This window comes from Roseateles sp. P4_D2, assembly GCF_056401875.1.
In genome coordinates this window covers 1-111817 of sequence record NZ_JBFUIM010000005.1, presented here as the reverse complement: position 1 = coordinate 111817, position 111817 = coordinate 1, and the positions used below count along the sequence as shown (strand labels likewise).

Below are 111817 nucleotides of genomic sequence, written 5' to 3'. Positions count from 1 at the left end.
GAACGTCAGCCAGCAGGGGCGTGACTTCGGCGAACTTGTAGCGGTAGCGAGCCCGGTTTTCGACCACATGGGCCTCGTCGCCCCAGGCCGCGATGCTGGCCGCCTGCACGATGGGGCTCATGGCGCTGCCGTGATAGGTGCGGTAGAGCAGGAACTTCTTCAGCAGGGCCGCGTCGCCGGCCACGAAACCCGAGCGCAGGCCCGGTACGTTGGAGCGCTTGGACAGGGACGTGAAGGCGATCAGGTTGCGGAAGTCGGGGCGGCCCAGCCTGGCAGCGGCCTCAAGGCCTCCCAGGGGCGCCTCGTCACGGAAATAGATCTCCGAATAGCACTCGTCCGACGCGATGACGAAGCCGTGGCGATCGCTCAATTCGAACAGGGCCTGCCATTCCGACAGCGGCATCACCGCGCCGCTCGGGTTGCCCGGCGAGCAGACATAGAGCAGCTGGGTGCGCGCCCAGGTCGCGTCATCGATCTGGCGCCAGTCGACGGCGAAGTTGCGCGTCGGATCGGAATTGGCGTAGGCCACCTCGGCACCGGCCAGCAACGCGGCCCCTTCGTAGATTTGATAGAAGGGATTGGGGCAGACGACGGTGGCGCCGGGTCGGCTCGAGTCGACGACGGTCTGGGCGATGGCAAACAGCGCCTCGCGGGAGCCATTGACGGGCAGAACCTGCGTGGCCGGGTCCAGCGTCAAACCGTAGCGACGCGCGATCCAGCCAACGATGGCCTCGCGCAGGGCCGGCGTGCCGGCAGTGGCCGGGTAGCCCGCCAGGCTCTTCATCGAGTTGCTGATGGCCTCCGCGATCAGGGCCGGTGCGGCATGGCGCGGTTCGCCGATGCCCAGCGAGATGGGCGCGAGGTCGGGATTGGGCGTGATGCCGGCGGTCAGCTCGCGCAGGCGCTCGAAAGGATAGGGGTGCAGCCGGTCGAGCCGCGGATTGACGGGAAAACTCATGCAGGCATGATAGGGCGCGGCCCGTGATCTGCAGCCTGGGGAGGCATGTGACGAAACGCTGTTGGCTGGTCTGCGCGCTGCTTGCCGCAAATGGCGCAGCCCTGGGCCAGGCAGCCTGCCAGAAGGTCGTCGTGACGGCCGATCCCGAGTACCCGCCCTATGCCTGGTATGACGGCCAGACGCTGCGGGGCGCCAGCGTCGATGTGGTGCTGGCCGTGCTGCAAGCGATCAAGCTGCCCTATGAACTGCGCTATGTCGGGCCGTTCGTGCGCGTGCTGCAGAACGCGCGCGTCGGCGAGGTGGATATCGTCACCGAACTCAAGCGCAATGCCGAGCGCGAGCAATACCTGGCCTTCGCCGACACGCCCATCTTCACCAACCCTTCGTCGGTGTTTGTGCGAGCCGGGCAAAACCTGAAGTTCACCAAACGCGAAGACCTGCGCGGGTTGCGCGGCGGCGTCACGCATGGCACGCGGTTCGGTGACGGGCTGGACGAGTACATCGAGGCCAATCTCAATGTCGAGGCAGGGCCGGGCATCAAGGAGAACTTCCTGAAGCTCGACGCCGGCCGCATCGACTACTTCATTTCGCCACATTACCCGGCACTGTCCCATCTGATCACCAGCGGCAACGAGGGCAAGTACGTTGCGCTCAAGCCCTATGCGGCTGAGGCGCTGAACTATGTGGGCTGGTCACGCCGAAGCGCCTGCCTGGGGCGGCTGCAGGAGTTCGATGCCATGCTCAAGCGCTATCTGTCCACCTTGAACGCCGGCCGCATCGTCGATGACAACCAGGACGCGTGGCGGCGCAACCCCATCATGAAACGCTGATCAGCCCAGCATCCCCGACTCAAACCCATGGGCCGGCAGGTCCACGCGCTGCGCGGGCGTCCAGCCGGGCTTGCGGTGCTCGGCCACCACGTTGGTGTAGATGCCGCCGCGCACATACCACTTGGCCGTGATGCGGATGAAACGCGGGTCGGTGACCTTGATGATGTCGTCGAGGATGGTGTTGGTGACCTTCTCGTGGAAGGCGCCCTCGTTGCGGTAGCTCCAGAAGTACATCTTCAGGCTCTTGAGCTCCACGCAGAGTTCGTCCGCAATCATGTCGATCGTGAAGTGGGCGAAATCGGGCTGGCCGGTCAGCGGGCAATGGCAGGTGAACTCGGGCACCTGGAACTGGATGACGTAGTCGCGTTCCGGGTTCGGATTCGGAAAGACCAGGATGTCCTTGCTGGGCTTGGTGGGCGGGTTCTTGGGCACCTCGCGCATCTTGGGTTTCTTCTTGGCGGCGGGGGCGGAGGCGGACTTCTTGGTAGCCATGATGCAGGGTCAATCAGAGAGGGTGCGAATGCTATCATCCGACCCCGTTGAAGCGCCCCTGAAAGGCGCTTTTCTTTAGCCAAATCAAGGGCTTACGCGCAAGCTTCATGCGGCTGAACTCGATCAAGCTGGCCGGCTTCAAATCCTTTGCTGAACCCACGACCTTCCAGTTGCCCGGGCAACTTGTCGGCGTCGTCGGGCCCAATGGCTGCGGCAAGTCCAACATCATGGACGCGGTGCGCTGGGTGCTCGGAGAGAGCAAGGCGAGTGAGTTGCGTGGCGAGTCCATGCAGGACGTCATCTTCAACGGCTCGGGCAACCGCAAGCCCGCGGGGCGCTCCAGCGTGGAGCTGGTGTTCGACAACCAATCCGCCCGCGCCGGCGGCCCGTGGAACCAGTTCACCGAGATCGCCGTCAAGCGCGTGCTGACGCGTGACGGCACCAGCAGCTACTTCATCAACAACCAGCCGGTGCGCCGCCGCGACGTGCAGGACGTCTTCCTGGGCACGGGCCTGGGGCCGCGCGCCTACGCCATCATCGGCCAGGGCACCATCTCGCGCATCATCGAGAGCAAGCCGGAAGAGCTGCGCCTGTTCCTGGAAGAAGCGGCCGGCGTGTCCAAGTACAAGGAACGCCGCCGCGAGACCGAGAACCGGCTCAAGGACACCCGCGAGAACCTGACCCGCGTCGACGACATCCTGCGCGAGCTGAACGCGAATCTGGAGAAGCTGGAACGCCAGGCCGAGGTCGCGGCGAGCTATCGCAGCCTGCAGGACAGCGGCACGCTGAAGCTGCATCAACTGTGGTTCCTGAAGCTGCGCGACGCCGGCAACGAGGCGACGCGCGTCAAGGCGGCACACGCCGAGGCGCTGAATGCGCTGGAGTCGCGCACTGCCGAGCTGCGCGCCGTCGAGGCCACGCTGGAAGAAGTTCGCCAGGCCCACTACGCGGCGGGCGACGAGTTGCACGCGTCACAAGGCCGCTACGCCGAGGCCCAGCTCGAAGTGAGCCGGCTGGAAGAGCGCATCCGCTTTGTCGTCGAGAGCCGCAACCGCGCGCAAGCCCGCCTGACCGAGTTGCACACGCAGGACGGCCAGTGGCGCGAGCGCGTCGAACAGGCCAAGGCCGAGCTGGAAGGCATTGCCGAGCAGATTGCCGGCGCCGACGAACAGAGCGAGATCCTGGCCGCCCAGGCCGAGGAGCAGCAGGCCCAGCTGCCGCAGAGCGAGGACGCCGTGCGTGCCGCCCAGGCCCGAGCCAACGAGCAGCGTGCCCTGGTCGCCCAGGTGCAGCAGCAGATCCAGGTGCTGGCGGCCGAGAGCCGCAGCGTGGACGAGCAGGCGAGGGCGCTGCGCCAGCGCGAGGACAAGCTGACGGCCGAGTCGCGCGCACTGGGTGCTCCCGATCACGAAGCCCTGGAAGCCCTGCGCGAACGCAGTGCTGCAGCCGACGAGGCGCGCGATCTGTCCGACGCTCGCCTGCAGGAGCTGGCCGAGCAGGTGCCGCAACTCGAAGAGCAGCGCCGCAACGCCCAGCAGGACACCAACGCCCAGCTCGCCCGGCAGTCCGACCTGACCGCTCGGCTCGAAGCGCTAAAGGCCCTGCAGGAGAAGGTGCAGACCGAGGGCAAGCTCAAGCCCTGGCTGGCCAAGCATGGCCTTGATGGCTTGCAAGGCCTGTGGACCAAGCTGCACATCGCCCAGGGTTGGGAGAACGCGCTGGAAGCCGCGCTGCGCGAGCGCATGGGCGCCTTGAGCGTCGGCCGGCTGGACACGGTGCGTGCCTTCGAGGCCGACTCGCCGCCAGCTCGCCTGGCTTTTTATTCGACGCCGAGCGGCTCCATCGCCAACACGCACGAGACGCTGCCCAAGCTCAGCGAGTTGCTGCGCCTGAACGACGCGGGCCTGTCCGCGCTGCTGAATGACTGGCTGGAAGGCGTCTACACCGCGCCGACGCTCGATGACGCGCTGGCCGCGCGCGGCAAGCTGACGCACGGCGAGCTGATCCTGACGCCGGCCGGCCACGCCGTTGGCCAGTTTTCGGTCACCTTCTACGCGCCCGACTCCGAGCAGGCCGGCCTGCTGGCACGCGCCCAGGAGATCGAGCAGCTGACGACGGCCCAGCGCGCCCAGAACCTGATCGCCGACGAGGCTCGCCTGTCGCTGAGCCGCATCGAGCACCAGTTCAACGACGCCAATGGACGGTTGACGACGCTGCGCCGCGAGGCCAGTGAGGCGCAGACCCGCGCCCACCAGATCCACGTCGAGCTGCTGCGCCTCTCCCAACAGGCCGAAGCCAGCCAGCAGCGCCGCAGCGTGCTGGATGCCGAGTTGGCCGAGATCGCCGCCCAGCAGGAAGGCCTGCAGGAGCGCCGCGCCGTCGGCGAGGCCCGCTTCGAGGAACTGGACATCCAGCTCGGCGACGCGCAGCAGCGCCACGCGGAGCTCGAAGACGGCACCATCGCCGCCGAGCGCAAGCTGGCTGATGCGCGCGAGCAATTGCGCGCGCTGGAGCGCCGCTCTCAGGAAGCGCGCTTCGCAACCCAGACGCTGGCTGCCCGCCGCGGCGAGCTGCAGCGTGGCATCGAAACTGCAGAGGCGCAGATCGCCACCGTCGCAACCTCGGCCGCCAGCCTGCAAGGCGAGTTGGACACGCTGAACGACGCCGCGGCGCAAGCCGGGCTGCAGGACGCGCTGGCCGTCAAGGTCGAACGCGAGCAGGCCTTGGCCGCCGTGCGCACCAACTACGACGATCTGAGCTTGCGCCTGCGCAAGGCCGACGAGCAGCGCATGGGTTTCGAGCGCAGCCTGGACCCGCTGCGCGAGGCCATCACCAAGCTGCAGCTCGAGGAGCAGGCCGCCCAGCTCGGCGGTGCGCAGTACCGCGAGCAACTCGAAGCGGCGGCCGTCGACCTGGAAGTGCTGGCCAAGTCCATCGAAGACGGCGTCGTCAAGCTCTACGGCCTGCAGGGCGAGATCGATCGCATCAACCGCGAGATCGCGGCCCTGGGCGCCGTCAACCTCGCCGCACTCGACGAGCTGACCACGGCCCGCGAGCGCAAGACCTTCCTCGACTCGCAGTGCGCCGACCTGAACTCGGCCATCAAGACGCTGGAAGACGCGATCCACAAGATCGACCTGGAGACGCGCGACCTGCTGGGCTCGACCTTCAACCAGGTCAACGACCACTTCGGCCGCATGTTCCCCGAGCTGTTCGGTGGCGGCGAGGCGCGCCTCGTGATGACGGGCGACGAGATCCTGGACGCCGGCGTGCAGGTCCTGGCCCAGCCGCCGGGCAAGAAGAACAGCACCATCCACCTGCTGTCGGGCGGCGAAAAGGCGCTGACGGCCATCGCGCTGGTGTTCGCGATCTTCCAGCTCAACCCGGCGCCCTTCTGCCTGCTGGACGAAGTGGACGCACCGCTGGACGACGCCAACACCGAGCGTTATGCGCGCCTCGTCACCAAGATGAGTGCGGGCACGCAATTCCTCTTCATCTCGCACAACAAGATTGCGATGGAAATGGCTGAACAACTGATTGGCGTGACCATGCAGGAGCAGGGTGTGTCGCGCATCGTGGCCGTCGACATGGACAAAGCCCTGGCGATGGCGGAGGCGGCATGAACGTTTCGTTGACCGAACTTCTGGCCATCACGGGCGGCGTGGTGCTGATCGGTGTCGTGGCCCAGGGCGCCTGGGCCGCCCGCAAGGCGGGGCCGAAGCGCGCCGTGCCGTCGTTGGAGGAGCCGCATTTCGACGCGCCGCCCGTGACGGCGGAGGCGACTGCCGAGGCCGAGGCGCTGGAAGCGACGCTGCCCGCTGTGGCCCGCCCGCTGCGCCGGCCGTCGGCGCGGATCGACGCGCTGATTGACGCCATCGCGACCATCACCGTCGAGGCTCCCATCTCTGGCGAAATGGCCCTGCAGCACCAGCCCGGCAGCCGCCGCGCCGGCACCAAGCCGCTGCAAATCGAAGGTCTGAATGCCGCAACCGGCGACTGGGAACTGCCCGCGCCCGGCCAGCGCTACAGCGAATTCCAGGCCGGGCTGAAGATGGCCAACCGCAGCGGCGCCCTCAACGAGATCGAGTACTCGGAGTTCGTGCAGAAGATCCAGGCCTTTGCCGACGGCGTTGGCGGCTTCGTGCAGTTCCCCGACATGCTGGACGTCGTCGCCCGCGCCCGCGAGCTGGATCAGTTCGCGGCCAGCCATGACGCCCAGCTTGCCCTGCTGCTGCGTGCCAAGGCCGCGGCCTGGACGCCAGGCTTTGTGCAGCAGGCCGCGGGTCGCCACGGCTTCGTCGCCGGTGCGCTGCCGGGCCGCCTCGTCATGCCGTCGGCAGAAGAGGGCGCGCCGCCGGTGCTGACGCTGCAGTTCGATGCCCAGGCTGCGCTGGCTGAAGACCCCGAAGCCCTGTCGCTGCGCGAGCTGACGCTGGCGCTGGACGTGCCGCAGACGTCGGCCGATCAGGAGCCGTTCGCGCTCTGGCAGGAGTCGGCCCGCGCACTGGCCCGCGATCTGGAGGCCGAGGTTTGCGACGACCGTGGCCAGGTGCTGGGCCTGCATGCCTTCGCGTCCATCGACGTTGAGCTGAAGAAACTCTACGAAGCTTTGGCGGAGCGTGATCTGGCCGCCGGCTCGCCTGCCGCACGAAGGCTGTTCAGCTGATCGCGTGACATTGGCCGCGCAAACGCCGCGGTCTGACTGACAGCCCACGGGGCGGCGGGGGGCAAAGCTTCTAAAGTCTGCGCGTTACACGGCCCTTCAAGCCTGATGCGCAGCGGCGGCTTCCTCCAAGTTTTCAGTCCCATCCTTCGTCCAGCCACCCAGTTCTGGCTGGTGGGTTGGCTGTTGCTGCTGTCGCTGCTCGCTGGGCCAAGCCTCGCCGCCCCCACGCTCGCCCAGCAGATCGAAGCCATCGAAGCCAGCCATGGCAGCGAGCCGCCCGAGGTGGTCGCGCGCCTGCGGCCGCTGGAAGCGCAGGCCCGCGCTCTGGGCGGCGACAACCTGCGCGTCTTCCTCGCCGCCTGGGGCTATGCCCACGGCATGATGGACCAGTTCACGGTGGTCGATGCGGCGACGGCCGAGCTCATCGACCTGGGGGAGCGCGAAGGCAACGCCGCGGCCATGGCTTCGGCGCTGGCACTGCGCGCGACCGTCCTGCAACTGTCGGGCCGCCTGAGCGTCGCCTACGACTGGGTGAACGCGTCCCTGCCCTGGGTGGAAAAGACCCAGGACGAGCCTCTGCGTTACTGGGTCTTCATGACAGCGGGCAATCTGAGCCTGGCGACGGGGCATTTGCAGGAAGGCCTGCGCAGCTACGCGGCGGCGAGCCGGTCGGCGCAGGCCCAGTCCAACCCGCGGCGCGGGGCGCAGGCCCATATGGCGCTGGCGCCCATACGCCTGGTCCTGCACGACATCGACGGTGCCCGTGCTGATGCGCAGCAGGCCTTTCGCCTGGCCGAGTCCGCGGGCAGCCTGCCCCTGCAACTGGCGGCCAAGTTGATCGAATCCTTGGCCGAGGAGGAGGGCGGACGCGGCCCGGCGCGCGACCAGGCCCGGGAGCAGGCCCATCGGCTGGCCGCCCAGATCGAGCCCACGCTGGCCGCCAGCGCTGCCGCCGTGAATCCTGCTTCAGGCAGCGCGACCTGGTTCAACACCCAGGCGGAGGTCGTGCAGGAACTGGCCGACCTGCACCTGAGCGCACGCAACTTTGTGGCCGCGCAGCGCTATGCCGAGACTGCGCTGAAGTTGGCCCGACAGGAAGGTGACGAGGACGCTGTGGCCGTGGCCACGATCAGTTCCGGGCTGGCGCGACTCGGCTTGCGCCAGACGGCCCCCGGCGACCAACTGGTGAACGAGGGCCTGGCGTCGCTGGAGAAGCAGGGCCGCAAGGTGCGCCTGCTGGAGCAGTTGAACCGGCATGCCGGCCTGCTGGAAGCCCTGGGCGATGCGGCGGGCGCGCTGCGCCAATCGCGCAAGGCACTGGGGCTGGAGGCCGAGCTGGTGCGCAACGACCGTGTCAGCACGGTGCTGGAACTGCAGCGCCGCTCCAGCTTCGAGCAGAACCAGCGCGCCCTGGAGAGCCTCAAGCATGACAACGAGCTGCAAGCCAGCCAGCTCGAGCGCCACAGCAGCGAAAGGCGGCTGACCCTGGGCCTGGCCCTCGCCCTGCTCATCGTCGTGCTGCTGACGGTGACCCTGTATCGCCGCGCCCGCAAGGCCAACCGCACGCTGCAGGCCCACAACGCCGAGCTGGCTTACGTCGGCCTGCATGACCGCGTGACCGGCCTGCCCAACCGGCGCGCACTGGAGCGGCGGGCCCGGGAGCTCGGCAACGAGAGCTTCATCGGCTTGGGGATAGCCATCAATCGCTTCAGCCGCATCATGGGCAGCCTGGGCCATGCCGCCGGTGACGACTTGCTGTGCCAGGTGGCAGCTCGGCTGAAGTCCGTCGTCGAGGGCGCCGGCGGCCGGCTCTACCGGATGGACGGACTTTCCTTCGGTGCCATCGTGCCCGCACTGGGCGATGACGCCGCCCTGCGCAGCCTGCTGGAGCAGCTGCTGCAGGTGATGCAGCCTGTCTTCGAAGTGCAGCGCCAGCAGCTCGCGGTGACCTTGAGCATCGGTGCCGCTGAATACCCGCGGCACGGCGCGCAGACCTCCGACGTGGCCAAGGCCATCCAGCTCGCCATGCGACAGGCGCAGGGCCAGCCGGGCAACAGCGCGGTGGTTTTCACGGCAGGCCTGCTGGCCGACCAGCAGGACCGGCTGCAACTGGAAGCACGGCTGTCACAGGCCCTGGAGCGCGGTGAACTCGAACTCTTCTACCAGGCGCAGTGCGATCTGCGCACGCGCAGGCTGTCGGGCTTTGAGGCCCTGCTGCGCTGGCGCAGCCCCGACGGCCTGATTGCGCCGGACCGCTTCATTCCGCTGGCCGAGGAATCCGGTCTCATCGTGCCCATTGGCCGCTGGGTGCTGCAGCAGGCCTGCCGCCAGGCCAGGATCTGGCATGACAGCGGGCTGGGCCGGCCCGTGATGGCCATCAACATCTCGCCGCGGCAGTTCCAGCATCCCGAGTTCATGGCCACGGTGCGCGAGGCGCTGGAGAGCAGCGGCATGGACCCGCACTTCATCGAGCTGGAGATCACCGAGGGCGCCATGATGGACGACGCCGAGTCCACCATCACCAAGATGGCCGAGCTGCGTGCGCTGGGCCTGCACCTGGCCATCGATGACTTCGGCACCGGCTATTCGAGCCTGGCCTATCTGAAGCGCTTTCCCATCAACCGCCTGAAGATCGACCGCGCCTTCGTGCGAGACCTCGGCCAGGACGAGGGCGGTGCGGCCATCGTGCAGGCCATGATCCAGCTGTCGCACAGCCTGGGTATGACGGTGGTGGCCGAAGGCGTTGAGGATGCCAGCCAGGAGGCCTGCCTGCGCAACTGGCATTGCGACGTGATGCAGGGCTTTGGCTATGCGCGCCCGCAGCCCGTGCGAGAGGCGACGGCCTTCCTGGAGCGGTGCAGCCGTGAGGGCGGGATCGCGGAATAAACTGAAGCTCCATTCAGACCTCGGACTCGGCGCTTGACCACCAGCCTGCTGCTGATTGCCCTCCTCATCGCCGCCAGCGCCTTCTTCTCGATGGCCGAGCTGTCACTGGCGGCCTCGCGGCGGCTCAACCTGCAGCAGCGCGCCGACTCCGGCGATGCCCGCGCAGCCAAGGTGCTGGCTGTGCAGGAACACCCGGGCGACTACTTCACCGTCGTGCAAATCGGCGTCAACACGGTCGCCATCCTGGCCGGCATCGTTGGCGAGGGTGCGTTCACGCCGCATTTCGAAGCGGCGCTGCGCCTCGTCGTTTCACCCGAACTGGCCGCGACGCTGGGCTTTGCCGCGTCCTTCATCAGCATCACATCGCTCTTCATCGTGCTGGCCGACCTGGTGCCCAAGCGCTTGTCGATGAACGAGCCGGAGCGCGTCGCCATGACGCTGGTAGGCCCCATGCTGGCCCTGTGCCGCGTGCTGAAGCCCCTGGCCTGGTTGTTCAGCGGCATCACCGAGGGCTTGATCCGCGTGCTGGGCCTGCCGGCCAAGCGTGACGAGACCATCAGCTACCGCGACATCCTCGCGCTGACCGAGGCCGGCTACCAGGCCGGCGTCGTCGCGGACGAGGAGCAGCAGGTCATCGCCAACGTGTTCGAGTTGGACACGCGCACCGTCGAGACGGTGATGACGGAGCGCGAGCGCATCGTCTTCTTCTCGCGCGACGACGATGACGTGCTGATCCGCAACCGCATCGCCGACACGCCCCACTCGACTTACGTCGTCTGCGACGGCGACGTCGACCAGGTCGTCGGCTACGTGGACGCAACCGACCTGTTCCAGCGTGTGCTGCGCGACGAGAAACTGTCGCTGCGCGAGGACGGCGGCGTGCTGGTCAAGAAAGTGCTGATCGTGCCCGACAGGCTGACGCTGTCCGAGATGCTGACCCAGTTCCGCGACGCGCATGAGGACTTCGCCGTCGTCGTCAACGAGTACAGCCGCGTGGTGGGCGTCATCACGCTGAACGACGTGATGAACACGGTGATGGGCAGCCTGGTCGCGCCGCACGACGAGGAGCAGATCGTGCGCCGCGAGGACGGTTCCTTCCTCGCCGACGGCATCACGCCCATCCCGGATGTCGAGCGGTCGCTCGGTATCGAGGGCTGGCCGCATGCTGGTACCTATGACACGCTGGCCGGCTTCCTGATGGTCATGCTGCGCCGCATTCCGCGGCGCACCGATGTCGTCGAGTGGGAAGGCTGGCGCTTCGAGGTGGTTGACGTGGACAGCTACCGGGTCGACCAGGTCATGATCACCGCGGTAGCGCCTGCCGTCAGGGTTTGAAGTTGCCGTCGCTGCGAGCCTGCGAACCGCTGGCGCAGCTCGTGAACTCGCGGTTGCCGCTGCCGGTGGCTTGATTGCTTTCCCAGACGGCCGACGAGCCGTTCCACTTCACGTACTTGTACTGGATCGCCGTGCCGGCAGGCAGGCTGACGGTGCCCGTCCACGGCACGTTGGCGCCCGAGCCCTGGATGGTCAGCGCGAAGCCCGAGCCCGGTGCCCAGGCGCCGAGACCGGTCACGTTGCCAACGACGCGCAGGTTTTCGCCCATCACCGTGTTGGCGTTGGCGATCGTGAAGGTCACGGCACAGCTGCTGCTGCCGCCGCCGCTGGTCTTCTGCCCGGTGTAGATGGCCACGGCCGGCGTGGGGCTGCCGCTGTTGGCCGGCACCGTGATGCTGGCGTTGCCGCTGGCATCCACCGTGATCGAGTCGGCCGTGCAGCCAGTACCGGCGGCGTTCTTCGTGCCGTTGATGACGTTGCAGTAGGTGCCTGCGGAGAGACCCGTGGCAAACGTGCGCGTCCAGGCACTGCCGCTGTTGTTCAGCGCGACGAAGCCCACATTGCCGCGGCTGAAGGCGACCTGGTTGCCGTTGTTGCCGACGATCCAGTTCTGCTGCGCCTGGCCGAGGCTGGCATTGCGGAAGGCCACCATGTTCGCCAGCGGCGTCCAGCGGTGGGCGAAGTCCCAGACGACGTTGATCTGTGGCGCGCCGCCGCTATAGGGGCTGGCGCTGGGGCGGTCGGCACCGGTGTCGGTGAACTTGAAGCCCGAATAGAGCTGGGCCTCGCCATAGCCCTGGGCCAGCATGAAGACGTGCGCCAGCGTGTAGCGCTGCCCGGTCGCATCGGCGCCGCCGTTGTTGTTGATGTTCAGCGAGCCGCCGTTGCGCTCGGTGTCCCAGTTGGTGATGAAGACGGTCGCGTTCTGCGGCTGGATGAAGCCCCAGCTGCCGCCCCAGTTGCCCCAGGTGCCCATGACGCTCGGGATGCTCGCGAGGTTCAGGCCGCTGTTGTTTCGGAAAATGTCGCGCATCGCCGACGTGAACTGGAACTCGTTGAGCGTGCCTACGGGGAAGTAGCTCGGCCGGTCCACCTCGCCGTCGTTGATGATCTCCTGCGTGACCCAGATCGGCTCGCCCTGCAGCGTCGTCGGGTAGGCGGCCTTCACGGCGTTCATGATCGACGTCCAGGCGCCGGCCGGCATGTGCTTGGACGCATCGATGCGGAAGCCATCCACGCCCATGGCCAGCAGGGCCTTCAGGTAGTTGACGATCTGGCCCTGCACATAGCTGCTTTCGGTGGCGAGGTCTGGCAGGCCGCCCAGGCGGCAGTTCTGCACATTGCTGCGGCCCGACGGCGAGTTGTAGTCGCCGTCGTTGATGTTGCAGTTGGCGTGGAAGTCGCTGGCGCTGAAGAAGGGGTAGGCGAGCGTGCCGGCGTTCCAGGTCGAGCCATCGGTGGCCGTGCCGCTGCCGTCGGCCATCTGGTTGACGACGATGTCGGCATAGACGCGCACACCGGCCGTGTGGCAGGTGTTGATCATGGTCTGTAGCTGCCCGGGCGTGCCCATGCGGCTGGTCAGGTTGGTGTAGTTGACGGGCTGGTAGACGCCCCACCAGCCATTGGCGTTCTTGGACGCGCCGGGCGGCGAGATCTGCACGCCGCCAAAGCCCTTGGGGCCCAGCCATTGGGTGCATTCGGTGGCGATGTCGGGCCATGACCACTCGAACATCTGGACCGATGTCGAGTTGGGGTTCAGCGCGTGGGCCGGTGAGGCGAGGGCGGCGCTCAGTGCGAGCGCGAACGAGAGCGAAGGGGCGAGTCGGAAGCTCGCGGGCAGCAGCGATGGCATGGGTGTTGTCTCCGTCATGTGGGTCGACCGCCGCCCTCGTCATGGGGCGGCTGGGTTCGGCCAATCGACTGCTTGCCCTGGCCGCCTTTCCCGTTCAGGAAAGTGCCGCGACTCTAGACAGACGGCGGCAATTGAAATGTAGGAAAACTACCAATCAACGAGCAAAATCCCTAGAACATTCGGCGGCGGCGAGGTGGCTCAGGGCGATTTCCGACGCGATGCCATCTCTTCTCCAATCTTGGAGAGGGACGCTTTGTCCAGATTGGACTGAGCGATGGGGAATGCTTGATCGTCTTCGGCTGCCAAATGGGCCTGATAGAGAGTTGTGTAGTTAAGTAACAAGTTGGCATCAAGAGGCGCGGTTCTTCCGCCGGTCCATGCGAGCAGAGGCTCGCGCAACAGCGCCCACAGTCGCCCCATCTCGACGTGGTCGGCGTGCAGTCGATCGGCCAGATCCGTCAGGCCAGCCCTGCGCAGCCGCGGCAGCACATGACGCTCCTCGTCTTCGTGGTGAGCCGGGCCGGCGCGGTCGAAATAGCGCAGCACATCGGCCGCAGCGTCGCGCGCCTGGGCGTCCACGCCATGCTGCTGGACATGTGCATGCAGGCGCTGCAGCAGGTCCAGGCTGCGGCGCACGCGCTCGTGACAGGCGGCCAGCATCTCGAAGGGCTGGTCGAAACCGACGGCGGGGCCGGCGTGCAGGAAATCGACACGGGAGCTCATGCGACGGATTGTCCGACCGCGACAAAATGCCCCCATGACCGCCGCCCCCGCCTCCCGCGCCGCCGATCTGCGCGCCCAGCTGAACCATCACGCCCACCAGTACTACGTGCTCGACGCGCCCGAACTGCCGGACGCCGAGTACGACAAGCTCTTTGCCGAACTGCAGGCCATCGAGGCGGCCCACCCCGAACTGCAGACGCCGGACTCGCCGACCCAGCGCGTCATCGGTGCCGTGCTGCCCGGCCTGACGCCGGTGCGCCATGTCGTGCCCATGCTGTCGATCACGACCGAGACCGACACGACCGAGGGCGGCGCCATCGCCTTCGACGCGCGCGTGCGCCGCGAGCTGGGGCTGAAGGAAGGCGACCCGCCGGTCGATTACAACGCCGAGCTGAAATTCGACGGCCTGGCCATCAACCTGCGCTTTGAAGCCGGCGTGCTGGTGCAGGCCGCCACGCGTGGTGACGGCGAGACGGGCGAGGACGTCACGCACAACGTGCGCACCATCGGCCAGATCCCGCTGCGCTTGAAAGGTGATGCGCCACCGGTGCTGGAAGTGCGCGGCGAGGTGTACATGCGCCGCGACGCCTTCGAGGCGCTGAACGAGCGCCAGCGTGCCAAGGGTGACAAGACCTTCGTGAACCCGCGGAACACGGCCGCCGGCGCCATCCGCCAGCTCGACTCGCGCCAGGCCCGCGACAAGCCGCTGAGCTTCTACGCCTATGGCATCGGCGACGTGCAGGGCTGGGCGCTGCCGGCGACGCAGTCCGGCCTGCTCGATGCCTTGGCCGACTTCGGCGTGCCCGTCAACAAGCTGCGCACGGTCGCAGCCGGTACGGCGGGCCTGGTCGAATTCCACCAGCGCGTGGCCGCAGCGCGTGACGATCTGCCCTTCGACATCGACGGCGTCGTCTACAAGGTCAATTCCCGCGAGCTGCAGCAGAGGCTCGGCTTCAAGACCCGCGAGCCGCGCTGGGCCGTGGCCCACAAATACCCGGCCCAAGAGCAGGTGACGACACTGCTGGCCATCGACGTGCAGGTGGGTCGGACAGGGAAGCTGACGCCGGTGGCGCGGCTGGACCCGGTATTCGTCGGCGGCACGACCGTCAGCAACGCCACGCTGCATAACGTCTTCGAGATGCGCCGCAAGGGCGTGCGCGTCGGCGACAAGGTCATCATCCGCCGGGCGGGCGACGTGATCCCCGAGGTCGTCGGCCGCGTGCCCGGCGAGCGCGCCAGCTACGTGCCCAACTTCCACATGCCGCGCGCCTGCCCCGTCTGCAAAAGCGAGGTCGTGCGCGAGCGCGGCGGCATGGACCACCGCTGCTCGGGCGGCGTCTTCTGCCCGGCCCAGCGCAAGCAGGCCATGCTGCACTTCGCCGGCCGCCGCGCGATGGACATCGAAGGCCTGGGCGACAAGCTGGTCGAGCAGCTCGTCGACGCCGGCATCGTGCTGAGCCTGCCGGGCCTCTACAAGCTCGGCGTCGCCAAGCTGGCAGCGCTGGACCGCATGGCCGAGAAGAGCGCGCAGAACATCGTCGACGCGCTGGAGAAGAGCAAGACGCCCACGCTCGCGCGCTTCCTGTTTTCGCTCGGCATCCGCCAGGTTGGCGAGACGACGGCCAAGGAGCTGGCGCGGCACTTTGGCACGCTGGACAAGCTGATGAACGCCAGCGTCGAGCAATTGCTCGAAGTGCCTGATGTCGGCCCCATCGTCGCGGCCAGCATCCACACGTTCTTTGCGCAGCCGCACAACGTCGAGGTTGTAGAGCAGTTGCTGGCGGCTGGCGTCCAACCGAAGGAAAGCGCGGGCGAGGCCGACGACCGGCCGCGGCCGCTGCTGGGCAAGACGCTGGTGTTGACAGGCACGCTGCCGACACTCTCGCGCGACGAGGCCCAGGCCTTGATCGAGGAGGCGGGCGGCAAGGTCAGCGGCTCGGTGTCGAAGAAGACGAATTACGTCATCGCCGGCGAGGAGGCCGGCAGCAAGCTGGAGAAGGCCCGCAGCCTCGGCGTCCCCGTGCTCGACGAGGCCGGCCTGCGGGCCTTGTTGGAGACGGGCGCCTGAGCAGCGCCCGCCCGCTCACTGGCTGACCTGGATGACCCGGCCGTTGAGCGGCTGCACGGGTCGGGCGTTCATCGCATAGACGCGGCCAAAGCGGGCGATCTGCTCGGCAGACACCTGCACCGGCGTCTTCAGCACGAACCAGCTGACGCCTTCGCTGCAGGGCGGCGTCGTCAGCGAGCCGGCGAAGCTGTAGTAGGCGCGGTTGTCGGGCAGCAGGGCGTTCAGGTCGATGCCAAGGCCGGCGACGCTGGACTCCTGCTCCTTGGCCTTGGGCAGGTTGTCGAACACGGCCTGGATCAGCGGCAGCCTGGCGCCCTTGTCCATCAAGACCGCCACGACGGCCAGTTTGCCGTCCTCGCTCTTGTGAACGAGATGAGCCACGAGCGGATAGGCTTTGCCGTTCACCCGTTCCTCGCTGGGCTTGTGGAAGTGGAACTGCAGCAGCTCGTAGCGCTTGTCGCCGACGGTGATCGAACTGCCCGGCGCGATGTTGACCTGCACGGTGTGGCCGTTGTCGATGATCTTCAGCGGCGTGGGCTTGTAGTCGAAGCTGATCGCGGGCAGGGCAGCCGACTGGACGTCGGTGGTGCGGATGTCGATGGGCGACTGGGTCTGCCCCATCGCGCAGGTGCCGAACTTCTCGTCGACGCTGGCCCATTTGGCCGGCCCGGTCACGCCGCTGTAAGTCCAGTGGGCCGGGTGCTGGCCGGGGTGTGCGGTCGCCGTTTCGGCGCAGAAGCCGGCGGCTGGCAGCAGGGCCGCCGTGAGCGCGATGACGTTGAGCTGGGAAATCCTTTTCATGTGCGGCTCCTTGAGTCTTGGAAGTACGCCGCCGCGCGGGAGGCGGCGCCGGTCATTGTGTGACGAGAGCCGCAGCCCTGGCGACAGCTTTCGGACAGCCGGTGGATGAAGAAATGCGAGCGCCCCGTGGCGGGTTTTTACAAGACCCCCAACCGACCGCTGCGGACACTGGGTTCCATCGATTCACCTCACCTGGAGCCCACCATGACCGCTGCCATCCGCCCCTTCCACATCGACATCCCGCAAGCCGCCATCGACGACCTGAAGCAGCGCCTGCGCCAGACGCGCTGGCCGCAGGCCGTGGCGCAGGACTGGAGCCGCGGCCAGCCCGTCGCCTTCGTCCGTGAACTGGCCCACCAGTGGCTGAACGGTTTCGACTGGCGCCAGCAGGAAGCCGCGCTGAACCGCCACCCGCAGTTCACAACCGAGATCGACGGCCAGACGATCCACTTTCTGCACGTGCGCTCGCCCGAGCCGCATGCGCTGCCGCTGATCCTCACCCATGGCTGGCCCAGCACGGTGGCCGAGTTCCTCGACCTGATCGGCCCGCTGAGCGACCCGCGCGCCCATGGCCTCGACCCCGCGCAGGCCTTCCATCTCGTCATCCCGTCGCTGCCTGGCTTCGCGTTCTCGTCGCCGCTGGCGGGGCCCGGCTGGGACGCCGCCCGCACCGCCGCCGCGTGGGATGTGCTGATGAAGCGCCTCGGCTATGAGCGCTACGGCGCGCAGGGCGGCGACGCCGGCGCGCTGTTGACCCGCGAGTTGGGCATCCTGAATCCGCAAGGGCTGGTGGGCGTGCACCTGCAGCAGATCTTTGCCTTCCCGAGCGGCGCGCCGGGCGAGATGGAGAAGCTGTCGCCTTTCGAGAAGGCCGGCCTGGGCAACCTGGCGCGCTTCCAGAAGTACAACGGCTACGCCGAGATCCAGTCCAAGCGGCCGGCGACGCTCGGCTTCGGCCTGGTCGATTCACCGGTCGCGCAGCTGGCCTGGAATGCCGAGCTCTTCTTCGGCTTCGAGGGCGAGGCCGCCACCACGATGGATCGCGAGCGTTTCCTGACGCATGTGTCGCTGTACTGGTTCACGGCCACCGGCGGCCAGGCGGCCGAGTTCTATCTGGAGAACGCCCGCACCGGCGCCGGCTACCGCGAGCTGCCCAACGCGGCGCCCACCGCGGTCGCCTCCTTCCCGAACGACTTTCGCTCCGTGCGGGCCTTTGCCGAGCGTTCGCACAGCAACATCCGCCAGTGGACCGAGATGCCGGAGGGCGGCCACTTCGCCGCAACGGATGCGCCGCGGTTGCTGATCGATGACATCCGCAGCTTCTTTGCCCAGGTGAACTGAGCACGAGGCTGGCTACGATGGGCGAATGCCCGCCGACATCCGCCGCGAGACGCGCGAGGCCGATTCACCGTCGGCCTCGCGCTTCATCGCTCGCATCGAACAGGTCGAGTACGCCGCCCCGGCGGTGGAGGTGGCGCGGCCGGCCGGCGCCTGATCAGGGCTTGCGCCGCGGCGTCGCGTCCGGCCCCAGCACGCCCTTCACATGCGCCCATTCGGGCACGGTCTCGAACAGGTGGTCGATGAAGGCGCGCGTCTTGGCCGGCATCAGCCGGCGGCTGGCCGTCAGCAGCGTCACGGGCAGGGGCTCGTAGCTCCACTCGGGCAACACGGGCACCAGGGTGCCCGCCACGATGTCCGACGCCACCATGCCGAAGGGAAAGCTGCCGAGCCCGCCGCCGGCGCGCGTCAACGACAGCACCAGGCCGATGGAGTTCGCTTCCAGCGGGCCAACCGGATGCACCTCGGCCGTCTGCTTGCCGTTCTGCAGCGTGCGGTACATGCCCTTGCCCTGGGTCAGCACGACGAAGTCATGCTCGGCCAGGTCTGCAGGCGTCTGCGGTGCGGGCCTGGCCTGCAGATAGACCGGGCTGGCATACAGGCCTCGCTCCAACAGCATGTACTGGCGCGCCACCAGGTCGGGCTCGTCCACCGGGCCCATGCGCACGGCCACGTCATAGGGCTCGTTGAAAAGGTCGACACGGCGTGGCGTCGTGTCCACCTCCAGCTCCACCTTGGGGTAGCGGCGTATGAAGCGAGCAAAGCTTTCCGCCAGCACCAGCATCGCAAACTCGGCCGGCACGGACACGCGCAGTCGCCCTGTGGGCGTGGCATCGCGTGAGGCCAGCCATTCGCGCGTCTCGGCGATGTCCTCTTCGTGGCGGGCGGCGCGTTCGGCGAGTTGCTCGCCCAGCTCCGTCAACGTCAGCCGGCTGGCGCCGGGCACAAAGAGGCGGGCGGCTACCGAGGTCTCCAACGCCGTGAGGCGCCGGCTCAAGGTTGCCTTGGGCAGGTCGAGCTGGCGGGAGGCCTCGGACAGCGATCCCGCCTTGTGAACCTGGGCCAGCAGCAAGAGGTCGTCGATCTTCATGGCGTCGTTTATCTCGCTGTTTCTCGTTTGGTTTCGTTTCGTTTCTGGAACGGTGAGTTTGAGTTTTGTGGCTATTCGCCATAAATGGAACTCTCTACAGTCGCGGCCATCATGTCAACCGCCCGTCTTCTCCAGCCCCAAAGGCACCGCATCGGCGCCGGCTTCCAGGCCGAGGGTTGGCGTGAGCCGCTGGCGTTGCTCGACCCTTTCATCATGGTCGACCACTTCCGCATGAGCGAGCCGGCGTTTGCGCCGCACCCCCATGCCGGCTTCTCGGCGGTGACCTATCTCTTCGATGACTCGGCCACCGGCATGGTCAGCCGCGATTCGCTGGGCGGCGAGCATGAAATCCTGCCGGGTGGCCTGCACTGGACGCTGGCCGGCCGGGGCGTCATGCATGACGAATTTCCCATCGAGGCGGGCCGCGAAGCCCATGGCCTGCAGATCTTCGTCAACCTGCCCGCCGAGCAGAAGCTGCGCGCGCCTACCGTCATGCGGCTTGCTGCCGAGCAGATGCCGCGCCGCGTGGGTGACGGCTGGCGCGCCATTCAGATCTTCAGCGCCGACACCGGGCTGGACCTGCCTTGGTCGACCTCGCTGGTGCTGGTCGACATTGACGCCGGCGCTGCCTTCGATTTCGTGCTGCCCGAGGGCGAGCAGGGTTTTGCCATCCCCATCCACGGCAGCGGCCACACCGGCGAGCTGCCACTGACCACCGGCCGAGCCCTGAGCGTGTCCGTCGGTGGCGGCGCCCGCATCGTGGCCGCTGAGGCGCTGCGCCTGGCCTGCTTCTGCGGCCGGCCGCTTTTCGAGCCCGTCGTGCGCCACGGCCCCTTTGTCATGAGCAACGAAGGCCAGGTTGTGGCCGCGCTGCAGCGATTCCAGTCTGGCGGCATGGGCCGCCTCAGCCCTAGAACAACCTCAAGCAACAACAAGGAAACCCTGTCATGAATGCACCGCAAGACAACACCGTTGCCCCGAAGCCTGCCAAGAGCGGCCCGCCCGTGCCCCTGCTCATCGTCGGCGCGATCCTGCTGATCGGCGGCATCGGCCTGGGTGGCCGCATGTGGTGGCGCGCACAGCATCTCGTCGAGACCGAGAACGCCTTTGTCGCCGGCCGCCTGCACCCGGTCGCCACGCGCGTGGCCGGTGTAGTCACCGAGATGCGCATGCAGGACAACGCTGTGGTCAAGGCCGGCGATGTGCTGCTGCGCCTGGACCCGTCCGACGCCGCCGTGCAGATCGAGCGCCTGAAGGCCCAGATCGCGCAGGCCGACGCGGCCATCGCAACGACAGCTGCGCAGATCGCCCAGTCCAAGGCCCAGGCCGCGGTGACGAACTCGCAGGTCGCCCAGGCCGAGAGCGTGCTGGCCCGCACCGAGCTGGACGCCAAGCGCAGCCAGGCGCTGTTCGGCGCCGAGTTGCGCGCCACGAGCAAGCAGGAACTGGATGCCACGCTTGCCGCCCGCGACGTGGCCCGCGCCGACCTGACCGCCCGCAAGGCCGGCGCCTCGGCCGCCAAGGAAGCCATCGCCGCCGCCGAGAGCGCGCGCCAGTCGGCCAACGCGCAAAAGAGTGCGACGCAGGCCTTGCTGAAGGACGCTCAGAACCAGCTTGGCTATGTCGAGCTGCGCGCGTCCAGCGACGGCCGCGTCGGCAAGCGCACGGTCGAGGTCGGCCAGCGCGTGCAGGCCGGCCAGCAGTTGGCGGCCATCGTCGAGCCCGAGGTCTGGATCACCGCCAACTTCAAGGAAACCCAGCTCGCGAAGATGAAGCCGGGTCAGAAGGTGCACGTGAAGGTCGACGCCTTCCCGGGCAAGGAACTGGAAGCCCATGTCGACAGCTTTGCCCCGGCCTCGGGCGCCAGCTTCGCGCTGCTGCCGCCGGACAACGCGACCGGCAACTTCACCAAGATCGTCCAGCGCGTGCCGGTCAAGGTTGTCTTCGAGCCCGAGAGCCTGAAGAGCCTGGGTGAAGCCGCGACACGCATCGTGCCGGGCCTCTCGGTGCAGGTGGAAGTCGAAATTTCCGAGTAAGCCTGACATGGGCAACGAAAACTACCTCCCCCCGCCGCCCGACCAGAAGGTCAGCGGCCGCACCTGGCTGGCCGTGCTGGCCAGCCTGCTGGGTGCCTTCATGGCGGTGCTGGACATCGCCATCACCAACTCCTCGCTGCGGGACATCCTCGGCGCGCTGTCGGCCACGCAGGAAGAGGGCTCCTGGATCTCCAGCGCCTACCTCGTCGCCGAGATCGTCGTCATCCCGCTGGCGGGCTTCCTGTCGATGGTGTTTTCCACGCGGCGCTACCTGGTCATCAATGTCGCGCTGTTCCTGCTCTTCAGCACGCTGTGCGGCATGGCCTGGAGCCTGGAAAGCATGATCGCCTTCCGCGCGGCCCAGGGCTTCACCGGCGGCGTCATGATCCCGATGGCGATGACGCTGGTCACGCGCAAGCTGCCACTGAATAAGCGCCCCATCGGCCTGGCCCTGTTCGGCATGACGGCCACGCTGGCCCCCACGCTGGGCCCCACCGTCGGCGGCTACCTTACCGAGCTGTATGGCTGGCCCAGCATCTTCTACATCAACTGGGCACCCGGCATCCTGCTGATGCTCGGCGTCAGCATCGGCCTGGACAAGGAGCCGATGAACTTGCGGCTGCTGCGTGAGGTGGACTGGTGGGGCGTCGTCTTCATGGCCGTCGGCCTGGGTTCGCTGACCGCGATGCTGGAAGAGGGCAATGCCAAGGACTGGTTCTCAAGCCCCTTCATCATCACGGCCGCCGTGCTGGCGGTGGGCGGCATCTATGGCTGGGCCTGGCGCGGCCTGACGCGCAAGAACACCTTCATCGACCTGCACATCCTCGGCCGCCCGAGCTTCCTGATCGCCGGCGTCATTGCGTTTGCGACCGGCATGGGCCTCTACGGCTCGGCCTTCATCCTGCCGCTGTACCTCGGCCAGATCGCCAGCTACACGCCGATGCAGATCGGCATCGTCATCATGTGGATGGGCCTGCCGCAGCTCTTCATCATGCCGTTCGCGGCCAAGCTGTCCACCAGGCTGGACAACCGCGTGATGATGAGCGTGGGCCTGGCGCTGTTCGCCACGTCGTGCTTCATGAACACCCACATGAGCGCCGACACGGCCGGCCCCGAGCTGCTGTTCGCGCAGATCGTGCGCGCCCTGGGCCAGCCGCTGATCATGATCACGCTGACCAACTTCGCGGTGAACGGCGTCCCGCCCAACCTGCTGCCCAGCGCCTCGGGCATGTTCAACATGATGCGCAACCTCGGCGGCTCGGTCGGCATCGCCACGCTGGCCACGCTGCTGACCAACCGCGAGCACCTGCACAGCGCCCGCGTCGGCGAGTCCATCAGCCTTTACGACCCCGCCACGCAGGCTCGCCTGGACACGCTGGCGCAGAACTTTGCGTCCAAGGGCGCCGACCTCGCCACCGCCCAGGACATGGCCATCAAGGCCCTGGACAACGTCGTGCGCCGCGACAGCTTCGTCATGGCCTACAACGACGCCTTCCTGATCCTTGGCATCGCGCTGATCAGCTGCGTGTTCATCGTCTGGATGAGCAAGAAGGTGCTCGGTGGCGCCGGCGCCGCCGAAGCCGCACATTGAATCGGGAGATCAACATGATCCAACTCAAGACCGTTTTCACCCTCGTTGCCACGGCGGCGCTGGCCGCCTGCACGACGCTGGGCCCCAACTATCAGACCCCAGCCGCCAACGCACCGGCCGCCTATCGCGCCGCAGCCCTCGTGGCCGGCGCCGAGCTGCAGCGCGACTGGTGGCTGCTGTTTGGCGACGCCCAGCTCGACGCGCTTGAAGCGCAGGCCCTGCAGGCCAGCCCCACGCTGGCGGCCGCGGCCGCGCGGGTCGAACGCGCCCGCGCCGTGTATGGCGCGACAAAGGCGGACGAGCTGCCGCGTGTCGACGTCGGCGGCAGCGTCACCAACCTGCGCACGTCCGCCAAGTCGGTCACGACGCCGGTGCTGGGCGGCCAGGCCATCACCTTCGACGGCACCCAGACCGGTGTGCAGGCCTCCATCGGCTGGGAGCTGGACCTCTGGGGCCGCGTGAAGCGCCAGGCTGAAGCTTCGCAAGCCCAGCTGGATGCCTCCACGCTCGACGCTGCCGCCGCCCGCGTCGCGCTGACCGCCGACGTCGCCGCCGCCTACTGGCAGTGGCGCGCGCTGGCCGACGAGGCCGCAGCGTTGCAACGCCTGCGCGACAGCCGCGCCAACGCCTTCAAGGTCGCGCAGACCCGCTTCGACGCGGGCTCCTCGACGACGCAGGACCTGGAGCGCGTGCGCGCCGAACTGGCCTCGGCCGACGCCGACGTGGCCGACCTGCCGCGCCGCCAGGCGCTGGTGGCCAACCAGATCGCCGCGCTGACCGGCCAGGCCGCGGCCGAGCTGAAGCTGCGGGCGTCACCGATGCCGGCACCGCCGCAGATCCGCGCCGGCCTGCCGTCCGAGCTGCTGCAACGCCGTCCTGACCTGGCACAAAGCCTGGCGCAGCTGCATGCCGCGACGGCCCAGGTCGGCATTGCCGAGGCCGCCTTCTACCCGTCCATCCGCCTGACCGGCAGCTTCGGCTACCAGAGCAAGGAGTTGGACTCGCTGATCTCCGCGCCAGCGCGCCTGTACAACATCGGTCCGAGCATCTCGCTGCCCATCTTCGAGGGCGGCCGCAACAAGGCCAACCTCGCCGGCGCGAGGGCCTCGGTGGACGAGTCTCTCGCCGCTTTCCGCGGCCGCATGCTGCAGGCCTTGCGCGAGGTCGACGACGCGCTGGCCGAACTGCAGGGGCGCGCGACGGTGGTGGACGCCCAGAACCGCACGTTGGCGTCCAGCAGCCAGGCGTTGAACGTGGCCAAGAGCCGCTATGACAAGGGCGCCGTCAGCTATCTGGACGTGACCGAGGCCGAGCGCACGCCGCTCGCCACCGAGCGCGCGCTGGCCCAGCTGCGCGGCGCGCAATGGGCGGCGACGGCGCAACTCGTCAAGGCGCTGGGCGGCGGCTGGACCCAGGGCAGTTGATCCCGGGGCTCAGCCCCTGTTCTCGTCGAACTGCTCGGCGCCCGGGACGGCCTGAAGCCAGGGCTCGCGGCGCTTGACCCAGAGCTCGTAGCTCGGCACCAGCGGCGTGGGCGCCTTCGACAGGATGCCGAGCTTGATCTCGGCCTCTTGGTCGTCGAGGGAAAACAGCCGGGCCCCGCAACGAGGGCAGAAGCGCTGGCCGCGGAACTCGGCGGTGTCGCCTTGATGCTCGAACTGGCCGGCCGGCCAGACGGCGTAGAAGGTGAAGGCCGAGCCGCTCTCCTTGCGACAGTCCATGCAATGGCAGATGCCCACGCGCAGCGGTTCGCCTCGGGCGGCCAGCTTTACCCGGCCACAAAGGCATTCACCGGAATAGGTCGTCATGGCCGTCAGGGAATGATTGAAAGCAGGGCCACCGCCATGCGGGCGGCAGCCCCTTGGTGCGCCCGGGAGAAGGCTTGCGCCCGTGCCGCCATGGTCTGCCGTGACACAGTGTCCCCACAAAGTGTCAGGCCCTGGGCGACGGCGTCGGACAGATCGGCACAGCGTCTGGCCGCACCCGCGGCAATGGCCAGCTCGGTCGCCTCGGCGAAATTGAAAGTGTGCGGCCCCGCCAGCACCGGGCAGCCGCAGGCCGCGGCCTCGATGAGGTTCTGGCCGCCCAGTGGCGCGAAACTGCCGCCGAGCAGCGCGACGCTGGCCAGGCCGTAGTACAGCGGCATCTCGCGCATGGAGTCGCCCAGCCAGACGTCGACGGTGAGGGCCTCGGGCGGCGGCTCATCGCCCCACTGGCTGCGGCGCGCCAGCGTCAGGCCGGCAGCCTGAATGAGCGCTGCGATCTCGTCGAAACGCTGGGGATGGCGGGGCACGATGGCCAGCAGCGGTCGAGGGGAGGGCAGCCTGAGCCACTCGGCAAGAAGCGCCTGCTCCTCGCCTTCGCGGCTGACGGCCAGCATCAGCACGGGTCCGTCCAGGAGGGCGGCCCAAGCCTGGCCGCGGGCGATCAGGGCCGGGTCCATCGCGATGTCGTACTTCAGGTTGCCGGCCACCTCGACACGGGCCATGCCCATCGCGCGGATGCGTTCGGCGTCGGCCTCGGTCTGGGCCAGGGCCAGCGTCATGCGGCGCGCCGCCGGCCGCATCAGTGCCGCCAGGCGCCGGCCCTGGCGCAGGCTTTTCTCCGACAGGCGCGCGTTGGCCAGCACCATGGGCACCCGGGCCTTTTCGGCTTCACGCTGCAATGTCGGCCAGACCTCGGTTTCCATCAACACGCCGACCTTGGGCTGCCAATGGCGCAGGAAGCGGCGCACGGCGCCGGGTGTGTCGTAGGGCAGCCAGGCCTGGGCATCACCCTCGCGCAGCAGGGCTTGGCCGGCTTCGCGGCCGGTTGCCGTGGAATGGGTCAGCAGCAGGCGCAGGCCGGGCTCGCGCCCGCGCAGGGCCGTGATGAGGGCGCTGGCCGCGCGCGTCTCGCCCAGTGACACGGCATGGATCCACAGCCGGCCAGGTTCGGCCGAGCCTGGGTAGAAACCAAGGCGTTCGCCGAGGGCGTGCCGGTAGAGCGCCTCCTTGGCGCCGCGCCGCCACAGCCGCAGCAGATAAAAGGGCGTCAGCAGCCGCAGCGCGGTTGCATACAGGGCCAGCGCGAGGCCCTCAGGCATCAACCACCTTTGCGTGCCAGCTCGTGCGCGGCCTTGAGCCGACGCATGACCGGGTCATTCAGTTCGCGGCTGACAGGATTCCAGAGCTGGACCTGGCGATCGATCTCGGTCTGCAGGCGGGCAGCCGTGGCGGCGTCGCCGGTGGCCAGGGCCCAGATCGAATACTCGGCATTGGCCTCGAAGCTGCCGAACCGGCGCACTGCTGCTTCGAAGTTCTCGCGGGCCTCGGCCTGCCGGCCCGTGCCGGCGAAGCAGCGTGCAAGCAGCAGCAGGACCTGGTCGGGACGGTAATCGGGCCGTTCGGCCTTGAGTACTTGCAGATGGCTCAGCGCCGGGTCGAAGCGCTGGCACTCCACGTGGGCGCGCACGGCGCCGAAGCGCAGGTCGGGGTCGCTGGCAAACGGCCCCTTCAGTGCGCCCTCGTACAGCTCGGCGGCCTCCTTGGCCTCGCCGGCATTCAGCAGCGCCTCGGCCAGCCGCATCTGGTTCTGGGCCGAGGGCGACACGTCGTAGACGATGCGTGCCTCCCGAACTTCACGGCCGGGATCGAGAGCCCGCGCGGCCGCGGACACCGCCTTGCGTGCGCCTTGGTCCAGCCGCGAGTTGGGCAGGTAGATGGCGAAGAAATAGACCGCGCTCCCCAGCAATGGGAAGGCGAACAGGATGAAGAGCCAGTACAGCTGCTGGCCGCTGCGCACGACATGGACCGCGCAGAACAGCGCGATCAGGATGTGCAGGCCTCCGATCAATGGCATGTCGTTCTCCCTGTGATTGGTCTTGGGCGGCTCTGTGGCCGCTTCGGAATCAGTGGCCCGCTGCGAACTGGGCGTCCGGCTTCACGCGCTTGAGTTGCTCCAGCACGTCGTGCTGGATGCGTTCCAGCGCCTCGGGCGTATGGCCTTCGAAGCGCAGCACCAGCACGGGCGTCGTGTTGGACGGGCGGATGAGACCGAAACCATCCGCGTACTCGATGCGCAGGCCGTCGATGGTGATCAGCTCGTTCGCACCGGGGAAGTCGGCCAGCGTCGTCTGGGCCTTCAGCGTCTTGACGACCTCGTGATGCTCGCCTTCGGCGCAGGGCACGTTGATCTCGGGCGTGTTGAAGCTGTTGGGCAGGGCCTGCAGCACGGCGCTCGGGTCCTTGGCCCGCGACAGGATCTCCAGCATGCGGCCGGCCGTGTACATCGCGTCGTCGAAGCCGTACCAGCGCTCGGCGAAGAAGATGTGGCCCGACAGCTCGCCGGCCAGCGGCGCGCCGGTCTCCTTCAGCTTGGCCTTGGCCAGCGAGTGGCCGGTCATCCACATCAGCGGCTTGCCGCCGTGCTTCTTGATCCACGGTGCCAGGCGCTGCGTGCACTTGACGTCGAAGATGATCTCGGCGCCCTTCTGGCGCTTCAGGATGTCGGCCGCGATCAGCATGATCTGGCGGTCCGGCATGATCATCTCGCCGTCTTTGGTGACGATGCCGAGGCGGTCGCCATCGCCGTCGAAGGCCAGGCCCAGCTCGGCGCCGGTGGCGTGGACGACGCGCTTCAGGTCTTCCAGGTTCTCGGGACGGCTCGGGTCCGGATGGTGGTTGGGGAAGTCGCCGTCGACCTTGGAGAAGATGTCGATGACCTCGCAGCCCAGCGCACGAAGGATGGCCGGGGCAGAGGCGCCGGGGATGCCGTTGCCGCTATCGACGACGATCTTCATCGGCCGGGCCAGCTTGCAGTCGTTGACGACGCGGTGGGTGTACTCGGGGACGATGTCCATCTTGGCGCCGCGGCCCTTGCCCTTGGCGTAGTCCTCGGCTTCGATGCGCTGGCGCAGGCCCTGGATCTGCTCGCCATAGACGGCGGCGCCCTTGAGCACCATCTTGAAGCCGTTGTAGTCCTTGGGGTTGTGGCTGCCCGTGACCATGATGCCGGAGCTGCAGCCGTGCGCACCGCGCGTGGCAGCGACGTAATAGAGCATGGGCGTGGTCACGGCGCCGATGTCGACGACGTCCAGGCCCGTAGAGCGCAGGCCACGCACGAGTGCTGCGACCAGGCCGGGGCCCGACAGGCGGCCGTCACGGCCGACAGCGACGGCCTTTTCGCCCAGGGCCTTGGCCTCGGTGCCGAAGGCACGACCCAGGTGCTCTGCGAGCTCCTCGTTCAAGGTCTGGCCGACGACGCCACGGATGTCATAGGCCTTGAAGATGGATGCGTGAACCTGCATGAAATGCCCTCGAATACTGGGTTTTGAAAACGCGCCGGATTGTAGGCACGGCATGTGTCCGACCATCCGTCGCATCGGCTGTCGATTCGTCACTGATGCAAGGGTCATGCCGCCGCGGCTTCCTACACTCGCGCCCCATGACATTCACCGAGGAATTCGCCCAGGCCCTGCGCCACCAGCGCGTGCTGATGAAACATCGGCCGGACCGGATGCGCTTTCGGCTGCTGATCTACCTGATCTGGACGCTTGGTTTCGGCACCGTTTTTTCCGTCATGGCCGGCCTGCAACAGGGCAATCTCGGTTCGCTCTTCTGGTGGCAGGCCCTGATGCCAGGCAACATGCTCGTCAGCCTGTGCGTGTCGATCGGCTTCTTCTCCATCTTTCGCGCCTTCGAGCGGCTGGCGCCGCAGCGCTGGCTGGACACCGTCATGGGTTGGCGCGACTGGCGCTCGGGCCTGTTCTTCTCTGTGTTGTCCATCAGCTGCGCGCTGCTTGGCGTGGTCGTTGGCATGTGGCTGGTCGACCGCATCTGGATGGGCAACGGCAACACGTTGCAGCTGCTGGGTAGCTTCGGTTTCTGGCGCCAGTTCCTGCTGATCTCGGTGTTCATTTCCGTCGTGGCGAGCTTTCGCTACCGCGCGCGGTGGCGCCAGGAGATGCTGCAGGCCCGGGTGACCGAGGCCCAGCTCAAGCTGCTGCAGGGCCAGATCGAGCCGCATTTCCTGTTCAACACGCTGGCCAATGTGCAAAGCCTGATCGACTTCGACCCGACGCGGGCCAAGCAGATGCTGGAGCGCTTCACCGATTACCTGCGCGCCAGCCTGGGCCAGTTGCGCGGCGACACGACGACACTGGCCCAGGAGTTCGCGATGCTCGACGCCTACCTCGCGCTGATGCAGTTGCGCATGGGCGAGCGGCTGCGCGTGCGGTTGGAGCTGCCCGCTGAGTTGAACGGCATCGAATTGCCGCCGCTGCTCGTGCAGCCGCTGGTGGAGAACGCCATCCACCACGGCCTGGAGCCCAAGATCGCCGGCGGCGAGATCGTCGTCAGCGCGCGGCGTGAGGCCGACACGCTGGTCATCGATGTCGACGACGATGGCCAGGGGCTGGACGCCCCGAAACGGCGAGGTGGCAACGGCGTCGCCCTCGACAACATCCGCGAGCGGCTCAAAGCCCGCTGGGGCCTGCGCGCCACGCTCGAACTTCAACCCCGCGAAGGCGGCGGCACCCGCGCCCGCATCTGCATTCCCTTTTCTGCCTGAACACCATGACGACAGCCCTCATCGCCGACGACGAACCCCACCTGGCCCAATACCTGAAGGCCCAGCTTGCCCAGGCCTGGCCCGAGCTGCAGATCGTCAGGATCGCCGCCAACGGCGTCGAGGCCGCCGAAGCCATCGCCGACCTCGAGCCCGACCTGGCCTTTCTGGACATCCAGATGCCCGGCCTGACCGGCCTGGAGGTGGCCCAGGGCATTGAGGGTGCAACGCGCGTTGTCTTCGTGACGGCCTATGACCAGTACGCTGTCGAAGCCTTCGAGGCCCGCGCCGTCGACTACCTGCTCAAGCCGCTGAAAGCCGAGCGCCTGGCCGCGTGTGTGACGCGTCTGCGCCAGGAGGCGCCACCGCCGGCTGGCGACGATGCGCTGGCCGAGACGCTCAAGCGGCTTCTGCCCACCGCCGCATCGGCACGGCTGCGCTATATCCGCGCCGCCCAAGGGGAGCTGATGCACCAGATTCCCGTCGATGAAGTGCTGTTCTTCCACGCAGACGACAAGTACACCGTCGTGCAGACGGCCACTGCCGAACACCTGATCCGCACGCCCATCTTCGAGCTCGGTGGCCAGTTGGACCCCGACCGCTTCTGGCAGGTGCACCGCTCCACCATCATCAACCTCGACCACCTCGCCGGCACGCGCCGCGACGAGCAGAGCCGGCTCTTCGTGCGCATTCGCGGCCAGGCTCGCGAGCTGCCTGTCAGCCGCGCCTACGTTCATCTGTTCAAGGCGATGTAGAACGGCCTTCACCCGGCTTAGAGTCGGGGCATGCTGTTGTCCCGCCGCTGCCTGCTGTTCGCCCCGGCTGTACTGCTGGGCACGGCCCAGGCCGCGCCGCCATTGGAGTGGGTGGCCGGGAATCTGCCACCCTTTGCGTGGGAGGCGAGCGGTGGCCCACGCGGCTTCGCCCACGAGTTGGCCGTTGCCATGGCCCAGCGCCTGGGCAGGCCGGCCCTCGTCAGCTACGTCCCCTGGGCGCGCGCGGTGCGCACGGTCGAGCAGGGGCGGCACTACGGCATCTTTCCGCTGGCGCGGACGCCGGACCGCGAGGCCCGCTTCCAGTGGCTGGTGCCGCTGATGACGGTGCGCTACGGCCTCTACACCCTCGCGACCGAGTCGCGCCTGGAGCTCGACCAGTTGCGTGAGCTGCGCATCGGCGTGCTGCGCGGCTCACCCATTGCGGCCAATCTGCGGGCCGAGCGCTTCAAGACCATCGTCGAAGCGAAAGACTACCGCGACCTGTTGCGCCTCCTGCGCGAGCAGGCGCTGGATGCCGTCTACGCCGGCACGCCCATGCTGGAGGCCGCAATGGACGAGTATGGCCAAGCCCGCATGCTCTTCGTGTTGCAGACGACGCTCGGCGAAGCCACGCTCTACATGGCCGCGTCGCTCGGGCTCGATGCCGCGGAGGCACGGCGCTGGGTCGCGGCCTACCGCCAGCTTGAAGAAGACGGCACCGTCGCCCGCATCCGCCGCCGCTACCTCCAGTAAGTTCTGGGGGCATGTCCGAAAACTGCCAGGATCTGGCAGGGGCCCGTCCTAGACTGGCTGCATGTTGTCCGAGACCCTCCCACCTGACGCCGCCTACGCCGTCCTGCAGTCGCACGACGCGCGCTTTGACGGGCGGCTCTACGTGGGCGTCACGTCCACCGGCATCTACTGCCGCCCTGTATGCCGGGTGCGCCTGCCGCGGCGCGAGAACTGCCGCTTTTTCTCGACGGCGGCCCAGGCCGAAGCCGCCGCCTTTCGCCCCTGCATGAAATGCCGGCCCGAGCTGGCACCGCGCGCCCTGCCGTGGACGACGATGGACGCCTCGCGAACGCTCGCCCAGCAGGCCGCTGCCTGGCTGGATGCCTGCGATGACGCCGAGGCCAGCGTCGAAGACCTGGCAGCCCATCTCGGCATCACGAGCCGGCACCTGCGCCGCATCTTTCAGGCCGAGCACGGCGTGTCGCCCTTGCAATACTTGCAGACGCGCCGCCTGCTGCTCGCCAAGGCCCTGCTGACCGACAGCACGCTGCCCGTCAGCGAGATCGCCTTCGCGGCCGGCTATGCGAGCCTGCGGCGCTTCAACGCCGCCTTCGTCGAGCACTACCGCCTGCAGCCCACAGCCCTGCGGCGCGAGGGTGGCGGTGCGGCCCCCGTGTCGCGGCTGCGGCTGAGCTACCGCCAGCCCTATGACGTGGCTGGCGTGCTGGCGTTTCTTGCGCCGCGTGCGATCACGGGGGTTGAGCGGGTGGAGGAGGGCGGCGTCACACGCTCCCTGGCGCTGACTCACGCCGGCCGGCGCCATGCCGGCTGGCTGCGCGTGAGCTTCGCCAAGGCGGGAGAGGTCGGCGTCGAACTGTCCCCCACGCTCTGGCCTGCCGTCGGCTCGCTATTGCCGCTGTTGCGCCGCTGGCTGGACCTGGACGCCGAACCCGAGGCCATCGCCGCTGCGTTGGGCGAGGCGGCCGTCGCAGGCCAGCGGCTGCCGGGTTGCCTGGACCGCTTCGAGCTGGCGGTACGCGCCGTCCTGGGCCAGCAGGTCACCGTGGCCGCCGCTCGCACACTCGCCGGCCGTTTCGTCGAGCGTTTCGGCGAAGCCTTGTCCGACGCACCCGAAGGTTGCCAACGCTTGTTCCCCACACCCGAGCGCATTGCCGAGGCGACGCGCGACGACATCGCGTCACTCGGCATCATTGGCCGGCGTGCTGACAGCCTCATCGCCCTGGCCCAGGCCTGGCCGACGCTGGCCTTTGCCCGCCACGAGGGTTCACCAGAAGCCGCTGCCGCCGAGCTGACGGCCATCCCCGGCGTCGGCCCCTGGACAGCCGGCTACATGTTGATGCGGGGCTGGAGCTGGCCCGACGCCTTCCCCCCCGGCGACGTTGTCTTGCGCAAGGCCCTGAGCCGCGAAGGCCCGTTGCTGTCGCCCAAGGCCTATCTCGAAGCCGCGGAGCACTATCGCCCCTACCGCAGCTACGCCGTCCTTCATCTCTGGAGAAGGGCTTGACCCACCCCGTACGCGCTTCGCGCGCGCCCTCAAGGGGGCACTGCCAGCGGCCTGACAAAGCCAGTTCCGCGGCAGTCGCGCGGCCAATCAGAAAGATCGGAGTTACTCGATGAACCATCACGTTTTGCAACGCAGGATCGAAACCCCACTCGGCCCGCTGACGGCCGCACGCAGCGCCACGGGCCTGTCGGGCCTGTGGTTTGACGGGCAGAAGCACCATCCCGGCGCGCTTGACGCGCCTGAGGACGACGGCAGCGACGCCGTCCTGTCGGCCACCGAAGCCGCGCTGACGGCCTATTTCAGCGGCAAGTCTTTCGACCTGCCGCCGCTGGACCCGGCCGGCACGGCCTTTCAGCGCGAGGTCTGGCAGGCGCTGCTGGCCATCGCTCCGGGGCAGCCCTCGACTTATGGCGCATTGGCCGAGCGCTTGGGGCGCGCCAGCGCAGCACGAGCGCTCGGCGCCGCAGTCGGGCGCAACCCGATCTCCGTCCTCGTGCCCTGCCATCGCGTTGTTGGCGCCGATGGCTCATTGACCGGTTATGCCGGCGGGTTGGAGCGCAAGCAGGCCCTGTTGAGCCTGGAGGGTGCTACCGCATGAAGGCTTTCGACATCGGCGAGCTGGTACTGCTCGCCGCGCTCTGGGGCGCCTCCTTCCTGTTCATGCGCCTCGGGGCCCATGAGTTCGGGCCAATCGCGCTGGCGGCCGTGCGCGTCGGCCTGGCCAGCGCCATGCTGATCCCGCTGCTGGCAGCGCGCGGCAATCTGGCTGACCTGCGCAATCACTGGAAGGGCTTGCTGCTCGTCGGCGCGCTCAACAGCGCCATCCCGTTTGCGTTGTTCTCCTTCGCGGCCCTGTCGATCACGGCCGGCCTGTCCAGCATCGTCAACGCGACGACGCCGTTGTGGACGGCCGTCGTCGCCTTCGTCTGGTTGCGCCAGGGGCTGACACCATGGCGCGTGCTCGGCCTCGTCATCGGCTTTGCGGGCGTGGCCTTCCTGGCCTGGGACAAGGCCGGCTTCAAGCCCGGCGAGGACCATTCGGGCTTCTGGGCCGTGCTGGCCTGCGCGACGGCCACCCTCTGCTACGGCATCGCGGCGAACGCAACCAAGCGCTATCTCGCCGGCGTTTCTCCTCTCGCCGTGGCCACTGGCAGCCAGTTCGCCGCCGCCGTGCTGCTGGCGCTGCCAGCCGCCTGGCTGTGGCCGGCCGCCATGCCGAGCAACGTCGCCTGGGGCTCGGCGCTGGCGCTTGCCGGCCTGTGCACGGCGCTGGCCTACATCCTCTATTTCCGGCTGATGAGCCGAGTCGGGCCGACGAACGCGGTATCGGTGACCTTTCTCATCCCGCTCTTTGCCATCCTGTGGGGGGCGCTCTTCCTGCAGGAAGCCATCACGTCCCAGATGGTGGCGGGTGGCGCCATCGTGCTGGTCGGCATTGCGCTGGCGCTGGGCCTGGTGGGTCCCAAGCCGCGCTGAAGTCACGCGGCGGATCTCCAGGCGCCTCGGCGCGGTGCAAACAGTGATAGCGTGCGCGCCATTGCAATTGGTAGCGCTACCTTCAGGCGCATGGAGACCGCACGATGTCCTTGCTCCCATCCCGCCGCTGGATCGGCGCTCTCGGCTTGCTGGCCGCACAGATCCTGGCCACCACCGCCATGGCCCAGCCCTCGGGCGGCCCTTATGGTCCGGTGCCGCAACGCTACGCGGTGCCCAAGGCGCCGCACGTCTATTTCGTGGCGCCAGACGGCAAGGCCGAGGCTTCCGGCGCATCGGTCAACGAGGCCACGTCCATCGAAACTGCAGTGACGCGCGTCGTCACCGGCGACGCCATCGTCATGCGCGGCGGCACCTACCGCACCGGTGGGCTGCAGCTCAACCAGGGCATCACCATCCAGCCCTATCTGGATGAAGTGCCTGTGCTCAAGGGCACGCGCATGGCGACCGAGTGGCAGAGCCTGGGCAACAACGTCTGGCGCACGAAATGGGCCACGCTGTTCCCGGCCCAGCCGCTGGGCTGGTGGCAACGCGAGCGTGAGGGCATGAAGACGCCGCTGCACCGCTTCAACAACGACATGGTCTTCATCGACGGCGAGCCGCTGCAGTCCGCGGGCTGGGAAGGCGAGGTCAGTGCCAAGGCCTACTACGTCGACTACGCCAAGGGTCATGTCTACATCGGCGCCGACCCGACCGGTCGCCTCGTCGAGATCACGGCGCACGACATCGCCCTGCACCGCCCCTCGCGCGAAGTCCACGGCAAGCCGTCGGACCGCAAGGGCCCGACTCTGCGCGGCATCACCTTCACGCAATACGCCTACCGGGCCATCGACATCGAGGGCAAGAAGCCGTCGACGCTGGTGTCGGAAGAACCGACCGACGATCCCGTCGGCCCGTCACCTGAAAGCGAGCACGGCAAGGAGGTCATGGGCACGCTGCTGGAGAACGTCACCATCAGCCATTGCTCGCGCGTGGCCGGCTACTTCCGCGGCGACGGGCTCGTCATCCGCAACTCCCTCATCAGCGACACCGGCACCGAGGGCATCTATGTCATCGGCTCGTCGGACGTGCTGCTGGAGCGCAACCTCATCCGGCGCAACAACGTGGAGAAGTTGACCGGCTATTTCCCGGCAGCGGTGAAGATCTTCAACCAGTCCTACCGCGTCACCGTGCGCGACAACCTCATCGTCGAGCAGCCGAACTCCAATGGTGTCTGGTACGACGTGGGCAATGTCGGCGGCGTCTTCGTCAACAACTACGTCGAGGGCACGATGGCGGGCCTGTTCTTCGAGATCTCGAAGGGCATCGTCGTGGCCGGCAATGTGTTCGTGAACAACGTGCAGGGCATCCGCATCCTGAACAGTTCGGATGCGCGGGTTCTGCACAACACCTTCGTCAACTCACCCGCATTGATCGACCGCAATGAGCGCAGTGCCGAGGCCGATCACTTCGGCTGGCACCCGCAGACCGGGCCGGGCGTGAACGAGCGCGTCGGCCATGTCTTCGAGGGCAATCTGCTGGTGGCCGATGCCACCGTGAAGGGTCCGCTGCTGCGCGTCGAACAGGCGGCGGTCACCTGCGGCAAGGTCACGCAGACCATGATGAGCCGCGTCGACGGCAATGTCTATCTGCGTGCGGGCAGCGGCCAACCGCTGATCAGCTGGGCGCCGCTGCCGGAAGCGGCTTGCCAGGCCCACTTCGCCAGCCTCGACGCCCTCCGCCAGGCGGTGCCGGGTGCGGAGGCAAGGGGCCGGGCGCTGCCGGCCTACGCAGGGGCGGTGTTTCGTAGCCCGGAGCTGCGGCGGTTTGAGCTGGCGCGCGTGCCGGACGGGGTCCAGCCGCTACCGATACCGGCCGAGGTGCGCAAACTGCTGGGCTGGGAGGCCAGCCACCAGCCGGGCGCGCTCCCCGCGGCCCGCTGAGCTGATCACGCAGAAGCTCAGCAGCTCCGCGATCACCAGGTCGGTCCCAACGTGGCATGGGAGAAGGCCAGGCTGGGCATGGGAAGCCGGTCGACATACAGGCCATTGCTAGCCAGCCATGGGGCAGCAAAGCGGCGCGATCGTCGGCCAGCGTGTCGGAGTCTTCGCCGGCAACGCTCGCCGAACTTCACCGAGGGAGCCGTTGTGGGCGCCGTCCTCACCTAACGCCGTTGCAGATCATCCGCCGTCAAGGTCTGCAGGAAAGCCACGATGTCCGCCTTCTCTGCGTCAAGCAGAATCAAAGGCCGCCCGCTGGTACGACTTCGGTAATACACCTCTAGGTCGACCGCCTCGGCCAGCGTTGGCACGCTACCGTCGTGCATGTACGGAGCCGTCAGGCCGACGTTACGCAGACTGGGCGTCTTGAACCGACCGATGTCTTTGGGTTCTCGGGTCACCACGAAACGGCCAAGCTCGGCAAGTTCAGGTTCCCTTGCAATGACCAGCCCGGTGTCCGGCTCTTTGTCAGCCAGGCTCAAGAAGATCCGCACCAGCTCGTCTGAAGATTTCGCGTCGTTCTTGCTCGGGACGAAGACGTCGTGGAATGCGTGGACGGCCACCAATCGCTTGAAGGAGGTGACCGACCCCAACAGCAAACTGGTGATCTCCAACACGTACGAGACCGTCAACATTCCTGCGGGCAACTGCAGCTCTGGCGCCAGCAGCCCCGCGCTGAACAACTACGAGACCGGCCGCGTTAAATCCCAAACCCTGGCCGACGGCTCGACCTTCAGTTATTGGTACTCCACCACGGCGACCCAGCCGCCTTGCGCTGGCGGCGCAGTGACGCTGCCCGCCTCCTTGCAGACCGACCTCATCGACCGCCGCACCATCGGGCGGCGCGTGCAGTTCGACGCTCGCGGCAACGTCATCAAGAACATTGCGGCGATCGGGCAGCCCGAGCAGCAAACCACCACCTTCACATACACCGACAACCTGCTGACCAGCCTCACTGATCCGCTGAACCGGCAGACCACCTTCGGCTACGACACAGTCGGCAACCTCAAGACGCTCACGCGCCTGGCCGGCACCGCGGATGCCGTCGTCACCAGCGCCACCTACGACACGGTCTTCAACCAACCCCTGACCGTGACCGACCCGCTGGGCCACACGCACACCTTGCGCTACGACGCCCGCGGCAACCTGCGTAGCGTCACCGACCCGCTGGGCCACGTCACCACCTTCGCCTACGACGACCAAGGCCTGCTCATCAGCACGAGCGACGCCCTGGGCAAGACCAGCCTGTTCAGCTATGCCAGCGCCGACCCGCTCAGCGCGACCGACCCACTGGGCCGCACAGCCAAGCAACTCACCGATGCGGTCGGGCGCGTTACCACCACCACTGACCCCCTGGGCAACACCACCATCAATACCTGGGACGCCATGAACCGCCTCACGCAGGTCACGGACGCGCTGGGCGGCCTCACCACATTCAGCTACGACAACAACAGCCAACTGCTCAGCCACACCGACGCCAAGAACCAGACGACCGGCTACACCTACTGGCCCACCGGCCAGGTCAAGGACAAGACCGACCCGCTGGGCAAGGTGGAGAGCTACCTGTACGAGCCCGGCGGCCGGCTCAAGCAGCGCACCGACCGCAAAGGCCAGCTCAGCGGCGTCACCTATGACAACCTGGGTCGCGTCAAGACCATCGGCTTCGGCGCCACGGCGGCCAACCCCACCGCCTACACCAGCACGGTGACCCTCACCTGGGACAACGCCAACCGCTTGACGCAGATCGTCGACACCCAGGGCGGCGTGAGCAAGACCATCACCCGCGCCTACGACACGCTGGACCGCCTGACCCAGGAGAGCACCGACCAAGGCGAGGTCAACTACACCTACGACAAGGCCAGCCGGCGCGCGACCATGACTCTCAAGAACGGTCCGGCAGGCAGCCAGGTGGCCCAGCCCACGCTGACTTACACCTGGGACAACGCCGACCGGCTCACGTTGATCAGCCAAACCCCTGGGGCCAGCAACGGCAACCAGGCACAGACGGTGGCCTTCCAGTACGACGACGCCAACCGGCCCACCAAAACCACCTACACCGGCGGCATGAGCGTGAACACCACGTACACGGATGCGGGCGAGGTCAAGACGCTGAAGTACCTCAAGGCCGATGGCAGCGTCATCGCGCAGGGTGGCTATACGTATGACCTGGCGGGCCGGCGCACCGGCGTCAGCGGCGACCTGGCCAACTTCATCGGCACGCAGCAGCCCGACATCACCGACGCCAGCTACAACGCCGCCAACCGATTGCTCACCTGGGGCGGCAAGACCTTCAGCCATGACCTGAACGGCAACATGACGGGTGACGGAGTCACGACCTACACCTGGGATGCGCGGGACCAGCTTGTCAGCGTGAACAACACGATGACCAATGCCGGCTTCAAGTACGACAGCCAGGGCCGGCGCGTCTCGCGCACGCTCGGTTCAGCGACAACGGCTTTTAACTACGACGGCGACAACTTCATCCAGGAGTTGGATGCGCTGGGCAGAAGCGGCAACATCCGGGCCAACCTCATCACCGGCGGCATCGACCAGCACTTCATGCGCCAGACCACCGTCAACGCCCAGCCCAGCCTGAGCTGGGTCATGGCCGAGGCCAACAACAGCACCGTGGTGCAGGCCGACGGCGCGGGCAATGTGCAGAAGAGCTTTCAGTACACGCCGTATGGCAGCCCCATTGCCACCACCGGCACCAGCACAGACAGCCAGCGCTATACCGGGCGCGAGGACGATGGCACAGGGCTGTACTACTACCGGGCGAGGTATTACAGGCCGGATTGCATGAGATTCATCAGCGAAGATCCGATCGGTTGGGCGTCGGGTCAAGTTAATAACTATGCGTATGTCGGCGGCAACCCAATTTCTTACTTGGACCCAAGTGGCCTGTACTGCATGTCCGAGGAGGCCATCGGGACAATAGGTGGGATCGCAGGTGGCGTTCTATCGGGTGCGATAAATGGATTTCAACGAGGGGGCTTTCCCATGGCCATCGTAACGGCTGTGACCGGCGGTGCTATGGGCGATCTTGCTGGCTTCATTGGCTCGTCAACGGTTGGAAATTCTTCGCTGGGTGGCGCCGCCGCAGCGGTTATGGGTTCAGGCGGGGTGCCGGTTCGTGATGGATTTGGAGGACTCGTCGGCGGAGTGTTCGCCTATGAACTCGCGCAGGACGGGATGCGTGATTCACACGCCGCAATCGTCGGTGGGGGAATTGGCGGAGGCGTCGCTGGCTTCGTTACGGGATTTATGACAAACGGCGTGGCAAAAAATGTGGTGATGGGCGGACTCGGCGGAGTAGCGGGCGCCGCACTCGGCAGCGCCATCGTCGAAGGTCTTAGGTTTGGGAATTCTTGTGGGCAATAGGCATGAGAAAATACTTGCGGCTGTCGCTGTATGTTTTTGTTGGGGTGGCTCTAATGGTTACAGTTGGGGTCGCCAGTGTTTTTCTTTGGAAGCATTTGGCCAGCATCGGACGCGCGCCACCTGCAATTGTTTTCGGAGTAATCGCAATCGCTTTGGTATTTGCAATTTACTCGAAAATAAATGCAATTTGTCTGAACGAGGTGCAGCGGCTTCGCAGATCGAAGGAATTATCTGCAACCAAAGCTCATTAGAAGCTTAATTGGCTAAACAGATCAGGTCACTCGCCTCCTAGTCTTTGGAGTGCAACCAATGCGTTACTTCGATCGACCCATTGTTAGGCCGCTGATAGTTGGGTTTCTAGGATTCATCCTTGCGGCAATTGGGGCGGGGCTCGCATATGTTCTGGATCTAGATCGTGGGATGGCACTTGCCGCATGCTTTTTTCTGGTCGCCTGCGGAGTAGCCGTTGGTTTCTATGGCATAGGCAAGGGTTGGGTCGCGTGGGCTGCGTTGTTGAGATCGATCTCCCGCTCTCGATGAGCTTAACGGCGGCTGGCACCCGCAGACCGGGCCGGGCGTCAGCGAGCGTGTCGGCCATGTGTTCGAAGGCAATCTGCTGGTGGCGGATGCCGCGGTGAAGGGTCCGCTGCTGCGCGTCGAACAGGCGGCGGTCACCTGCGGCAAGGTCACGCAGACCATGATGAGCCGCGTCGACGGCAACGTCTATCTGCGCGCGGGCAGCGGCCAACCGCTGATCAGCTGGGCGCCACTGCTGGCAGCGGCTTGCCAGGCCCACTTCGCCAGCCTCGACGCCCTTCGCCAGTCAGCGCCAGGTGTGGAGGCCACCGGCAAGGCGCTGCTGGCCTACGAAGGGGCGGTCTTCCGCAGCCCGGAGCTGCGCCGCTTTGAACTCGCTCGTGTGCCGGAGGGCGTTCAGCCGCTGCCGGTGCCAGGGGAGATACGCAAGCTGCTCGGTTGGGAGGCAACGCATTTGCCGGGCGCGCTGCCGGCCAGCTCGCGCTGAGGGCGCTCCGGCCCGAGCCTCCTAGTGGCGCTTGCGCCAGGCATCAACCACACGCTCCGTCAGCACATCGGTCTCGCGCTGTTCGTCGGCGCTCAGCGCCGGCGGCGCCCAGCGCCCTTGGCGCATCATCTTCTCGACGTTCTCCATCGAATCGCGGCTTTCCTTGGTCGCCGCCGGGCCGGACATTTCAGTCAGGATGCGCAGCCACGCTTCCTTGTAGGCCTGCCGCTGCATCGCCGTCTCGCCCAGCGCGCCGAATGAATGGACGTAGGTCGACAACGCCTCCAGGTCGCCGTCCTCGGCGGTCTGCCGCACCTCGCGCTGCAGCTTGCCGAGCAGTTCCGGTGCGGCGACGGCCTGGTTGGCATGGGCGTTGAGCCACAGCAGGTACGCCAGCGCCATGCCAGGGAGCTCTCCCTCGTAGGCTCGCTTCAGAAACTCGCCCCTGCGCGCCAGGGTGGCCGTGTCGAAGAACTGGCAGCGTCGCTGCAAGTCCTGCTTCTCCTTGATCCATTGGTCCATGTTGAAGCCAGGAGTCTTCTCGAACACTTGCCGCAGCGGGCCGCCCTGGTCGCGTACGCTGTACGCGAATTCGATTGTCTGGGTCGCATGCTCGCATCGCTCGAGCACGTCGGCTGCTTTGCGCGCCTGCGCTGGCGTCGCGCCCTCTTCCAACGCAAGCTGCACCGTGCGCAGTTCATCGGGTGTCGATGAGGCCGGCGTGCGCAGAGACGGGGGAAGCGCAGCCGGCGTGGCCGCGCTCGCCGGCTGGGTAGCGGCATCGGCCTTCGCGTCAACGATCGGCTGTAGCAACGTTCCTAGAAGTGTTGCCGAGGGCGGGGCTGGCTGGGTGGGCGGCAGTGAGGTGGGCGCCTCGGCCGATCGGTTCAGTAGCCAGCTGCCTGCGGCCAGCGCTAGTGCGACGGCCGCGACGGCCGCGACGGCTGCGACCGTCCACGCTGTACGAATGGGCACGGATGCGGACCCGGCTACTTTTCCCGCCACCGCTTACTTCTGTGGCGCCGCCGCCGCGCCATCCACCCGGATCACGCGCCGCGAGCGGCCTTCGGTGTCGTCCAGGGACTCGCTGACCAGGCGGTTGTGCTGCTCCCAGTCCTCCGCGCTGCGGATGATGCTGGGCTTGATGAGGACGACGAGCTCGCGCTTGCGGCCGTTGTTGGCGCGATTGCCGAACAGCATGGACGTCAGCGGGTTGCTGTCGGCACCCGGCACGCCCGAGCCGCGGCGCGTGGCTTCCATCTGCATCAGGCCGCCGATGGCGACGATGTGGCCGTCGGGGATGCGCACCACGGTGTCGCTCTCGTTGACGCTGGCGCTGGCCAGCGGCAGGCGGAAGTTGCCGACCGAGCCGAGATCGACCTGCTTGATCTTCTCGGTCACGTTGGAGACCGAGGGGTGGATGTGCAGGGTGATCATGTCGGCCGCGTCGATCTGCGGCGTCACGTCCAGCGCGATGCCGCTGAAGAAAGGCGTCAGCGTCAGCGTCGGGATCTGGTTGGTGGTGCCGTTCGTGCCGTTGGTGCCGGTATTGGTGCCGCTGTTGCTGCCGCTGATGCCGGTGATGAAGTAGTCGTCGGTGCCGACCTTCAGCACGGCCTTCTGGTTGTTCAGCGTCGCGATGCGCGGGCTGGACAGGATCTGCGTGTCGCCATGGCTTTCGACGAAGGCCAGCAGCGCCTGGAAGCCGCCGCGCGCCAGCGCCAGCCCTAGCGTGCCGCCGCCGGATGAGGGCAGGGGGATGAGGTCGGGCCAGGCCGGGCTTTGCGTGCCGCTGGACAGGGTGGGCAGCCCGCGCGTGTTGCTGACCAGCGGATTGATGATGCTGCTGACGCCGCTAGGGATGGAAGGGTTGACGCTGGTCTGGCCGATGGCGCTGCGCTCGCCGATGCGCGACCAGTCGATGCCGCTCTGGTAACCCTCGCGCAGCTCGACCTCGACGATCTTGGCCTCCAGCATGACCTGGCGCTCGACGGCGATGCGCGTCGCCTTCAGCCAGGCCTCGACGTGGCGCAGCTCCTCCGGCATGGCGCGCACGGCGACCGTGCCGGTCTGCGGGCTGGTGATGACGGCGCGGCCCTCGCCGCTGCCGACCAGGGCCTTCAGCGCGTTGTTGGTCTCGCCCCAGAAATCGCTCGACACCTTGGTGCTGAGCTGGCTGCTCTCCTGCTGCTGGACCGTGGTCGTGCTGCCGCCGGTGGCGCTGCCAGTGTTGCCGCTTGCACCGGCGGCGCCGTTCTGGCTGCTGGCCGGCGCGGCGCCGGAGCTGACGCGAACCTCGCTGCGGCCGCTGCGCTGGTGGGCCAGCGCGTTGATCGTGAAGACGCGGGTCTGCAGCGTGGGCGGAAAGACGGTGATGCGGCGGCCGTCGATGGAATAGTCGAAGCCGTAGACATCGCGGATGGCGTCCAGCGATTCGCGCACCGTGACGCCCTTGAGGGTGACCGACAACTGGCCCGACACGCTGGGATGCACGAGCATGCTGTAGCGCGTGTCGCTGACCAGGGACAGGAAGACGTCACGGGCCGGCGCGCCATTGACGATGAGGTCGAAGCGTGGCTCGGGCGGCAGCGCGGGGGCGGGCGGTGGTACGGGCGTCGCCACCACGACCGGTGCGGGCACGCCAGAGGCGGCGGGGGCGGCTCGCTGGGCCTGCAGCTCCTCGCGCAGGGCCTGGCTGGGCTGGGCCACGCGCAGCGGCTTGTCGGCACAACCTGACAGTCCTGCTGCCAGCAGCGCAGCGGCTGAGCTGGCCAGCAGGAGTCGATGGACGGGGGCCTTCATGGCTTCTCCTTGGATTTCTTCACGCCGGATGCAGCCCGGGCCGCCTCCGGAGGCGGGCGCTTCTCGACGCCGCCATACAGCGGCTCGCGCCGGACCTGGCCGGCCTCGCGCAGCCAAACGGCCTGTTCGGTGATGCGCTCGATGCGTGCGCCTTCGATTTGTTCGCCCACGCCATAGCGGCGGCCGCGCTGTACGACATACGCGCGGCCTCCCGCGAAGACGACCTGGCGGATGGCGTTGTCGGCCGGCGCAACGCCAGAGGCAGCCGGTGCGGCCGAGGCCGCCATGGCGCTGCGCAGCGCGGGTGGCCAGGCCGTGGGGTCGCGGGTGGGTTCGTCGGCGGCCTGGGCCAGCGGCGCAGCGAACAGCAGGGCGATGAATGCCGCTCTCATGGCTGCACCTTCAGCAGATAGATCCGGGCCAGCAGGCGCGGCACCTCGTTGGGGCCGCCGCTGCTCAGGCGCATCTCGCCCCAACGCAACGCCGGCAGTTCGCGTTCCAGGGCCTGCACATAGTGCTGGGTGTCGCGGTAGCTGCCTTGCAGCTGCAGCTCGACACCCTGCCAGCTCATGCCTGGCATGCTCGGTGGCAGCGCGTTGCCTGCTGCCGATGCCGATGCAGACGGCAGGCTGACGGGCGTGTCGTCCAGCAGCGTCAGTCGTTCCAGTACCAGACCGGGCTGCTGGGCCAGCACACGCTGCAGCAGGGCCGACAGCCCTTCGGCGGGGTTGACGGTGCTGGCCTGGCGCAATTCGCTGTCCAGGCGCTGGCGCTCGTTGCGGGCGCTTTCGAGCTGGACTTGCAATTGCTCGGCCGGCGTGCCGCCGCTGCCGCTGGCGCTGATGAACTGCTCGCGCAGCTTGCTGATCTCGGCGGCCTGCTGCGCCTGAGCGTTGCTGCGCAGCTTGGCGCGGGCGGACTGCGGCGCGAGCACAAAGGAGTCGAACAGCAGGGCCAGCACGGCCACGATGCTGAGGAACAGGATGGCGCGCTCACGCAGGCTGAGCGCATCGATGCGCTTGGCCTGGCGTTCCCAGCGCTGCAGCAAGGGCGCGAGGCGGCGCCGCAGCAGCGCGAGATCGATCGTCGTCTGCGCCTTCATCGTGCGCCTCCGGTTGCGGCGCTGGCCGCATGGGCCGGCGCGCTGACCACGCGAAAGGCCCAGACCGGCAGGCCGGTGCTGACGAGCGGGCTGTCACGCGACAGCAGCGGGTTGCCGCCCGTCTCGGTGCCAGGTGCCCCCAGGCGCTCGACGCGCAGGGCCGACAGCTGTTGACCGGCTAACAGCGGATGGACCGCGAGCCTGGCCAGCCAGGGCCTCAGCATGGCGGTGTCCAGCGTGCCGCCGACGAGTTCGACTCGGCCCGGCGTGTAGCGCAACTCGCTGAGCCAGGCCGGTTCGGGCAGGGTGCGCGCGATCAGTGCGAGCAGGTCGGAATGGCGCTGCCCGGCTGCGTCGGCGCCCAGCACCTGCAGCAGCGCACGGCGATCAGCGTTGCCGGCCGCCAGTGGCAGCAGTTGCTGCTGCACCGTGGCGGCATCCAGTGGCGCGGGCAGGTTGGCGCGGGCCACGGTCAACTGCTGGCGCTCCGTCGCGTATTGCGCGAGAACGACCTGATGCTGGGCTTCGGCGCTGCGGTCACGCTGCTGCAGCCACAGCGCCGCAGCCAGGCCCGCGAGGCACAGCAGGCCCGTGGCCTGCACCAGCGTCAGCGCCGAGAAATAGCGCTTGGGTGCCAGCAGGATCGGCGTGAGCAGGTTGATTTGCTGGGCCATCAGCAGTGCCCGCCCGGCCGCCCGAAGGGCACTGGCGCCCCCTTGGGGGGCTGAACCCGCGCAGGAATCGCCCAGTGGGCGAATCCTGGCTGGTGAAGAACCGCGCCCCCGGCGCGGTGCGGCCTGCAAGGCGTTGAACGAAGTGAACGAGGGGGCATCACAACTTTCGAGTCTCGGTGCGCAAGGCGGCGCCCAGCAGCGGCAGGCAGGCGCCCAGGGCCTGGGCTGCGTCGCCCTCGGGGGCCGGCGCGTCGGGCGCGAAGGCGGCCAGCGGATTCAGGGCCACGGTGCGTTGGCCGAGTTCGCGCTGGATCAGCGTCGCAACCTCCGCGCCGTGCTCGGCCGTGATGACGTACAGCCGCGCCAGTGGCAGCTCGGGCCAGCTGCGCTCCCAGACGTCGATGGAGCGTTGCAGCTCGACGACCAGGGGCGACTCCTGCGTGGTGCTGGCATCGAATGTGCCGCCGGGCTGGTATTCGAAACCCAGCGGCAGTTCGGCGGCGCTGGCGTCGGCCTGCTCGCCGCGCGCGCGCGCCAGCAGGCCGGGGTCGCCTTCGAGGCGGCGCGTGTAGAAGAGTTCATCACCGGCGCTGACGACGAGCAGGCAGTGGCGCTCATCGATATGGACGGCGGCGCAGGCGCGCGCGGCCAGGTCATCGGCACGGGCCTGGGCGGCGAGCAGATTGCGCAAGGCCGTCTCCCAGACATCGACGATGGTGATGTTGCTGCTGATGCCCGCAGCGCCGTTGGTCAGCGCCTTGATGGCGCTGTTGCGGGCCGCGACGACGAAGAGCTGGCGCTGCGCGCGCTCGACGTCGCCACCGACGTGCATGACATCCAGCGTCAGTTCGGCAACGTCGACGTCGACCATCTCCTTGATCTGCCAGCGCGCCGCGGCCTTCAGCTCCTCCGGCGGCACATGGGGGGTGTCGACCTTGAGGATCTGGTAGTCGGCCGGGTCCAGCAGCGCGATGGCGTCGCCCGAGGTGACGGGTTTTGCCTCGCTCATCAGGCCCCATCGCAGCAGCCGGGCCGGCTGGTCCTGGTCATGACCGGGTGGGCCGTCGGTCAGCACAAAGGCATGCTGTTCGCCAACGCGGCGCAGCAGCAGGCGCTGGCCGTTGCGGCGGGTGGACCAGGGCCAGCGCATCAATAGTTCTCCCGCTGGTAGACGACGCCGTCGCTGCCGCGGTACAGGCCCCAGGTGGCGCGGGCACTGGGGTCGCTGGTGGCGGCCGCGCCGCACCAGGCCCCGCGCAGCGATGCGAGGTTGGCGCCGGCCGTGGCGGGTTTCGCTGCCACCCAGCCAGCCGCGGTCTTCAGGCAGGAGGAGTCCGTGGGTGTCGACCCCAAGGCCACGGCCACGTCCATGCTGCCCAGGCGGCCGCCGCCGGGGGCTGCCAGCGTGATGTAGGTCGGCTGCAACGGGTTGACGACGACAGTGGCGTCGGGGACGTTGGGGTCCATGACCGCATCCTGAGCGGTGAGGGTCTTGCGGAAGTTGCCGAAGCTGAGGTTGGCGGCGGTGATGCGGGTGCAGGAATCCAAGGCGTTGGTCACAAAGGCCGCGCCGTTCCAGGATTGGGCGGTCAGCGGTAGTTTCAGCGTGCGGTTGGCGGCGCTGAGCGCATTTTGTAGGCGCAGGCGACCGTGCAGCAGGGGGATTTGCCCCAGCCGGGTCCGGTCGTTGCCGGCCACGACCGGGTCCGCATCGAGGTCGAAGGCCGTCATTCCGACTTGATCGTCGTCCACTGGCGCGATGCCGAAGGCGGCGTTGTTGAAGGGCCCCGTGGGATTGGCGGCTGCGTTGACCGTCGTGACGAGAGACACACCAGCCGACACTGCGCCAGCAGCATCTCGGGTGCTGGCAACACCCGACACCCAGGTTTGCGTGCCTGTACCGAGCGCCACCACCAGTTGCGGGGGCACAAAGCGGGTAGCGCCATCGGCGCCGGCCAAAGCAAACTTGCTGGCATTGGCGAGGTTCAGTTTGGCAAAGCCAAGGGCGCTGTCGTAATTGAGCGTCGGTGCGCCTTGGGCGTTCACCGCGGTCAGCGTGAATTTCGTTTGGAAGGGCTCGCCCAGATAGGTAAATGCTGAGATGGGATTGCAGGCTTGCGCACTGCGATGCGTGATGCTTTGCACCGCCAGCGTGAAGCCGGCCGGGACGAAGCGGCCGATGCGGTTCTTCTGGGCGCCGTCGGCCTTGAAGACGACTGCGTCCAATGCGATCCCGCTCGACAGAAAATTGCCGACGACGGCGCTGGTCTTCAACGCAAAGCTGCCGACCTCGCTGTAGCTGAGGTTGTTCACGGTGGCGCTGCCGCCGGAGAAGCCGCTGATGACGTTGTTGAGGAGGCTGCCCGGCGTACCGCCAGCCGGCGTATACAAACTCGCATCCGGCGTCAGAGTGACGCTGCTGTTGAAGGTCGGAGCGAGGCCGCCGGCCGTGACCTGCGCCAGGGTGGCGTTCGCGTCGGGTACCCCAGTGCCGCCGCTGTCGGCGCCGGAAGCCCAGCGGTAGGCGCCGACAGTTGCCGAGAACGCGGCCCCAGCCCTGCCGAAGAAGGCGTCCGCTGCATTGCTGCCAGCGGGGTTGCCGATGCCGCCGAGCGTCAAGCCACTGATGACGACGGTGAAAGGTCGCACGATCAGATCGCCGACGCTGCCACTGAGGGTGGATCCGACGTAGGTGAGAGAGTCGTCGTCCAGGCTGAGGGTGTATTTGCCGATGTCGGTCGTCGTGAGGCTGACATTGGCGACGCCGCCGCTGAAGACCAGCGAAAGATTGTTCGTCGACGGTCGCGTCGTCGGCACGGGCAGCGTCGCGTTGGGCGTGACGGTTGTGTTGACGAGGCTCGGCATCGCCCAGGAGCCGTTCTTGTCCGTGCGCCATAGCTTGAGGTTGTGTGTGCCGCTGTAGTCGGTCGCGACACCGCAGTTGGCCGTCGTGCTGTCCTTCTTCACCAAAGAGACGCGGAGGTCGTGGGGGCGGCCAGCGACAACCACATTGCTGCCATCGATCTTGTTCGCAAGGTCCTCGGCCCAGACGAAGGCGTTGTCGCTGAACAGGATGTCCGCCGTCGTCGTGCTGGTGCTCGCGGAAGTGCTGTCCGCCGCTGTCACTTTGACCGCCTGGGCCCGGCCGTACGAGAGGGTCAGGCGGGCGACGCCTTGGTCCGCCGACGAGAAGGTGTAGCTGGACTGACCGCTGCCCGGCGAGGGCTGGCTGAAGCTGCCGCTACCGCTGGACAGCGCCCAGGTGCCGCGGCTGGTGGAAGTCGACAGGTTCACTGTCCCCACGTAGCTTGTAAGGACGATGGCGCAGGCCGTGTCGCTGCAGGCCCGCAATGTGATCGTCGTGGGAGAGCACGTGCTGGCGTTGGTGGTGCTGGGAACGACTTCAATGTGGTCCAGCGGCAGCGGGCAGACGCGCGAGAGCGACGCCATGTCGGCGTTCAGCTCCAGCGCGCTGATCTCGTAGTTGTAGACCCGCATTTCGTCGATGAGGCCGTTGGCCGACCTCAGCGTGCCATTGGTGGGCGCGGTGCTGCTGCGGTTGTCGCCGACAAAGAGGGTGCCGATGCTGTTGTCCAGGCTGCCGCTGGTCGTCGCCGTCGTGGCGCCGATCTGAACGCCGTTGAGATAGATGCGCAGCGTGCTCTGGTTGGTGCCGGCTGCCAGGTTCCAGGTGATGCCGATGTGCTTCCACGTGCTCGCGGCGACGGACTGCGCCGGCGTGGCGGTCGATACCACGAGCCCGTTGCTGTCGGTGACGGTCAGGCGCAGGGAGCCGTCGCTCTGGCGCACCAGGAAGAAGGGCTTGCTCGTGGACGTCGTCGCGTCCAGCAGCATCGCCGCCGAGTTGTTCCAGGCCGTGCTGGCGTCGTACCAGAAGGTCACGGCGCCCTTGTCGCCGATGCCGGAGTTGACGTCGAGCAGCGTGTCCACTGCGTGGCTGGCGCTCGTCGTGTCGGCCGGAATGCTGAGCGAGCGGCAGACCTTGGCCGTGGCCGAGGTGGCCGCGTTGCCGACGCGCACGCCATTGTTGCTGTTGCCGCTGCTGTCCGCCACCTCGCCGACGCGACCGCTGTAGTTCCATTCGTCAAAGCGGTACTCGGCGCGGCGCGTCGGCGTGCCGTTGGGCACGAACCAGCGGATGGCGCTGCCGTTGGCGTTGTAGCCGCTGTTGTAGGAGTACTGGGTGGTGTCGCTGCTGCTGACCTGCACGCCAATGGTGGCGTTGGAGCCGCTCGCATTGGCGTTGCCGTACTGGTACTTGAACTCACCGTTCTCGAACAGGATGATCTGGAAGGTGTAGGGGGTGCTGGTGTTGTACTGGTAGACGCCGTTCCAGGACACGACGACGTAGCGGTTGGGCGCCGTGCCCTTCTGCTCCCAGGTCACGCCGCCGCTGCCGGCGCGGCTGGGGTCGAGGTCGGTCCAGTAGGCCAGGATGACGTTGGTCGTGGCCGAGGCAACGCAGCCACTCTGCGTGTCGGCCGCGCCGGCCGGCAGGGCGGTGTTGGTGTAATTGCGGAAGAAGCCGGTGTCGGTCCCGAACTGCAGTCCACCATTGGTCAGCACGCGCACCGACGTGTAGGCCGTGCCTGCGAAGGTGAACTTGAAGCCGCCGGTGAAGGTGATGGTGGCCTTGTCGTCGTCGCCCGGGTAACTGGTGCAACTGCGGTCCCACGCGAGGGCATTGGCGGCCGTCTCCCAGGCATAGCTGTCGCTGCGGAAGGTGTAGCTGGACGCGGCCTGCGCGAGGCCGCACAGCAGGGCCAGGGCGATCAGCAGGAGACAGCGGGCGGCGTGCATGTCTTGTACGACAAGGTACGGCTGAGCTGGCGCTCGGCGTAGGTGGGTTCGGTGGTGCTGCCGTTGGGGCAGGCGCCGCCGCTCGCGATGTTGCAGGCGGTGGCCTGCACGACGTAGAAGGCCAGTTGCTGCTCGCCGTCGGTCACCGTGCCGGCGGCCGGATTGCGCGCGCAGGTGATGGTGACGGTGAAGTCGGACAGTTGGTCGGGCAGGGCGATGCTCTTGGTGGCGAAGCAGATGGGCTGGGCGGCACCGCGCAGGACCTGGTAGCTGCCCCAATCCAGACCAGCCAGGGCGGCCTGGTAAGCCTTGGCCGCGGCCAGTTCGCCGGCCGAGCCGAGCTGCTGGCGCTGGCTCAGCGAGGCCAGCGCCACGCCCAGCGCGGCCAGCACCACGAGGATGAAGAGCATGGACATCATCGTGAAACCGGTACTCCGGTTCGATAAGCCGCGCAGCGTTCTCATGGCAGGTTGTCCACGTGGACGGCGTGATAGAGGGACACGGTCTCGCCGTTGCGGGCTAGCGAAATCTGCAGCGAGGCGAGGGCGTAGCGGGCCGTCGCCGCGCCCGTGCTGTAGCTGAAGCTGCAGGCGGTGACGTTGCGGGCCAGCACGGCGGCGGTGCCTGCCGGCGGGTCGGCCTGGCTGGCTGTCGCGGCATAGCCGCTGTAGCGGGTGAGCGTGCCGGCGGCGATATTGCAGGTGTAGCTGACGGGTGACTCGATGGCATAGACGCGATATGGCGGCGACTGCAGCGCATTGGGCAGCGCTGCGCCCGCGACGCCGACGTTGACGGCATTGCCCGCGGCGTTGCCGGAGATGCGCACGTTGTCACCGGCGTAGGCGTCGGCGTCCGGCGTGTCGGCGCCGAGGTTGTACCAGGCCAGCTTCTGGCTGGCATGGCTGATCGCGAGCGGCGGCCCAACGATGGCAAAGTTGGGGACGGGCGCGACGCCGAACTGCAAGGCACCGGCACCGGCGGTGGCGTAACGCGCCGCTCCGCTGACGGGGATGAGCTCCAGGCTGTTGCCCTTCACGCGCACACTGTTGGGCAGAGCACCGGCCAGGTCGCGGGCGATGCGGCGCAGCGCGGTGTCGGCCTGTTCGCCGAGCTGGGCGCGGTCGTTGCTGGCGAAGTAGGCATCCGTCGCCGGCACGATGAAGACCGAGACGATGGTGATGACGATGCCGGTGAGGACGATGGTCATCACCGCCTCGATCAGCGTGAAGCCTTGCTGGCGCGAACGAGCGCGTTCAGTTCGCATCATTCGGGGCAAAGCGGGTGCGCCAGCCTTGCAAGGTCAGCGTGCTGCTGTCGGGCGCAGTGACGGTGACGGTGATCTTCAGCGCCTCGCCGGCCACGACGTTGTCCAGGGCGGCCGAGGTCACGGCGACCGAGGCGCTGTAGCCGCCGAGGCCGGCGATGGCCGTGTTGGTCACGTCGCGGATGCCGCTCATGGAGAAGCCGGCATAGTCGTTGACGTTGTCGAAGGAGGTGGTGCCGTAGCGGGTCTCGCCGGGCTCGGTGCCGCTGCCTTCGACGAGCGTTGCGCACCCGGTTGGCGACACCGTGGCCGACGTGGCCGTGGCGACGTTGGCATCGTCGGGGTCGCACCAGGTGAAGTTCATCAGCTCCACCTCGCGCAGCAGCGACTCGGCGATGGCCAGCTGCTGGCGGCGGATCATGGGTTCCGCGCTCGCCGTCGTGGCCGTGACGAAAACCTTCAGCAGCGCGGCCAGCGCGATGCTGACAACGACGATGAAGAGCAGGAGTTCGATCAGGCTCAGGCCGCACTGGCGCGGCCGACGGGGCATGGCCGGCATGCGGGAGATGCTAGCCGAGCGCCTCATGGGTCAAGCCTCAAGGAGTCGCGTAGATCAGGCCCGTATCCGCCTCGATGCGGTAGGCCTGGCTGTAATTGCTGGAGGCGACCGTGACGGTCAGCGCACCACCCGTGTGGGTCGTCGTCGCGCCGCTGTTGCCGCTGTTGAAGGTCACTGTGCCGCTGGAGGACAAGCAAGGGCTTTCGGTCGCAGGGCAGGGTAGCGTCGCGATGGCGGTGCCACTGCCATTGCCGTAGGCCCAGCTCACGCCGGTGCTGCTGATGGTCTCGATGATGGGGCGGCGCTGCTGCAGGGCCAGCCTGAGCATGGCCTGGTGGCGGCCCTGAAGGTCATCGCCAAAAGAACGCAGCCGCCACAGCGTCGTGTCCACCACCTTGGGGAGGGCGAACACCGCCAGGGCGGCTGTGATCACGATGACGAGGATGAGCTCGATCAGCGTAAAGCCCGCGTCGGTGCGCGGGGCGCGGGTCATGGGATCAGAGGATGCCGGTGACGGTGAAGAAGGCCTTCTTGTCGGTGTGACCGGTCAGCTCGCAGGTGCCCACGGTGATGTTGGCGCCCGCGGTGCTGTCCGTCGAGACGGTGAAACCGTTGGGCAGCGGGCTCTGCAGCATCGCGACGACATCGGAGCACTTGGTAACCGCGACGCCGTTGTTGCCGTTGGCCTTGCGGCCGGCGTAGTTGATGGCCGAGGCCGAGCTCAGCGCGCCGGCAAAACCGTTGACGGCCGCCTGCTTGGCGTCGTCATCAACGGCGACGAACTTGGGCAGGGCGACGGCCGACAGCACGCCGAGGATGACGATGACCATCACCAGTTCGATCAGGGTGAAACCAGCTTGCACAGACTTGTTCATGGGGTGCCTTCCTGCGCTCTGGGCGCTGTGGTCCGGGGGGTGACAGGACTATCGGGCAGCGGCTCAGCGATGAGAAGTGAATTGCGCACGAGTTTTATGACGGGTCCACACCGGCCTGCAAACCGTTGCAGGCTTCACGCCCTGGCCGTCGCTTCAACGCCCCATGGCCGCCTGGCCCAGGTTCCACAGTGGCAGGAAGACACCCAGGGCCAGCACCAGCACCATGCCGCCGATGATGCTCAGCAGGATGGGCTCGATGGCGGCGGACAGGCCTTTGATGGCGAAATCGGTCTCGCGCTCATACATCTGCGCGATCTCGGTCATCAGGGTATCCAGCTCGCCCGTCTCCTCGCCCACCGCAATCATTTGCAGCACGATGGGCGTGAAGACGCCGGTGCCCGTCGCGCAACGAGAGATGCTTTCGCCGCGCTCGACCCCGTCGCGCATCTGCTCGATGCGGGCGCCGATGTAGGCGTTGTCCACGGTCTGCGCGACCACGGTCAGCGCCTGGCTGATGGGCACGCCCGAGCTGCTGGCCAGCGCAAAGCTGCGCGCGAAGCGGGCCAGCGTGGCCTTGAGCACGATGTTGCCGGCGATGGGCAGGCGCAGCTTGAAGCGGTCCCAGGTGTAGCGGCCGCCGGGTGTGGCGATCCAGTTTCGCCAGGCCAAGGCCGCGCCGATGCCAGCAGCCACGACCAGGGGCCACCACTTCACCGTCCAGCCCGAGAAGCCGAGCAGGATGCGTGTCATCAGCGGCAGCTCTGTCTTGAAGTGGGAGAAGACGTCGGCGAACTTCGGTAAAACGAAGACGTTGATGACGATCAGTGCGATGGCCATCGCGACGATCACCATGATGGGGTAGCGCAGCGCCTGCTTGATGCGGGCGCGGATGTCCAGCTCGAACTCCAGGTGCTCGGCCAGGCGCTGGAAGACCTCGGTCAGCTTGCCTGTCAGCTCGCCGACGCGGGTCATGGCGACGTAGAAGCTGCTGAACACGGCCGGGTGGCGCGCGAAGGCGGTGCCCAGCTCGCGACCCTGGTCCAGGCTGGCGCGCACGTCCTGCAGCAGGGCGATGATGCCGGGGTGGCTGGTGGAGGCCTCCAGTCCTGCCAGCGCGCGCAGGATGGGCACGCCGGCCTTTTGCAGGGTGTACATCTGACGCGTCAGCACCAGGGCGTCTTCCTGCGTGATGGGCTTGGCGAGCAGGGCTTCGAGCCAGTTGCCGCCGCCGGCCACGCTGACGGCCTCGGTGGTCGCCTCGATGCTGACGGGCACGACGCCGCCAGCCATCAGCTGGGCAGCCACGGCGTCGCTGCTGGTGGCGTCGACGATGCCTTCAACCAGCTCACCGCGGCCGTTGCGGCCCTTGAACGCGAAGTTCATGCGGGTTGCCTTCTGTGCGTTCGAGCCGCGAGCCGAGCGCTGGGCCGCCCCGAGCCGGATTGCGGGCGATGTGCTTGCGGCTCAACGCCGCAAGCATCGCCGTCCCCGCGGGGGACCGACTGGACTCGCCCGCGTTCAGCGGCGCGAGGCTGGGCGAGGGGCTTCAACTCTGTCATTCAGCATCTACGCTGATGCGCACCGCCTCGGCCAGTGAGGTCTTGCTTTCGCGCACCATCGCCAGGCTGCGGTCGGCCAGGGTCTTGCCGCGCAGCGACTTGCGGGCGGCCGTCAGGAAGGCGCCGGCGTCGCTGTTCTGGATGGCCAGAGCCATGTCGGGGTCCATCTCCAGCATCTCGTAGATGCCGCGCCGGCCCTGGTAGCCGGTGCCGTTGCACTCCGCACAGCCGCGGCCCGCCACGCTCTTCACGAGGCCCGGCGCCTCGCCATTCATGGCCAGCACCTCGTTGATCCAGGCCTGCTCCTGCGGCGTGGCCAGGTGCGGTTCGGCGCAGTGCTTGCAGACGCCGCGCAGCAGGCGCTGGGCCAGCACGGCCTGCAGGGAGGTGGCCACCATGAAGGGCGGCGCGCCCATGTCGAGCAGTCGGAAGGGCGTGGAGACGGTGTCCTTGGTGTGCAGCGTGGACAGCAGCAGGTGGCCGGTGATGGCGGCGCGCAGGCCGATCTCGGCCGTCTCGGCATCGCGCATTTCGCCCACCAGAATGACGTCGGGGTCCTGGCGCAGCGCGGCGCGCAGCACCTTGGCGAAATCGAGCTCGATCTTGTCGTTGACCTGCACCTGGGTCAGGCCCGGGAGACGGTATTCGATGGGATCTTCGGCCGTGATGATCTTGAGCTTCTCCGAGTCCAGCTCGGCGAGCGCGGCATACAGCGTCGAGGTCTTGCCGGAACCGGTCGGGCCGGTGACGAGCAACATGCCGGAGTCGCGCCCGAGCAGCTCGCGAAAACGCTTGAGCATGTCGTCGGGCATGCCGATGTCGCCCAGGCGGCGCAGGGCCGAGCCCTGGCCGAGCAGGCGCATGACGACGGACTCGCCGTACTGGCTGGGCATGGTGGACAGGCGCACGTCCAGCGTGCGGTCACTCAGGCGCAGCGTGAAGCGGCCGTCCTGCGGCAGGCGCTTTTCGGAGATGTCCAGGCCCGCCATCAGCTTCAGGCGCTGGGCCAGCGCGGGCGCGATGCGTTTGTCGGCTTGCGTGAGCGTCTGCATCAGGCCGTCGACGCGGTTACGGATCAACAGCTCGCCTTCCTGGGGCTCGATGTGCACGTCGGAGGCACCGGCGCGCGTCGCGTCCTCGAACACCGACTGCAGCAACCGCACGACCGGTGCGCCTTCCTGGCCGACGCTGGCCTGCAGGGCGCCGAAATCGACGGCGTCGCCGATGTCCTTCTCCAGCGCCTTGGCCAGGCCGGAGATCTCGTCGCTGCGGCGGTAATGCTTGTCGAAGACGGCCGGCAGCTGGCTTTCGGCCACCACGGCCATGGCCAGGCGGCGCTTCAGGATCTTGGCCAGCTCGTCGAAGCCGAACAGGTCCAGCGGGTCGGCCATGGCGACCAGCAGCGTATCGCCACGCTCCTCCAGCACCAGGGCGCGAAAGCGCCGCGCCGGCGTCTCGGGCAGCAGGCGCACCAGGTCGGTCTTGAGCGGGAAGGTCTTGAGGTTGACGAAGGGCGCGCGCAGCTGGCGGGCCAGCACATGGGCCAGGGCCTCCTCGGTGATGAGGTTGGCCTCGATGAGGATGCGGCCCAGCTTCTTGCCGGTGGCGCGCTGCAGCTCCAGCGCCTGGCCGAGCTGCTCGGCCGAGATCAGCTGCTGCTCGACGAGGACGTCACCCAGGCGCAGTTTGGGGCGAGGGGCAGCGGCGGTCTCGGCGGGTGCTTCGCTCATCGGCTCAAACTTTCAGTCATGCATTGCTGGTGGCGTGGACTTCGGCGAGGGTCGTGATGCCCTGCAAGACCTTGATGATGCCGTCCTGGCGCAGCGAGCGCATGCCTTCGGCGAGGCCGCCGTGATGTAGTTCCTCGGCGCGGGCCCCGGTCTGGATCATGCGGCGTATGTCTTTGGACACAGTCAGCAGCTCATGCAGGCCGGCGCGCCCCTTGTAACCACTGCCGCCGCAGGCGGTGCAGCCAGGGCTGTGGTGCTTCATCAGCCGGCCGCCCTGGCCGTAGGACTTGATCCATTCCGACATCAGCGCGAGCTTGCTGGGCCGTCCCTCGGCCGGGAAGACGTGCAGATAGTCGTCCAGCAGTTCCTGCAGCTCGGCCTCAAGCATGGGCTCGCTGGTGCGGCAGGCGGTGCAGCTGCGCCGCACCAGCCGCTGGGCCAGCACGGCCAAGAGCGAGTCGGCGAAGTTGAAGGGGTCCATGCCCATGTCCAGCAGCCGCGTGATGGTCTCGGGCGCGCTGTTGGTGTGCAGCGTGGAGAGCACCAAGTGGCCGGTCAGCGAGGCCTCGACGGCGATCTCGGCGGTTTCCTGGTCACGGATCTCACCGACCATGATGACGTCGGGGTCGGCGCGCAGGAAAGCGCGCAGGGCCTTGGCGAAGGTCCAGTCGATCTTGGCGTTCACCTGGACCTGACGCAGGCCGGCCTGGGTGATTTCGATGGGGTCCTCGGCGGTCCAGATCTTGCGCTCGGCGGTGTTGATGTGGCTGAGCGCCGAATGCAGCGTCGTCGTCTTGCCGGAGCCGGTCGGGCCGACGCAGAGCACCAAGCCATATGGGCGGGCGACGGCGGTCTGCAGAGCGGCGAGGTTGGCCGGCGACAGGCCGATGCGGTCCAGCGGCATGGGCTTGCTGCTGGCCAGCAGGCGCATGACGACGTCTTCCAGGCCGTTGTTGGTCGGGATGGTTGCCACGCGCAGCTCCAGCCGGTGCTGGGGCGAGTACTTGGCGAAGTTGATCTTGCCGTCCTGGGGCTTGCGGCGCTCGGAGATGTCGAGGTCGCACATGATCTTGATGCGCGCGATCATCGCGTTGCGGTAGGTGGGGGGCAGCTCCAGATAGGGCTGCAGCACGCCGTCGCGGCGGAAACGGATCTTGAGTTTTTCCTTGCCCGGGTAGGTCTCGATGTGGATGTCGGACACGCCCTGGTTGTGCGCCTCGATGATCATCGAGTTGATCAGGCGCACGAGCGAGTTGTCGCTCTGCTCGATGGGCGACTCCTCTTCCCTGGCGCTGCGCTCGCTGCTGTCGCGCTCCAGGCTCTCGATGAGCTTGTTGGAGTTGTCCAGCGTGAAGTCGGGCTGGAAGTCGGGCAGGGGGTCGACGGCGCTGCCGCGCGGCAGGGGCTCGCCGCCATAGCGGTCGAAAGCCAGCGGAATGGCGAACTGCAGGGTGCCGAGCTTGGTCAGCGTCGGCACGACCTTGAGCTGGGTGATGAACTCGACCTCGTCGAGGGCGTCGCGCCGCGTCGGGTCTTCCATGGCCACGACAAGGCGGCCGTCGCGCAGCAGCAGGGGCAGCACCTCCAGACGCTTGGCCACCGCGTGCGGCAGCTTGCGCACGGCGTCAGGCTCGATGGCGAAGTTCTCGACATCGACCACCGGGTAGCCCATCTTGCGCGCCAGCGCCGACTGCAGCTGCGCGCGGCTGATGACGCCCTTGCGCACCAGCAGCTCGCCCAGCGGCACGGAGCGGTCATCACGCTGCTGAACCAGTGCCACCTCGAGCTGCTCGGGCGTGACCAGCTCCAGCGCCAGCAGCGCCTCGCCGATGCGCACCATCGGCATCTTGGCCTGCTGCTCGATGGCCTGCAGCAGTTGCTCGGCGGTGACGATCTGCTGGTTGACGAGGATGTCGCCGACGCGGCGCTGGCGCAGGTCGTTCTGCTCGACAGCGGCGGCGTTGAGCTGCTCGGGCGTGACGAGTTTGTCCTTCAGCAGCAGGTCGCCCAGGCGCTCACCGATCTCGAAATTCGCCAGCACCTCGCGGGGCACGAAGACGCGGCGCACGGAGTCGTCGTCATCGGCCAGCGGCGGGAAAAGGAACAGGCCCAGGCTGTCGTGATGATGGCCGATGGTCACGCCCTTGAGCTCATCGCCGCCAGTGAAGACGACGCGGAACTCGGTGCGCGGGCGCTGGTCGACGCTGAGCGGGGAATTCAGGTCGCCGGCATCGCGCGGCGGCACCTCCAGCGTGCGCAGCAGCTTGACGGCACGGAACTGGCTGAACTTCAGCGGCATGCTGTTGCGCGCTGGCGGCACATTGATCTGCACGATGCGGTCGCTGGCATCGAGTTGCAACAGCTGGCCCATGCTGCGGCTGTTGTTCAGCCCCAGGATCTCGCAGGCCTCGGACCCACGCTGCACCTGCGGCTGGGGGTAGGCGGCATAGGGCGGGCTGGGCCAGAGAAAACCGGAGGCCGGGCCTGCCGCAGCGGGTGAGTCGGCATCGCCATGGGGCCAGGGCAGGGGCTGGGACGGGTCGGTCATGGGCTGGGCAGCAGGTGTGCCGATGATTATGGAGGGCTGCGGCGCTCGCGCTGGCCCCGAAAAACGCCATGCTGACGCCGCAGACCGACGGGCCGCGGGCTCGCCCGGCTTCGACATGAAACGACACAATTGGGGCCATGAACATCCTGCTCACCGGTTTCGAGCCCTTTGGCGGCGAGGCCATCAATCCGTCCTGGGAAGTGGCCCGATCGCTGCATGGCCAGATCATTGCCGGAGCGACGGTGCAGGCGCGTTGCCTGCCGACGACCTTTGGCGGCGCTCCCAGAGTCTTGGCTGAAGCGCTGTCCGTGCACAAGCCCGGACTCGTCATCGCACTGGGCCTTGCGAGCGGCCGGGCAGAGATTTCCATCGAACGCTTGGCCGTCAATCTCATCGACGCGCGCATCGCCGACAACGCCGGCGAGCGCCCGCAGGATGTGCCGGTGCGGGCGGACGCGCCGCCGGCCTATTTCTCGACGCTGCCCGTCAAGGCCATTCGCAACGGGCTGCGCGCAGCCGGCCATCCGGTGGGGCTGTCGTTGACGGCGGGTGCCTTTGTCTGCAACCAGGTGTTTTTCGAACTCCAGCACCGGCTCGTTGGCCTTGGCGTGAAGAGCGGCTTCATCCATGTGCCGGCCCTGCCCGAGCAGGCGGCTCGCACCCAGCCGACGGTGCCCAGCATGGGCCTGGCGGCTCAGATCGATGCCATCAAGCTGGCGATTGCGATTGCGCTGGAGGGCGACGAAGCGCTGGCATCGGCCCTGCCCGACGAGGGCGCACCGGTGGCCTGATCAGTCCTCGGTGTAGTGCCGCCAGCGCGCGCTGGCCTGGCGCATCAGCTCGACCTGGCGGTAAAAGCGCCGGCAATTGGTGCAGATGCGGTGGTGCAGGCGCAGCGACAGCCGCTCGGTCAGCGGCATGCTGCGATCTTCCGCCTTGAGCGTGATCTGCGTGGCCTCCCGGCAGGTGATCTTCAGCTTGATCAAGTCGCCCCTCCAGCGGTCGCGCCGCCGAACCAGCCGGACTGCAGGCAGTCCCGCAGTCTCAGCCGGGCCCGGTGCAGCATGACCCACAAGTTGGTCGGTGTGATCGCCAGTTCCTTACAGATCTCGTCCGATTCCAGCTCCAGCCACTCCCGCATCATGAAGAGGCGGCCCTGCTGGCCGGGCAGCTTCTCGACGCAGGCCTCCAGCACCCTCATGAAGTCGACCTGGCGCAGCGAATCCTCGGGGTTGCCCCAGTCGTGCTGGGTCTCGCGCCAGTGGCCGTCGCTGGCGAACAGCAGATCGTCGAGGTCCTCGCCGTCTTCGCTGCTGCAGGTGGTCGACAGTTCGCGGCTGTTCTTGCGGATCTGGTCGACGAGCTTGTGCTTGAGGATGCCGACCAGCCAGGTCTTGAGCTGGCTGTTGCCCGCGAAGGCCTGGGGCTTCTCCAGCGCCGCGAGCAGGGTTTCAGAGACGGCATCCTCGGCCCAGGCGGGGTTGCGCAGCTGCAGGCGCGCGTACTTCAGCAGCGGCGGGCGCAGGGCTTCGATCTGGCGGCAGTAGTCCGCTGAGGCGGTTGGAGCGGTCATGGCGGCGGCAGTGTAAGGACTTGGCAGCGTCTTGCGACTTCGTTCTTGCCGCCGGATGATCGGCCGCCTTTTACCCCCCAACCTTTTGGAGACCTGTCTCATGAAGAACCAAGCCCTCGTGTCCTCCGCCCTTGCCGCCGCCCTGTCCCTGGGCATGGTTGCCCAGGCCCAGGCCGCCGATGCCGCCAAGGAAAAGTGCTACGGCATCGCCAAGGCCGGCCAGAACGACTGCGCCACCGCCAATGGCAGTCACTCCTGCGCCGGCCAGTCCAAGGCCGACAAGGACGCCAACGAATGGAAGTACGTCGCCAAGGGCACGTGCGAAAAGGAAGGCGGCTCGACCAAGGCGCCCGCGAAGAAGTGAGGGCTTGACCGCCATGACCTCGGCGCCACCCTTGCCCTGCGTGGGCATTGGCTGGCGCCAGCCGCATTACGAGACCTTGCTGGCCGAGCGCCCCGCACTCGGCTTCATCGAGGTCCATTCAGAGAACTTCTTTGCCGACGGCGGTATCTCGCTCGCCGTTCTGGAAGCAGGCCGCGCGGCCTATGAACTCAGCCTGCACGGCGTCGGGTTGGCCCCGGGCTCGGCGGCCGGGCTGGACGATGCTCACCTGGAACGCCTGGCCCGCCTGGTCGAACGCATGCAGCCCCGCTGGGTGTCCGACCACGCCTGCTTTGCCCGCGTGGGCACGGGCCTGCATGCGGCAGACCTGCTGCCCATCCCCTTCACCGACGAATCCCTCGCGCTGATGGCGACCCATGTCCAGCAGGTCCAGGAACGCCTGGGCCGGCCCATGCTGGTGGAGAACATCAGTGCCTATGTTGGCTGGGCCGGTGACACCCTGGCGGAGCCGGAGTTCTTCAACGAGCTGACACGGCGCAGCGGCTGCGGCCTGCTGCTGGACGTCAACAACCTCTTCGTCAATGCGCGCAATGCCGGCCTGGCGCCGGGCGACGCGGCGGGTGAAGCCATGCGCTGGGTTGACGCGATCCGCCCCGGCAGCGTCGGCGAGATCCATCTGGCCGGCCACTGTGAGCAGGACGACGGTCTCGTCATCGATGACCATGGCAGCCGCGTGCGTGACGAGGTCTGGCGTGTCTACGAACACACGCTGCAGCGGCTGGGCCCGCTGCCGACGCTGATCGAATGGGACACCGCTGTGCCCGATCTGGCGGTGCTGCTGGCTGAAGGCCAGCGGGCGAGGGCGCTGCACCCGTGAAGGCCGCTCAGCAGGCCTTTGTCGATGCGCTGCTGGGGCGTGGCGAGGCGCCGCCCGGCCTGACTGGCGGCGAGCGCGGCCTGGCGGCCTATCGCAACAACCTGCGGGCGCTGTCGGCCCAAGCCCTGGCCGTGCCCTTTGTGCGCTTGCGCGAGGAACTCGGCGAGGACGAATTCGCGTCGCTGGCCTGGACCTTCTGGCGCGCCCACCCGCCCGAGAGCGGTGACCTGGGGCAGTGGGGTGGGGCGCTCGAAGGCTTCCTGCTGGAGCGCGCCGGCGAGGCTTCGGGCTTGCCCGATCTCGCTCGCCTGGATTGGGCGCTGCACCGGGCCGAACGCGCGCAGGACGCTTCGTTGGACGCCGACTCGCTGGCCCTGCTCGGCACCACATCGCCCGACAAGCTCTGGCTGCAATTGCGGCCAGGCCTGGCGGTGCTGGCGCAGTCCGACGGCCCGGTGGTGGTCTGGCGAGCCGGTTGGCGCGGGAAATGGCAACCCGTGTCGGCCGCTGATGCGGTCTTCATGCGGGCCCTGATCGACGCGGTGAATCTTGCCGAGGCATTGGAGGCGGCCACAGTGAAAGGTTCTGGCGGTGAAACCGACTTCGACTTCGCCGCCTGGCTGCAAGCCGCGTTGCACAACGCCTGGCTGCAGGGAGTCAGGGCCACAACACCGAACCGGACCACCACACCATGAAAGCTCTGATCTCCAACGCGCTGCGCGCCGTCACCGACCCGGGCCTGCAACCCACCCGGCTGCCCGCGCCGTTGGACACGCTGGTCAGCCATCTGCAGTCGCTGGCGCTGCTGGCGGCGCGGCTCTACGTGGCCAAGGTCTTCTTCATGTCGGGCCTGGTCAAGCTGCGCGACTGGTCGTCCACGCTGGCCTTGTTCAACGACTACTACCAGGTGCCGCTGCTGCCGCCGGCGCTTGCGGCCTACATGGGCACCGCGGGCGAGCTGGTGATCCCGGTGCTGCTGGTGCTCGGCCTGGTGGGCCGCTTCGCCGGTGTGAGCCTCTTTGTCGTCAACCTGATGGCGGCGCTTTCACTGCCGGCGGAGGACCTGTCGGCCGCCGGTGAGGCGCAGCACATCTTGTGGGGCGTGCTGGCCCTGGCCATCGCGCTGTGGGGCGCGGGGCGCTGGTCCGTCGATCGCATGGTGCTGAACCCGGCGGCTGGCCGCGTGAATTGACACAAGGCATCCGTGTGTAAGCAGCGGCCACAATTGGAAACCATCTGGCAGCTGGGTTTGCCCTAGTCTCGCGGACAGTTAGCAAGAGTCCGCCGATGGAGTTTTCAGAGCTGTTCACCCAGAGCGCGCGCGACGTGCTGCCCCACGCCAGAAAGAAGGGGCTTGTCACCTACTTCGACTATCACGGGCCCCGCCTCGAGCTTCACGATCCTGGGCCCTACCTGCGTGCCGGCATCCACCGGATATTGCTGGGCATCGTCGACTGCTTTGAGTCGGGTTTCGTCATGTTCACCGCGGTGGTCGAGCCGCCGGTCTTCGGCCGAAGCAGCATCGTCATCCACGCCGCTGGCACTGGCGCGAGTTGCCCATCCGATGTCATGGGCGTGCTGCAGCGCCTGCAGTTGGTTGCCGAGGATACCGATGTGGCCCAAGGGCTGATTGCGCGAGCGCAAGCGCCTTGTCCGGCCACCGCCGGCTCGGTCCAGTTCGTCGACGCGGGGCTTGACGGCCTGGTCATCTCACTGAGCGGCGAAGTTGTCGCGGAAGAGGTGGTGTTCGAGCACTCACCCAACGCCACCGGCTCGGTGGCATGGCTGGTCAGCCCTCCGCCCGGCGCGCTGGACTCGGTCGAGACGAGGCTGCGGCACCTGGGCTGGCACGTGGTGTCGTTCGAGCGGATCGAGGAGGCCGCGGCGGCGATATCCGCTGCTGCGGCACCGATGTTGATGATCGTCGCGGAGAACAGCGGCCAGGAACTGGCCCAGCTCGAACAGATCGCCCAGGCCTTGCCCAGCCTGTGGACGGTGCTCGCCGTGGTCTCTGGCTCCGACACGCTGCGCTTTCGGCGCCAGTGCTCGGTCGACATCCGGGTGCTCCCGCTCAGCCCGCTGGAGCTGGAGCGCTTCACCGCGCATGTCGATACCCGGACTTCGACCGCACTGTCGCGGCTGACGTCGCCCACGCCGCTGTACGTCCAGGAGAGCCGCCGTGTGCTCGTCGTGGACGACAACGTCGTGAACCAGATCGTCGCGCGGGGCCAGCTCGAGGCCTTGGGCTACGAAGTGGTGGTGGCCGGCGACGGCATCGAGGCACTCGACTCCTGCTGCGACGAGCCGCCAGACATGGTGCTGATGGACGTGGACATGCCGGTCATGGACGGGCTGGAAGCCAGCGAGCATCTGAGGTCCTTGCAGCGCGTCGGCAACTTGCCGCCTTTCCCCATCATTGCCGCCACTGCCGGCGACACGGATCTGCGGCGCAATGCCTGCCTGAAAGCCGGTATGGATGGCTACCTCAGCAAACCCATGGACCTTCAGGCATTGGCCGACGAGTTGCACCGGGTGCTGCCGGGGCGGCCGATCTCCTTGGAGCTTTGAAGCCTCGGGCCGTCAGGACTATTCGCGCGGGCGGAAGGTGAGGATCAGCACTGGTGGCACGCGGCCGTCGATGTCGCGCGGCAGGGTCTCGGCCCTCTCGATGGCGCGCAGCACGGCACGATCCCAGTCGGGGTCGGGACTGGCCTTGAGCACCTTGCTGCCAAGAATGCGGCCGTCGGGGCCCAGCGTCACCTGCACCTCGGCGGTCGGGTTCGCGACGCCATCGTCCGGGTAGATGATGAGGGGGCGGATCTTGCCCTTGATGCGGCCGGCATATCCCGCGGACGGCGCCGAGTTCTGGGCCGCGGCGCCGGTGGAGCCGGGCGTGCCACCGGCCATGCCCTGGATGCGGCGCAGGTTTTCCTGACGCAGCGCTTCGCGCCGGGCATCGGCCTCCTTGGTGTCTTTCGCCTCTTTCGCGTCCTTGGCCGCCTTGGTGTCCTTGGCCTTCTTGCGGTCCTGCTCTTCCTTGTCCGCTTTCTCTTTGGCGAGCTTGTCCTTGGCCAGCTTCTCCTGGGCGGCTTTGTCGCGCTCGACCTTGGCAGCCTCGTCGCGGGCCTTTTCCTCCTTGCGCTTCTTCTCCTTGGCGATGGCGATCTCGGCCTCACGCTGCTCGGCGGCGGCCTCTTCGGCTGCTCGCTGCTGGGCGCGGGTGTCGGGCTTGGGCGCTTCGGGTTCGGGCTCGGGCGGCGCTTCCTCGCGCGGCGCGGCCACCTGGGGCACCGCCGACCACAGCTCGGCCTCGAAGGCGGGCGATGAATCGCTGTGCCAGTTCAGGCCATAGCTGAGCGCGAGGATCAGCAGGCCATGGGCGATCAGCGCCAGGGTCATGCCGCGGCCGAGGCCCGCAGCCTCGGGGGGGCGTAAGGTCGCGCTCGTCATCTCACTTGGAGGAGGAGGCGCCGCTCTTCACAGCCAGGCCGACGCGCTGGATGCCGGCGCGCTGCAGCGTGTCCATGACCTGCACGACGGCCTCGTACTTGACGTTCTTGTCGGCCGAGATGACGACGGGGCTGGTCGCATCCTTGCCCTGCGCCTTCTTGACGCGCTCGGCCAGGCGGTTCGCGGGAATCGATTCGGGCTCGAGCTGGTCGACCTTGATCTTCAGCTTCTCGTCGGTGCCGACGATGATCTGGATGACATGCTCGGGCTGCTGGCGGCTCTTGCCCACGCTGGGCAGGTCCACGAGGCCAGTCGTGATCAGCGGCGCGCTGACCATGAAGATGATGAGCAGCACCAGCATCACGTCGATGAACGGGACCATGTTGATCTCGTTCATCGTGCGCCGCCGACGGCCGCCACGGGAGGAGATGGAGGCCATCAGCTGTGGGCGGTGGAATTGCGCTGCAGGATGTTGGAGAACTCCTCGATGAAGGTCTCCAGCGTGATTGCGCTGCGGTCGATCTGGCGCGCGAAGCGGTTGTAGGCCAGCACGGCGGGAATGGCGGCGAACAAGCCGATGGCCGTGGCGACCAGCGCTTCGGCAATGCCCGGCGCGACCGTGGCCAGCGTCACCTGCGTCAGATTCGACAAGCCGACGAAGGCGTGCATGATTCCCCAGATGGTGCCGAACAGGCCGACATACGGGGAGACCGAGCCCACCGACGCGAGGAAGGACAGGTTGTGCTCCATCGCGTCCAGCTCGCGATGGAAGCTCGCGCGCATCGCGCGGCGGGCTGCGTCGAGCAGGGCGCCGGCATCGGTCACGCGCTTCTCACGCAGCTTCAGGAACTCGCGCATGCCTGAGGCGAAGATGCGCTCCAGAGGTGCGGCATCCGCACGGTTGCCTACCGACTGGTAGAGGTCGTTGAGGTTCTTGCCGCTCCAGAACTCGGCCTCGAAGGCGTCGTTGCGGCGCTTGATCTGGCCCAGGCCGATCAGCTTGCCGAAGATGACGCTCCAGCTCGCCAGCGACACGAGCAGCAGGCCCGCGATGACGAGCTGCACCGCGAAGCTGGCGTGCAGGATCAGGGAGACGATGGACAGGTCTTGGTTCATGCGGTGATCGCTGCCACGACGGTGTCGGGCAGGCGTTGGGGTTTCAGGTCGCTGGCGCGCACGCAGCCGATGCGGATCTCGCCTTCGCACAGCAGCGTGTTAGCGCGCAGCGCGCGCTGGCGAACCACGAGGCTGGCGCGGCCCGCGGGCTCAGGTTCGACAGTGATGGTCAGCAGATCATCCAGCTTGGCCGGCGCGGCGTAGCGCAGGCTGGTAGCGGCGACGACGAAGATGAGGCCGGTGTCCTCGCGCAGCTGGTGCTGCTCGACGCCCGCCGCACGCAGCCACTCGGTGCGAGCGCGCTCGAAGAACTTCAGGTAGTTGGCGTAGAAGACGATGCCGCCGGCGTCGGTGTCTTCCCAGTACACGCGAACTGGAAATTCGAAGTTCATCCAATCACCTCGCGCAGACGATGCACGGCTTCCTGCAGGTCTTCCATCGACGACGCGAAGGAAAGGCGCATCCAGCGCTGCGGATCGGTCAGGCCGAAGTCGCGGCCCGGCGTCAGCGCGACCTGGGCGCTTTGCAGCAGTTCGTGGGCGAAGGCCCAGCTGTCGGCGTGATGGCGGCTGACATCCATCCAGGCGTAGAAGGCGCCGTCCGGGGGCACTGGCACATTCAAGTCCAGGGCGTTGAGCGCGGGCACGATGTAGTCGCGGCGCTCGCGCAGTACCGCACGGCGGCGTTCGAACTCGGCGATGGAGGCGGGCTCGAAGGCCGCCAGCGCCGCCATCTGCGACAGCGTGGACGGGCAGATATAGAGGTTCTGCGCCAGCCGCTCGATGGCGGGCACGAGATCAGGGGGCAACACCAGCCAGCCCAGGCGCCAGCCCGTCATGCCGAAGTACTTGGAAAAGCTGTTGACCGAGATGATGTCCTCGCCCAGTGCAAGCGCGCTGTGGCCGAAGTGCTCCTCGTAGCTGAGCGGCAGGTAGATCTCGTCAACCACCGTGACGCCACCGCGCTCACGCACGAAGCCGGCGATGTCGGCCAGCACCTCGGGCGCAATGGACGTGCCGGTCGGGTTGCTCGGCGAGGCCAGCAGCACGCCACGGGTCGCCGGTGTCCACGCGTCGCGGACCTGCTGCGCTCCGAGCTGGAAGCGCTCCGCGGCGCCGGTCGGCAGCAGCCGCGGCGTGGCGTCCGCAGCCGTCACGAAGTGGCGATTGCAGGGGTAGCAGGGGTCGGGCATCAACACCTCGTCGCCGCGCTCGAAGAGGGCCAGGCAGGCGAGCTGCAGGCCGGCCGACGCGCCGGCCGTGATGGCAATGCGTTCGGGCGCGATGGCGAGGCCGAAGCGCTGGCCGTACCAGCGCGAGATGGCTTCGCGCAATGCGGGCAAACCGAGGGCATCGGTGTAGGGCGTCGGGCCCTGGGCCACGCGGGCCACGGCTTCACGGACCGCGGGCGCGGCGCCGAAATCGGGCTCGCCGACATTCAGGCGGATCATGTGCCGGCCGCCCAGCGCCGGATCGCACAGCGGCCCGGCCGCGACCCGGGCCGCGGCCTTGGCCAGCTCCATCACATAGAAGGGCTCGATGCGGTCGAGCCGCGCGGCCAGTTTCATCAGCGCTTCGTCAACGCTTGGCTGCGACCTCGACGGGGCGCAAGTCGCCCGCCGCGCGGTCCAGCACGCCGTTCACATATTTGTGCCCATCGGTGCCGCCGAAGGACTTGGCCAGCTCGACCGCCTCGTTGATGGCGACCCGGTAGGGGATGTCGACGCAGTGCTTGAGCTCGTAGGCGCCGATCATCAGGATGGCGTGCTCAATGGGCGAGAGCTCGGTGGTCTTGCGGTCGACGTGGCGCGACAGGATGGCGTCGAGATCAGCCGCTTCGTTGACGCAGCCAGCCAGCAGCGCGTCGTAGTGCTTCACGTCGAGCTTGGCATAGCCTTCCTGCTCACGGCCCAGGGCGGTGATGGCGCCGATGTCCTCGCCGGTCAGCAGCCATTGGTAGAGGCCTTGCACGGCGGCCTCGCGTGAGCGGCGGCGGGCGGACTTGGCGGGAGCGCGCTTGACGCCAGGTTTGTTGGCCGTCTTCGTGGCGGTCTTGGGGGTGGAGGCGTTCACTCGATCTCTTTCAGCAGATTGGCCATTTCGACGGCGACGCGGGCAGCGTCGCGGCCCTTGGGTTCGGCGCGGGCCCAGGCCTGGGCTTCGTTCTCGACGGTCAGGATGGCGTTGGCGATCGGGATGCCATGGTCCAGGCCGACGCGGGTGACGGCCGCGCCGCTCTCGTTGGCCACCAGCTCGAAGTGGTAGGTCTCGCCGCGGATGATGCAGCCCAGGGCGATCAGCGCGTCGAAGTCATTGCTCTCGGCCAGGGCCTGCAGGGCCAGTGGCACTTCCAGCGCACCCGGCACGGTGACGTGGCGGATGGCTTCGGTCGGCACGCCGAGCACCGACAGCTCGGCCAGGCAGGCGCTGGCCAGGGTCGAGGTGATGGCGTCATTGAAGCGCGCCTGGACGATGGCGATGGTCAGCTCGCTGCCATCGAGAGCGCCCTCGAAGCTGGGCAGGCCTGGTTCGGAATCTTGCATCGCGGGCCTTTCGGGTTCAGCAGTTGGGAGGCGCAGTAAAGCCGGTCACTTCGAGGCCATAGCCGGTCATGCTGGGCATGCGGCGCGGGCTGCCCAGCAGGCGCATGCGGTGTACGCCCAGGGCCTTCAGGATCTGGGCGCCGACGCCATAGGTGCGCAGGTCCATCGCGCCCTTGGTGGCGGGGGCCGGCTCGCAGGCCTGCACGCGGGCCAGCACGCCGGCGGCGTCCTCGCCGCAATTCAGCAGCACGACCACGCCGCCCGGGCTGGCCTTGACGGCGGCCAGCGCGGCGGGCAGGCCCCAGGAGTGGCCGCAGGGGCCGGCTTCCAGCAGGTCCATGACCGACAGCGGTTCGTGCACGCGCACGAGGACTTCGGTGTCGGGCGTCCACTGGCCTTGGCTGAGCGCCAGGTGGGTGCCGCCGGTGCGGTCGGTGAAGACCTGGCAGTCGAACTCGCCCTGGGCCGTGTTCAGGCGGCGCTCGGCAACGCGCTGGATCAGGCTCTCGTGGCGGCTGCGGTGTTCGATGAGGTCGGCGATGGTGCCGATCTTCAGGCCATGCTCGGCAGCAAAAATCTCAAGGTCGGGCAGGCGAGCCATGGTGCCATCGTCCTTCATGATCTCGCAGATCACCGAGGTGGACGACAGGCCGGCCATGCGCGCCAGGTCGCAGCCGGCCTCGGTATGGCCGGCGCGCATCAGCACGCCGCCGTCGTGGGCCTGCAACGGGAAGATGTGGCCGGGTTGCACGAGGTCGCTGGCCTTGGCGTCCGCAGCGACGGCCGCCTGCACGGTGCGGGCACGGTCGGCGGCGGAGATGCCGGTCGTGACGCCGGTGGCGGCCTCGATGGACACCGTGAAGGCGGTGCCATGCTGGGTGCCGTTGCGCCGCGTCATCGGCGGCAGCTGCAGGCGCTCGCAATGCTCGCGGGGCAGGGTCAGGCAGATCAGGCCGCGGCCGTAGCGGGCCATGAAGTTGATGGCCTCGGGCGTGACGAGGTCGGCCGCCAGCACGAGATCGCCTTCGTTCTCACGGTCTTCCTCGTCGACGAGGATGACCATGCGGCCGGCAGCCAGCTCGGCCACCAGCTCGGGAATGGGGGAGATGGGCATAGCCGGCGATTGTAGGTGGCGACCCTAGCGGCTGGTGCCGCGTGGGGCGTTACTTGGGACGCAGCCGCAGGCGCAGATCCGGGCCGATGGGTGTGGCTTCGATGAGGCGCCAGCGACGCGCGTCGCCGAGTTCGGCCAGCGGGCTCAGCGCCGCGAGCGGGCGGCCTTCGCCGATCAGCATGGGCGCCTGGTAGATCAGCAGCTCGTCGACCAGGCCGGCATCGAGGAAAGCCCCGGAAAGCGTCGGACCGGCTTCGACATGCAGTTCATTGATGCCTTGGGCGCCGAGTTCGGTCAGCAGCGCGGCCAGATTGGCCCGCCCGGGACCGATGACGCGGGCTTCTCCGGGGGGCTGCAGGATGCGGGCGCCGCCTGGCATGCGGCCTTGCGGGTCCAGCACGATGCGCAGCGGCTGACGAGCAGTCGGCACCAGGCGCACATCGAGGCGCGGGTCGTCGGCCAGCACGGTGCCGATGCCGGTCAGCATGGCGCCTGCGCGCTTGCGCCAGGCATGGCCGTCGGTGCGGGCGGCCTCGCCGGTGATCCATTGGCTGCGGCCATCGGGCAGGGCGGTGCGGCCGTCGAGCGAGATGGCCGACTTCAGGCGCACGAAGGGCCTGCCGCGCTGCATGCGCGAGAAGAAGCCGATGTTGAGTTCGCTGGCCGCCTCGGCGATGGCCGGGTCCGCCAGTTCAACCTGCAGGCCGGCAGCCTTCAGGCGCGCGAGGCCCTGGCCGGCGACTTGTGGGTTGGGGTCCTTGACCGCAGCCACGACGCGCGCGATGCCGGCGGCAATCAGCGCATCGCAGCAGGGAGGCGTTCGGCCATGGTGGGAGCAGGGCTCGAGGGTGACAACGGCGGTCGCGCCGCGCACATCGTGGCCGCGCGCGGCTGCATCGCGCAACGCCATCACTTCGGCATGGGCCTGGCCAGCCGGCTGGGTGTGGCCCGCGCCGAGTTCCCGGCCGTCGGGAGCCAGGATGACGCAGCCGACGCGGGGGTTGGGGTCGGTCAGGCCGATGGCCTGCTCGGCCAGGGAAAGCGCTCGCAGCAGCGCCGCCGTGATTGCGGGCGAATTCATGCGAGCAGTCTAGGGCCCGCCAACGCGGCGGCTAAGGTCCAGGGGCAGGCTGCAGCTGGATGGTCGAGTAGTCGGCGAAGACGCCGGCACTTGGATTCACCGCTGGCGCAGTCGGGCAGTCAAGGTCGCCGCGGATGACCAGGAAGTTCTGGCGTGCCAGGGATCCCGTCACCTTGCCATAGACCTCGGGATGCTCTTCGTTCTCCAACGCCTTCAAGTCGGTCGTGAACCTGCTGCCGTTGCCGTTGTAGTCGGCGCTGTAGCGGCAGACGCGGTATTCGGATGCGGTGGTGCCGATGGTGATGCCCGTCAGTTCAAGCTTGCCAGACCAGAGTTTGGTGGTGGTATCGGGGTAGACGATGCAGTTGTAGGTGACGAAGGGCTGGGCGCTTGGCGACGTGGTGGGGGCATCGTCGAAGCAGTCTGGCGCCGGTGTCGGCGCCGAGGCGGTGAACGTGTCCAGCACCATGCTGCCACCGCTCATTACCGGCGCGCCGTTGACGAGTTGTGGCAATGAATAGCTGCCGCCAGTGATAGCCAGCCCCAGGTCGATGGCTGTGCCACCGGGGGCGCTCGGGTTGGGCGGGTTGCTGTTGGAGAACCGGATCACGCCGCTGAGCAGGTAGCCGACCGTGTTGTTCTTGCAGGATTCAACGCCGGCGGCGGTGAGCGCGGAGACGGCCGTGCCCGGCGTGATGCTGCATTTGCCGGTGATGACGCCCGTCACGTTATTGAAGACCCAGGCCACTCCGGTCGAACTGCTCGGAATGAAGGCGCTGTTCTTGCCATCCAGTTGCTTGGCTCCAACCGGGATGGCGGGGTGCCGGGCAGAGGGCAGCGTGACAGGCCCTGCCGGCGGTGTGAAGCCCACGGCCGCACTGAAGAGCGGATCCACAGCGGCGACGACCGTGTCCAGGTTGACGAACTGCGGGTCGCCAGCGCGGTCGGTCCAGGCCACGCTGACGCGGACATGCCTGGCGCCAGCCAACTGCGTGACCAGGCGCTCAATGCTGTAGGTGGTGTTCGAGTCCGCCGGCGTGAGCGGCGTTGCCGCCTGGGCGCTGATATCGCTATAGGCCGGTGTCGCGGCTGGCGTCGCCGCGGTCCGCGTCACCGTCGTGAAGGTTTTCAACGTGGCCATCTCGGCGCGGGCGATGCGCATGGCCTCGCTGCGTTGCTTGGCCAGGTCGGCGCCCCGGCGCAGATTGCTCATCAGTCCGACGAGGGCGAGCATGCCGAAGGACATCACGAGCAAGGCCACCAGGGCCTCGATCAGCGTGACGCCGCGCTGGCGGCGCGAGGCGCGGCGGGAAGTTTGGGAGTGCAAGGACTTGAGCATCGTCAAATTCCGTAGGTCCCGTCGATCCAGCCACCTGAAACGCGGGCGTAGCTGCCCAGGCGGTTGCGCAGCTCGTTCGCAATGGACTGCTGGTAGATGATGTCCATCTGGCCCGTTGCGGTCATTTGACCCTGGACCACCACCATGCCCGTGACCTGCGAGGCCCCTGCGGTGTTGTTCGTCCAGGTCAGGTCCCCGAGGACGACCAGCATGCCGTTCAGTTGCATGGGGCCAGTGAGGGCCACGTCGCCGTACACGACGAGCACGACCGGTGCAGCCGCCGTGCCGATGGTGACATCGGAGCTGATGGCCATGTCGCCGCTGACAGTCAGGATGCGCTTGCCGGCGTTGACGGCGTCGACGAGCGCCGTGCCGCAATCGACCGCGCAGGTCACGGCGCGTGCGGCAGGGTGGTTGAGATATCGGCTCGGCGCCATGCCCATGAAGTTGCGGAAGAACTTGATGTTGCCTTCGGTGGTGTTACCCAGGTTCTGTAGAGAGGTGTCGCCGAAGACCCGCGCCTGATCCGGCGGCGTACCCGGTACGCTGTCCATGCGATCGTCATTCAGCGTCGGCGCCAGGCCACCGGAGACGACGAGCAGGCCGACCGAGCGCGGGTCGGTGTTGTGCAGGCCCAGGCCGCCGCTGCCCGCGGTCGTCATGTTGCCCTTGACCGTCAACGGTGCGGCCGGCGAGGAAGGCACCGCTGCAATGAAGGCGATGGCGGTGTTCTGCAGCACCGTGGCCGCCGCCCGCTGGCTGCGGGCCTCGGTGTTGGCACTGACGCAGTTGTCGACGCTGCTGTCGGTGCACCCATAGGCTGACAACAGGAAGCTGCCGTAATGGGTGGCGGCGTCCGTGCCCAAGGCGATGCCGAAGCTTGGGATCAGGGCGCCTGCGAGGGCCGTGCTGGGTTGGGCCGTGCGGCTAGCGGGTGCCGGGCAGCGGCAGACCAGACCCGTGTCGGTCGAGGAGCAATCGACGACAAGGTTGAGGTTGGAAGGGGTCGGGAGCTTGCTCGTGACGGCACGATCGGCGGCCGAGACATTGAGGTATTTGTCGACAAAGCGCGTACCGCCCGTGGCGACCGTGGCGCAGTTGTCGTCGATGCCCGTGCCATTGAGCATGGCCACGGACCATTCCACGCCTGCTTCGGCCATTTCCTGAGCCATGCTGGCGCGGTAATAGCTGCCGGAGATGCGCTGCTCGAACATCAGGTTGCGGTTGGCATAGGCGGCCAGCAGGGCCATGACCAGGAAAAGCACCATGACCACGACCAGCGTGGCGGCACCGCGCTGGGGCCGTGCGAAATGCATGAAAGGTTCTTGCTTCATGCTGGGCATTCCCCACTGATGTCGTCGGCGCGAATCTTTTCGCTGACCGTCAGCGTACGGACGACGCTGGGATCGGCCCTGGCGACCGCCCGGATCGTGAAATTGACGGTTCTCAAGGACTGGGTCGGGCAGGTTCCCGCCGACGTGCAGGACGGATCGCAGAGATCGTCAAGAGGAATCTGCTGCGTCACGATGTTGGCTGCGAAATTCGTGATCCTGACGACGTTCGGATCGGTGATGGGCTGCCAGTTGTGAGCGCCGTTGGCTAGCAGGCCCAGCGCAATGGAGAGCGTCTCGTCTTCCAACTTGACGCCGAATTGCTCGTTGCCTGAGACGATGTTGCTCACGTTCAGAATGCCGTTGGCCTTCTTCGCATAGCGGTAAAAGAGATCGCTGCCGCCAGCGGTGGTCTGGGTCAATGCGGTGTAAGGGCTGGAGGCGGCTTCCTTGGCCGGCGTTGCGCCCGCGTTGCGCTCGGGCTCCCAGACCCCCTTTGAAGGCAGGCCGCGGTAACCCGCCCGGCGCATGTCCTGCTGCAGCAGGTCGGCGGCGATCCGCAGGTCCTGTTGCATCTGCACTTCCAGCATCAGGCGCCGATGTTCGTTGATCTGCCGCGTGGCCACGACGGCCGCGCCGGCGGTGACGATCAGGCCGACCGTGATGCCCACCATCAATTCAACCAGACCCAACCCGCGTTGGGCTCGGTACGACTTGGTGCGTGCGGTATTCAGCATGACGCGTACCCACTCATCCTTTGAAACGGCTTGGCCTCGTTTCTTTCGGCCGGCGCAGACGGCGCGCAAACCCTGACACGCCCGATGCCATTCACCTCAATGCGCAGCGTGTAGCCTTTTCCCAGGCCCACCACGTCGACTTGGAAATTCCCAGTCTCCATCGTCATCTGATCGCGCGCGAATCGGATGTAGTTGTTGCCAGCGGCCCAGACACCCTCAGCATCGAACTGCACATGGGTTTTGGGCAACTGGAACAGGCGCAATGACCTGCCGCCTCCGGTGGGGCAAAGATTGTTCGCCGGATAGTGGCATCTGCAATTGTTGCCCCCCGCCGATGTCACGACCATCGCGCAGCTCATCGTCGCGTGCGGGTCGAATCGAACGAAAAGCAGAGAATTGGCCGCATTCGTTTCCGCCTTGGCGTAAGTCAATATGCCGGAAACCTCTTCGGCAGCGGCCGTCACCCGGCGCCTTTCCAGCAAATCGGCCATCGAAGGAATGGCCATCGCCAATATGACGCCGAGAACCGCCACGGCGACCATGATCTCGATCAGCGTCAGGCCGGATATCCGGGCCTTCAAGATGCGGACAGGGCTTCTCATGACTATCGAGGCCAGCATTCAGAGCCGGTGTCGCGATTCGTGCCGCTGTTGCTGGGGTCGCCTGTCGCCGAGTACTGGGGTGTAGCACCCACCAGGGTCACCGTCAGGGTCTTGCAGGTCAGATCCGTCGCCTGTTTGCCGCCGGCGATAGGGGTTGCCGTGGCGATGTAGCCGACGTCAAACCCCGGGGTTGCGCCGACGCCTGAGAGGCTGACGCTGTAAAGGGGCGTGATGCTGGCAATGTTCAAGTTCAGCGCGCTGAGGGTCGACGCGTAGGTGGCTGAATTGCTGCGGAAACGCTCCTGCGCCTGCATGACGGCGGTCAGCGCGGAGATGGCGTCTGCGCGGCGGGCTCGCTGCATGTGCGAGGTGTAGGCGGGGTAGGCAACCGCGGCGAGGATGCCGGCAATGGCCAGCGCGACCATCAGCTCGATCAGGGTGAAGCCACGGCGTCGCGGACGGGAACAGGTGCGCATGGGCGGATTTTCGGCAGTACGTCACAACGATCGGTAACGTCTTGGCCGCTCATCCGCCGAGTTGCGCCGCTGGTCGGCATCCACCATGAATGAAGGGGCGAATGAAACGGCCCTCAGGCGCACTTGGGCATGCCGCTGACTTTGTTCGTGCCCACGTAGCAGCTGCGCACGCGGCCGGTGAGCGCCACGACCTGGCGGATGGATTGGCCGCCGCTCAGGCTGAGATCAATGCTGCCGGCCTGGGTGACCAGGCCTTGGAGGTACTGGAATTGCAGCGTCTCGGCGTTGCTGCTGAGGCGCACGGGCTGGGTCGTCGGCAGCCACTCGGCCTTGATGACCTGGCTGCTCGGCTTCTTGCAGGCGGCCTTGCCGCCAGCACAATCGCAGTCGTCCTTGGCGCCGATGTACATCACGTAGCAGGCGTTGGCGCCCTTGCCGCTGATGCGGAAGAAGACCGAGTCGCCCAGGCGGGCCGCTTCGCTGCGCGCCAGGCGCAGGTCGCTGGCCAGGGTGTCCGCGCTGACGCGCAGTTGCTGCTGCTGGCGCATCGTACCCATGGCTGGGACCGCCTGGCCGAGCAGGGCGGCGCAGATGCCGACGCTGGCGCAGAGCTCCACGAGCGTGAAACCACGGTTGCTGCGACGGGTGTTGGCGGTGCGGTTCATGGTGCTTCCCTGGGTTCGTTGTTGATGGAACGAACTCTAGGAAGCGGGGCTCACCGCGTCTTTCCCCCCAAAGGCGGAACGAAGAGGGATGGCGGGTGCCCCATCCCCCTGGTCTCCCCCTCATCTCCCCCCGCCGGGGGATAGGGTCAACCCGGTATCAGATCTCGCGGATCAGCTGCCGGAACTCGTCGACGTCCTCGAAGCTGCGGTACACCGACGCAAATCGAACGTAGGCGACCTTGTCGATGCGCTTGAGCTCGCGCATGACCAGCTCGCCCAGTCGCGTGGACGCGAGCTCGCGGGCGCCGCTGGCGAGCAGCTTCTCCTCGATGCGGTTGATGGCCGCATCGATCTGCTCGACGCTGACCGGCCGCTTGCGCAGGGCCAGCTGCATGGAGGCACGCAGCTTGGACGCGTCGAAATCGGCGCGCCGCCCGTCCTTCTTGACGACCGAGGGCATGGCAATGTCAGCCCGCTCATAGGTCGTGAAGCGCTTGTCGCAGGACAGGCAGCGGCGCCGGCGCCGGACGACGTCACCCTCATCCGACTCCCGGGTCTCGGCGACCTGGGTTTCGGTGTGAGAGCAGAACGGGCAGCGCATTGAGGCTCGACTTAGCCGCGGTAGACCGGGAAGGCGGCCGTCAGCGCCGCAACCTTCTCGCGCACGGCGGCCAGGTTGGCCTCGTCATGCGGCTTGTCCAGCACATCGGCGATCAGGTGGGCCGTCTGGCGAACTTGCTCCTCCTTGAAGCCGCGCGTCGTCATGGCCGGCGTGCCCAGGCGAATGCCGCTGGTGACCATGGGCTTTTGCGGGTCGTTGGGGATGCCGTTCTTGTTGCAGGTCATGTGGGCGGCGCCCAGGATGGCCTCGGCTTCCTTGCCCGTCAGGTTCTTGGGACGCAGGTCCACCAGCATGACGTGGCTCTCCGTGCCGCCGGAGACGATGCGCAGGCCGCGCTCGATCAGCGTGTCGGCCAGCACCTTGGCGTTCTTGACGACCTGCTCCTGGTAGACCTTGAACTCGGGCGTCAGGGCTTCCTTGAAGGCCACGGCTTTGCCGGCGATGACGTGCATCAGCGGGCCGCCCTGGATGCCGGGGAAGATGGCCGAGTTGATCTTCTTGGCGATCGCCTCGTCGTTCGTCAGGATGATGCCGCCGCGCGGGCCGCGCAGGCTCTTGTGCGTGGTGGACGTGACGACGTCGGCGTGGGGCAGAGGGTTGGGATAGACGCCCGCGGCGATCAGGCCGGCGTAGTGCGCCATGTCGACCATGAAGTAGGCGCCGATCTCCTTGGCGATCTTGCCGAAGCGCTCGAAGTCGATGCGCAGCGAGTAGGCCGAGGCGCCAGCGATGATCAGCTTGGGCTTCTTCTCGCGGGCCAGGGCTTCCATGGCGTCGTAGTCGATCGCTTCATTGGCGTCCAGGCCGTAGCTGATGACGTTGAACCACTTGCCGCTCATGTTCAGCGCCATGCCGTGGGTCAGGTGGCCGCCTTCGGCCAGGCTCATGCCCATGATGGTGTCGCCCGGCTGCAGCAGCGCGAAGAAGGCGCCTTGGTTGGCCTGCGAGCCGGAGTTGGGCTGCACGTTGGCGAATTCGGCGCCGAAGAGCTGCTTCAGGCGATCGATGGCGAGTTGCTCGACGACGTCGACGTACTCGCAGCCACCGTAGTAGCGCTTGCCGGGGTAGCCCTCGGCATACTTGTTGGTCAGCTGGCTGCCCTGGGCCTGCATGACGGCCGGCGAGGTGTAGTTCTCGCTGGCGATCAGCTCGATGTGGTCTTCCTGGCGGCGGTTCTCGTTCTGGACGGCGGTCCAGAGTTCGGGGTCGACCAAGGCGAGGGTGGAGGTGTTGCGGTCAAACATGCTGGTGTTTCCGAAGGTCAGGCGGTGAATCCCCGGCGGTCACGGCAGGCGTGATGTCCCAAGGCTGCCCAGGCGAACGGCTGATAGCGGTTGTCATGTCGACAGAGGACAGCCGCCTCACGCTCCCCGGTGGTGGCCCACCTCAGGTCAGCTAGTGACCCTGATCGCCAGTCGCGTGAATGCTCAGTGTATGTCAGCCGCGCCTCAGCGCAGCAGGGCCACCTGGGCGGAGTCGCCGGTCGAGGGGGCAGACGCCGCTTCGCGCACCAGCGGCCGGACGGTCGTCATGGTCGGCACCGTGCGGCCGGCCGCGACCGCCTTCAGCAGGTCGTGCTCGGCCAGCACGCGGCCCGCATAGCCTGTGTCCTCGGCCAGATTGGCCGCGCCGACGTAATAGCGCAGGCCCTCTTCCAGGCCGCCGGCGCGCTGGATGCATTCCTTCAAAACCTGCACGCCCACGCGCAGATTGGTGACCGGATCGAAGGCCGCCAACGTGCCGCCGAAGGCTTCGTACTTGTCGTCGTGCACGCGGGTCATGACCTGCATCAGGCCCTGGGCGCCAACGGCACTCTGCGCAAAAGGGTTGAAGCGCGACTCGATGGCCATGATGGCCAGGATCAACGTTGGCTCGACCTTGGCGCGCTGGCCCACGGCCCAGGCTTCCTGCACGAGGCGGCTGATGGGTTCCGGCGCCACGCTGTACCGGCGCGCCAGCCAATGGGCGACGGCGGCCTGCTGGCGGCTCAGCTCGCGGGGGTCGGTGGCGGTGGCGCGGGCAATGGCATCGGGCTCGGCCGACGCCATCAGGGTGTTGCCCTCGGCCTCGGCACGCGCTTCATGGCGCGCATTCAGCCAGCCGAGGGTGGCGGATTCCACTTTCTCACGCAGGCCGGCCTGGCTCGTGAACACCAGCAGCACCGACACCACGGCCAGCCCCAGCAGGGCCAGTGTGTTGTGGCTGACCACGAGCAGGCCGTTGCCGATGTCCTTGACGAACAGCGACGCCGAATCCCGCGTGTGGCGAGCCAGGCTGAACAGGTCTTGACGTGTCGTCATTCGACTCCTTGTGCCGCAACCCGCCTCAGGCTGCCTCGATGCGAAGCGGTCTGGGTGGGGCGACGGTGATAATTTCCCGGCCGATTGCTCTGGTCTGTGGCATCTCTGTGCCCGGAGGACCTGGCCGGTTGGGCTTCAGTAAAAACCCGAAGCGACGAATTTTACGAGGCGTAGATAACCAGTCAAGGTTGTTTTGCCTCTTCAAAACTACTTTTGGTTATGAAATACAGCGATCTGAGGGACTTCATCGCCGGCCTCGAAGGCCTCGGAGAGCTCAAGCGCGTGCGTGAAAAAGTCTCGCCGGTGCTGGAGATGACTGCCCTCAGCGACCGCGTGCTGCGGGCCGGCGGACCGGCCCTGCTGTTCGAGGCGCCGGCCGGGTTTTCCACCCCCGCCTTGACCAATCTTTTCGGGACAACGCGTCGCGTCGCACTCGGCATGGGCGCTGAGTCTCTGGCCGATTTGCGGGATGTCGGCCGGGTGCTCGCCAGCCTCAAGGAGCCCGACCCACCCAAGGGCCTGAAAGACGCCGGCAAACTGTTGCAGATGGCCAAGGCCCTGTGGGACATGAAGCCCGCCGTGCAGCGCCGCGCGGCCTGCCAGGAAGAGGTCATGGAGGGCAGCGACATCGACCTCGGCCGCCTGCCCATACAGACTTGCTGGCCGGACGACGCAGCCCCCCTGATCACGTGGGGTCTGGTCATCACCCGGGGGCCGACCCGCACCCGCCAGAACCTGGGCATCTACCGCCAACAGCTTATTTCCCCCCGCCAGGTCATCATGCGCTGGCTGGCGCACCGCGGTGGTGCGCTGGATTTCCGCGACCACGCGCTGGCCCATCCGGGCGAGCCGTTTCCGATCGCCGTGGCCCTCGGTGCCGATCCGGCCACCATCCTGGGCGCCGTCACGCCGGTGCCAGACAGCCTGTCCGAATATCAGTTCGCCGGCCTGCTGCGCGGCTCGCGTACTGAACTGGTCAATACCGGCGTGGGCAAGAACCAACCGCTTCAGGCACCGGCCTCGGCCGAGATCGTGCTGGAAGGCCACATCCCGCCTGCCGCACCCGGCTACACCGGCGTCAGCGAGCGCGGCGTGCCGCTGAAGGAAAAGGGCGGCTATCTGCACGCGCTGGAAGGCCCATTCGGCGACCACACCGGCTATTACAACGAGCAGGACTGGTTCCCCGTCTTCGAGATCTCTCGCCTGACCCAGCGCAAGAACCCGATCTACCACTCGACCTACACCGGCAAGCCGCCGGACGAGCCCGCCATCCTTGGCGTTGCGCTCAACGAGGTCTTCGTGCCCATCCTGCAAAAGCAGTTTCCCGAGATCGTTGACTTCTATCTGCCGCCTGAAGGCTGCAGCTATCGCATGGCCGTGGTATCCATCAAGAAGGCCTACCCCGGCCACGCCAAGCGGTTGATGTTCGGCATCTGGAGCTTCCTGCGCCAATTCATGTACACCAAGTTCATCGTCGTGGTCGACGACGACATCGACACGCGCAACTGGCAGGAAGTGATCTGGGCCATCACGACGCGCATGGACCCGGTGCGCGACACCACCCTGGTGGACAACACGCCCATCGACTACCTTGACTTCGCCTCACCGGTCAGCGGCCTGGGCGGCAAGATGGGGCTGGACGCGACCAACAAGTGGCCCGGCGAGACCAGCCGAGAATGGGGCCGCGGTATCAGCCTGCCGCCCGAGATCACGGCGCGGGCCGAGGCGCTATTCGGGCAACTCTTCTTGAAGCCCTGAGCGTGCTCGCCTACTGTTGAGATGCCTTTTGAGGCACAACCTCTGGCGCAATCCCTTGCGCGCCAGGAGCCCTTCGGCAAATCGCCGTGGAGCCCCAAGGTGGCATAGCCACCCACCCCGCCCGGCCTTAAAGCCCGGCGGGGTTTCTATTTGTGGCGCCTCATCGACCCGCCCACCACGCCAAGGTCTCGTAGACCACATAGCGCACACGTGCAAAGCCCTCGACGGAGGGGCACCAGTCGTCAAAGCTGCTCAACGCGTCATCGCGCAGGCCCATGGGGGCCGCCAGCATCGTCAGACCTAACGGTGCGGCCTCGGCCTCGAAGGCGCGCAGCGCGCGGCGCATGTGGGCCTCATGCGTGACCAGCACGACCTGTTTCACGCCCGCCTTCGCCAGCAGCGGCAGCGTGTGGGCGGCGTTCTCCCGCGTGTCCCGTGAACTGGCTTCGGCCCAGCGCAGTGGGAGGCCATAGTCCTGAGCCGCCACGCGGGCAATGATGTCGGCCTCGGGTTCGCGCAGTTCAGTCGCTGTCCAGCCGATACCGCCGGAAAAGGCCAGCGGCCAGCCGCTGCGCCGGGCAACCCAGACGCCATAGGCCAGGCGTTCGGCGGTGATGCGGGCCGGAGCACCAGCGGCGAACTCAGGCGCATGGCGCTTCACGCCGCCGCCCAGCACGAGCACCGCGCCGTCTGAGCGAGCGCGCAACGCGTCAATCCGGGCTGGCTCAAGAGCCGTGGGCAGCCCCACGGCCCGGCTCAGCAGTTCGCCCACCGCCTCGGTGGCCGACAGCCAGACGCCGATCAGCGCCAGGCCCAGCAACACCCCGCCCAGGCGCCGGCCTCGTTGGAGTCGCCAACCGCCCCAGGCCGCGAGCAGCAACAGGGGCGCTGGGGGCAGGGCGGCGGCAAGCAGCAACGTCTTGAAGCCTGAATAGTCGAGGGAGATCACCTGTGGCATCTTCGCCGACATCAATAATGCTTTTGCCGTGACAGTGACCTCCCGTTCCCCCGCCCGCCTCGCCCTCTGGACCATCGCCGCGCTGTCGGCCCTGGTCACCTTGCTGCTGCTGGTCGTGACACTGGCGCTACCCGGCTGGGTTACCGGCCGTGGCGCTGCACTGGCCAGCGAGGCCCTGGGCCGGCCGGTCACCGTCGAGGAGGCCAGTTTCCAGCCCTGGCGTCTGGCCCTGGTCATCGAAGGGCTGAGTATTGCCGGCGCCGACGCCGGGCAGCCACCGCTGTTCAAGCTGCAGAAATTGGACGCTGCCCTATCGCTGCGCTCTCTGCTGCGCGGCCGTGCCGTCATCGAATCCGTGGCCTTGACCAAGCCCGAACTGCGCCTCGCCCGCGTGGCCGAGGGCCGCTATGACATCGACGACCTGATCCAGCGCTTTGCCGCCAAGCCCGGCGCGCCCGAGGAGCCGGACGCCGAGTTCGCCGTCTACAACATCGAGCTGGCCGACGGGCGCATCCTCTTCGACGACCGCCCGGTGCAGCGCAAGCACGAGCTGGCCGGCCTGCACCTGGCCCTGCCTTTCATGTCGACGCTGCCGGCCGACGTCAAGGTCAAGGTGCAGCCCCAGCTGAACGGCAAGCTCGACGGCGTCGCCTTCGACAGCCGCGCCGAGGCGCTGCCCTTTGACGACGACGTCAGTGCTCGTTTGTCCTTCAAATTTGCCGGGCTGGATCTCGCACCGCTGGCCGCCTATGTGCCTGCCAGCGCGCCCGTCCGACTGGCCGGCGGCAGGCTCGATGTCGACGTGGCGGTGGACTTTGCCGAGCGCCCCAAGCAGACGCCGGGTGTCAAGCTCAGTGGCCTCATCCAGCTGCACGAGCTGGCCCTGACCCAGCCCGACGGCCAGGCCCTGCTCGGCTTCAAGCGGCTGAGCCTGCCGCTCGCCGATGTGCAACCGCTGCGTCGCCAGCTGGGCTTCGGCGCCATCCTGCTGGAGTCGCCCGATGCCTGGCTGCGCCCGCTGCCGGCAGGGTCAGGGTCTGGCGGCGTGTCATCGCCAACTGCGGCCCCCTGGCAGTTCAGCCTTGCCGGGTTGGAAGTCAAGGAGGGTCGTTTCACTCTCAACAAGGGCCTGGCGCTGGAGGCCATCCAGATCAAGCTCGGCGCAGCCGCCTGGCCGTTGAAGTCGCCTGCCCAGCTCGACGCCAGCCTGCGCCTGGACCGGGCCACGCTGACGGCCCAGGCCAAGCTGTCGCCCGAGCTGCTGCAGGCTGATGCTGAGCTGGATGGCCTCGCCGTCGAGCGCCTGGCCGCCTGGCTGCCGTTGCCCAGCGGCGTACGGCTGGTCGCCGGCCTCTCCACCAAGGCTGGCCTCACCGTCACGAACCCGCTGGCCGAAGGCGCTGCCGACCGTGCCCAGCTGACCCTGGCCGAGCTGCGCATCAGCGACGCTCGCCTTGGCCTGCCCGGCGCGCCGCGGCTGGTGACGCTGGCCTCGGCCCAGCTCGACAAGGCCAGCGTCGAGCCCGCCACGCACGCCATCACCCTCGGCACGCTGGCGCTGGACGCGCCGCGCGCTCTGCTCGCCCGCGAGCAGGGTGGCCGCTTGAACATCGCCGGCCTGCTGCCGCCTGACAGCGCCGCGTCCGCTGCCGGCCCGGCCTGGAAGGTGCAGCTTGCTGGCCTGACGGTCGAGCGCGGCGCACTGCGCTGGCAGGACGCCGCCGTGCCCGCAGGTGTCGCGCCCGTAGGCTTTACGCTTGAGCCGCTGCGCCTGCAGCTCGGCGCGCTGAGCTGGCCCGCCGCAACGCCCGTGCAGGCGCAGATCACCACCCAACTCGCTGCCCTTGGCGCGAATGATCAGCCCATCGCCGCCAGCGCCGGCAGCCTGCAGTGGAGCGGCCGCGTCGGTATTGCGCCGCTCTCGGCCAGCGGCAGCCTTCAGGCCAAGGCCCTGCCGCTGCATCTGCTCAACGCCTACCTCGACCCGGCCTGGGGACTGCATCTGCAGCGCGCCGAGCTGGGGCTGAAGGCCGAAGTCACCGCCCAGCAGGCCGGCGGCGCCTGGACGGCCAACGTAGGCGGCGACGTGCGCGTCGGGCCGCTGGCGCTGCTGCAGACCCGCGTCGTCGAGGGCCAGCGCGTCGTCGGCGAAGACCTGCTGAGCTGGCAGGCACTGCAGCTCGACGGCCTCAAGCTCGCCCTGGCGCCGGGCGCGCCGCCACGCCTGGCCGTGAAAGACGCGCTGCTCGAAGACGCCTATGCCCGCCTGATCGTCAACGACCAGGGGCGCTTCAATCTGCGCGACATCGGCCCGGCGGAAGCGGCTGCAGCGCCCGCGCCAGCCGCATCGGCAGCGCAGCCGGAATTCGCCGCCGAACGCATCCGCGTCAACCGCGGCGTCGTCGATTTCAACGACCGCTTCGTGCGCCCCAACTACAGCGCCCGCCTGACCGAGCTGCAAGGCTCGCTGGGCGCCTTCTCGTCCACCAGCAGCGCGATGGCGCCGCTGACGCTGAAGGGCAAGGTCGCCGGCACCGGCCTGCTGGAGATCGACGGTCAGCTCAAACCGGGCGCACCACTGGCCATGGACATTGCCGCCAACGCGACCGACATCGAGCTGGCGCCGTTGTCGCCCTACGCCGCCAAATACGCCGGCTACGCCATCGAGCGCGGCAAGCTGTCGACCAAGCTGCGCTACAAGGTCGAGCCCGGCGGCCAGCTGGTGGCCAGCAACCAGATCATCCTGAACCAGCTGACCTTTGGCGAGCGCGTGGAGAGCCCTGACGCGACCTCGCTGCCGGTGCGCTTCGCCGTGGCGCTGCTGAAGGACGGCAACGGCGTCATCGACGTCAACCTGCCCGTCAGCGGCTCCCTGAACGATCCGGAGTTCAGCGTCGGCGGCCTGGTCTGGAAGCTCGTGCTCAATCTCATCGGCAAGGCGCTGACCTCGCCCTTCGCCCTGTTCAGCGGCAGCGACGCACCCGAGGAGGCCCAGATCGCCTTCGTGCCGGGTGGCGTCGAACTGGCCGACTCGACCAAGCTCGACCGCGTAGCCAAGCTGCTGGTCGACAAGCCCGGCGTGCAGCTGACGCTGACGGGCTGGGCCGGCATCGCCGCCGAAGGCCAGGCCTTGCGTGAACAGCGCCTGGCCAGTGCACTCAAAGCCGAAAACGCAACACCCGATGCCGCGCTCAAGCGCCTCTACCAGGCCAGCAAGCTGCCCAACAAGCCCAAGAACCTGCTCGGCCTGGCCAAGGATCTGCCGCCCGAGCAGATGCGCGGCCTGCTGCTGGGCAGCTACGCCATCGAAGACGAAACACTGCGCCAGCTGGCGGTGGCCCGCGCCACGGCGGTGCGCGATGCGCTGCTGGCCCGCGGCGCGCCCAATGCGCGCGTCTTTCTCGCCGCGCCCAAGCTCTGCGACCAGGGTTGCGATGAGACCTGGCGCCCCCATGTCGAGCTCTCCCTTGGCGCTCATTGAAGGTCATTCCATGTCTGCTACGAATCTCGAACGCATCACCCTGGCCGGCGGCTGCTTCTGGTGCCTGGAGGCCGTCTACGAGCGCGTGCGCGGCGTGCACCACGTCGAGAACGGCTACAGCAATGGCCAGGGACCCAAGCCGACCTACGAGGCCGTCTGCGGCGGCAACACCGGCTATGCCGAGGTCGTGCGCATCGACTTCGATCCCGCCGAGGTCTCGCTGCGCGAACTGCTGGAGGTGTTTTTCACCATCCACGACCCGACGACGCTGAACCGCCAGGGCGCCGACGTCGGCACGCAATACCGCTCGGGCATCTACTGGCACACCGAGGCCCAGCGCCAGCTCGCGGCCGAGGTGCTGAAGGAGGTCAACGACCATCACGCCGGCCGCGCCGTCACCGAACTGTTACCTGAGACCAATTACCACTCGGCCGAGGCCTATCACCAGCACTACTACGCCCGCAACCCGGAGCAAGGCTATTGCGCCTTCGTCGTCGCCGGCAAGGTGGAGAAGTTCCTGGCCAGCTTCAAGCGCCTGGTCAAGTGATGCTGGCCTGGGGCGGCCTGCGCCATCGCTACGCCGGCGGCGCCGAGCTCGCCTATGCCGACTTCGCGCTCGCCGCGGGCCGGCATCTGCTGCTGCGTGGCGCCTCGGGCTCGGGCAAGTCGACCTTGCTGGCCCTGTTGGCGGGCCTGCTGCGCGTGCAACAGGGCGAACTGAACGTTGCGCAAACCGAGCTGCAGACGCTGAGCCCGCGCGCGCTGGACGCCTGGCGTGGAGCCACGTTGGGCGTCGTGCCCCAGCGCCTGCATTTGAGCGAGGCGCTGACTGTGGCCGAGAACCTGGCGTTGCCGGCGCTGGCCGCAGGGCAGGGCGCCGACCCGGAGCGCGCGGCCGAGCTGATGGAGGCGCTGGACATTGCTGAGCTGGCGAATCGCCGGCCGCACCAGCTCAGCGTTGGCCAGGCCCAGCGCGTGGCGCTCGCGCGCGCACTGATGCGCCGTCCGCGCCTGCTGCTGGCCGATGAACCCAGCGCCAACCTGGACGATGAGCACACCCTGCACATGCTGGCCCTGCTGCTCGATGCGGCCGAGCGCGAGGGCTGCACGCTGGTCATCGCCAGCCATGACGCGCGTGTCGTCGAAGCGCTGGCAGAGCGGGATGACGTCAGCGAGGTGGTCTTGTGATCCGCCTCGCGTGGCGATACCTGTGGTCCAGCCCGTTGACGACAGCGCTGAACCTGCTGCTGCTGACGCTCGGCCTCGCCGCCGTGACCTTCGTGCTGCGCGCCAGTGCCCAGGTCGAGGCGGGGCTGAAGCGCGACCTCGCCAGCATCGACCTCGTCGTCGGCGCCAAGGGCAGCCCCATGCAGATCATGCTGGCCGGTGTCTTCCACCTCGACGCGCCGACCGGCAATATCCCGTTGGCGACGCTGGAGCTGTTGAAGCAGCAGCCCCTCGTCGCCCAGGCTGTGCCGCTGTCGCTGGGCGACTCCTTCCGCGGCTACCGCATCGCTGGCACGACGCCGGCGTACATCGATCTCTATGGCGGCCAAATGGGGCAGGGCGCGCTCTGGACGAAACCGATGCAGGCCGTTCTCGGCGCCGAAGTCGCGCGCACGAGCGGGCTGAAGCCCGGTGACCGTTTCGCCGGCAGCCACGGCTTGGCCGAGGGTGGCGGCGCGCATGGCGAACATCAGTTCGAGGTCGTCGGCGTGCTGGCCGAATCCGGCAGCGTGCTGGACCGCCTCGTGCTGACCGATCTGGCATCGGTGTGGGAGGTGCACGAAGACCACGCCGTCGCACACGACGAGGAGAGCGAAAAGAAGGAGATCACGCTCGCCCTCGTGCGCTACCGCAGCCCGCTGGCCGCCGTCATGCTGCCGCGCTGGGTCAATGCGCAGGACGGCCTGCAATCCGCAGCGCCGGCGCTGGAAACAGCCCGATTGATGCGCCTGGTGGGTGCCGGCACCGAAGTGCTGCGGGGCTTTGGCATCGTGCTGCTCGCCGCGGCGGGGCTGTCGGTCTGGGTGGCGTTGCTGCATGCCGTGCGTGCCCGCCAAGGCGATCTTGCGATGCTGCGCATGCTGGGCGCGCCGGCCTCGCGTGTCGCCGCGCTGATCGCGCTGGAGGCCTTGCTGCTCGCCGGCCTCGCCGCCGTGCTGGGGCTGGTGGCTGGGCACGGCCTTGTTGCGCTGCTGGAGCGTCTGCTCGCCGAGCGACAGTCGCTTCGCCTGGGCCAGCTCGGCATGAGCGAAGCCGAATGGCTGGTGCCGCTGCTTGCCGGCGCCCTGGCGCTGCTGGCCGCTGCCTGGCCCGCATGGCGGGCCTATCGGCTGGATGTCACAACCCTGCTGCAAGCTCCGCGCTGAACCCCGACAATCCCGCCATCATGAAGTTCAAGCCCCTTCTCGCCGTCTGTCTTGCCGCTGCTGCTGCGTTCGCCCAAACGCCGCCGGGCATGGGGCAGGGGCCTGGCTATCACGACCCACGCAGCCCCTTCAAGCCGCTGGAGGAGCGCGCCGACATCGTGTCCTGGCATTTGCTGTCCCAAGTCACCGCCAAGGCCGAGAAAAAGAAGATCGTGCCGACCTTCCCCGCGGCCGTGCAGGCGCTGGACCGCAAGACCATCAAGGTGCAGGGCTTCATGATGCCGCTGGAGGCGGGCGACAAGCAGCAGCACTTCCTGCTGTCGTCGGTGCCCACGACCTGCTCCTTTTGCGTACCGGCCGGGCCCGAGGGACTGGTCGAGGTGCGCACCAAGAAGCCGGTGCGTTACACGCTGGAACCCGTCGTCGTTGAGGGTGTGCTGGCCGTGCTCAACGACGACCCTTACGGCCTGTACTACCGCGTCGAGGACGGCAACGCCGTCAATTAGGGCGCCAGCCGTTCGCGCACCCAGCGGTCGGCATCCAGGCTGAAGACCAGCCGGTCGTGCAGCCGGGAACGGCGCCCCTGCCAGAACTCAAAACGGTCCGGCACGAGGCGGTAGCCGCCCCAATGCGGCGGCCGGTCCGGGTTCAGGCCCTGCTGAACGGCCGCCTTGGCGGCGTTGGCCACCAGCACAGCACGTGAACTGATGACCCGACTCTGTGGTGAAGCCCAGGCCCCAAGGCGCGAATCCAGCGGCCGGCTCTTGAAGTAGTCGTCCGATTCCTGGGCCGAGGTCTTCTCGACGCGCCCCTCGATGCGCACGACGCGTTCCATCTCCACCCAGTGGAATTGCAAGGCCGCGTAAGGGTTGCCTGCTAACTCTTCACCTTTACGGCTTTCGTAGTTGGTGAACCAGACCATGCCGCGTGCATCGCAGCCCTTGAGCAGCACGACGCGGGTCGACGGCCGGTGGTTGGCACCGACCGTGGCCACCGTCATCGCGGTCGGCTCGGACATATCGTGGGCGATGGCCTCATCCATCCAGCGGTTGAAGAGCGCCAGCGGTCCATCCGCAGCTTGCACCTCATCCAGCTCCCCTAGTTCGTAGCTCTTTCGGAAGTCGCTCAACTTGCTCATGGCGGGAGGTCATCAGGCCTGGCGTTAGGCCCGCGTTGGTGCTGCAAAGGGCTCAGTCTAGGCGCAAGGCGCAGCGATGCCGGTGGCGTCGCGAGCACTTGCAACAACGACTGAGCCCTTTGCAGCTCCAACCCGGAGGGCCGGGGCGAGTTGCGGGGTGATTCGTCGTTACCCGCTCGTTGTGTAGGCCCGCCACACGCCTCGCAGGCGCCTTGCCTCACCCCGCAACTCGCCCCGGCGCGGGCCCAACGCCAGGCCTGACGACCTCCCTACGTATGCAGACCTTCCCTTAAGTGAACGCCCCAGTTTCAAGCGAAGCCTCACTCGGCATGCTTGTGGCACTGCAGCAAACGGCTCAGACCGGCGCTAGGTAAGTGGGTTTTGAAGGACGAATAGCAAATGACAAAGCGACGCCCCGTCGTCGTTGTGCTGGCCGCGGGTCGCGGCTCGCGCTTCCGCGGCTCGGGCCACAAGCTGGAACAGCACCTGGCGGGAACGCCCGGTGGAGATACCTTGCTGGCGCGCACCTTGCGCCATGCCATCGCGACGCAGCTTCCGGTTGTCGTTGTGACGACGGCAGCCCTGGCGCCGGCCGTGCACAAGCTCATCGCGGCGCGCGACGTCGTGACGCTGCCTGAGCGCGATACCCACGGCCGGCCTCAGCCCATCGGCATGGGGCATTCCATCGTCGCCGGCGTCAGCGCCACGGGTGATGCCGACGGCTGGCTCATCCTGCCGGCCGACATGCCGCTTGTGCAGCCGACCACCATCATGGCCGTGGCCGAGGGGCTGGAGCGCTACCCCGTCTGCTATGCCCAGTACCGCGGCATCCAGGGCCATCCGGTCGGCTTTGGCACTGAGCTCTACTCGGAGCTGGTGGCCCTGCAGGGCGATGAGGGCGCGCGGCGCATCGTGGCTCGCTACGCGGCGCAACCCATTCCCGTCGACGACCCCGGCGTGCATGTCGACGTCGACACCGAGGAAGATCTCGCGCGGCTCAGGGGCTGATCAAAGCGGGGCGCACAGCCCGTGCTGCGCCGCCAGGTGGGCCTGGCGCTCCAGTTCCGCGTCGCGGATCCCATGTTCGCGCAAACCCTGAACGGTGCGCAGCAGATAGTCCAGCGTCGTGCCGTAGCGGCCGCTGGCGTGTTGAAAGATGTGCAGCAGCTCCGGCTCATGCAAAGGCCCGGTCCAGTTCGGGCTCTGGCGCGACAGCGTGAACGCCAGGGCGCGCAGCCGGCCCGCGCCGGTGTCGCAGTTCAGCCAGCGCGGCTCGTAGACGCCGTTGGGCATCTCGCGTTCCCACAAACGCGGCAACACCTCTTCACCGACGGTGCGCGGGATGCGGTAGACCAGCCCGCGGCAACTGCCACCCGAGATCAGCGCCAGCACCAGGCCCGGCTCCTGGGGCGAGCCGCGGTTCACGCGCGAACGCATGCGCAGCACGCGGTGAAAGCCCAACACCCGCGCCGGCAGCGCGTCGGCATACTCGAACTCGGGCCGCCAGATCAACGAGCCATAGGCAAACAGCAGCAGGTCTTCGCCGCTAGCCCGCCATTCGGCGGTCGTGCGCTGCAACAGATGGGCGCTGCGCGCCGGGCCATGGGGAATATGGATTGCCTGTGACGCCATCGCCCCCATCTTGTCATGCCAGAGAGTTGCACGACGTTTCTCAGGTACCCAGCCCGTAACCCGCGCAGCGCTGGAGGCAAGTAATATGGTTACCTAAATTCCCAAGGGCCGGTTACGAGAGCCGCAGGAGACCCGCATGCACGACACACTCATTCAAGTTACAGACCGCATCCGCGAACGCAGCGCCAAGCTGCGTGGCGACTATCTCGCCCGCATCGCCAAGCTCGGCGGCCGCCAGCGCGGTTTCGAGCGCATGGGCTGCGCCAACGTCGCCCACGCCGTGGCGGCTATGCCGTCCAACGACAAGCTGCGCATCGTCGCCGAGAAAGCCCCCCACCTCGGGGTCGTCACGGCCTACAACGACATGCTGTCGGCCCACCAGCCCTACGAGGGCTACCCGGAGCAGATCCGAGCCGAGGCCCATCGCCTGGGCGCCACGGTGCAGGTCGCGGGCGGCGTGCCGGCGATGTGCGATGGCGTGACGCAAGGCCTGCCCGGCATGGAGCTGAGCCTGTTCTCGCGCGACACCATCGCGATGGGCACGGCAATAGCGCTGACGCATGACGTCTTCGATGCGGCCCTGCTGCTGGGCATCTGCGACAAGATCGTGCCGGGCCTGTTGATCGGCGCACTGCACTTCGGCCATCTGCCCTGCGTCTTCGTGCCCGCCGGGCCGATGAGCTCGGGCATCTCCAACAGCGACAAGGCCAAGGTGCGCGAGCTCTACGCCCAGGGCAAGGTCGGCCGCGACGAGTTGCTGAAGAGCGAGCAGGCGGCCTATCACGGCGCCGGCACCTGCACCTTCTACGGCACCGCCAACAGCAACCAGATGCTGCTGGAGGCGATGGGCCTGCACACGCCGGGCAGCGCCTTCGTGCATCCGCACGACGACCTGCGCACGGCGCTGACGCGCGAGGCGGTCGCCACGGCGATCAACATCAGTGGCCGCGTGGCGGGCCGGGCCGCCAAGCCTATAGGCCACCTCGTCGACGAGCGCTGCATCGTCAACGCGATGGCGGCGCTGCTCGCCACCGGCGGCTCGACCAACCACCTGATCCACTGGGTCGCCGTCGCCCGTTCGGCCGGCATCCTGATCGACTGGACGGACTTCTCCGACCTGTCCGCCGTCGTGCCCTTGCTGTCGCGCGTCTACCCCAATGGCAGCGCCGACGTGAACCAGTTCCAGGCCGCCGGCGGCCCGGGCTTCGTCATCCGTGAGCTGATGGACGCCGGCCTGATGCACGAGGACGTCATCTCAGTCGCCGGCGACAGCCTGCGCCCCTATGCCTTCGTGCCGCGGGCGGTGGGCCAGAGCGGCGAGGTGGTGCGCGAGCCGCTGCCGGCCGTCAGTGGCGACGACGGTGTCGTGCGCACGGCCGCCGCGCCTTTCAGCGCCACCGGTGGCCTCAAGCTGCTGGCCGGCAACCTCGGCCGCGCCGTCATCAAGGTCTCGGCCGTGCCCGAAGATCGCCACACCGTGGAGGCGCCTTGCCGCATCTTCACGACGCAGGAAGCCATGCTGAACGCGTTCAAGAACGGCGAGCTGGAGCGCGACGTCATCGTCGTCGTGCGCTTCCAGGGCCCGCACGCCAATGGCATGCCCGAGCTGCACAAGCTGACGCCGCCGCTGGCCGTGCTGCAGGGCAAGGGATTCAAGGTGGCGCTGGTCACCGACGGCCGCATGAGCGGTGCCTCGGGCAAGGTGCCCGCGGCCATCCACGTCAGCCCCGAGGCCCTGGCCGGTGGGCCGCTGGCCAAGCTGCGTGATGGCGACGTCGTGCGCGTTTGCGCGCAGACCGGCACGCTGGCCGCCCTGGTCGACGAGGCCGATTGGGCGGCCCGCGAGGTGGCGACGCTCGATCCGGACGAAGCCGACGTCAATGCCCACGGCCTAGGCCGCGAACTCTTTGCCGGCCTGCGCCGCAATGTCCTGAGCGCCGAAGAAGGCGCCTGCACCTGGTTGTGAAGTGAGACAGCCCCTCGTCCAGTCTGGCGGCGCTGAACGCGCGCCAGCCTGGCCGGTCCCCCGAGGGGACGCCAAAGCTTCCGGCATTGAGCCGCAAGCTTCGCCAAGCGGGCCGGCTCGGGAGCGGCCCAGCGCTCGGCCCGAATACCCCGGTCTTATGGAGAATTGAAATGATCGACACCCTGAGCCTGGCCAGCCACGGCCCCGTCATCCCCGTCATCGTCATCCAGCGCCTGGAAGACGCCGTGCCGCTGGCCGAAGCGCTGGTTGCTGGCGGCGTGCGCGTGCTCGAAGTGACGCTGCGCACCCCCGTCGCCCTGCAGGCCATGGAAGCCATGGCCAGGGTGCCGGGCGCCATCGTCGGCGCCGGCACGCTGCGCAGCCCGGCCGACGTGACGAACGCCAAGAATGCCGGCTGCCAGTTCGGCGTCAGCCCCGGCTACACCGACGCACTGGCCGCCGCCTGCCAGGCCCAGGGCCTGCCGCTGCTGCCCGGCGTGTCGACGGCCTCCGAGGTCATGYAGGCCAATGCCGCCGGCTTTGGCTTCCTGAAGCTTTTCCCGGCCGTTGCCGTCGGCGGCGTCAACCTGCTGAAGTCGCTGGCCGGCCCCTTCCCGGACGTGGCTTTCTGCCCGACCGGAGGCATCTCGCTGGAGACGGCGCCGCAGTTCCTGAAGCTGCCCAACGTCAAGGTCTGCGGCGGTTCCTGGCTGACGCCGCAGGACGCGGTCGACGCCAAGGACTGGGCGCGCATCACCAAGTTGGCCTCCGAGGCCGCGGCACTGCGCGCATGACGCTGGCGGTCGTTGCGACCGTTGCGGCCGTCTGGTCCAGCGCAACGCACAGCTTCTCCAAGTTCGCGAGAGGCGAGCTGCGCCTCATCGCAGGGCAGGGCGTCGAAGGCGACGCCCATTGCGGCGTGACGGTCAAGCACCGCTCGCGCGTGGCCGTGGACCCGACCCAGCCCAATCTGCGCCAGGTCCATCTGATCCAGGGCGAGCTCTTCGACGAACTCGCCGCCCGCGGGTTCGGCGTTCAGCCCGGCCAGATGGGCGAGAACCTCACGACCCGCGGCATCGACCTGCTCGCGCTGCCGCGCGGCACCGAGCTGCGCATCGGCACCGAGGTCGTGCTGCGGGTGACCGGCCTGCGCAACCCCTGCCTGCAGATCGAGAACTTCGAGGCTGGCCTCTTGAAGGCCGTCGTCGACCGCGATGCCGACGGCGAGGTCGTGCGCAAGGCTGGCATCATGAGCATCGTGCTGGCCGGCGGTGCCGTGAAGCCGGGCGATGCGATCACGGTACGGCTGCCGCCGCTGCCGCACCACAAGCTCGAGCGCGTCTAGCTCGGCAGGTCGAACAACAGGCAGGTGGTGCTGGCGTGGGCGTAGAGCTTGCCGTCGTGGCCGACCAGCGTCGCCTCCGACGTCGTCACCTGGCGGCCGCGGTGCACCACCTTGCCGATGGCGCGTACGAAGGGCACCTTGTCGCTCAGCGCGCGCACGAGGTTGATCTTGAACTCCAGCGTCGTGTAGCCGCGGCCCACCGGCAAGGTCGTGTGCACCGCGCAGCCCAGGGCGGAATCGAGCAGCGTCGCGAACCAGCCGCCGTGCACGCTGCCGAGCGGGTTGTAGTGCTTGAACTGTGGTCGCCCCTGGAAGACGGCGATTCCGTCCTCCACCGAGATCAGCAGGAAGTCCAGCGTCTCGCTGATCGGTGGCCGGGGTGCCAGGCCATCCAGCATGGCCTGCATCTGTTGCAGGCCGGTCTTGCCAGCCAGCATGGCCCGCGAAGCCAGGCCGGTTTCACCCTGCTGCCGCGTGCGCAGCGCGGCCTCGTCAGCTTGCCATTGGGAAAGGACGGCTTCGGGAGAGGGAGAACTCATGGCGGCGGCTTCAAGCGATGAAGCCCTCGATTCTGCGCAAAGCCGGTGCCCCGCGCTGTCACCAGTGTTCAAGCGGCCAGGCGCTGCTCCGCAACGGCCTTGCGGCGCGAAGGTTCGTCCATCCTCAGCTTGTCCAGCACCGGACCCTGCCAGGGCAGCAGATACACCAGCGTCGCCAACGTCGCGCGTCGACGCGACGACAGCAGCGGGCGGCCGCGGGCGTCCAGCAGCAGCACGTTGGAGCGCACATTGAGCGGATCGGCCTGCGCGACGGTGCCCTCGTTGATCTCGACCCAGTCCCATTCCACCCAGGCGCAGGCGTCGGCATAGCAGCGCTCCCAACGCGTCGAGCCGCTGACGCGGTGCTCGTCGCGGCGCACGCGGTGCACCTGGGTCCGGGCGTGGCGGACATCCTGGGCGGCGCTGGACAGCGCGGCCACCGGCCAGCAGACGCTGCCTTCGGGCAACTGGATCAGGGTTGGCATGGACGGCTCCTCTGTGTCGTGTGATTCGAACGGGAGGGCAGTCTCTGGTCAGGGCCAGTGGGGAACAAGCTGGCAGACTTGGCAGGTATGGGTAAGCCCGAAATGAACTACCAGCAGCTGATCGACGTCGGCCTGAGTGACGACTTCGAAAGCTTCGAGCGCCGTCTTGTCGCGACGGCGGATGCGCTGGGCTTCCCGATCATCTCCGGCGTGCTGATGCGTGGGCGCCTGCAGGACGCCGATGTGCAGATCACGTCGCTGGGGAACACGCCCGAGGGGTATCTCGCGGTGGCGAAGGACCTGGGCGAGGCCCGTCGGGATCCCGTCATGGCCAAGCTCATGAGCCATGCCGTGCCGGTCGTCTACGATCAGAAAACGTATGTAGCGGCGGACGCCGGGGACATCTGGGAAGCGCAGGCACCCTACGGCTACAAGACGGGAATCGCCGTCAAGCTGCACCTGCCGGGTGACAAGCACTTCCTGCTCGGCGTGGATCGCGACGAGGCGCTGCCCGAGCCGGGCATGCAGCTGATGCAGATGGTTGCGGGCCTGCAGCTGCTGGCTGCGCATGCGCTGACGGCGGCGGACCGGCTGCTGGGCGCGAAGCTCAACAAGGGTGATCTGCCCAAGCTGACCCGGCGCGAGCTGGACGTGCTGAGCTGGACGGCCCAGGGCAAGACGGCCTGGGAGGTCAGCGTCATCCTGGGCATGAGCGAGAAGACGGTGAACTTCCATCTTGGCAATGTGATGCGCAAGCTGGGCGTGACGTCCAAGCACCAGGCCGTGCTCAAGTGCGTGGCGGCCGGCATTCTGTAATGCGGTTTCAACCTAGCAGACTTGCTAGGTTTCTAGGGGGGTTAAAACAGGGAAAGTGCGGGCAGGCGACATCTAGCCCCCACCCTGCAGGAGCCCCCCCATGAAAGTCATCGACCTGATCTGCGAACTTCTCGGTCTGCCCAAGCTTGGAGGCTGACCTGATCGACGGGTTCTTGCCCAATGCATGCGGCGATAGATTGCGCAGATGACCAGCTCCAGCCAACGAGCTCCGCATCTCTCGCATTCCTGATGCCGCTGCATACGGCCCCGGCCCCCCACCCTTGCCGCAGCACAGGCACCGTGTCCATTTCCCCCGAAACCTATGCCCGGCTTTTGAGCCTCGCCGATCAGGCGCCGCTCGATTGCCTGCCACTGACGTCGCGCACCCTGGCATGCGCCAAGACGCTGGGCTACAACCAGATCGGCCAGATCCGCAGCACGCCCAACAGCCGCCTCTTTGCCGACCTTGGCGAAGATCGCGCCGAGGAACTCCAGCGGGCCCTCTATGACTTCGGCGTGCGGCCGATGCAAGGCGGCGAGCTGAGCGGCTGACGCGCAACCACCCTTCAACTCCTTCGAGCCCGCCTGCTTCGGCAGACCGGGCTCCTTTTTTGTCCACGTTCACGCATGTGCCTTCGTGCGAGCATGCGGTCCGTATGCAAGACCGCGACATCCCTCTCGACGCCTGGCCGCGCCGCGCCGCGCTGGCGCACTTCCGCACCATGGCCCAGCCGGCCTTCAGCATCACCGCGCCGGTCGACGTGACCGGCCTGCGCGAGCGCGCCGCTGCTCACGGCGCCACGCCCTGGCTGGCCTACCACCACGCTGCGCTGGAGGCCGCCAATGGCATCGATGCGATGCGCCAGACCCTGACCGACGGCGGCCGGGGCGTGCGCGAGTTCGGCGTCATCCATGCCAGCACGACGGTGCTGCGCGACGACGGAAGTTTTGGCTTCCTGACGCTGCCACGCGAACCTTCGCTCGCCGGCTTTGCCGCCCGCGCCAAACCCGGCATCGAGCGCGTGCGCCGTGCCAGTGGCGACCTTTTCGCCGCCGATGAGCCCGGCGACGTGCGCGAGGAAACGCTGGTCCACATGACCGCGCTGCCCTGGCTGGGGTTCACTGCGTTCACCCACGCGCGCGGTCAAGGCGACGACCGGCCCAAGGTGGCCTTCGGCCGCTTCACCGAGACGAACGGCCGGCTGCTGATGCCGGTCGCCGTCGATGTGCACCATGCACTGTGCGACGGCGTGCACATCGGGCGCTTCTTCGAACGCTTCCAGGCAAATCTGGACGCGATCTAACGATAGGCCGCCACGTCGACGTCGCCCGCCTCGCTGTCGAGCATGTGGCGCCAGGCGTCAGGCTGGCTGCCGTCCAGGTCGGTGAAGCCGTAGATGCGGGCCAGCTGGCCGCTGGACAGCGACTGGCCGTTCCAGCGCGCGACGTCGGGGTCGGTCGCGAGCGCCACGACGGCCCGCCCGACGAAGGCCGGGCTTTCGGCAATCGCGAAGCCCGGCACGCGGTCGATGGCGTCGCGCCAGTTGTCCTCGCGCACGCCAAAGGCCTCCAGCATGGCCTCGGAGCGCAGCCAGCCCGGCGTCAGCGACAAACCCGTGGCACCGTGCGACTTCAGCTCATGGCCCAGTGCAAAGCCCATGCGCAGCACGGCCGCCTTGGCAAGGTCGTAGAAGAAGGAATTGCGGTAGCGCGTGCCGTTGTATTCCTCGGTGCCGTCATTGATCTCCACCGCCAGGCCGCCCGGCGCCTTCAGCAGCAGCGGGATCGCGAAGTGGCTGGTGATGGCATGAGTGTCGATGGCCAGGCGCAGGCTGTGCAGGCCGAATTCGAGATCCGACTCCCAGACGGTCTTGCCCCATTCGATCTTGCTCGCGCCGAAGATGTCGTTGACCAGAACGTGCAGTGCCCCCTGTTCACGTTCGATGCGAGCGACCAGATCGCGCACTTCGTCGGCCACCAGATGATCGACCTTTACCGCGATGCCACGGCCGCCCGCAGCATCGACGAGAGCTGCCGTCTCCTCGATGGTTTCGGGTCGATCCATCTCCGAGCGGGCCGCCTGCGTGCTGCGCCCGGTGCAATAGACCGTCGCACCGGCCTCGCCCAGGGCCACCGCGATGCCACGGCCTGCGCCGCGCGTGGCGCCGGCCACCAGGGCCACCTTGCCTGCCAGATGCCTGTTGTGCATGTCACTCGCCTTTGAAATGACCGGTTTGCGATTCGCGGTTTGTCGAAACTCGCTGCTCCGATTCGTCATGCAGCAGATGCCGGCCGATCGCCGGGCGTCAGTCAAACTTGAAGGGTATCGATATGGCAACGCAAGACAGCAAACTCAAGGGCCCCGCCTCCTATTTCCCCTCCATCGAGAAGAAATACGGCCAGCCCATCGCGCACTGGGAACAGGTCATCACCCGGGCCGGGCCGTTGAAGCACATGGAGCTGGTCAACCTGTTGAAGGCCGAGCACGAGATGGGCCACGGACACGCCAATGCGCTGGTGGCCTGGGTCCTCGCGAAGAGGTAGCCCGCGTCGCCGGCGCGCTATCCGAGGTCAGTCGTCGAGGGTGACGATGACCGGCGCATGGTCGCTCGGCCGCTCGTTCTTGCGCGGCAGCTTGTCGATCTCGCAGGCCGTCACGCGGGGCTTCAAAGCCTCGCTGACGAGAATGTGGTCGATGCGCAGGCCCTGGTTCTTGCGGAAGGCCATGTTGCGGTAGTCCCACCAGCTCCAGCTCTTGGGAGGCTGCTCGAAAAGCCGGAAGGCGTCGGTCAGCCCCAGGGCTATGAGCTGCTGGAAGTGCTCGCGCTCCTGCGGCGTGCAGTGGATCTGGCCAGCCCATGCGACGGGGTCGTAGACGTCGCGGTCCTCGGGCGCGATGTTGAAGTCGCCCATCAGCACCAGCTCGGGGTGCTGCTTCATTTCTTCGATCAACCAGCCGCGCAGGCCGGTCAGCCAGTTCATCTTGTAGGTGAACTTGTCGCTGTCGGGCGCCTGGCCGTTCGGGAAGTAGCCGCCGATGACGCGCACACCGCCCACGGTGCCGGCGATGACCCGGGCCTGCTCGTCGGCAAAGCCGGTGATGTTCTTGACGACGTCATCCGCGCGTTCACGGCTGATCAGCGCGACGCCGTTGTAGGTTTTCTGGCCGAACCACTGCACTTGGTAGCCGGCCTCGCCGATCTCCATGGTCGGGAATTTGTCATCGGTGAGCTTGGTCTCTTGCAGCACCAGCGCATCGACGGGGTGGGCAGCCAGCCAGTCCAGCACCTGCGGCAGGCGGACGGCGAGGGAATTGACGTTCCAGGTAGCGAACTTCTTCATCCTGTGATCCTAGCGTCGTCAGCCGCCGACCTCGGCCTCGGTATCGCAGTCCATGCAGTTCTCGATGGGCGGCGCAGGCAGGTGGAGATCGCTGTGCAGCTGGCGCAGCGCCGTGCGCAGGCCTTCCTCCACGACCGGGTGATAGAAGGGGCAGTCCAGCATCTGCTGCACCGTGTCGCCGCGCTGCACGCTCCAGGCCAGCAGGTGGCCAAGGTGCTCCGCGGCAGGGCCGATCATCTCGGCGCCCAGCAACCGGCCCGTGCCGCGCTCCGCATAGACATGCAGGCCGCCGCGGTTGACGAGCATGACGCGGCTGCGGCCCTGGTCGGCAAAGCTGACGCGGCCGACGTCAAAGTCGCGGCCCGTGGCGACCAGCTCCGAGTGACTCGCCCCCGCGATGGCAATCTGAGGCTCGCTGAAGACGATCGCCAGCGGTGCTCGGCGCGGGCGACTGTGCACATCGGGCCAGCGTGCTGCGTTGTCGCCGGCGATGCGGCCGGCGTCCGACGCTTCATGCAATAACGGCCGATCGTTGGTGACGTCGCCGGCGATGAAGACCGGCATGCCGCCCCACTGGCTGGTGTGGCGGTCGATCAGCGGGTGGCCTTGGGCATCGCGTGGCAGGTTCAGGGTCTCCAGCCCCAGGCCGTCGAGATTGGCCTGGCGGCCTGCAGTGCAGAGCAGGGCATCGAAGCGCTCGCCACCGACGAGCACCTGGTCGCCGTCCGGCGTCGGGTCCAGCGCGGCGCTCAACGTCAGTGGCAGGTCTTCGGCAAACAGCTTCTGGGCCAGCGGCTGCAATTCGGGATCGGTCAACGGCCCGACGCGATCGCCGCGAGCGAACAGGCGCACGCGCACACCGAGCTTGTGCAGGGCCAGGGCCAGTTCCAGGCCGATGACGCCGGCGCCGACGACAGCGATCGACTTCGGCAGGTCGACCCAGTCGAAGACATCGTCATTGACGATCAGCCTGGCTCCCAGGCGTTCGCGCCAGCCCGCCGGCACGAAGGGCCGGGAGCCGGTTGCGATGACGATGGTTCGGGCCTCGACGCGCTGGCCATCGACGTCCAGCACGCCTTGGGCGAGGAAGCGCGCCCGGCCGAAAAGCCGCGTGGATTCCGGCCAGCCATGCACCGTCTCGAGCACGAAACCGACGAAACGATCGCGCTCGTCCCGCACCCGCTGCATGACGGCCCGGCCGTCAATGCGCGGCGCCTCGGCCTGCACGCCGAAGCGATGCGCCTCGCGCACGGCCTGGGCTGCTTCGGCCGCAGCGATCAGCAGCTTGCTGGGCATGCAGCCGACACGCGCGCAGGTGGTGCCGTAGTGGGCGGCCTCGATCAGCAGCACCCGGTCGGTGTGGGCGCGCGCGGCGCGGTAGGCAGCCATGCCGGCAGTGCCGGCGCCGATGATGGCGACGTCGCAGGAGAAGGTCACGGTGCTGGGCTTCCTGAGTGTCCGACTGGGCAGGATAGCCGCTGCCGCGTCAGGTGTGCAGGCCGCGCCGCGCGGCTTCCTCGCGCAGGCAGTTCAGCATCAGCTCCGCCCCCGGCGACAGCTGATGGCCGCGGCGGGTGACGATGCCATACGCGTCCATGCGCAGGCCGAGGTCGAAGTTGAGCACAGCCAACAAACCCGCCTCCAGATAGGGCTTGACCAGCTCTTCGGGCAGGGCCGACAACATGTCGGACTGGCCGAGCAGGCTGGTGATGACGGGCAGGGACAGGGTCTCGACGGTCTGCTGGGGCTGGTCCAGGCCGGCGGACAGGAACAGGGCGGTCAGGCGGTCGCGCAGGATGCTGCCGCCGGGCGGCAGGATCCAGCTCTGGCGGGCCAGCTCGGGCAGGCTGAGGTCGCGACGGTCGGACAGCGGGTGGCCGGCGCGCACGACCAGGCAATGCGGCTCGTCGGTGAGCGGTTCGAAGCTGAGCTGGGCGGCCGACTCGCTGTCCAGCACCCGGCCGATGACGAGGTCGAGCTCACCGTTCTGCAGGTGCTGGATGAGCAGCTTGCTGGTGTCCACCGAGATGGCGACATGCACCCGCGGCTGGCGCGCCTTGAGCTGCGTGATGGCGGCCGGCAGCAGCGTCGTCGAGGGCGTCAGCACGGAACCGACCGCCACGCGGCCCGACAGGCCCGACAGCAGTTCCATGAGCTCCTGATGGCCGGCGTCCAGCTCGGCCAGGGCCGCGCCGGCGCGCCGGATCATGACCTCACCGTACCAGGTTGGCGCCACACCGCGCGGCAGGCGCTCGAAGAGCTTGACGCCCAGAGCGTGCTCGAGATCGGCCAGCAGCTTGGATGCCGCCGGCTGCGTCAGGTTGGCGGCCTGGGCGGCATGCAGGATCGAGCCGTGCCGACCGAGTTCCACCAGCAGCACGAGCTGGCGGGTCTTCAGGTGGGAGCGGACAAAGCGATCCGAGCGCGGGTCAGTCATTCGTGATAGAGCTGCGACCGGCCCCCATCGATGAGGATGTCGGTTGCGTTGATGAAGCGGGCTTCGTCGCTGGCGAGGAAGAGCGCAGTGTAGGCAACCTCGATGGGCTCGCCGACGCGCTTGGGCGGCAGCAGCTCGACCTGCCGTTTGGCGTCCTCGGGTGAGTTGGCCAGCCACTCGACGACACGCTCGGACAGGATCAGCCCCGGCGAAATGGAGTTGACGCGGATGTTGTGCGCGGCGTATTGGATGCCTAGCGCCTTGGTCATGCCGATCAGTGCATGTTTGGCGACGGGATAGGGGAAGGCGTTGGGGATGATGCGGTGGCCGTGCACCGAGGCGACGTTGACGATGCTGCCGCCGCCGCTCTCCAGCATGCCGGGCAGCACGGCACGGCTGCAGTGCATCGCGCCGTCGAGGTCGACGGCGAAGCAGCGTTGCCACTGCGCCGTCGTCATCGCCAGCGGCTCGGCGAAGACGTCCATGCCGGCGTTGTTGATGAGCACGTTGATCGTGCCGAAGCGCTCGACGCCGCGCGCAGCCATCGCGCGCACGGCGGCTTCATCGGCGATGTCGGTGGCGATGAACATGGCGTTGTCATCGCCCAGCTCCTGCACCAACGCCGCGCCCAGCGCCTCGTCGGCTGCCAGCCCGTTGAGGATGACTCTGGCGCCCTCGGCGACAAAGAGCCGGGCGATGGCCTTGCCGATGCCCTGGGTGGAACCGGTCACCAGCGCGACCTTGCCTTGCAGACGTGAACTCATCTCAGCTTTCCATCGTGGCAAACGCCCCACGGTTCGTCGTATTTGCGGGCCGAGCGACGGGCCGCTCCCTAGCCGGCCCGCGCTGGCGATGTGCTTGCGGCTCAATGCCGCAAGCATCGCCGTCCCCGCGGGGGACCGACCAAGGTAATCCTTGGGCGAGGGGCTCCATATCAGCCACGGCGTTCGCCTCGGGTCTTCAGTTGGTCGAGAAGGACGGCGGCCAGCAGGATGAGGCCACGCACGAGGTATTGATAGAACGCGTCGACGTTGAGCAGGTTCATGACATTCTCGACTGTGCCCATGATGAGCACGCCGATGACGACGCCGAAGATGCGCGCCTTGCCGCCCTGCAGTGACACGCCGCCCAGCACGCAGGCCGAGATGACGTCCAGTTCGAAGCCCGTGGCCGCGTTGGGCTGGCCGCTGGTGATGCGTGCCGACAGGATCAGGCCTGCCAGCGCCGTGACGACGCCCTGCAGCAGGAAGATCCACACGCGCAGCCGTTCCACGCGCACACCCGCCAGGCGTGCCGCCTCGGGGTTGCCGCCGATGGCCAGCGTGTTGCGGCCGAAGACGGTGTGATTGAGCAGCACGCCGAAGATGAGGAAGCTGAAGCCCGTCATCCAGATCGGCAGCGGCAGGCTCAGGAAGCTCGTGTCGCCGAAGCTGATGAAGCCTTCGTCGGCGATGCCCACGGCCTGGCCCTTGGACGCGATGAAGGCCAGGCCCCGCACCATCAGCATGGTGGCCAGCGTGGCGATCAACGCGTTGACGCGCAGATAGGCGATCAGCACGCCATTGCCCGCGCCGATCAGCGCGCCGGCCAGCAGCCCGCCGCCGATGGCCAGGCCGACGCTGCCGGTGCGCTCCAGCACCATGGCGCCGAGCACGCCGGCGAAGGCGATGGTTGAGCCCACCGAGAGGTCGAAGTCCCGCGAGGCCAGGCACAGCATCATGGTGCAGGCCACCATGCCGATCTGGGCGACCGACAGCAGCAGGCCGACGATGTTGGCGCTGGAGAAGAAGTTCTCGACGGTGAAGGCCAGCACGACGAAGAGCAGGCCGTAGCCCAGCGTCATGCTGTGTTCCTTGAGCAGGGCGCGGGACGTCGAGGACATGGCGGGGCGGGGCGTGAGAGTGGTCGTGTTCATGATCAATGCAGTGGTGCGGCGGGCGCTCCGTCAGGCAAGGCCAGGGCAAGTGCGGCGGTCTCGCTGGCGTTGGCGCGGTCCAGTTCGCCGCTGATGCGGCCGTCGCGCATGACGATGAGGCGGTCGGTGATGCCCAGCACTTCGGGCAGCTCGCTGGAGATGACGATGACGCAGCAGCCCGAGGCCGCCACGTCGTGGATGATCTTGTAGATCTCGTTCTTGGCACCCACATCGATGCCGCGGGTCGGCTCGTCGAGGATGAGCACCTTCAGCCCTGGTTCGGCCAGCCAGCGCGCGAGGATGACCTTCTGTTGGTTGCCGCCGGACAGCAGGCGGATCTCCTGCTCGCGGCTCGGCGTCTTGATGCGCAGCTTCTTGATGAAGTCGTCAGCGCGCTGCGCCTCCTGGCCGTGGCGCAGGAAGATGCCCCCCGCCAGGCCATGGCGGCGGCAGCTGATATTGATGTTCTCGGCGACTGAGCTGTGCGACAGGATGCCCTGTTCCTTACGGTCCTCGGGGCAGAGGACGATGCCCGCGGCGATGGCGTCCGCCGGGCTGTGGGCCTGCACCGGCTGGCCGTCGAGCAGCACCTCACCGCCGCGGCGTGCGTCGGCGCCATAGAGCAGGCGCATCAGCTCGCTGCGGCCGGCGCCGACCAGGCCGAAGAAGCCCAACACCTCGCCGGCTCTCACGGCAAAGCTCAGTGGCGTGGGCAGGCGGTCGCTTTGCAGGCCGCGCGCTTCAAGCCGCATCGGGCCCTGCTGGCGGCTGCGGTAGTCGTAGATATCCTGCAGCTCGCGGCCGACCATGTCGGCGATCAGGCGCTCACGCGGCACCTCGGCCATGACCTCGTGCGTGACGATCTTGCGGCCATCACGGAAGATGGTGCAGGCGTCGCACAGCTCGTACAGCTCTTCGAGGCGGTGCGAGATGTAGATCAGCGTGCGCCCTTCGGCGCGCAGCCGTTTCACCAGCCGGAACAGGATTTCGGTCTCGCGGTGCGACAGGCTGCTGGTGGGCTCGTCGAAGGCGATGACCTTGGCGTCCTGCATGACGGCCTTGCAGATCTCCACCATCTGGCGCTGGGCGATGGACAGCTCCGACAGGCGCGAGGCCGGGTCCAGATCCACGCCGATGGCTGCCAGTTGTTCGGCCACCAGCCGGCGCGCGGCCTTGTGGTCGACGAGGCCCAGGCGTGTCGGCAGGCGGCCGAGCAGCACGTTCTCGGCCACCGTCAACTCGGCCACGTACTGCAGCTCCTGGTGGATGATGGCCACGCCGGCGGCGATGGCGTCGCCAGCCGAAGTGAAGTGGCGCTCCTGATCATCGATCAGCAGCCGGCCACCATCGGGCTTGTACTGCCCGCCGAGGATCTTCAGCAGCGTGCTCTTGCCGGCGCCGTTCTCGCCGAGCAGGCCCATGACCTGGCCCGGCCGCGCCTCGAAGCTCACCCCGTTCAGCGCCTTGACGCCGGGGAAGACCTTGCTGATGTTGTCGAACTGCAGGGAAGCCATGTCAGAGGCCCATCTGCTTTCGGAGTTCAGCTTGGTTTTGACGGGTCATCAGGATGCCGCTGGTCAGCGTGACCGGGGGCGGCGTCTTGCCGGCCGTGGCCCATTCGAAGACAGCCGTCGCGGTCTCGTAACCATGGCGCTTGGGGCTGATCAGCACCGTGCCGTAGAAGGCCGTGGGCGTGGGCTTGGTGAACTCGTTGAGCGCCGTCTGGCTGCCGCCGATGCCGATGGCCAGCATCGCGTCCTGCTTGATGCCACGGCCTTCCGCAGCGCGTACGGCGCCCAGGGCCGCTTCGTCGTTCAGGCCGAAGGCAACCCAGCGCTTGAACTTGGCGTTCTTCGTGAAGGCGATGTTGGCGGCGTTGAAGGCGCTCTCCGTGTCGGTCTTGGCCTGGGGCGCGTCGACCACGTTGGCGGCCGGCACGCCGGCAGCCTTCAACGCATCCACCGCGCCCATGGTGCGATCGCGCGCCGTGGGCAACTGGTCGAAGGCCACGCGCAGCACGCCCACCTCGTCCAGCTTCCAGCCGCGTGCCTTCATCTCAGCCAGCAGCCCCTGGCCGACCTGCTTGCCGATCTCGTAGCCCGAAATGCCCATGTGGGGAATGTCGGCGATGGGCTTGCCGGCGCCGTCGACGAGTTGGTCGTCCACTGACATGACCTTGAGGTTGTGGCGCTTGGCGGCGCGGTTGACGGCCACGCCGAGCTTCACGTCGGGTGCGCAGATGACGAAGCCGACGGCCTTCTGCGCCGCCAGGTTGTCGATGGCAGCCATCATCTTTTCGCCGTTGGGGATGCCGATCTTCACGAGGGTGAAGCCCTTGTCCTTGGCGGCCTGCTCGGCATAGCGCCATTCGTCCTGGAACCAGGGCTCTTCGGCCTGCTTGACGAGGAAGCCGATCTTGACCGGTTCGGCCGCCTGCAGCGCGAAGGGGGTGGCCAGCAGGGCCAGGGCCAGTGCGGCGCGTCGTTGCATCTTCATCGTTGTCTCCTAGTTTTTCATCAGTCTTCAAACAGGGCGTCAGGCACACCCAGCGCCGTGGGCAGACGCAAGCCGAACAGGCTGCCGGACAGCGGCTGGGCGGCGAGAGCGTCGCGGCTCAGCTCCGTGCGGGCGGTGGTGAGCATCAGCTGGTCCATGCCTTCACCGCCGATGGCGGGGCAACTGGTGTGAGTGGCCGGGGCGCGCAACACGCCCATCAGCCGGCCCTCGGGGTCGTAACGTGCCACGCGGCCGGCGCCCCATTGGGCGTTCCACAGGCAGCCTTCGGCATCGACGACCGAGCCATCGGGCCAGGCGTCGTCGCGGTCCATCGCCGTGAACAGGCGGACGTTGTCGACCTGGGCGGTGTCGGCGTCGTAATCGCACTGCTGGATGCGCTGGGAGAGCGTGTCGCAGAAGTACATCGTGCGGCCGTCCAGGCTGAAGCAGATGCTGTTGGCAATCGCCACCGCCGGCAAGGCCAGGCGGCGCAGGCCGTGGGCCATGGAGTATTGGTAGAAGCTGGCGATCGTGGACTTGGGCCGGCGCTCCTGGGCCTCGTTCATCGTGCCGAAGACGAAGTTGCCGCGCCGGTCGGTGCGCCCGTCGTTGATGCGCGTGCGCGGCTCGGCGGCGTCGACCGGGGCAGCGGTCTGCAGCTGGCCAAGATCCAGGTTGTCGCCCAACGTCGCGAGAGCCAGGCGCTTGGCCAGGCCCAGCAACACGCGGCCCGAGCGGCAGTGGGCGAAGCTGCCCAGGCGATCCGGCAGGCGACATGACAGCGGTCCCGCCGCGCCCGGCTGCCAGGCAAACAGGGTCGCCGCCTCGATGTCCGTCCACCACCAGCGGCCGCCATGCCAGAGCAGGCCCTCACCAAGAAGGGCGCCCTGTGGCAAGGTCAGTTCAAGGTCGCCGTTCAATGTCATCAGAAGTCCAGGTTACGGAGCGGTTCCATTCGGCACAAATCGAATGTCCGGGCTTAACTATCCAGATTCGGAATACCGGTCACTCAGGGCGCGATCGCTGCACGCCTGACCGTCAGCAGCCGGGCGCCGCGCAATTCGGCGACCTGCGTCTGGCCGGCGGCGAAGGCGGGCCGATGGGCCGCGTCGATGTAGACCGGCGCGTCGCCGCGCAGCGGCAGCACGCTGAGCTGCAATTCGGCACCAGGCTGCAGCGCGAACTGGCGCAGGCCGATCTGCCAGCGCTGGCCGTTGTAGTACCAGTCGTCCAGCATCCGGCTGCCGGCGAAGACGCGGCCGATGTCGCCGACGAAGTCCAGTTCCAGCAGCACGTCCTCCGCGTTCGGCGCCAGCGGCTGGGGCAGCTTCAGCGACCAGGTCGCCGCCGCTGCAAATGCCTCAGGAATAGGCTGCACGGCCGCCTTGGCCAGGCCACCCTTCAGCACGGGTGGCACGGCCCGGGCCGGGCGGGTGGGGCTGATCTGCAGCGTCGGCTGGGCGTTGTCGCCCGCCAGCTCCAGGCGTTGCAGCAGGCCGTCCTGGCCGACCTTCAGGCCGACCGCACGCGGCCCGGGCAGGGCAGGGAAGACGGCGGCGCGAAGCGGCTGCGGCCCGATGCCGCGCAGTTGCAGCTTGCCGTCCGCCACCCAGGCCTGCTGCTCGCTGAAAACGAGCCGGCGCTGCCCGGCAATCTCCAGCACGTTCAACTGCTCCACCTGTTCCGGCGCCAGCAGCAGCACGCTGACGGCGCGGCCGTCGCGGCTGCCGATGCGCTGCAGCTGGTTCGCGTCCGGCTTCAGTGTCCTGATGCCGTCGGGCAGCGCGAACTCTGCGGAGACGCCGGCCGTCGTCGCGAACACATGGACGATGCCCTGGGCGCCCGCGTCGAGGCGCGTGACCGGTTGGGCCGTCGCGTGGCGCAGCATCACGCCGTCGAGCTCGAGGTTGATGGGCCAGATGAAATAGGCGCCGTTGGGAATGTCGACCGGCGTGCTCGGCAGCGTCACCGTGCCACCCGGCAGCTGCACCTCGAAGCGCACGCCGACCTGCGCCGGCATGGCGTACTGGCGCACATGGTTGTTGAAGAACAGGAAGCCGGCGTCGCCCTTGCTTCGCACGGACCAGCGCGGCGTCTGCAGGTCAGCCGGGTTGGTCGGCGAGCGCTCGGGCTGGCGTACCGTCATCGTCGCCAGCGCTGCGCCGTGTTCGCGCAGGAAATAGTGAAAGGGACGCAGCTTGGTCAGTACCGGGCGCTGCTGACCGTCAGGCCCCAGCGGCGCCTGGAAGTCATAGCTGATGCGTGGCGTGTCGTTGTAGCCGCCGCTGAGCGTGCTTTCCTCCAGGCCGGTGCCGCCCACGCCGACCGGGTTGCGGCCGCCGTGGAACATGTAGTAGCCGAACAGGTTGACGCCCGAGCCCAGCTGCACGGGCAGCATGGCCGCGATGTCGTCAGGCGACACCAGCGTGCGGCGGCGGTACATCGCTGGCAGGCCGGGGCCGTATTCGGCACCGAGGAAGGGCACCTTGTCCTTGTCGGTCTCGGCAGTGCCAGGGGCGTGTGATTGGGTCTGCGCGCCAAGATCGCCGCTGACGCGGGTGTTGAAGCGGAAGGCGTGCGTCTCCTTGGGCGGAAGCTCCCGAGTGCTGGTGGCCCAGGGCTCATCCGGGTAGCCACCGAAGACGGGGGTGACCTCGCCGGACGGGTAGACGGTGCCGTCCCAGCCTGTGACGGTGTACAGCGGCACATCCATGCCGGCCTTCAGCGCGAGCTTCTTTAGTGCGCTGATGTGGTCCTCGCCCTTGCCAGGGCCGCGGATGTTGTATTCGTTCTCCAGCTGCACGCCGACGACCGGACCGCCGTCCTTCCACAGCAGGCCCTTGAGCTGCACGCCGATCTCGGCGTACAGGCGCTCGACATGGCCCATGTATTCGGGGTCGTTGCCGCGCGTGGGCATCTTGTCGACGACCCAGTCGGGAATGCCGCCGTAGCGGGCCTCGCCGTGCGCCCAGGGGCCCAGCCGGACGACGACCTGCAGGCCGGCGGCCTGGGCCAGCTGCACGAAGCGGCGCAGGTCGTGGTTGCCCTTCCAGTTGAAGGCGCCGGGCTGCTCCTGGTGGTGGTTCCAGAACACATAGCTCGCAACGATGTCGATGCCGGCGACCTTCATCAGGCGCAGCTGGGCGTCCCATTGCGAGGCGGGTGCGCGGCTGTAGTGGTACTCGCCCATGACCGGTAGCCAGGGCTTGCCGTCGCGCAGCAGGTACTGGCTGTTGACGTCCAGCGTCTGGCCCTGAGGCGAGCGCGCCGTGCCGAGCTGCAGGTGGCCGGTGGTCGGCACGGGAGCATCGGCGCGGGCATCGAGTGTGAGCAGCGTGTCGGCGTTGGCCTGGCCAAGAGCGAGCAGCGCCAAGCCTGCGCACAGCGTGAGCATGCGGTTCATGGAGGTCTCCGGTGTCGTTGTTTTTGTCGCGCGTCAGAGCGCGCGCCAGGCCTGCACGAAAGCTCTTGCCCGCGGTGCCACATCGGACGCCGTCAGGCCTGGGCTGTAGAGCGCCGAGCCCAGGCCGAAGCCGGCGGCGCCCGCTTGCCTGTACGGGGCCATCGTCTCGGGTGTGATGCCGCCCACCGGCAGCAGGCTCAGCTCGCGCGGCAGCACGGCACGCATGGCCTTGAGCACCGGCGGTGTGACCAGTTCGGCCGGGAAGAGCTTGAGCGCGTCGGCACCGGCCTGCAGGGCCGCAAAGGCTTCAGTCGGCGTGGCCGCGCCGGGAATGCAGGCCAGGCCACGCGCCTTGGCCACGCGGATGACGGCGACGTCGGCATGCGGCATGACGATGAGGCGGCCACCGGCGATCTGCACGTCACGCACCGCGTCGGCGCTGAGCACGGTGCCGGCGCCGATCAGCGCGTCGTTGGGCATGCGGCGTGCGAGGCGGGCGATCGAGTCCAGCGCCTGGGGCGAGTTCAGGGGCACCTCGATGACGCGAAAGCCTTCGAGATAGAGCGCGTCGGCGATGGCCTCGACTTCATCGGGCTTGACGCCGCGCAGGATGGCGACGAGGGGGAGTTGTTGCAGTGCCTGGTCGAGCATGTCAAAGCCCCATGGTTTGCGCCAGCCGCCAGAGGCCGGCGGGCGCGGTGTTGTCGAGTTGCAGCGGCTTGTCCATGCCGAAACGGCCGAGGGCGAGCGCATATCGCTCGCACAGTGCCGGGTCGCCGATGAGAGCCAAGCGCTCGGGCGTGGCGGTCTTCAGTTCGTTGGCGATCTCGTGGCCGATCAGCAGGCCCGAGAGGTAGTCGGGCAACTGCTCTGCGGGCAACCGCTTGAAGAGGCCCAGCGTGCGCACGGCAAAAAGCTGGTGGCTCAGGGCCCCGTCCTCGCGCGCTGCGTCCACGCCAGCCAGGAACGCCTGGGAGGAGGGCGCTGAACTGCCGTCCGCAGGTATCAGGCGGGCGAGCACGGAATGCTGGCGCAGCAGCGCATAGAGCTCGCCGGTCATGTGGGTTGCAAAACCCGTCACCCTGCCAGCCTCGACGCGCGCCCACTTCGAATGCGTGCCTGGCAGCACCAGGCAGGCCTGTTCGGCCAGCTCGGGATGCAAGGCGAAGGCGCCAACAATCTGGGTCTCTTCGCCACGCATGACATCCGGTTGGGCGCCGTCATGCATCAGGCCGGGCACGATCCAGAACTTGGCATCGACCTGCAATGCCTGGCGAGCCAGCGCGGCGGCGTCGGCCGGGCAGGGCGCATAGGGCGCTTCGCGCCAGCCATGCTGGCTGCCGACCATGCCGCAGGCGAGCATCGGCAGCCCGGGCCAGCCATCGGTCACGGCGGCCAGCGCCTGAGCGAAAGCGTCTGCGCCGGCCAGCGTCGAGGCGCCCTGCTCGGATTGGCGCGTCGCCAGCACGGCACCGTCGGCGCCCAGCAGGAAGGCGCGCAGCCGCGTGCTGCCCCAGTCGAGCGCGATGAGGCGGCCGCCGTCGATCACCATTCGGCGACGCTCCCGTCCGCGTGGCGCCACAGCGGGTTGCGCCAGTCCGGCGCCGTCTTGCTGGCCTCGATGACCTTCTCTTCGTCCACCACCACGCCGAGACCCGGTTTGGTCAACGGCTTCATGTAGCCGTTCTCGATGTGGAAGTCTTCCTTGTTCAGCACGTAGTCGAGCAGCTCGCCACCCTGGTTGTAGTGGATGCCCATGCTCTGTTCCTGCAGCACCGCGTTGTGCGACACGAAGTCGACGTGCAGGCAGGCGGCCAGCGCAATGGGCCCCAGCGGGCAATGCGGCGCGAAGGCCACGTCGTAGGCTTCGGCCATCGCAGCGATCTTGTGGCACTCGGTGATACCGCCGGCGTGAGAAAGATCCGGCTGCACGATCGACAGGCCACCGGCCTGGAAGACGCGCTTGAACTCGAAACGCGAATACATGCGCTCGCCGGCCGCCAACGGGATGGCGGTGTGCTCAGCCAGGCGGGCGTAGGTTTCGTCCTGCTCGGCCAGCACGGGCTCTTCGACGAACAGCGGCCGGTAGGGTTCCAGCGCTTTCAGCATGACCTTGGCCATCGGTGCGCCGATGCGGCCGTGGAAGTCGATGCCGAACTCGATGTCGTGGCCAAAGGCTTCGCGGATCTCGGCGATGCGGGCCACGGCTTCGTCGACCTTGCGGGCGCTGTCGATGAGGCCCATCTCCTCGGAGCCGTTCATCTTGAAGGTGTCGAAGCCCCCTTCGCGCAGCCGCTTGATGTCGCGGATGACATCGGCCGGCCGGTCACCGCCGACCCAGGAATACACCTTCATCTTGTCGCGCACCAGGCCGCCGAGCAGCTGATGCACCGGAGCGCCCAGGGCCTTGCCCTTGATGTCCCACAGCGCCTGGTCGATGCCGGCGATGGCGCTCATCAGGATGGCGCCGCCGCGGTAGAAACCGCCGCGGTACATGACCTGCCAGAGGTCGTTGATGCGGGAGGCGTCTTGCCCGATCAGATAGGGCTCGAACTCATGCACGGCAGCTTCGACGCTGCGCGCCTTGCCTTCGATGACGGGCTCGCCCCAGCCGCTGATGCCGGCATCGGTGTCGATTTTCAGGAACATCCACCGCGGGGCGAGGCGGTAGGTCGTCAGCTTGGTGATTCTCATGGGGCCATGACTGGTGCAGGAACGGCCGAAAGCTTAGGAGGGGCTGCTAGTTCTGAAATATCGAATCTTTGCCAGCGGCTATATGGATTTCATATTGGTGGATAGGCGCCGAAAAGCAAAAGGGCTGCAGAAGCAGCCCTTGAGCGGTTGCGGCACGCGGTTCACATGCCCGTTTCAGTGCGACTTCAGTCGCGCTTGCTGTTGTACTGGCCACTCACGGCGTCGCCCAGTTGACCCACGATCGCCAGCGTCGCCAGCACCAAAGTCACGATCAGCAGTTCCATTTGTTTCCCTTTCTTCGTTGTTGACGGATCGCATATTAGGGTTTTCACCATATCAACAAGGGTTAACCCTATGCATTGCGGGCATGGAACGATGCGGTACCTGCGCCGAGAGGGCGTCAACGAGCGGCTTTCGTGCGATCTGCACTGAGGGCGGGGCGGCGAACGGCCTGTCGGTTGTTTCGCCTTGCGACTTGTTTGTCCGTTTGTTTGGTAAGACCGGGCATGTTGTATGCTTGACTTCGGTCTGACCAAATGCAATGCCGGCCGACCGGAGACAACAAGGAATCAAGAAGCATGAAGTTCACTGACGGACAGTGGATGCATCAGCCGGGCGTGGCCGCGCATTACGCGGCCGAGGCCTATGCGATCGAAGTCCACGAAGACCGCCTGGTCGTGCTCGCCACGACCCGCCCCATCAAGCACCGCGGCGACACGCTGCAGGGCCCCACGCTGACCGTGACGCTGAGCTCGCCGCTGCCCGGCGTCATCCGCGTCAGCGTCGAGCACTACGCCGCATCCAGCGCGCCGCGCCTGCACATCCCCATGCCATGC

General features: G+C 67.6%; 106 protein-coding genes and 1 riboswitch (1 of these 107 cut by a window edge). Of the genes, 42 read left to right on the top strand and 64 right to left on the bottom strand.

Translation table 11 applies throughout. The features are described 5' to 3' along the window. Positions 1-958, bottom strand: partial view of a succinyldiaminopimelate transaminase gene (gene dapC, locus AC1DW0_RS10595; protein ID WP_477945770.1) — the 5' portion only. 248 nt of this gene lie to the left of the window's left edge; the window shows 958 of its 1206 coding nt (coding positions 1-958); it begins with the start codon at positions 956-958; its stop codon lies off the left edge, out of view. A gap of 47 nt (positions 959-1005) precedes the next feature. Between dapC and AC1DW0_RS10590 the strand changes: the two genes are divergently transcribed. Continuing rightward, complete coding sequence (locus AC1DW0_RS10590; RefSeq protein WP_477945768.1) at positions 1006-1788, top strand: substrate-binding periplasmic protein; 783 nt, start codon at positions 1006-1008, stop codon at positions 1786-1788. On the opposite strand, the gene queF is transcribed toward AC1DW0_RS10590, so the two are convergent. Beyond that, entirely contained in the window at positions 1789-2229 is a 441-nt protein-coding gene (gene queF / locus AC1DW0_RS10585) for a preQ(1) synthase (RefSeq protein ID WP_056202531.1), read from the bottom strand. Positions 2230-2387: 158 nt separating this feature from the next. Here queF and smc point away from each other — a divergent pair, with 158 nt between their 5' ends. The 4 genes from smc to paeA all read left to right on the top strand — a co-directional run bounded on the left by smc (position 2388) and on the right by paeA (position 11167). Beyond that, a complete protein-coding gene (smc, locus tag AC1DW0_RS10580) occupies positions 2388-5903 on the top strand; it encodes a chromosome segregation protein SMC (RefSeq protein WP_056202165.1) in 3516 nt (1171 codons plus the stop codon). Beyond that, positions 5900-6946, top strand: a complete 1047-nt coding sequence (locus AC1DW0_RS10575) for a cell division protein FtsZ (protein ID WP_457352760.1) — start codon at positions 5900-5902, stop codon at positions 6944-6946. Before smc ends, AC1DW0_RS10575 begins: the two co-directional genes overlap by 4 nt. 105 nt (positions 6947-7051) lie before the next feature. Further along, a complete protein-coding gene (locus AC1DW0_RS10570; RefSeq protein ID WP_477945766.1) occupies positions 7052-9832 on the top strand; it encodes a putative bifunctional diguanylate cyclase/phosphodiesterase in 2781 nt (926 codons plus the stop codon). A gap of 33 nt (positions 9833-9865) precedes the next feature. After that, positions 9866-11167 carry a polyamine export protein PaeA gene (gene paeA / locus AC1DW0_RS10565; RefSeq protein WP_056202175.1) on the top strand — a complete coding sequence of 434 codons (1302 nt, stop codon included), beginning with the start codon at positions 9866-9868 and terminating at the stop codon, positions 11165-11167. Here paeA and AC1DW0_RS10560 read toward each other — a convergent pair. Together AC1DW0_RS10560 and AC1DW0_RS10555 are read right to left on the bottom strand one after the other, a co-directional pair. Further along, entirely contained in the window at positions 11157-13019 is a 1863-nt protein-coding gene (locus AC1DW0_RS10560; protein ID WP_477945763.1) for a carbohydrate-binding module family 20 domain-containing protein, read from the bottom strand. The two genes, paeA and AC1DW0_RS10560, sit on opposite strands and share 11 nt — an antisense overlap. A 198-nt stretch (positions 13020-13217) precedes the next feature. Then, on the bottom strand, positions 13218-13742 hold the full coding sequence (locus AC1DW0_RS10555; protein ID WP_477945761.1) for a hemerythrin domain-containing protein: 525 nt from the start codon (positions 13740-13742) through the stop codon (positions 13218-13220). Between the two features lie 34 nt (positions 13743-13776). Here AC1DW0_RS10555 and ligA point away from each other — a divergent pair, with 34 nt between their 5' ends. Beyond that, the gene (ligA, locus tag AC1DW0_RS10550) at positions 13777-15810 is read left to right on the top strand and encodes an NAD-dependent DNA ligase LigA (RefSeq protein ID WP_477945759.1); all 2034 of its coding nucleotides are present in this window, start codon (positions 13777-13779) and stop codon (positions 15808-15810) included. Positions 15811-15825: 15 nt separating this feature from the next. On the opposite strand, the gene AC1DW0_RS10545 is transcribed toward ligA, so the two are convergent. Then, the gene (locus AC1DW0_RS10545) at positions 15826-16611 is read right to left on the bottom strand and encodes a carbonic anhydrase (protein ID WP_056202185.1); all 786 of its coding nucleotides are present in this window, start codon (positions 16609-16611) and stop codon (positions 15826-15828) included. A gap of 204 nt (positions 16612-16815) precedes the next feature. Here AC1DW0_RS10545 and AC1DW0_RS10540 point away from each other — a divergent pair, with 204 nt between their 5' ends. Both AC1DW0_RS10540 and AC1DW0_RS10535 read left to right on the top strand, forming a co-directional pair. Next, entirely contained in the window at positions 16816-17952 is a 1137-nt protein-coding gene (locus AC1DW0_RS10540; protein ID WP_056202534.1) for an epoxide hydrolase family protein, read from the top strand. 25 nt (positions 17953-17977) lie between these two features. After that, the gene (locus AC1DW0_RS10535; protein WP_268795282.1) at positions 17978-18106 is read left to right on the top strand and encodes a hypothetical protein; all 129 of its coding nucleotides are present in this window, start codon (positions 17978-17980) and stop codon (positions 18104-18106) included. Here AC1DW0_RS10535 and AC1DW0_RS10530 read toward each other — a convergent pair whose 3' ends face one another. Then, the gene (locus tag AC1DW0_RS10530; RefSeq protein ID WP_056202187.1) at positions 18107-19039 is read right to left on the bottom strand and encodes a LysR family transcriptional regulator; all 933 of its coding nucleotides are present in this window, start codon (positions 19037-19039) and stop codon (positions 18107-18109) included. It abuts the gene before it with no gap. A gap of 84 nt (positions 19040-19123) precedes the next feature. Between AC1DW0_RS10530 and AC1DW0_RS10525 the strand changes: the two genes are divergently transcribed. From AC1DW0_RS10525 to AC1DW0_RS10510, 4 genes are read left to right on the top strand one after another with little or no spacing between them, the layout of a single operon-like run. Continuing rightward, positions 19124-19990, top strand: a complete 867-nt coding sequence (locus AC1DW0_RS10525) for a pirin family protein (RefSeq protein WP_082532918.1) — start codon at positions 19124-19126, stop codon at positions 19988-19990. Further along, the gene (locus tag AC1DW0_RS10520; protein WP_477857584.1) at positions 19987-21075 is read left to right on the top strand and encodes an HlyD family secretion protein; all 1089 of its coding nucleotides are present in this window, start codon (positions 19987-19989) and stop codon (positions 21073-21075) included. Before AC1DW0_RS10525 ends, AC1DW0_RS10520 begins: the two co-directional genes overlap by 4 nt. Before the next feature lie 7 nt (positions 21076-21082). Beyond that, on the top strand, positions 21083-22666 hold the full coding sequence (locus tag AC1DW0_RS10515) for a DHA2 family efflux MFS transporter permease subunit (protein WP_477945756.1): 1584 nt from the start codon (positions 21083-21085) through the stop codon (positions 22664-22666). A gap of 14 nt (positions 22667-22680) precedes the next feature. Beyond that, complete coding sequence (locus tag AC1DW0_RS10510; RefSeq protein WP_477945754.1) at positions 22681-24090, top strand: efflux transporter outer membrane subunit; 1410 nt, start codon at positions 22681-22683, stop codon at positions 24088-24090. 9 nt (positions 24091-24099) lie between these two features. Here the strand turns inward: AC1DW0_RS10510 and AC1DW0_RS10505 are convergent, their stop codons facing one another. From AC1DW0_RS10505 to AC1DW0_RS10490, 4 genes are read right to left on the bottom strand one after another with little or no spacing between them, the layout of a single operon-like run. Further along, positions 24100-24474, bottom strand: a complete 375-nt coding sequence (locus AC1DW0_RS10505) for a GFA family protein (RefSeq protein ID WP_477945752.1) — start codon at positions 24472-24474, stop codon at positions 24100-24102. Between the two features lie 5 nt (positions 24475-24479). Continuing rightward, positions 24480-25751: a 3-deoxy-D-manno-octulosonic acid transferase gene (locus AC1DW0_RS10500; RefSeq protein ID WP_477945750.1), complete on the bottom strand. Its 1272-nt coding sequence runs from the start codon at positions 25749-25751 to the stop codon at positions 24480-24482. After that, on the bottom strand, positions 25751-26506 hold the full coding sequence (locus AC1DW0_RS10495; RefSeq protein ID WP_457324004.1) for a tetratricopeptide repeat protein: 756 nt from the start codon (positions 26504-26506) through the stop codon (positions 25751-25753). Before AC1DW0_RS10495 ends, AC1DW0_RS10500 begins: the two co-directional genes overlap by 1 nt. Before the next feature lie 49 nt (positions 26507-26555). Next, entirely contained in the window at positions 26556-27953 is a 1398-nt protein-coding gene (locus tag AC1DW0_RS10490) for a phosphomannomutase/phosphoglucomutase (protein WP_477945748.1), read from the bottom strand. A gap of 137 nt (positions 27954-28090) precedes the next feature. Between AC1DW0_RS10490 and AC1DW0_RS10485 the strand changes: the two genes are divergently transcribed. The 7 genes from AC1DW0_RS10485 to AC1DW0_RS10455 all read left to right on the top strand — a co-directional run bounded on the left by AC1DW0_RS10485 (position 28091) and on the right by AC1DW0_RS10455 (position 35640). After that, positions 28091-29215 carry a sensor histidine kinase gene (locus tag AC1DW0_RS10485; RefSeq protein ID WP_477945746.1) on the top strand — a complete coding sequence of 375 codons (1125 nt, stop codon included), beginning with the start codon at positions 28091-28093 and terminating at the stop codon, positions 29213-29215. Positions 29216-29220: 5 nt separating this feature from the next. Continuing rightward, a complete protein-coding gene (locus AC1DW0_RS10480; protein WP_056202214.1) occupies positions 29221-29967 on the top strand; it encodes a LytR/AlgR family response regulator transcription factor in 747 nt (248 codons plus the stop codon). 30 nt (positions 29968-29997) lie between these two features. Further along, on the top strand, positions 29998-30720 hold the full coding sequence (locus AC1DW0_RS10475) for a substrate-binding periplasmic protein (RefSeq protein WP_457325035.1): 723 nt from the start codon (positions 29998-30000) through the stop codon (positions 30718-30720). 61 nt (positions 30721-30781) lie between these two features. Next, positions 30782-32224 carry an Ada metal-binding domain-containing protein gene (locus AC1DW0_RS10470; protein WP_457325036.1) on the top strand — a complete coding sequence of 481 codons (1443 nt, stop codon included), beginning with the start codon at positions 30782-30784 and terminating at the stop codon, positions 32222-32224. A 109-nt stretch (positions 32225-32333) separates the two neighbouring features. Beyond that, the gene (locus AC1DW0_RS10465) at positions 32334-32822 is read left to right on the top strand and encodes a methylated-DNA--[protein]-cysteine S-methyltransferase (RefSeq protein ID WP_457352727.1); all 489 of its coding nucleotides are present in this window, start codon (positions 32334-32336) and stop codon (positions 32820-32822) included. Continuing rightward, the gene (locus tag AC1DW0_RS10460; protein ID WP_477945743.1) at positions 32819-33700 is read left to right on the top strand and encodes a DMT family transporter; all 882 of its coding nucleotides are present in this window, start codon (positions 32819-32821) and stop codon (positions 33698-33700) included. The genes AC1DW0_RS10465 and AC1DW0_RS10460 overlap by 4 nt, the downstream gene beginning before the upstream one ends. A gap of 104 nt (positions 33701-33804) precedes the next feature. Next, complete coding sequence (locus AC1DW0_RS10455) at positions 33805-35640, top strand: right-handed parallel beta-helix repeat-containing protein (protein ID WP_477945741.1); 1836 nt, start codon at positions 33805-33807, stop codon at positions 35638-35640. Between the two features lie 221 nt (positions 35641-35861). Here the strand turns inward: AC1DW0_RS10455 and AC1DW0_RS10450 are convergent, their stop codons facing one another. Next, positions 35862-36098 (bottom strand): c-type cytochrome, encoded by a 237-nt coding sequence (locus AC1DW0_RS10450; RefSeq protein WP_477945739.1) that lies wholly within the window; start codon positions 36096-36098, stop codon positions 35862-35864. On the opposite strand from AC1DW0_RS10450, the gene AC1DW0_RS10445 reads away from it, so the two are divergent. Then, entirely contained in the window at positions 36064-39078 is a 3015-nt protein-coding gene (locus AC1DW0_RS10445) for an RHS repeat-associated core domain-containing protein (RefSeq protein WP_477945737.1), read from the top strand. The two genes, AC1DW0_RS10450 and AC1DW0_RS10445, sit on opposite strands and share 35 nt — an antisense overlap. A 598-nt stretch (positions 39079-39676) precedes the next feature. Further along, on the top strand, positions 39677-40102 hold the full coding sequence (locus tag AC1DW0_RS10440; protein ID WP_477945735.1) for a hypothetical protein: 426 nt from the start codon (positions 39677-39679) through the stop codon (positions 40100-40102). 21 nt (positions 40103-40123) lie between these two features. Here AC1DW0_RS10440 and AC1DW0_RS10435 read toward each other — a convergent pair whose 3' ends face one another. The 15 genes from AC1DW0_RS10435 to AC1DW0_RS10365 all read right to left on the bottom strand — a co-directional run bounded on the left by AC1DW0_RS10435 (position 40124) and on the right by AC1DW0_RS10365 (position 58036). Next, complete coding sequence (locus tag AC1DW0_RS10435; protein ID WP_477945733.1) at positions 40124-41077, bottom strand: hypothetical protein; 954 nt, start codon at positions 41075-41077, stop codon at positions 40124-40126. A gap of 33 nt (positions 41078-41110) precedes the next feature. Next, entirely contained in the window at positions 41111-42904 is a 1794-nt protein-coding gene (locus tag AC1DW0_RS10430) for a pilus (MSHA type) biogenesis protein MshL (protein ID WP_056202240.1), read from the bottom strand. Further along, a complete protein-coding gene (locus AC1DW0_RS10425) occupies positions 42901-43296 on the bottom strand; it encodes a hypothetical protein (RefSeq protein WP_056202243.1) in 396 nt (131 codons plus the stop codon). The genes AC1DW0_RS10430 and AC1DW0_RS10425 overlap by 4 nt, the downstream gene beginning before the upstream one ends. Further along, positions 43293-44006 carry a hypothetical protein gene (locus AC1DW0_RS10420; RefSeq protein WP_457322774.1) on the bottom strand — a complete coding sequence of 238 codons (714 nt, stop codon included), beginning with the start codon at positions 44004-44006 and terminating at the stop codon, positions 43293-43295. The genes AC1DW0_RS10425 and AC1DW0_RS10420 overlap by 4 nt, the downstream gene beginning before the upstream one ends. Further along, a complete protein-coding gene (locus AC1DW0_RS10415; protein ID WP_056202249.1) occupies positions 44003-44680 on the bottom strand; it encodes a hypothetical protein in 678 nt (225 codons plus the stop codon). The genes AC1DW0_RS10420 and AC1DW0_RS10415 overlap by 4 nt, the downstream gene beginning before the upstream one ends. Before the next feature lie 157 nt (positions 44681-44837). Beyond that, positions 44838-45830, bottom strand: coding sequence for a hypothetical protein (locus AC1DW0_RS10410; RefSeq protein ID WP_457322775.1), 993 nt, complete (start codon positions 45828-45830; stop codon positions 44838-44840). Further along, positions 45830-49501 (bottom strand): DUF6701 domain-containing protein, encoded by a 3672-nt coding sequence (locus AC1DW0_RS10405; RefSeq protein ID WP_477945730.1) that lies wholly within the window; start codon positions 49499-49501, stop codon positions 45830-45832. Before AC1DW0_RS10405 ends, AC1DW0_RS10410 begins: the two co-directional genes overlap by 1 nt. After that, positions 49474-49911 carry an agglutinin biogenesis protein MshP gene (locus AC1DW0_RS10400; protein WP_157281967.1) on the bottom strand — a complete coding sequence of 146 codons (438 nt, stop codon included), beginning with the start codon at positions 49909-49911 and terminating at the stop codon, positions 49474-49476. Before AC1DW0_RS10400 ends, AC1DW0_RS10405 begins: the two co-directional genes overlap by 28 nt. Before the next feature lie 50 nt (positions 49912-49961). Further along, positions 49962-50765: a prepilin-type N-terminal cleavage/methylation domain-containing protein gene (locus tag AC1DW0_RS10395; RefSeq protein ID WP_477946037.1), complete on the bottom strand. Its 804-nt coding sequence runs from the start codon at positions 50763-50765 to the stop codon at positions 49962-49964. Then, on the bottom strand, positions 50755-51351 hold the full coding sequence (locus AC1DW0_RS10390) for a type IV pilus modification PilV family protein (protein ID WP_477945728.1): 597 nt from the start codon (positions 51349-51351) through the stop codon (positions 50755-50757). Before AC1DW0_RS10390 ends, AC1DW0_RS10395 begins: the two co-directional genes overlap by 11 nt. 10 nt (positions 51352-51361) lie before the next feature. Next, positions 51362-51817: a prepilin-type N-terminal cleavage/methylation domain-containing protein gene (locus tag AC1DW0_RS10385; protein ID WP_477945726.1), complete on the bottom strand. Its 456-nt coding sequence runs from the start codon at positions 51815-51817 to the stop codon at positions 51362-51364. Between the two features lie 4 nt (positions 51818-51821). Further along, positions 51822-52199 (bottom strand): prepilin-type N-terminal cleavage/methylation domain-containing protein, encoded by a 378-nt coding sequence (locus tag AC1DW0_RS10380; RefSeq protein ID WP_477945724.1) that lies wholly within the window; start codon positions 52197-52199, stop codon positions 51822-51824. Positions 52200-52352: 153 nt separating this feature from the next. Next, positions 52353-53582 carry a type II secretion system F family protein gene (locus AC1DW0_RS10375; RefSeq protein WP_477945722.1) on the bottom strand — a complete coding sequence of 410 codons (1230 nt, stop codon included), beginning with the start codon at positions 53580-53582 and terminating at the stop codon, positions 52353-52355. 172 nt (positions 53583-53754) lie between these two features. Then, entirely contained in the window at positions 53755-55488 is a 1734-nt protein-coding gene (locus tag AC1DW0_RS10370) for a GspE/PulE family protein (protein WP_477945720.1), read from the bottom strand. Between the two features lie 16 nt (positions 55489-55504). Continuing rightward, on the bottom strand, positions 55505-58036 hold the full coding sequence (locus AC1DW0_RS10365; RefSeq protein ID WP_477945718.1) for a GspE/PulE family protein: 2532 nt from the start codon (positions 58034-58036) through the stop codon (positions 55505-55507). Between the two features lie 137 nt (positions 58037-58173). On the opposite strand from AC1DW0_RS10365, the gene pcp reads away from it, so the two are divergent. Further along, positions 58174-58827 (top strand): pyroglutamyl-peptidase I, encoded by a 654-nt coding sequence (pcp, locus tag AC1DW0_RS10360; protein ID WP_056202277.1) that lies wholly within the window; start codon positions 58174-58176, stop codon positions 58825-58827. Here the strand turns inward: pcp and AC1DW0_RS10355 are convergent, their stop codons facing one another. Together AC1DW0_RS10355 and AC1DW0_RS10350 are read right to left on the bottom strand one after the other, a co-directional pair. Next, entirely contained in the window at positions 58828-59022 is a 195-nt protein-coding gene (locus AC1DW0_RS10355; protein ID WP_082532926.1) for an anti-sigma factor family protein, read from the bottom strand. Continuing rightward, positions 59019-59609 (bottom strand): sigma-70 family RNA polymerase sigma factor, encoded by a 591-nt coding sequence (locus AC1DW0_RS10350; RefSeq protein ID WP_056202280.1) that lies wholly within the window; start codon positions 59607-59609, stop codon positions 59019-59021. Before AC1DW0_RS10350 ends, AC1DW0_RS10355 begins: the two co-directional genes overlap by 4 nt. Positions 59610-59709: 100 nt before the next feature. Between AC1DW0_RS10350 and AC1DW0_RS10345 the strand changes: the two genes are divergently transcribed. The 5 genes from AC1DW0_RS10345 (at position 59710) to AC1DW0_RS10325 (ending at position 63397) form a co-directional block, all read left to right on the top strand. Further along, positions 59710-59973, top strand: coding sequence for a BufA1 family periplasmic bufferin-type metallophore (locus AC1DW0_RS10345; RefSeq protein WP_056202282.1), 264 nt, complete (start codon positions 59710-59712; stop codon positions 59971-59973). A gap of 13 nt (positions 59974-59986) precedes the next feature. Next, positions 59987-60829, top strand: coding sequence for an MNIO family bufferin maturase (gene bufB / locus AC1DW0_RS10340; RefSeq protein ID WP_477946035.1), 843 nt, complete (start codon positions 59987-59989; stop codon positions 60827-60829). After that, positions 60826-61524, top strand: coding sequence for an HvfC/BufC family peptide modification chaperone (locus AC1DW0_RS10335; RefSeq protein WP_477945716.1), 699 nt, complete (start codon positions 60826-60828; stop codon positions 61522-61524). The genes bufB and AC1DW0_RS10335 overlap by 4 nt, the downstream gene beginning before the upstream one ends. Next, entirely contained in the window at positions 61521-62021 is a 501-nt protein-coding gene (locus tag AC1DW0_RS10330; protein ID WP_477945714.1) for a DoxX family protein, read from the top strand. Before AC1DW0_RS10335 ends, AC1DW0_RS10330 begins: the two co-directional genes overlap by 4 nt. A gap of 95 nt (positions 62022-62116) precedes the next feature. Next, a complete protein-coding gene (locus AC1DW0_RS10325; RefSeq protein WP_477861531.1) occupies positions 62117-63397 on the top strand; it encodes a response regulator in 1281 nt (426 codons plus the stop codon). An 18-nt stretch (positions 63398-63415) separates the two neighbouring features. On the opposite strand, the gene tolA is transcribed toward AC1DW0_RS10325, so the two are convergent. From tolA to AC1DW0_RS10235, 18 genes are all read right to left on the bottom strand, one after another. Next, on the bottom strand, positions 63416-64279 hold the full coding sequence (gene tolA / locus AC1DW0_RS10320; protein ID WP_477945712.1) for a cell envelope integrity protein TolA: 864 nt from the start codon (positions 64277-64279) through the stop codon (positions 63416-63418). Position 64280: 1 nt separating this feature from the next. Further along, positions 64281-64718: a protein TolR gene (gene tolR, locus AC1DW0_RS10315; protein ID WP_056202295.1), complete on the bottom strand. Its 438-nt coding sequence runs from the start codon at positions 64716-64718 to the stop codon at positions 64281-64283. After that, positions 64718-65395 (bottom strand): protein TolQ, encoded by a 678-nt coding sequence (tolQ, locus tag AC1DW0_RS10310; RefSeq protein WP_056202298.1) that lies wholly within the window; start codon positions 65393-65395, stop codon positions 64718-64720. Before tolQ ends, tolR begins: the two co-directional genes overlap by 1 nt. Further along, positions 65392-65787 (bottom strand): tol-pal system-associated acyl-CoA thioesterase, encoded by a 396-nt coding sequence (gene ybgC / locus AC1DW0_RS10305; protein ID WP_056202301.1) that lies wholly within the window; start codon positions 65785-65787, stop codon positions 65392-65394. Before ybgC ends, tolQ begins: the two co-directional genes overlap by 4 nt. Then, positions 65784-66962, bottom strand: coding sequence for a pyridoxal phosphate-dependent aminotransferase (locus tag AC1DW0_RS10300; protein ID WP_477945709.1), 1179 nt, complete (start codon positions 66960-66962; stop codon positions 65784-65786). The genes ybgC and AC1DW0_RS10300 overlap by 4 nt, the downstream gene beginning before the upstream one ends. 10 nt (positions 66963-66972) lie before the next feature. After that, complete coding sequence (nusB, locus tag AC1DW0_RS10295) at positions 66973-67467, bottom strand: transcription antitermination factor NusB (protein WP_056202311.1); 495 nt, start codon at positions 67465-67467, stop codon at positions 66973-66975. After that, complete coding sequence (gene ribH, locus AC1DW0_RS10290; protein WP_056202314.1) at positions 67464-67937, bottom strand: 6,7-dimethyl-8-ribityllumazine synthase; 474 nt, start codon at positions 67935-67937, stop codon at positions 67464-67466. Before ribH ends, nusB begins: the two co-directional genes overlap by 4 nt. A 16-nt stretch (positions 67938-67953) precedes the next feature. Continuing rightward, positions 67954-69051 carry a bifunctional 3,4-dihydroxy-2-butanone-4-phosphate synthase/GTP cyclohydrolase II gene (gene ribBA, locus AC1DW0_RS10285; protein ID WP_056202317.1) on the bottom strand — a complete coding sequence of 366 codons (1098 nt, stop codon included), beginning with the start codon at positions 69049-69051 and terminating at the stop codon, positions 67954-67956. 49 nt (positions 69052-69100) lie between these two features. Then, complete coding sequence (gene ribD, locus AC1DW0_RS10280; protein ID WP_457352679.1) at positions 69101-70132, bottom strand: bifunctional diaminohydroxyphosphoribosylaminopyrimidine deaminase/5-amino-6-(5-phosphoribosylamino)uracil reductase RibD; 1032 nt, start codon at positions 70130-70132, stop codon at positions 69101-69103. A gap of 31 nt (positions 70133-70163) precedes the next feature. Next, the gene (locus AC1DW0_RS10275; RefSeq protein WP_457392791.1) at positions 70164-71471 is read right to left on the bottom strand and encodes a type IV pilus modification PilV family protein; all 1308 of its coding nucleotides are present in this window, start codon (positions 71469-71471) and stop codon (positions 70164-70166) included. Positions 71472-71473: 2 nt separating this feature from the next. Then, positions 71474-72805, bottom strand: coding sequence for a PilX N-terminal domain-containing pilus assembly protein (locus tag AC1DW0_RS10270; RefSeq protein WP_477945706.1), 1332 nt, complete (start codon positions 72803-72805; stop codon positions 71474-71476). After that, a complete protein-coding gene (locus AC1DW0_RS10265) occupies positions 72802-73539 on the bottom strand; it encodes a PilW family protein (RefSeq protein WP_157281970.1) in 738 nt (245 codons plus the stop codon). Before AC1DW0_RS10265 ends, AC1DW0_RS10270 begins: the two co-directional genes overlap by 4 nt. After that, the gene (locus tag AC1DW0_RS10260; protein ID WP_162247845.1) at positions 73533-74141 is read right to left on the bottom strand and encodes a pilus assembly FimT family protein; all 609 of its coding nucleotides are present in this window, start codon (positions 74139-74141) and stop codon (positions 73533-73535) included. Before AC1DW0_RS10260 ends, AC1DW0_RS10265 begins: the two co-directional genes overlap by 7 nt. A 2-nt stretch (positions 74142-74143) precedes the next feature. Beyond that, positions 74144-74617 (bottom strand): type IV pilin protein, encoded by a 474-nt coding sequence (locus AC1DW0_RS10255; RefSeq protein WP_477945703.1) that lies wholly within the window; start codon positions 74615-74617, stop codon positions 74144-74146. A 113-nt stretch (positions 74618-74730) separates the two neighbouring features. Further along, positions 74731-75282: a GspH/FimT family pseudopilin gene (locus AC1DW0_RS10250; protein WP_056202335.1), complete on the bottom strand. Its 552-nt coding sequence runs from the start codon at positions 75280-75282 to the stop codon at positions 74731-74733. Positions 75283-75439: 157 nt separating this feature from the next. Next, the gene (gene nrdR, locus AC1DW0_RS10245; RefSeq protein ID WP_056202338.1) at positions 75440-75883 is read right to left on the bottom strand and encodes a transcriptional regulator NrdR; all 444 of its coding nucleotides are present in this window, start codon (positions 75881-75883) and stop codon (positions 75440-75442) included. 11 nt (positions 75884-75894) lie between these two features. After that, complete coding sequence (gene glyA, locus AC1DW0_RS10240; RefSeq protein ID WP_056202341.1) at positions 75895-77148, bottom strand: serine hydroxymethyltransferase; 1254 nt, start codon at positions 77146-77148, stop codon at positions 75895-75897. A gap of 59 nt (positions 77149-77207) precedes the next feature. Continuing rightward, a riboswitch (ZMP/ZTP riboswitch) is annotated at positions 77208-77333 on the bottom strand. 19 nt (positions 77334-77352) lie between these two features. After that, complete coding sequence (locus AC1DW0_RS10235; RefSeq protein ID WP_056202343.1) at positions 77353-78204, bottom strand: lytic transglycosylase domain-containing protein; 852 nt, start codon at positions 78202-78204, stop codon at positions 77353-77355. A 219-nt stretch (positions 78205-78423) separates the two neighbouring features. Here AC1DW0_RS10235 and ubiD point away from each other — a divergent pair, with 219 nt between their 5' ends. Further along, on the top strand, positions 78424-79962 hold the full coding sequence (gene ubiD / locus AC1DW0_RS10230) for a 4-hydroxy-3-polyprenylbenzoate decarboxylase (RefSeq protein ID WP_056202345.1): 1539 nt from the start codon (positions 78424-78426) through the stop codon (positions 79960-79962). A 160-nt stretch (positions 79963-80122) separates the two neighbouring features. Here ubiD and AC1DW0_RS10225 read toward each other — a convergent pair whose 3' ends face one another. Beyond that, a complete protein-coding gene (locus AC1DW0_RS10225; RefSeq protein ID WP_162247846.1) occupies positions 80123-80911 on the bottom strand; it encodes a YdcF family protein in 789 nt (262 codons plus the stop codon). 37 nt (positions 80912-80948) lie between these two features. On the opposite strand from AC1DW0_RS10225, the gene AC1DW0_RS10220 reads away from it, so the two are divergent. The 5 genes from AC1DW0_RS10220 to AC1DW0_RS10200 are packed head-to-tail and all read left to right on the top strand — an operon-like array spanning position 80949 to position 87279. Next, positions 80949-84401: a DUF748 domain-containing protein gene (locus AC1DW0_RS10220; RefSeq protein WP_477945699.1), complete on the top strand. Its 3453-nt coding sequence runs from the start codon at positions 80949-80951 to the stop codon at positions 84399-84401. Positions 84402-84411: 10 nt separating this feature from the next. Beyond that, complete coding sequence (msrA, locus tag AC1DW0_RS10215; RefSeq protein ID WP_477945697.1) at positions 84412-84948, top strand: peptide-methionine (S)-S-oxide reductase MsrA; 537 nt, start codon at positions 84412-84414, stop codon at positions 84946-84948. Next, entirely contained in the window at positions 84948-85589 is a 642-nt protein-coding gene (locus AC1DW0_RS10210) for an ABC transporter ATP-binding protein (RefSeq protein ID WP_056202358.1), read from the top strand. Before msrA ends, AC1DW0_RS10210 begins: the two co-directional genes overlap by 1 nt. Then, entirely contained in the window at positions 85586-86773 is a 1188-nt protein-coding gene (locus tag AC1DW0_RS10205; RefSeq protein WP_477945695.1) for an FtsX-like permease family protein, read from the top strand. The genes AC1DW0_RS10210 and AC1DW0_RS10205 overlap by 4 nt, the downstream gene beginning before the upstream one ends. 20 nt (positions 86774-86793) lie before the next feature. Then, positions 86794-87279 carry a DUF3299 domain-containing protein gene (locus AC1DW0_RS10200; protein ID WP_056202365.1) on the top strand — a complete coding sequence of 162 codons (486 nt, stop codon included), beginning with the start codon at positions 86794-86796 and terminating at the stop codon, positions 87277-87279. Here AC1DW0_RS10200 and pdxH read toward each other — a convergent pair. Further along, positions 87276-87911, bottom strand: coding sequence for a pyridoxamine 5'-phosphate oxidase (pdxH, locus tag AC1DW0_RS10195; protein ID WP_056202368.1), 636 nt, complete (start codon positions 87909-87911; stop codon positions 87276-87278). The two genes, AC1DW0_RS10200 and pdxH, sit on opposite strands and share 4 nt — an antisense overlap. 399 nt (positions 87912-88310) lie before the next feature. On the opposite strand from pdxH, the gene AC1DW0_RS10190 reads away from it, so the two are divergent. Beyond that, a complete protein-coding gene (locus tag AC1DW0_RS10190; protein WP_056202371.1) occupies positions 88311-88919 on the top strand; it encodes a nucleotidyltransferase family protein in 609 nt (202 codons plus the stop codon). On the opposite strand, the gene AC1DW0_RS10185 is transcribed toward AC1DW0_RS10190, so the two are convergent. Next, positions 88920-89543: a gamma-glutamylcyclotransferase gene (locus AC1DW0_RS10185; protein WP_157281976.1), complete on the bottom strand. Its 624-nt coding sequence runs from the start codon at positions 89541-89543 to the stop codon at positions 88920-88922. Positions 89544-89679: 136 nt separating this feature from the next. On the opposite strand from AC1DW0_RS10185, the gene edd reads away from it, so the two are divergent. The 3 genes from edd to AC1DW0_RS10170 all read left to right on the top strand — a co-directional run bounded on the left by edd (position 89680) and on the right by AC1DW0_RS10170 (position 92854). Next, positions 89680-91509: a phosphogluconate dehydratase gene (edd, locus tag AC1DW0_RS10180; protein ID WP_056202374.1), complete on the top strand. Its 1830-nt coding sequence runs from the start codon at positions 89680-89682 to the stop codon at positions 91507-91509. A gap of 170 nt (positions 91510-91679) precedes the next feature. Then, on the top strand, positions 91680-92303 hold the full coding sequence (gene eda, locus AC1DW0_RS10175; protein WP_477945692.1) for a bifunctional 4-hydroxy-2-oxoglutarate aldolase/2-dehydro-3-deoxy-phosphogluconate aldolase: 624 nt from the start codon (positions 91680-91682) through the stop codon (positions 92301-92303). Then, positions 92300-92854 carry an MOSC domain-containing protein gene (locus AC1DW0_RS10170; protein ID WP_056202377.1) on the top strand — a complete coding sequence of 185 codons (555 nt, stop codon included), beginning with the start codon at positions 92300-92302 and terminating at the stop codon, positions 92852-92854. The genes eda and AC1DW0_RS10170 overlap by 4 nt, the downstream gene beginning before the upstream one ends. On the opposite strand, the gene AC1DW0_RS10165 is transcribed toward AC1DW0_RS10170, so the two are convergent. Together AC1DW0_RS10165 and AC1DW0_RS10160 are read right to left on the bottom strand one after the other, a co-directional pair. Then, positions 92851-93393: a PaaI family thioesterase gene (locus AC1DW0_RS10165; RefSeq protein ID WP_056202381.1), complete on the bottom strand. Its 543-nt coding sequence runs from the start codon at positions 93391-93393 to the stop codon at positions 92851-92853. The two genes, AC1DW0_RS10170 and AC1DW0_RS10165, sit on opposite strands and share 4 nt — an antisense overlap. 68 nt (positions 93394-93461) lie before the next feature. Beyond that, the gene (locus AC1DW0_RS10160) at positions 93462-93878 is read right to left on the bottom strand and encodes a DUF4902 domain-containing protein (protein ID WP_056202384.1); all 417 of its coding nucleotides are present in this window, start codon (positions 93876-93878) and stop codon (positions 93462-93464) included. Positions 93879-93965: 87 nt separating this feature from the next. Here AC1DW0_RS10160 and AC1DW0_RS10155 point away from each other — a divergent pair, with 87 nt between their 5' ends. The 3 genes from AC1DW0_RS10155 (at position 93966) to AC1DW0_RS10145 (ending at position 95998) form a co-directional block, all read left to right on the top strand. Next, positions 93966-94694, top strand: coding sequence for a helix-turn-helix transcriptional regulator (locus AC1DW0_RS10155; protein WP_082532931.1), 729 nt, complete (start codon positions 93966-93968; stop codon positions 94692-94694). A 300-nt stretch (positions 94695-94994) separates the two neighbouring features. Further along, positions 94995-95246 carry a hypothetical protein gene (locus AC1DW0_RS10150; protein WP_157281978.1) on the top strand — a complete coding sequence of 84 codons (252 nt, stop codon included), beginning with the start codon at positions 94995-94997 and terminating at the stop codon, positions 95244-95246. A gap of 104 nt (positions 95247-95350) precedes the next feature. Further along, positions 95351-95998, top strand: a complete 648-nt coding sequence (locus AC1DW0_RS10145) for a CatA-like O-acetyltransferase (RefSeq protein WP_056202393.1) — start codon at positions 95351-95353, stop codon at positions 95996-95998. On the opposite strand, the gene AC1DW0_RS10140 is transcribed toward AC1DW0_RS10145, so the two are convergent. Next, positions 95995-96903 carry an SDR family oxidoreductase gene (locus AC1DW0_RS10140; RefSeq protein ID WP_056202394.1) on the bottom strand — a complete coding sequence of 303 codons (909 nt, stop codon included), beginning with the start codon at positions 96901-96903 and terminating at the stop codon, positions 95995-95997. The genes AC1DW0_RS10145 and AC1DW0_RS10140 overlap by 4 nt on opposite strands. Before the next feature lie 122 nt (positions 96904-97025). Here AC1DW0_RS10140 and AC1DW0_RS10135 point away from each other — a divergent pair, with 122 nt between their 5' ends. After that, complete coding sequence (locus AC1DW0_RS10135; RefSeq protein ID WP_477945688.1) at positions 97026-97238, top strand: DUF4287 domain-containing protein; 213 nt, start codon at positions 97026-97028, stop codon at positions 97236-97238. A gap of 27 nt (positions 97239-97265) precedes the next feature. Here AC1DW0_RS10135 and xth read toward each other — a convergent pair whose 3' ends face one another. The 12 genes from xth to dgoD form a co-directional block, all read right to left on the bottom strand. Further along, complete coding sequence (gene xth, locus AC1DW0_RS10130; RefSeq protein ID WP_056202400.1) at positions 97266-98036, bottom strand: exodeoxyribonuclease III; 771 nt, start codon at positions 98034-98036, stop codon at positions 97266-97268. 18 nt (positions 98037-98054) lie between these two features. Then, a complete protein-coding gene (locus AC1DW0_RS10125) occupies positions 98055-99473 on the bottom strand; it encodes a dihydrolipoyl dehydrogenase (RefSeq protein WP_235532064.1) in 1419 nt (472 codons plus the stop codon). A gap of 49 nt (positions 99474-99522) precedes the next feature. Continuing rightward, entirely contained in the window at positions 99523-100473 is a 951-nt protein-coding gene (locus AC1DW0_RS10120) for a LysR family transcriptional regulator (protein ID WP_056202403.1), read from the bottom strand. After that, positions 100470-101237 carry an SDR family oxidoreductase gene (locus tag AC1DW0_RS10115; protein WP_056202404.1) on the bottom strand — a complete coding sequence of 256 codons (768 nt, stop codon included), beginning with the start codon at positions 101235-101237 and terminating at the stop codon, positions 100470-100472. Before AC1DW0_RS10115 ends, AC1DW0_RS10120 begins: the two co-directional genes overlap by 4 nt. Positions 101238-101407: 170 nt before the next feature. Next, positions 101408-102388, bottom strand: a complete 981-nt coding sequence (gene araH, locus AC1DW0_RS10110; RefSeq protein WP_056202407.1) for an L-arabinose ABC transporter permease AraH — start codon at positions 102386-102388, stop codon at positions 101408-101410. A 2-nt stretch (positions 102389-102390) separates the two neighbouring features. Continuing rightward, a complete protein-coding gene (gene araG / locus AC1DW0_RS10105; protein WP_056202410.1) occupies positions 102391-103902 on the bottom strand; it encodes an L-arabinose ABC transporter ATP-binding protein AraG in 1512 nt (503 codons plus the stop codon). Between the two features lies 1 nt (position 103903). After that, positions 103904-104878 carry an arabinose ABC transporter substrate-binding protein gene (locus AC1DW0_RS10100; RefSeq protein ID WP_056202562.1) on the bottom strand — a complete coding sequence of 325 codons (975 nt, stop codon included), beginning with the start codon at positions 104876-104878 and terminating at the stop codon, positions 103904-103906. Between the two features lie 26 nt (positions 104879-104904). Continuing rightward, complete coding sequence (locus AC1DW0_RS10095) at positions 104905-105810, bottom strand: SMP-30/gluconolactonase/LRE family protein (protein ID WP_082532932.1); 906 nt, start codon at positions 105808-105810, stop codon at positions 104905-104907. 83 nt (positions 105811-105893) lie between these two features. Further along, positions 105894-108287: a beta-galactosidase gene (locus tag AC1DW0_RS10090; RefSeq protein WP_477945683.1), complete on the bottom strand. Its 2394-nt coding sequence runs from the start codon at positions 108285-108287 to the stop codon at positions 105894-105896. Positions 108288-108320: 33 nt separating this feature from the next. Continuing rightward, positions 108321-108938: a 2-dehydro-3-deoxy-6-phosphogalactonate aldolase gene (locus AC1DW0_RS10085; protein WP_457442335.1), complete on the bottom strand. Its 618-nt coding sequence runs from the start codon at positions 108936-108938 to the stop codon at positions 108321-108323. Between the two features lies 1 nt (position 108939). Continuing rightward, positions 108940-109839: a 2-dehydro-3-deoxygalactonokinase gene (locus AC1DW0_RS10080; RefSeq protein WP_477945681.1), complete on the bottom strand. Its 900-nt coding sequence runs from the start codon at positions 109837-109839 to the stop codon at positions 108940-108942. Beyond that, on the bottom strand, positions 109833-110981 hold the full coding sequence (dgoD, locus tag AC1DW0_RS10075; protein WP_056202424.1) for a galactonate dehydratase: 1149 nt from the start codon (positions 110979-110981) through the stop codon (positions 109833-109835). Before dgoD ends, AC1DW0_RS10080 begins: the two co-directional genes overlap by 7 nt. 578 nt (positions 110982-111559) lie before the next feature. Between dgoD and AC1DW0_RS10070 the strand changes: the two genes are divergently transcribed. Then, a partial coding sequence (locus tag AC1DW0_RS10070) for a hypothetical protein (protein WP_477945679.1) occupies positions 111560-111817 on the top strand: 258 nt, incomplete at its 3' end.

Bases quoted from the DNA above. Each gene is read 5' to 3' on its own strand.
- AC1DW0_RS10345 (WP_056202282.1), top strand. From the start codon at position 59,710: ATGAAGAACCAAGCCCTCGTGTCCTCCGCCCTTGCCGCCGCCCTGTCC.
- bufB (WP_477946035.1), top strand. From the start codon at position 59,987: ATGACCTCGGCGCCACCCTTGCCCTGCGTGGGCATTGGCTGGCGCCAG.
- AC1DW0_RS10370 (WP_477945720.1), bottom strand. From the start codon at position 55,488: ATGAGCGAAGCACCCGCCGAGACCGCCGCTGCCCCTCGCCCCAAACTG.
- ligA (WP_477945759.1), top strand. From the start codon at position 13,777: ATGACCGCCGCCCCCGCCTCCCGCGCCGCCGATCTGCGCGCCCAGCTG.
- AC1DW0_RS10385 (WP_477945726.1), bottom strand. From the start codon at position 51,817: ATGACCCGCGCCCCGCGCACCGACGCGGGCTTTACGCTGATCGAGCTC.
- pdxH (WP_056202368.1), bottom strand. From the start codon at position 87,911: ATGAGCAAGTTGAGCGACTTCCGAAAGAGCTACGAACTAGGGGAGCTG.
- ribBA (WP_056202317.1), bottom strand. From the start codon at position 69,051: ATGCCCATCTCCCCCATTCCCGAGCTGGTGGCCGAGCTGGCTGCCGGC.
- AC1DW0_RS10530 (WP_056202187.1), bottom strand. From the start codon at position 19,039: ATGAAGATCGACGACCTCTTGCTGCTGGCCCAGGTTCACAAGGCGGGA.
- AC1DW0_RS10415 (WP_056202249.1), bottom strand. From the start codon at position 44,680: ATGGCCCAGCAAATCAACCTGCTCACGCCGATCCTGCTGGCACCCAAG.
- AC1DW0_RS10120 (WP_056202403.1), bottom strand. From the start codon at position 100,473: ATGACTGACCCGCGCTCGGATCGCTTTGTCCGCTCCCACCTGAAGACC.
- AC1DW0_RS10400 (WP_157281967.1), bottom strand. From the start codon at position 49,911: ATGCTCTTCATCCTCGTGGTGCTGGCCGCGCTGGGCGTGGCGCTGGCC.
- ubiD (WP_056202345.1), top strand. From the start codon at position 78,424: ATGAAATACAGCGATCTGAGGGACTTCATCGCCGGCCTCGAAGGCCTC.
- araG (WP_056202410.1), bottom strand. From the start codon at position 103,902: ATGGCTTCCCTGCAGTTCGACAACATCAGCAAGGTCTTCCCCGGCGTC.
- AC1DW0_RS10235 (WP_056202343.1), bottom strand. From the start codon at position 78,204: ATGACGACACGTCAAGACCTGTTCAGCCTGGCTCGCCACACGCGGGAT.
- dgoD (WP_056202424.1), bottom strand. From the start codon at position 110,981: ATGAGAATCACCAAGCTGACGACCTACCGCCTCGCCCCGCGGTGGATG.
- AC1DW0_RS10135 (WP_477945688.1), top strand. From the start codon at position 97,026: ATGGCAACGCAAGACAGCAAACTCAAGGGCCCCGCCTCCTATTTCCCC.
- AC1DW0_RS10505 (WP_477945752.1), bottom strand. From the start codon at position 24,474: ATGACGACCTATTCCGGTGAATGCCTTTGTGGCCGGGTAAAGCTGGCC.
- AC1DW0_RS10495 (WP_457324004.1), bottom strand. From the start codon at position 26,506: ATGCCATTGATCGGAGGCCTGCACATCCTGATCGCGCTGTTCTGCGCG.
- AC1DW0_RS10210 (WP_056202358.1), top strand. From the start codon at position 84,948: ATGCTGGCCTGGGGCGGCCTGCGCCATCGCTACGCCGGCGGCGCCGAG.
- AC1DW0_RS10155 (WP_082532931.1), top strand. From the start codon at position 93,966: ATGGGTAAGCCCGAAATGAACTACCAGCAGCTGATCGACGTCGGCCTG.
- AC1DW0_RS10275 (WP_457392791.1), bottom strand. From the start codon at position 71,471: ATGCTCAAGTCCTTGCACTCCCAAACTTCCCGCCGCGCCTCGCGCCGC.
- AC1DW0_RS10395 (WP_477946037.1), bottom strand. From the start codon at position 50,765: ATGCGAACTGAACGCGCTCGTTCGCGCCAGCAAGGCTTCACGCTGATC.
- AC1DW0_RS10260 (WP_162247845.1), bottom strand. From the start codon at position 74,141: ATGAGAAGCCCTGTCCGCATCTTGAAGGCCCGGATATCCGGCCTGACG.
- AC1DW0_RS10480 (WP_056202214.1), top strand. From the start codon at position 29,221: ATGACGACAGCCCTCATCGCCGACGACGAACCCCACCTGGCCCAATAC.
- msrA (WP_477945697.1), top strand. From the start codon at position 84,412: ATGTCTGCTACGAATCTCGAACGCATCACCCTGGCCGGCGGCTGCTTC.
- AC1DW0_RS10090 (WP_477945683.1), bottom strand. From the start codon at position 108,287: ATGAACCGCATGCTCACGCTGTGCGCAGGCTTGGCGCTGCTCGCTCTT.
- ribD (WP_457352679.1), bottom strand. From the start codon at position 70,132: ATGAATTCGCCCGCAATCACGGCGGCGCTGCTGCGAGCGCTTTCCCTG.
- AC1DW0_RS10570 (WP_477945766.1), top strand. From the start codon at position 7,052: ATGCGCAGCGGCGGCTTCCTCCAAGTTTTCAGTCCCATCCTTCGTCCA.
- araH (WP_056202407.1), bottom strand. From the start codon at position 102,388: ATGAACACGACCACTCTCACGCCCCGCCCCGCCATGTCCTCGACGTCC.
- AC1DW0_RS10455 (WP_477945741.1), top strand. From the start codon at position 33,805: ATGTCCTTGCTCCCATCCCGCCGCTGGATCGGCGCTCTCGGCTTGCTG.
- AC1DW0_RS10540 (WP_056202534.1), top strand. From the start codon at position 16,816: ATGACCGCTGCCATCCGCCCCTTCCACATCGACATCCCGCAAGCCGCC.
- xth (WP_056202400.1), bottom strand. From the start codon at position 98,036: ATGAAGAAGTTCGCTACCTGGAACGTCAATTCCCTCGCCGTCCGCCTG.
- AC1DW0_RS10410 (WP_457322775.1), bottom strand. From the start codon at position 45,830: ATGCGCTGGCCCTGGTCCACCCGCCGCAACGGCCAGCGCCTGCTGCTG.
- AC1DW0_RS10185 (WP_157281976.1), bottom strand. From the start codon at position 89,543: ATGGCGTCACAGGCAATCCATATTCCCCATGGCCCGGCGCGCAGCGCC.
- AC1DW0_RS10095 (WP_082532932.1), bottom strand. From the start codon at position 105,810: ATGACATTGAACGGCGACCTTGAACTGACCTTGCCACAGGGCGCCCTT.
- AC1DW0_RS10375 (WP_477945722.1), bottom strand. From the start codon at position 53,582: ATGAACTTCGCGTTCAAGGGCCGCAACGGCCGCGGTGAGCTGGTTGAA.
- AC1DW0_RS10575 (WP_457352760.1), top strand. From the start codon at position 5,900: ATGAACGTTTCGTTGACCGAACTTCTGGCCATCACGGGCGGCGTGGTG.
- AC1DW0_RS10325 (WP_477861531.1), top strand. From the start codon at position 62,117: ATGGAGTTTTCAGAGCTGTTCACCCAGAGCGCGCGCGACGTGCTGCCC.
- AC1DW0_RS10270 (WP_477945706.1), bottom strand. From the start codon at position 72,805: ATGAAGCAAGAACCTTTCATGCATTTCGCACGGCCCCAGCGCGGTGCC.
- edd (WP_056202374.1), top strand. From the start codon at position 89,680: ATGCACGACACACTCATTCAAGTTACAGACCGCATCCGCGAACGCAGC.
- AC1DW0_RS10080 (WP_477945681.1), bottom strand. From the start codon at position 109,839: ATGGTGATCGACGGCGGCCGCCTCATCGCGCTCGACTGGGGCAGCACG.
- AC1DW0_RS10145 (WP_056202393.1), top strand. From the start codon at position 95,351: ATGCAAGACCGCGACATCCCTCTCGACGCCTGGCCGCGCCGCGCCGCG.
- AC1DW0_RS10365 (WP_477945718.1), bottom strand. From the start codon at position 58,036: ATGACCGACCCGTCCCAGCCCCTGCCCTGGCCCCATGGCGATGCCGAC.
- AC1DW0_RS10100 (WP_056202562.1), bottom strand. From the start codon at position 104,878: ATGCAACGACGCGCCGCACTGGCCCTGGCCCTGCTGGCCACCCCCTTC.
- AC1DW0_RS10560 (WP_477945763.1), bottom strand. From the start codon at position 13,019: ATGCCATCGCTGCTGCCCGCGAGCTTCCGACTCGCCCCTTCGCTCTCG.
- AC1DW0_RS10520 (WP_477857584.1), top strand. From the start codon at position 19,987: ATGAATGCACCGCAAGACAACACCGTTGCCCCGAAGCCTGCCAAGAGC.
- AC1DW0_RS10490 (WP_477945748.1), bottom strand. From the start codon at position 27,953: ATGCAGGTTCACGCATCCATCTTCAAGGCCTATGACATCCGTGGCGTC.
- AC1DW0_RS10165 (WP_056202381.1), bottom strand. From the start codon at position 93,393: ATGAGTTCTCCCTCTCCCGAAGCCGTCCTTTCCCAATGGCAAGCTGAC.
- AC1DW0_RS10460 (WP_477945743.1), top strand. From the start codon at position 32,819: ATGAAGGCTTTCGACATCGGCGAGCTGGTACTGCTCGCCGCGCTCTGG.
- AC1DW0_RS10405 (WP_477945730.1), bottom strand. From the start codon at position 49,501: ATGCACGCCGCCCGCTGTCTCCTGCTGATCGCCCTGGCCCTGCTGTGC.
- AC1DW0_RS10390 (WP_477945728.1), bottom strand. From the start codon at position 51,351: ATGAGGCGCTCGGCTAGCATCTCCCGCATGCCGGCCATGCCCCGTCGG.
- queF (WP_056202531.1), bottom strand. From the start codon at position 2,229: ATGCGCGAGGTGCCCAAGAACCCGCCCACCAAGCCCAGCAAGGACATC.
- AC1DW0_RS10250 (WP_056202335.1), bottom strand. From the start codon at position 75,282: ATGAACCGCACCGCCAACACCCGTCGCAGCAACCGTGGTTTCACGCTC.
- AC1DW0_RS10190 (WP_056202371.1), top strand. From the start codon at position 88,311: ATGACAAAGCGACGCCCCGTCGTCGTTGTGCTGGCCGCGGGTCGCGGC.
- AC1DW0_RS10545 (WP_056202185.1), bottom strand. From the start codon at position 16,611: ATGAAAAGGATTTCCCAGCTCAACGTCATCGCGCTCACGGCGGCCCTG.
- ribH (WP_056202314.1), bottom strand. From the start codon at position 67,937: ATGCAAGATTCCGAACCAGGCCTGCCCAGCTTCGAGGGCGCTCTCGAT.
- AC1DW0_RS10430 (WP_056202240.1), bottom strand. From the start codon at position 42,904: ATGAAGGCCCCCGTCCATCGACTCCTGCTGGCCAGCTCAGCCGCTGCG.
- AC1DW0_RS10535 (WP_268795282.1), top strand. From the start codon at position 17,978: ATGCCCGCCGACATCCGCCGCGAGACGCGCGAGGCCGATTCACCGTCG.
- AC1DW0_RS10470 (WP_457325036.1), top strand. From the start codon at position 30,782: ATGTTGTCCGAGACCCTCCCACCTGACGCCGCCTACGCCGTCCTGCAG.
- ybgC (WP_056202301.1), bottom strand. From the start codon at position 65,787: ATGAACTTCGAATTTCCAGTTCGCGTGTACTGGGAAGACACCGACGCC.
- pcp (WP_056202277.1), top strand. From the start codon at position 58,174: ATGAACATCCTGCTCACCGGTTTCGAGCCCTTTGGCGGCGAGGCCATC.
- AC1DW0_RS10140 (WP_056202394.1), bottom strand. From the start codon at position 96,903: ATGCACAACAGGCATCTGGCAGGCAAGGTGGCCCTGGTGGCCGGCGCC.
- AC1DW0_RS10500 (WP_477945750.1), bottom strand. From the start codon at position 25,751: ATGCCTGAGGGCCTCGCGCTGGCCCTGTATGCAACCGCGCTGCGGCTG.
- AC1DW0_RS10510 (WP_477945754.1), top strand. From the start codon at position 22,681: ATGATCCAACTCAAGACCGTTTTCACCCTCGTTGCCACGGCGGCGCTG.
- AC1DW0_RS10425 (WP_056202243.1), bottom strand. From the start codon at position 43,296: ATGAGAGCGGCATTCATCGCCCTGCTGTTCGCTGCGCCGCTGGCCCAG.
- AC1DW0_RS10160 (WP_056202384.1), bottom strand. From the start codon at position 93,878: ATGCCAACCCTGATCCAGTTGCCCGAAGGCAGCGTCTGCTGGCCGGTG.
- AC1DW0_RS10255 (WP_477945703.1), bottom strand. From the start codon at position 74,617: ATGCGCACCTGTTCCCGTCCGCGACGCCGTGGCTTCACCCTGATCGAG.
- tolA (WP_477945712.1), bottom strand. From the start codon at position 64,279: ATGACGAGCGCGACCTTACGCCCCCCCGAGGCTGCGGGCCTCGGCCGC.
- tolR (WP_056202295.1), bottom strand. From the start codon at position 64,718: ATGGCCTCCATCTCCTCCCGTGGCGGCCGTCGGCGGCGCACGATGAAC.
- AC1DW0_RS10420 (WP_457322774.1), bottom strand. From the start codon at position 44,006: ATGAAGGCGCAGACGACGATCGATCTCGCGCTGCTGCGGCGCCGCCTC.
- AC1DW0_RS10265 (WP_157281970.1), bottom strand. From the start codon at position 73,539: ATGCTGAATACCGCACGCACCAAGTCGTACCGAGCCCAACGCGGGTTG.
- smc (WP_056202165.1), top strand. From the start codon at position 2,388: ATGCGGCTGAACTCGATCAAGCTGGCCGGCTTCAAATCCTTTGCTGAA.
- AC1DW0_RS10085 (WP_457442335.1), bottom strand. From the start codon at position 108,938: ATGCTCGACCAGGCACTGCAACAACTCCCCCTCGTCGCCATCCTGCGC.
- AC1DW0_RS10350 (WP_056202280.1), bottom strand. From the start codon at position 59,609: ATGACCGCTCCAACCGCCTCAGCGGACTACTGCCGCCAGATCGAAGCC.
- AC1DW0_RS10465 (WP_457352727.1), top strand. From the start codon at position 32,334: ATGAACCATCACGTTTTGCAACGCAGGATCGAAACCCCACTCGGCCCG.
- AC1DW0_RS10200 (WP_056202365.1), top strand. From the start codon at position 86,794: ATGAAGTTCAAGCCCCTTCTCGCCGTCTGTCTTGCCGCTGCTGCTGCG.
- AC1DW0_RS10300 (WP_477945709.1), bottom strand. From the start codon at position 66,962: ATGAAACTGGCCGCGCGGCTCGACCGCATCGAGCCCTTCTATGTGATG.
- AC1DW0_RS10330 (WP_477945714.1), top strand. From the start codon at position 61,521: ATGAAAGCTCTGATCTCCAACGCGCTGCGCGCCGTCACCGACCCGGGC.
- AC1DW0_RS10115 (WP_056202404.1), bottom strand. From the start codon at position 101,237: ATGAGTTCACGTCTGCAAGGCAAGGTCGCGCTGGTGACCGGTTCCACC.
- AC1DW0_RS10525 (WP_082532918.1), top strand. From the start codon at position 19,124: ATGGAACTCTCTACAGTCGCGGCCATCATGTCAACCGCCCGTCTTCTC.
- AC1DW0_RS10485 (WP_477945746.1), top strand. From the start codon at position 28,091: ATGACATTCACCGAGGAATTCGCCCAGGCCCTGCGCCACCAGCGCGTG.
- AC1DW0_RS10555 (WP_477945761.1), bottom strand. From the start codon at position 13,742: ATGAGCTCCCGTGTCGATTTCCTGCACGCCGGCCCCGCCGTCGGTTTC.
- glyA (WP_056202341.1), bottom strand. From the start codon at position 77,148: ATGTTTGACCGCAACACCTCCACCCTCGCCTTGGTCGACCCCGAACTC.
- nrdR (WP_056202338.1), bottom strand. From the start codon at position 75,883: ATGCGCTGCCCGTTCTGCTCTCACACCGAAACCCAGGTCGCCGAGACC.
- AC1DW0_RS10515 (WP_477945756.1), top strand. From the start codon at position 21,083: ATGGGCAACGAAAACTACCTCCCCCCGCCGCCCGACCAGAAGGTCAGC.
- AC1DW0_RS10475 (WP_457325035.1), top strand. From the start codon at position 29,998: ATGCTGTTGTCCCGCCGCTGCCTGCTGTTCGCCCCGGCTGTACTGCTG.
- tolQ (WP_056202298.1), bottom strand. From the start codon at position 65,395: ATGAACCAAGACCTGTCCATCGTCTCCCTGATCCTGCACGCCAGCTTC.
- AC1DW0_RS10170 (WP_056202377.1), top strand. From the start codon at position 92,300: ATGACGCTGGCGGTCGTTGCGACCGTTGCGGCCGTCTGGTCCAGCGCA.
- AC1DW0_RS10380 (WP_477945724.1), bottom strand. From the start codon at position 52,199: ATGAACAAGTCTGTGCAAGCTGGTTTCACCCTGATCGAACTGGTGATG.